Annotated in this window: 110 protein-coding genes (1 of these 110 only partly in view); 46 read left to right on the top strand and 64 right to left on the bottom strand. The window is 75.0% G+C overall.

What is annotated here, in order from left to right; translation table 11 throughout:
• Positions 1-688: the final stretch of a HelD family protein gene (locus O2W17_RS21460; protein WP_269194517.1), read on the top strand. The gene continues 1,634 nt to the left of window position 1, outside the view; the window shows 688 of its 2,322 coding nt (coding positions 1,635-2,322); the start codon falls outside the window, past its left edge; its stop codon occupies positions 686-688.
• Positions 689-770: 82 nt separating this feature from the next.
• Here the strand turns inward: O2W17_RS21460 and O2W17_RS21455 are convergent, their stop codons facing one another.
• The 3 genes from O2W17_RS21455 to O2W17_RS21445 form a co-directional block, all read right to left on the bottom strand.
• Positions 771-2,000, bottom strand: coding sequence for a cytochrome P450 (locus tag O2W17_RS21455; protein WP_269194516.1), 1,230 nt, complete (start codon positions 1,998-2,000; stop codon positions 771-773).
• A gap of 40 nt (positions 2,001-2,040) precedes the next feature.
• Entirely contained in the window at positions 2,041-3,648 is a 1,608-nt protein-coding gene (locus tag O2W17_RS21450; protein WP_269194515.1) for an SIR2 family NAD-dependent protein deacylase, read from the bottom strand.
• A 78-nt stretch (positions 3,649-3,726) separates the two neighbouring features.
• Positions 3,727-4,389 carry a hypothetical protein gene (locus O2W17_RS21445; RefSeq protein ID WP_269194514.1) on the bottom strand — a complete coding sequence of 221 codons (663 nt, stop codon included), beginning with the start codon at positions 4,387-4,389 and terminating at the stop codon, positions 3,727-3,729.
• Positions 4,390-4,506: 117 nt separating this feature from the next.
• On the opposite strand from O2W17_RS21445, the gene O2W17_RS21440 reads away from it, so the two are divergent.
• Together O2W17_RS21440 and O2W17_RS21435 are read left to right on the top strand one after the other, a co-directional pair.
• Positions 4,507-5,361: a DUF1206 domain-containing protein gene (locus O2W17_RS21440; RefSeq protein ID WP_269194513.1), complete on the top strand. Its 855-nt coding sequence runs from the start codon at positions 4,507-4,509 to the stop codon at positions 5,359-5,361.
• Positions 5,361-6,236: a DUF1206 domain-containing protein gene (locus O2W17_RS21435; RefSeq protein WP_269194512.1), complete on the top strand. Its 876-nt coding sequence runs from the start codon at positions 5,361-5,363 to the stop codon at positions 6,234-6,236. The genes O2W17_RS21440 and O2W17_RS21435 overlap by 1 nt, the downstream gene beginning before the upstream one ends.
• Here the strand turns inward: O2W17_RS21435 and fabG are convergent.
• The 3 genes from fabG to O2W17_RS21420 all read right to left on the bottom strand — a co-directional run bounded on the left by fabG (position 6,233) and on the right by O2W17_RS21420 (position 8,818).
• Entirely contained in the window at positions 6,233-7,000 is a 768-nt protein-coding gene (gene fabG / locus O2W17_RS21430; RefSeq protein WP_269194511.1) for a 3-oxoacyl-ACP reductase FabG, read from the bottom strand. The genes O2W17_RS21435 and fabG overlap by 4 nt on opposite strands.
• Before the next feature lie 89 nt (positions 7,001-7,089).
• A complete protein-coding gene (locus tag O2W17_RS21425; RefSeq protein WP_269194510.1) occupies positions 7,090-8,301 on the bottom strand; it encodes an acetyl-CoA C-acetyltransferase in 1,212 nt (403 codons plus the stop codon).
• A gap of 121 nt (positions 8,302-8,422) precedes the next feature.
• Positions 8,423-8,818, bottom strand: a complete 396-nt coding sequence (locus tag O2W17_RS21420; RefSeq protein WP_269194509.1) for an STAS domain-containing protein — start codon at positions 8,816-8,818, stop codon at positions 8,423-8,425.
• 242 nt (positions 8,819-9,060) lie between these two features.
• Between O2W17_RS21420 and O2W17_RS21415 the strand changes: the two genes are divergently transcribed.
• Both O2W17_RS21415 and O2W17_RS21410 read left to right on the top strand, forming a co-directional pair.
• The gene (locus O2W17_RS21415; RefSeq protein ID WP_269194508.1) at positions 9,061-9,405 is read left to right on the top strand and encodes a hypothetical protein; all 345 of its coding nucleotides are present in this window, start codon (positions 9,061-9,063) and stop codon (positions 9,403-9,405) included.
• A gap of 234 nt (positions 9,406-9,639) precedes the next feature.
• Entirely contained in the window at positions 9,640-9,999 is a 360-nt protein-coding gene (locus O2W17_RS21410; protein WP_269194507.1) for a hypothetical protein, read from the top strand.
• 10 nt (positions 10,000-10,009) lie between these two features.
• Here O2W17_RS21410 and O2W17_RS21405 read toward each other — a convergent pair whose 3' ends face one another.
• Entirely contained in the window at positions 10,010-12,994 is a 2,985-nt protein-coding gene (locus O2W17_RS21405) for a sacsin N-terminal ATP-binding-like domain-containing protein (protein ID WP_269194506.1), read from the bottom strand.
• A gap of 136 nt (positions 12,995-13,130) precedes the next feature.
• On the opposite strand from O2W17_RS21405, the gene O2W17_RS21400 reads away from it, so the two are divergent.
• Genes O2W17_RS21400 through O2W17_RS21390 form a run of 3 tightly spaced genes read left to right on the top strand, consistent with a single transcriptional unit; the run spans position 13,131 to position 16,801 of the window.
• The gene (locus O2W17_RS21400) at positions 13,131-13,571 is read left to right on the top strand and encodes an ATP-binding protein (protein WP_269194505.1); all 441 of its coding nucleotides are present in this window, start codon (positions 13,131-13,133) and stop codon (positions 13,569-13,571) included.
• A gap of 57 nt (positions 13,572-13,628) precedes the next feature.
• Positions 13,629-15,170: an aldehyde dehydrogenase family protein gene (locus O2W17_RS21395; protein WP_269194504.1), complete on the top strand. Its 1,542-nt coding sequence runs from the start codon at positions 13,629-13,631 to the stop codon at positions 15,168-15,170.
• Positions 15,167-16,801: a GMC family oxidoreductase gene (locus O2W17_RS21390; protein ID WP_269194503.1), complete on the top strand. Its 1,635-nt coding sequence runs from the start codon at positions 15,167-15,169 to the stop codon at positions 16,799-16,801. The genes O2W17_RS21395 and O2W17_RS21390 overlap by 4 nt, the downstream gene beginning before the upstream one ends.
• Positions 16,802-16,816: 15 nt before the next feature.
• Here O2W17_RS21390 and O2W17_RS21385 read toward each other — a convergent pair whose 3' ends face one another.
• Positions 16,817-17,344 carry a DUF4265 domain-containing protein gene (locus O2W17_RS21385; RefSeq protein ID WP_269194502.1) on the bottom strand — a complete coding sequence of 176 codons (528 nt, stop codon included), beginning with the start codon at positions 17,342-17,344 and terminating at the stop codon, positions 16,817-16,819.
• 30 nt (positions 17,345-17,374) lie between these two features.
• Positions 17,375-18,706 (bottom strand): MFS transporter, encoded by a 1,332-nt coding sequence (locus tag O2W17_RS21380; RefSeq protein WP_269194501.1) that lies wholly within the window; start codon positions 18,704-18,706, stop codon positions 17,375-17,377.
• Between the two features lie 358 nt (positions 18,707-19,064).
• Here O2W17_RS21380 and O2W17_RS21375 point away from each other — a divergent pair, with 358 nt between their 5' ends.
• Positions 19,065-20,651, top strand: a complete 1,587-nt coding sequence (locus tag O2W17_RS21375) for a DEAD/DEAH box helicase (RefSeq protein ID WP_269194500.1) — start codon at positions 19,065-19,067, stop codon at positions 20,649-20,651.
• Between the two features lie 92 nt (positions 20,652-20,743).
• Here O2W17_RS21375 and O2W17_RS21370 read toward each other — a convergent pair whose 3' ends face one another.
• The 6 genes from O2W17_RS21370 to O2W17_RS21345 all read right to left on the bottom strand — a co-directional run bounded on the left by O2W17_RS21370 (position 20,744) and on the right by O2W17_RS21345 (position 28,265).
• The gene (locus O2W17_RS21370) at positions 20,744-21,751 is read right to left on the bottom strand and encodes a sugar phosphate isomerase/epimerase family protein (RefSeq protein WP_269194499.1); all 1,008 of its coding nucleotides are present in this window, start codon (positions 21,749-21,751) and stop codon (positions 20,744-20,746) included.
• 25 nt (positions 21,752-21,776) lie between these two features.
• Positions 21,777-22,946 carry a Gfo/Idh/MocA family protein gene (locus O2W17_RS21365; RefSeq protein ID WP_269194498.1) on the bottom strand — a complete coding sequence of 390 codons (1,170 nt, stop codon included), beginning with the start codon at positions 22,944-22,946 and terminating at the stop codon, positions 21,777-21,779.
• 67 nt (positions 22,947-23,013) lie between these two features.
• Complete coding sequence (locus O2W17_RS21360) at positions 23,014-24,036, bottom strand: substrate-binding domain-containing protein (protein ID WP_269194497.1); 1,023 nt, start codon at positions 24,034-24,036, stop codon at positions 23,014-23,016.
• A 101-nt stretch (positions 24,037-24,137) separates the two neighbouring features.
• Complete coding sequence (locus O2W17_RS21355; RefSeq protein WP_269194496.1) at positions 24,138-25,337, bottom strand: ABC transporter permease; 1,200 nt, start codon at positions 25,335-25,337, stop codon at positions 24,138-24,140.
• Positions 25,334-26,938, bottom strand: a complete 1,605-nt coding sequence (locus O2W17_RS21350) for a sugar ABC transporter ATP-binding protein (RefSeq protein ID WP_269194495.1) — start codon at positions 26,936-26,938, stop codon at positions 25,334-25,336. Before O2W17_RS21350 ends, O2W17_RS21355 begins: the two co-directional genes overlap by 4 nt.
• A gap of 190 nt (positions 26,939-27,128) precedes the next feature.
• A complete protein-coding gene (locus tag O2W17_RS21345) occupies positions 27,129-28,265 on the bottom strand; it encodes an ROK family protein (RefSeq protein WP_269194494.1) in 1,137 nt (378 codons plus the stop codon).
• A gap of 178 nt (positions 28,266-28,443) precedes the next feature.
• Between O2W17_RS21345 and O2W17_RS21340 the strand changes: the two genes are divergently transcribed.
• Positions 28,444-28,947: a hypothetical protein gene (locus O2W17_RS21340; protein WP_269194493.1), complete on the top strand. Its 504-nt coding sequence runs from the start codon at positions 28,444-28,446 to the stop codon at positions 28,945-28,947.
• Here O2W17_RS21340 and O2W17_RS21335 read toward each other — a convergent pair.
• Positions 28,937-29,485, bottom strand: a complete 549-nt coding sequence (locus O2W17_RS21335) for a helix-turn-helix domain-containing protein (RefSeq protein ID WP_269194492.1) — start codon at positions 29,483-29,485, stop codon at positions 28,937-28,939. The two genes, O2W17_RS21340 and O2W17_RS21335, sit on opposite strands and share 11 nt — an antisense overlap.
• 55 nt (positions 29,486-29,540) lie before the next feature.
• Between O2W17_RS21335 and O2W17_RS21330 the strand changes: the two genes are divergently transcribed.
• The 4 genes from O2W17_RS21330 to O2W17_RS21315 all read left to right on the top strand — a co-directional run bounded on the left by O2W17_RS21330 (position 29,541) and on the right by O2W17_RS21315 (position 31,876).
• Entirely contained in the window at positions 29,541-29,888 is a 348-nt protein-coding gene (locus O2W17_RS21330; RefSeq protein ID WP_269194491.1) for a hypothetical protein, read from the top strand.
• Between the two features lies 1 nt (position 29,889).
• Entirely contained in the window at positions 29,890-30,825 is a 936-nt protein-coding gene (locus tag O2W17_RS21325; RefSeq protein ID WP_269194490.1) for an alpha/beta hydrolase family protein, read from the top strand.
• A gap of 98 nt (positions 30,826-30,923) precedes the next feature.
• Positions 30,924-31,463 (top strand): cupredoxin domain-containing protein, encoded by a 540-nt coding sequence (locus O2W17_RS21320; RefSeq protein ID WP_269194489.1) that lies wholly within the window; start codon positions 30,924-30,926, stop codon positions 31,461-31,463.
• A complete protein-coding gene (locus O2W17_RS21315) occupies positions 31,463-31,876 on the top strand; it encodes a hypothetical protein (protein ID WP_269194488.1) in 414 nt (137 codons plus the stop codon). Before O2W17_RS21320 ends, O2W17_RS21315 begins: the two co-directional genes overlap by 1 nt.
• A 43-nt stretch (positions 31,877-31,919) precedes the next feature.
• Here O2W17_RS21315 and xylA read toward each other — a convergent pair whose 3' ends face one another.
• Both xylA and O2W17_RS21305 read right to left on the bottom strand, forming a co-directional pair.
• Positions 31,920-33,083, bottom strand: a complete 1,164-nt coding sequence (gene xylA / locus O2W17_RS21310) for a xylose isomerase (RefSeq protein WP_269194487.1) — start codon at positions 33,081-33,083, stop codon at positions 31,920-31,922.
• A 126-nt stretch (positions 33,084-33,209) separates the two neighbouring features.
• Entirely contained in the window at positions 33,210-34,499 is a 1,290-nt protein-coding gene (locus O2W17_RS21305) for an ROK family transcriptional regulator (protein ID WP_269194486.1), read from the bottom strand.
• 254 nt (positions 34,500-34,753) lie between these two features.
• On the opposite strand from O2W17_RS21305, the gene O2W17_RS21300 reads away from it, so the two are divergent.
• Positions 34,754-36,172, top strand: coding sequence for a xylulokinase (locus O2W17_RS21300; protein ID WP_269194485.1), 1,419 nt, complete (start codon positions 34,754-34,756; stop codon positions 36,170-36,172).
• Between the two features lie 13 nt (positions 36,173-36,185).
• Here O2W17_RS21300 and O2W17_RS21295 read toward each other — a convergent pair whose 3' ends face one another.
• Entirely contained in the window at positions 36,186-36,812 is a 627-nt protein-coding gene (locus O2W17_RS21295; RefSeq protein ID WP_269194537.1) for an alpha/beta fold hydrolase, read from the bottom strand.
• 152 nt (positions 36,813-36,964) lie between these two features.
• Between O2W17_RS21295 and O2W17_RS21290 the strand changes: the two genes are divergently transcribed.
• Positions 36,965-38,398: an NAD(P)/FAD-dependent oxidoreductase gene (locus O2W17_RS21290; RefSeq protein WP_269194484.1), complete on the top strand. Its 1,434-nt coding sequence runs from the start codon at positions 36,965-36,967 to the stop codon at positions 38,396-38,398.
• A gap of 54 nt (positions 38,399-38,452) precedes the next feature.
• Here O2W17_RS21290 and O2W17_RS21285 read toward each other — a convergent pair whose 3' ends face one another.
• Both O2W17_RS21285 and O2W17_RS21280 read right to left on the bottom strand, forming a co-directional pair.
• Complete coding sequence (locus tag O2W17_RS21285; protein ID WP_269194483.1) at positions 38,453-39,142, bottom strand: alpha/beta hydrolase; 690 nt, start codon at positions 39,140-39,142, stop codon at positions 38,453-38,455.
• Positions 39,135-40,262 carry a carboxylate-amine ligase gene (locus O2W17_RS21280; RefSeq protein WP_269194482.1) on the bottom strand — a complete coding sequence of 376 codons (1,128 nt, stop codon included), beginning with the start codon at positions 40,260-40,262 and terminating at the stop codon, positions 39,135-39,137. The genes O2W17_RS21285 and O2W17_RS21280 overlap by 8 nt, the downstream gene beginning before the upstream one ends.
• 228 nt (positions 40,263-40,490) lie before the next feature.
• Here O2W17_RS21280 and O2W17_RS21275 point away from each other — a divergent pair, with 228 nt between their 5' ends.
• Genes O2W17_RS21275 through O2W17_RS21265 form a run of 3 tightly spaced genes read left to right on the top strand, consistent with a single transcriptional unit; the run spans position 40,491 to position 43,081 of the window.
• Entirely contained in the window at positions 40,491-41,420 is a 930-nt protein-coding gene (locus O2W17_RS21275; RefSeq protein WP_269194481.1) for a GGDEF domain-containing protein, read from the top strand.
• A 43-nt stretch (positions 41,421-41,463) separates the two neighbouring features.
• Entirely contained in the window at positions 41,464-42,093 is a 630-nt protein-coding gene (locus tag O2W17_RS21270; RefSeq protein WP_269194480.1) for a CAP domain-containing protein, read from the top strand.
• Entirely contained in the window at positions 42,086-43,081 is a 996-nt protein-coding gene (locus O2W17_RS21265) for a YihY/virulence factor BrkB family protein (RefSeq protein ID WP_269194479.1), read from the top strand. Before O2W17_RS21270 ends, O2W17_RS21265 begins: the two co-directional genes overlap by 8 nt.
• On the opposite strand, the gene O2W17_RS21260 is transcribed toward O2W17_RS21265, so the two are convergent.
• Positions 42,966-43,970: a helix-turn-helix transcriptional regulator gene (locus O2W17_RS21260; protein WP_269194478.1), complete on the bottom strand. Its 1,005-nt coding sequence runs from the start codon at positions 43,968-43,970 to the stop codon at positions 42,966-42,968. The genes O2W17_RS21265 and O2W17_RS21260 overlap by 116 nt on opposite strands.
• Before the next feature lie 93 nt (positions 43,971-44,063).
• Between O2W17_RS21260 and O2W17_RS21255 the strand changes: the two genes are divergently transcribed.
• Positions 44,064-44,600, top strand: coding sequence for a DinB family protein (locus O2W17_RS21255; protein ID WP_269194477.1), 537 nt, complete (start codon positions 44,064-44,066; stop codon positions 44,598-44,600).
• A 15-nt stretch (positions 44,601-44,615) separates the two neighbouring features.
• Here the strand turns inward: O2W17_RS21255 and O2W17_RS21250 are convergent, their stop codons facing one another.
• Positions 44,616-45,554 carry a hypothetical protein gene (locus O2W17_RS21250; RefSeq protein ID WP_269194476.1) on the bottom strand — a complete coding sequence of 313 codons (939 nt, stop codon included), beginning with the start codon at positions 45,552-45,554 and terminating at the stop codon, positions 44,616-44,618.
• A gap of 127 nt (positions 45,555-45,681) precedes the next feature.
• Positions 45,682-46,149, bottom strand: a complete 468-nt coding sequence (locus O2W17_RS21245) for an ArsI/CadI family heavy metal resistance metalloenzyme (RefSeq protein WP_269194475.1) — start codon at positions 46,147-46,149, stop codon at positions 45,682-45,684.
• Positions 46,150-46,278: 129 nt separating this feature from the next.
• Here O2W17_RS21245 and O2W17_RS21240 point away from each other — a divergent pair, with 129 nt between their 5' ends.
• From O2W17_RS21240 to O2W17_RS21220, 5 genes are read left to right on the top strand one after another with little or no spacing between them, the layout of a single operon-like run.
• Positions 46,279-46,617: an ArsR/SmtB family transcription factor gene (locus O2W17_RS21240; RefSeq protein WP_269194474.1), complete on the top strand. Its 339-nt coding sequence runs from the start codon at positions 46,279-46,281 to the stop codon at positions 46,615-46,617.
• Positions 46,614-47,741, top strand: a complete 1,128-nt coding sequence (gene arsB, locus O2W17_RS21235; RefSeq protein ID WP_269194473.1) for an ACR3 family arsenite efflux transporter — start codon at positions 46,614-46,616, stop codon at positions 47,739-47,741. The genes O2W17_RS21240 and arsB overlap by 4 nt, the downstream gene beginning before the upstream one ends.
• Positions 47,738-48,388: an arsenate-mycothiol transferase ArsC gene (locus O2W17_RS21230; RefSeq protein WP_269194472.1), complete on the top strand. Its 651-nt coding sequence runs from the start codon at positions 47,738-47,740 to the stop codon at positions 48,386-48,388. Before arsB ends, O2W17_RS21230 begins: the two co-directional genes overlap by 4 nt.
• Positions 48,385-49,800 (top strand): FAD-dependent oxidoreductase, encoded by a 1,416-nt coding sequence (locus O2W17_RS21225; protein ID WP_269194471.1) that lies wholly within the window; start codon positions 48,385-48,387, stop codon positions 49,798-49,800. Before O2W17_RS21230 ends, O2W17_RS21225 begins: the two co-directional genes overlap by 4 nt.
• Before the next feature lie 22 nt (positions 49,801-49,822).
• Positions 49,823-50,236: an arsenate reductase ArsC gene (locus O2W17_RS21220; protein ID WP_269194470.1), complete on the top strand. Its 414-nt coding sequence runs from the start codon at positions 49,823-49,825 to the stop codon at positions 50,234-50,236.
• On the opposite strand, the gene O2W17_RS21215 is transcribed toward O2W17_RS21220, so the two are convergent.
• The 4 genes from O2W17_RS21215 to mgrA form a co-directional block, all read right to left on the bottom strand.
• The gene (locus tag O2W17_RS21215; protein WP_269194469.1) at positions 50,220-50,771 is read right to left on the bottom strand and encodes a DUF4334 domain-containing protein; all 552 of its coding nucleotides are present in this window, start codon (positions 50,769-50,771) and stop codon (positions 50,220-50,222) included. The genes O2W17_RS21220 and O2W17_RS21215 overlap by 17 nt on opposite strands.
• A complete protein-coding gene (locus tag O2W17_RS21210; RefSeq protein WP_269194468.1) occupies positions 50,768-50,980 on the bottom strand; it encodes a DUF4177 domain-containing protein in 213 nt (70 codons plus the stop codon). Before O2W17_RS21210 ends, O2W17_RS21215 begins: the two co-directional genes overlap by 4 nt.
• A gap of 154 nt (positions 50,981-51,134) precedes the next feature.
• The gene (locus tag O2W17_RS21205) at positions 51,135-53,210 is read right to left on the bottom strand and encodes a glycosyltransferase (RefSeq protein WP_269194467.1); all 2,076 of its coding nucleotides are present in this window, start codon (positions 53,208-53,210) and stop codon (positions 51,135-51,137) included.
• Between the two features lie 105 nt (positions 53,211-53,315).
• Entirely contained in the window at positions 53,316-54,350 is a 1,035-nt protein-coding gene (mgrA, locus tag O2W17_RS21200; protein WP_269194466.1) for an L-glyceraldehyde 3-phosphate reductase, read from the bottom strand.
• 126 nt (positions 54,351-54,476) lie between these two features.
• Here mgrA and O2W17_RS21195 point away from each other — a divergent pair, with 126 nt between their 5' ends.
• The gene (locus O2W17_RS21195; RefSeq protein ID WP_269194465.1) at positions 54,477-54,635 is read left to right on the top strand and encodes a hypothetical protein; all 159 of its coding nucleotides are present in this window, start codon (positions 54,477-54,479) and stop codon (positions 54,633-54,635) included.
• Between the two features lie 16 nt (positions 54,636-54,651).
• Here O2W17_RS21195 and O2W17_RS21190 read toward each other — a convergent pair whose 3' ends face one another.
• Positions 54,652-54,825, bottom strand: a complete 174-nt coding sequence (locus O2W17_RS21190; protein ID WP_269194464.1) for a hypothetical protein — start codon at positions 54,823-54,825, stop codon at positions 54,652-54,654.
• A gap of 249 nt (positions 54,826-55,074) precedes the next feature.
• Here O2W17_RS21190 and nagA point away from each other — a divergent pair, with 249 nt between their 5' ends.
• The 3 genes from nagA to O2W17_RS21175 all read left to right on the top strand — a co-directional run bounded on the left by nagA (position 55,075) and on the right by O2W17_RS21175 (position 58,958).
• Positions 55,075-56,226, top strand: coding sequence for an N-acetylglucosamine-6-phosphate deacetylase (gene nagA / locus O2W17_RS21185; protein ID WP_269194463.1), 1,152 nt, complete (start codon positions 55,075-55,077; stop codon positions 56,224-56,226).
• A 97-nt stretch (positions 56,227-56,323) separates the two neighbouring features.
• Positions 56,324-57,487 carry a glycoside hydrolase family 26 protein gene (locus O2W17_RS21180; protein ID WP_269194462.1) on the top strand — a complete coding sequence of 388 codons (1,164 nt, stop codon included), beginning with the start codon at positions 56,324-56,326 and terminating at the stop codon, positions 57,485-57,487.
• A gap of 43 nt (positions 57,488-57,530) precedes the next feature.
• Positions 57,531-58,958 (top strand): serine hydrolase domain-containing protein, encoded by a 1,428-nt coding sequence (locus O2W17_RS21175; protein ID WP_269194461.1) that lies wholly within the window; start codon positions 57,531-57,533, stop codon positions 58,956-58,958.
• Between the two features lie 133 nt (positions 58,959-59,091).
• Here the strand turns inward: O2W17_RS21175 and O2W17_RS21170 are convergent, their stop codons facing one another.
• From O2W17_RS21170 to O2W17_RS21145, 6 genes are all read right to left on the bottom strand, one after another.
• The gene (locus O2W17_RS21170; RefSeq protein ID WP_269194460.1) at positions 59,092-59,961 is read right to left on the bottom strand and encodes a DUF817 domain-containing protein; all 870 of its coding nucleotides are present in this window, start codon (positions 59,959-59,961) and stop codon (positions 59,092-59,094) included.
• A gap of 117 nt (positions 59,962-60,078) precedes the next feature.
• Entirely contained in the window at positions 60,079-60,657 is a 579-nt protein-coding gene (locus O2W17_RS21165) for an MBL fold metallo-hydrolase (protein WP_269194459.1), read from the bottom strand.
• Positions 60,658-60,868: 211 nt separating this feature from the next.
• Positions 60,869-63,748 (bottom strand): vitamin B12-dependent ribonucleotide reductase, encoded by a 2,880-nt coding sequence (locus tag O2W17_RS21160; protein ID WP_269194458.1) that lies wholly within the window; start codon positions 63,746-63,748, stop codon positions 60,869-60,871.
• 144 nt (positions 63,749-63,892) lie between these two features.
• Positions 63,893-64,414, bottom strand: coding sequence for a transcriptional regulator NrdR (gene nrdR / locus O2W17_RS21155; protein WP_269194457.1), 522 nt, complete (start codon positions 64,412-64,414; stop codon positions 63,893-63,895).
• 346 nt (positions 64,415-64,760) lie between these two features.
• On the bottom strand, positions 64,761-65,540 hold the full coding sequence (locus O2W17_RS21150; RefSeq protein ID WP_269194456.1) for a hypothetical protein: 780 nt from the start codon (positions 65,538-65,540) through the stop codon (positions 64,761-64,763).
• A 131-nt stretch (positions 65,541-65,671) separates the two neighbouring features.
• On the bottom strand, positions 65,672-65,911 hold the full coding sequence (locus tag O2W17_RS21145; protein ID WP_269194455.1) for a LysM peptidoglycan-binding domain-containing protein: 240 nt from the start codon (positions 65,909-65,911) through the stop codon (positions 65,672-65,674).
• Between the two features lie 491 nt (positions 65,912-66,402).
• On the opposite strand from O2W17_RS21145, the gene lexA reads away from it, so the two are divergent.
• A complete protein-coding gene (gene lexA, locus O2W17_RS21140) occupies positions 66,403-67,167 on the top strand; it encodes a transcriptional repressor LexA (protein WP_269194454.1) in 765 nt (254 codons plus the stop codon).
• A gap of 4 nt (positions 67,168-67,171) precedes the next feature.
• On the opposite strand, the gene O2W17_RS21135 is transcribed toward lexA, so the two are convergent.
• The 6 genes from O2W17_RS21135 to O2W17_RS21110 form a co-directional block, all read right to left on the bottom strand.
• Positions 67,172-68,182 (bottom strand): hypothetical protein, encoded by a 1,011-nt coding sequence (locus O2W17_RS21135; RefSeq protein WP_269194453.1) that lies wholly within the window; start codon positions 68,180-68,182, stop codon positions 67,172-67,174.
• A gap of 7 nt (positions 68,183-68,189) precedes the next feature.
• Positions 68,190-68,912, bottom strand: a complete 723-nt coding sequence (locus O2W17_RS21130; RefSeq protein ID WP_269194452.1) for a phosphatase PAP2 family protein — start codon at positions 68,910-68,912, stop codon at positions 68,190-68,192.
• Between the two features lie 103 nt (positions 68,913-69,015).
• Positions 69,016-70,521, bottom strand: a complete 1,506-nt coding sequence (hflX, locus tag O2W17_RS21125) for a GTPase HflX (RefSeq protein WP_269194451.1) — start codon at positions 70,519-70,521, stop codon at positions 69,016-69,018.
• A 65-nt stretch (positions 70,522-70,586) separates the two neighbouring features.
• Positions 70,587-71,459, bottom strand: a complete 873-nt coding sequence (dapF, locus tag O2W17_RS21120; RefSeq protein WP_269194450.1) for a diaminopimelate epimerase — start codon at positions 71,457-71,459, stop codon at positions 70,587-70,589.
• Positions 71,456-72,382 carry a tRNA (adenosine(37)-N6)-dimethylallyltransferase MiaA gene (gene miaA / locus O2W17_RS21115; protein ID WP_269194449.1) on the bottom strand — a complete coding sequence of 309 codons (927 nt, stop codon included), beginning with the start codon at positions 72,380-72,382 and terminating at the stop codon, positions 71,456-71,458. The genes dapF and miaA overlap by 4 nt, the downstream gene beginning before the upstream one ends.
• A gap of 68 nt (positions 72,383-72,450) precedes the next feature.
• A complete protein-coding gene (locus O2W17_RS21110; RefSeq protein WP_269194448.1) occupies positions 72,451-73,176 on the bottom strand; it encodes a hypothetical protein in 726 nt (241 codons plus the stop codon).
• Between the two features lie 40 nt (positions 73,177-73,216).
• Between O2W17_RS21110 and O2W17_RS21105 the strand changes: the two genes are divergently transcribed.
• Complete coding sequence (locus tag O2W17_RS21105; protein WP_269194447.1) at positions 73,217-74,683, top strand: DUF349 domain-containing protein; 1,467 nt, start codon at positions 73,217-73,219, stop codon at positions 74,681-74,683.
• A gap of 73 nt (positions 74,684-74,756) precedes the next feature.
• Here the strand turns inward: O2W17_RS21105 and miaB are convergent, their stop codons facing one another.
• Entirely contained in the window at positions 74,757-76,238 is a 1,482-nt protein-coding gene (miaB, locus tag O2W17_RS21100) for a tRNA (N6-isopentenyl adenosine(37)-C2)-methylthiotransferase MiaB (RefSeq protein WP_269194446.1), read from the bottom strand.
• A 180-nt stretch (positions 76,239-76,418) separates the two neighbouring features.
• On the opposite strand from miaB, the gene O2W17_RS21095 reads away from it, so the two are divergent.
• The 5 genes from O2W17_RS21095 to O2W17_RS21075 all read left to right on the top strand — a co-directional run bounded on the left by O2W17_RS21095 (position 76,419) and on the right by O2W17_RS21075 (position 80,317).
• A complete protein-coding gene (locus O2W17_RS21095) occupies positions 76,419-77,174 on the top strand; it encodes an amino acid ABC transporter ATP-binding protein (protein ID WP_269194445.1) in 756 nt (251 codons plus the stop codon).
• Positions 77,175-77,209: 35 nt separating this feature from the next.
• On the top strand, positions 77,210-78,100 hold the full coding sequence (locus O2W17_RS21090; protein ID WP_269194444.1) for a glutamate ABC transporter substrate-binding protein: 891 nt from the start codon (positions 77,210-77,212) through the stop codon (positions 78,098-78,100).
• A gap of 95 nt (positions 78,101-78,195) precedes the next feature.
• Positions 78,196-78,846, top strand: a complete 651-nt coding sequence (locus tag O2W17_RS21085; protein ID WP_269194443.1) for an amino acid ABC transporter permease — start codon at positions 78,196-78,198, stop codon at positions 78,844-78,846.
• On the top strand, positions 78,843-79,739 hold the full coding sequence (locus O2W17_RS21080; protein ID WP_269194442.1) for an amino acid ABC transporter permease: 897 nt from the start codon (positions 78,843-78,845) through the stop codon (positions 79,737-79,739). The genes O2W17_RS21085 and O2W17_RS21080 overlap by 4 nt, the downstream gene beginning before the upstream one ends.
• Positions 79,740-79,870: 131 nt before the next feature.
• Complete coding sequence (locus O2W17_RS21075; protein WP_269194441.1) at positions 79,871-80,317, top strand: hypothetical protein; 447 nt, start codon at positions 79,871-79,873, stop codon at positions 80,315-80,317.
• Between the two features lie 83 nt (positions 80,318-80,400).
• Here the strand turns inward: O2W17_RS21075 and O2W17_RS21070 are convergent, their stop codons facing one another.
• The 4 genes from O2W17_RS21070 to O2W17_RS21055 all read right to left on the bottom strand — a co-directional run bounded on the left by O2W17_RS21070 (position 80,401) and on the right by O2W17_RS21055 (position 83,912).
• Entirely contained in the window at positions 80,401-81,069 is a 669-nt protein-coding gene (locus O2W17_RS21070) for a regulatory protein RecX (protein WP_269194440.1), read from the bottom strand.
• A 7-nt stretch (positions 81,070-81,076) separates the two neighbouring features.
• Complete coding sequence (gene recA, locus O2W17_RS21065; protein WP_269194439.1) at positions 81,077-82,114, bottom strand: recombinase RecA; 1,038 nt, start codon at positions 82,112-82,114, stop codon at positions 81,077-81,079.
• Between the two features lie 179 nt (positions 82,115-82,293).
• Positions 82,294-82,488 carry a DUF3046 domain-containing protein gene (locus O2W17_RS21060; protein ID WP_269194438.1) on the bottom strand — a complete coding sequence of 65 codons (195 nt, stop codon included), beginning with the start codon at positions 82,486-82,488 and terminating at the stop codon, positions 82,294-82,296.
• A 146-nt stretch (positions 82,489-82,634) separates the two neighbouring features.
• Positions 82,635-83,912 carry an MFS transporter gene (locus O2W17_RS21055; protein ID WP_269194437.1) on the bottom strand — a complete coding sequence of 426 codons (1,278 nt, stop codon included), beginning with the start codon at positions 83,910-83,912 and terminating at the stop codon, positions 82,635-82,637.
• An 89-nt stretch (positions 83,913-84,001) separates the two neighbouring features.
• Here O2W17_RS21055 and O2W17_RS21050 point away from each other — a divergent pair, with 89 nt between their 5' ends.
• Positions 84,002-88,633, top strand: coding sequence for an ATP-dependent helicase (locus tag O2W17_RS21050; protein ID WP_269194436.1), 4,632 nt, complete (start codon positions 84,002-84,004; stop codon positions 88,631-88,633).
• A gap of 16 nt (positions 88,634-88,649) precedes the next feature.
• Here the strand turns inward: O2W17_RS21050 and O2W17_RS21045 are convergent, their stop codons facing one another.
• Positions 88,650-89,231, bottom strand: coding sequence for an antibiotic biosynthesis monooxygenase (locus tag O2W17_RS21045; RefSeq protein ID WP_269194435.1), 582 nt, complete (start codon positions 89,229-89,231; stop codon positions 88,650-88,652).
• Between the two features lie 102 nt (positions 89,232-89,333).
• On the opposite strand from O2W17_RS21045, the gene O2W17_RS21040 reads away from it, so the two are divergent.
• Positions 89,334-90,191 carry a DNA-formamidopyrimidine glycosylase family protein gene (locus tag O2W17_RS21040; RefSeq protein ID WP_269194434.1) on the top strand — a complete coding sequence of 286 codons (858 nt, stop codon included), beginning with the start codon at positions 89,334-89,336 and terminating at the stop codon, positions 90,189-90,191.
• Positions 90,192-90,249: 58 nt separating this feature from the next.
• On the opposite strand, the gene O2W17_RS21035 is transcribed toward O2W17_RS21040, so the two are convergent.
• The gene (locus tag O2W17_RS21035) at positions 90,250-91,089 is read right to left on the bottom strand and encodes a PspA/IM30 family protein (RefSeq protein WP_269194433.1); all 840 of its coding nucleotides are present in this window, start codon (positions 91,087-91,089) and stop codon (positions 90,250-90,252) included.
• A gap of 124 nt (positions 91,090-91,213) precedes the next feature.
• Between O2W17_RS21035 and O2W17_RS21030 the strand changes: the two genes are divergently transcribed.
• A complete protein-coding gene (locus O2W17_RS21030; RefSeq protein ID WP_269194432.1) occupies positions 91,214-92,227 on the top strand; it encodes a PfkB family carbohydrate kinase in 1,014 nt (337 codons plus the stop codon).
• A complete protein-coding gene (locus tag O2W17_RS21025; RefSeq protein WP_269194431.1) occupies positions 92,224-92,709 on the top strand; it encodes a GNAT family N-acetyltransferase in 486 nt (161 codons plus the stop codon). Before O2W17_RS21030 ends, O2W17_RS21025 begins: the two co-directional genes overlap by 4 nt.
• Before the next feature lie 16 nt (positions 92,710-92,725).
• Here the strand turns inward: O2W17_RS21025 and O2W17_RS21020 are convergent, their stop codons facing one another.
• The 9 genes from O2W17_RS21020 to nthA form a co-directional block, all read right to left on the bottom strand.
• The gene (locus tag O2W17_RS21020; protein WP_269194430.1) at positions 92,726-93,217 is read right to left on the bottom strand and encodes a TetR/AcrR family transcriptional regulator; all 492 of its coding nucleotides are present in this window, start codon (positions 93,215-93,217) and stop codon (positions 92,726-92,728) included.
• A 26-nt stretch (positions 93,218-93,243) separates the two neighbouring features.
• Positions 93,244-93,648 carry a helix-turn-helix domain-containing protein gene (locus O2W17_RS21015; RefSeq protein ID WP_269194429.1) on the bottom strand — a complete coding sequence of 135 codons (405 nt, stop codon included), beginning with the start codon at positions 93,646-93,648 and terminating at the stop codon, positions 93,244-93,246.
• A 106-nt stretch (positions 93,649-93,754) separates the two neighbouring features.
• Positions 93,755-94,294 carry a CinA family protein gene (locus tag O2W17_RS21010; RefSeq protein WP_269194428.1) on the bottom strand — a complete coding sequence of 180 codons (540 nt, stop codon included), beginning with the start codon at positions 94,292-94,294 and terminating at the stop codon, positions 93,755-93,757.
• A gap of 5 nt (positions 94,295-94,299) precedes the next feature.
• Positions 94,300-94,971 (bottom strand): CDP-diacylglycerol--glycerol-3-phosphate 3-phosphatidyltransferase, encoded by a 672-nt coding sequence (pgsA, locus tag O2W17_RS21005; protein ID WP_269194427.1) that lies wholly within the window; start codon positions 94,969-94,971, stop codon positions 94,300-94,302.
• Positions 94,972-94,976: 5 nt separating this feature from the next.
• Positions 94,977-96,440 (bottom strand): MiaB/RimO family radical SAM methylthiotransferase, encoded by a 1,464-nt coding sequence (locus tag O2W17_RS21000; protein ID WP_269194426.1) that lies wholly within the window; start codon positions 96,438-96,440, stop codon positions 94,977-94,979.
• 70 nt (positions 96,441-96,510) lie between these two features.
• Positions 96,511-99,024 (bottom strand): FtsK/SpoIIIE family DNA translocase, encoded by a 2,514-nt coding sequence (locus O2W17_RS20995; protein ID WP_269194425.1) that lies wholly within the window; start codon positions 99,022-99,024, stop codon positions 96,511-96,513.
• A 149-nt stretch (positions 99,025-99,173) separates the two neighbouring features.
• Complete coding sequence (locus tag O2W17_RS20990) at positions 99,174-99,536, bottom strand: nitrile hydratase accessory protein (RefSeq protein ID WP_269194424.1); 363 nt, start codon at positions 99,534-99,536, stop codon at positions 99,174-99,176.
• Positions 99,536-100,159 (bottom strand): nitrile hydratase subunit beta, encoded by a 624-nt coding sequence (nthB, locus tag O2W17_RS20985; RefSeq protein ID WP_269194423.1) that lies wholly within the window; start codon positions 100,157-100,159, stop codon positions 99,536-99,538. The genes O2W17_RS20990 and nthB overlap by 1 nt, the downstream gene beginning before the upstream one ends.
• A 5-nt stretch (positions 100,160-100,164) precedes the next feature.
• Positions 100,165-100,803 (bottom strand): nitrile hydratase subunit alpha, encoded by a 639-nt coding sequence (nthA, locus tag O2W17_RS20980; protein WP_269194422.1) that lies wholly within the window; start codon positions 100,801-100,803, stop codon positions 100,165-100,167.
• A gap of 288 nt (positions 100,804-101,091) precedes the next feature.
• On the opposite strand from nthA, the gene O2W17_RS20975 reads away from it, so the two are divergent.
• From O2W17_RS20975 to O2W17_RS20965, 3 genes are read left to right on the top strand one after another with little or no spacing between them, the layout of a single operon-like run.
• Entirely contained in the window at positions 101,092-103,062 is a 1,971-nt protein-coding gene (locus tag O2W17_RS20975) for a S9 family peptidase (protein WP_269194421.1), read from the top strand.
• Between the two features lie 58 nt (positions 103,063-103,120).
• Positions 103,121-103,657 carry a sigma-70 family RNA polymerase sigma factor gene (locus tag O2W17_RS20970; RefSeq protein WP_269194420.1) on the top strand — a complete coding sequence of 179 codons (537 nt, stop codon included), beginning with the start codon at positions 103,121-103,123 and terminating at the stop codon, positions 103,655-103,657.
• On the top strand, positions 103,654-104,331 hold the full coding sequence (locus tag O2W17_RS20965; RefSeq protein WP_269194419.1) for an anti-sigma factor family protein: 678 nt from the start codon (positions 103,654-103,656) through the stop codon (positions 104,329-104,331). The genes O2W17_RS20970 and O2W17_RS20965 overlap by 4 nt, the downstream gene beginning before the upstream one ends.
• 78 nt (positions 104,332-104,409) lie before the next feature.
• On the opposite strand, the gene O2W17_RS20960 is transcribed toward O2W17_RS20965, so the two are convergent.
• The 6 genes from O2W17_RS20960 to thyX form a co-directional block, all read right to left on the bottom strand.
• Positions 104,410-105,717: a right-handed parallel beta-helix repeat-containing protein gene (locus tag O2W17_RS20960; protein WP_269194418.1), complete on the bottom strand. Its 1,308-nt coding sequence runs from the start codon at positions 105,715-105,717 to the stop codon at positions 104,410-104,412.
• 197 nt (positions 105,718-105,914) lie between these two features.
• Positions 105,915-107,615: a ribonuclease J gene (locus O2W17_RS20955; RefSeq protein ID WP_269194417.1), complete on the bottom strand. Its 1,701-nt coding sequence runs from the start codon at positions 107,613-107,615 to the stop codon at positions 105,915-105,917.
• Positions 107,612-108,508 (bottom strand): 4-hydroxy-tetrahydrodipicolinate synthase, encoded by an 897-nt coding sequence (gene dapA / locus O2W17_RS20950; protein WP_269194416.1) that lies wholly within the window; start codon positions 108,506-108,508, stop codon positions 107,612-107,614. Before dapA ends, O2W17_RS20955 begins: the two co-directional genes overlap by 4 nt.
• Before the next feature lie 9 nt (positions 108,509-108,517).
• Positions 108,518-109,054, bottom strand: coding sequence for a dihydrofolate reductase (locus O2W17_RS20945; protein WP_269194415.1), 537 nt, complete (start codon positions 109,052-109,054; stop codon positions 108,518-108,520).
• Complete coding sequence (locus tag O2W17_RS20940; protein ID WP_331254329.1) at positions 109,051-109,857, bottom strand: thymidylate synthase; 807 nt, start codon at positions 109,855-109,857, stop codon at positions 109,051-109,053. The genes O2W17_RS20945 and O2W17_RS20940 overlap by 4 nt, the downstream gene beginning before the upstream one ends.
• 72 nt (positions 109,858-109,929) lie before the next feature.
• On the bottom strand, positions 109,930-110,682 hold the full coding sequence (thyX, locus tag O2W17_RS20935; RefSeq protein ID WP_269194414.1) for an FAD-dependent thymidylate synthase: 753 nt from the start codon (positions 110,680-110,682) through the stop codon (positions 109,930-109,932).
• A gap of 76 nt (positions 110,683-110,758) precedes the next feature.
• Here thyX and O2W17_RS20930 point away from each other — a divergent pair, with 76 nt between their 5' ends.
• Positions 110,759-111,178, top strand: coding sequence for a DUF1232 domain-containing protein (locus tag O2W17_RS20930; protein ID WP_269194413.1), 420 nt, complete (start codon positions 110,759-110,761; stop codon positions 111,176-111,178).
• Here O2W17_RS20930 and O2W17_RS20925 read toward each other — a convergent pair.
• Positions 111,153-112,364 (bottom strand): winged helix-turn-helix domain-containing protein, encoded by a 1,212-nt coding sequence (locus O2W17_RS20925; RefSeq protein WP_269194412.1) that lies wholly within the window; start codon positions 112,362-112,364, stop codon positions 111,153-111,155. The genes O2W17_RS20930 and O2W17_RS20925 overlap by 26 nt on opposite strands.
• Positions 112,365-112,430: 66 nt before the next feature.
• Between O2W17_RS20925 and O2W17_RS20920 the strand changes: the two genes are divergently transcribed.
• Positions 112,431-112,994, top strand: a complete 564-nt coding sequence (locus O2W17_RS20920; protein WP_269194411.1) for a GNAT family N-acetyltransferase — start codon at positions 112,431-112,433, stop codon at positions 112,992-112,994.
• Positions 112,904-113,656 (top strand): DUF2461 domain-containing protein, encoded by a 753-nt coding sequence (locus O2W17_RS20915; RefSeq protein WP_269194410.1) that lies wholly within the window; start codon positions 112,904-112,906, stop codon positions 113,654-113,656. The genes O2W17_RS20920 and O2W17_RS20915 overlap by 91 nt, the downstream gene beginning before the upstream one ends.
• Positions 113,657-113,865 lie beyond the last annotated feature (209 nt).

Below are 113,865 nucleotides of genomic sequence, written 5' to 3'. Positions count from 1 at the left end.
CGTCATCGTCGACGAGGCGCAGGAGCTGTCGGCCATGGCCTGGCGGGTGCTGCTGCGCCGCTGCCCGACCCGGTCGATGACGCTGGTCGGCGACGTGGCCCAGACCGGCTCCGCCGCCGGCGCCTCCAGCTGGGCGGAGGTGCTCGAGCCGGCGCTCGGCCCGCGGGACCTGCGCGGGTGGCGCCTGGAGGAGCTGACCGTCAACTACCGCACCCCCGCGGAGATCATGGACGTCGCCGCCGAGGTGCTCGTCGCCGGCGGGGCGGCCACGTCGGCGGCCCGGTCGGTGCGCTCCACCGGCGAGCGGCCGTGGGCCCGGCAGGTGCCCGAGGACGAGCTGGTCGCCGCGGTGGCGGCCGCCGCCGCGGAGCTCGACGCCGCGGCGGGCACCCTCGGCGTCGTCGTCCCGCGCAGCCGGGTCGAGGCGGTCACCGCCGCCGTGCGCGCCGCCGTCCCGTCGGCGGCGGCCGACGGCGACCTCACCGCGGGCCCCGTCGTCCTCACCCCCGAGGGCAGCAAGGGCCTGGAGTTCGACTCGGTGCTCGTCGCCGACCCCGCCGGGATCCTCACCGAGGGGGTGCGCGGCTCCAACGACCTCTACGTGGCCCTCACCCGCGCCACCCAGCGGCTCGGCGTCCTCCACCCCGGCGAGCTGCCCCGCGAGCTGAAGGGCCTCGACCCGCGCTGAGCAGCCGGCCCCGGGGGTGTTCTCCGGGAAGTCCGTCTCTGCCCACCAGGGCTGGGCAGAGACAGACTTCCGCGGGAGGACCTCAGGCCAGGCCGCGCACCCGCAGGACGACGCCGCTGGCCGGCCGGGCCGGGATGCGGTGCAGGGCGATGGTGAGGTCCTGCCCGGGCACCTCGTAGTCCAGCCGGGCCAGCTCCACCGCGAGCCCGGCGAGCAGCGCGACGGTGAGCTGCTCCCCCGGGCAGCGGTGGCCGGTGCGGGGGTCGCCACCGCCCTGCGGCACCAGGTCGAACTCGCCGATCTTCCGGTCGATGAAGCGCGCGGGCCGGAAGGCGTAGGGGGCGTCCCAGAGCTCCGGGTCGTGGTTCTGCCCGTAGAGGTCCAGCAGCACCATGGCGTGCTCGGGGATGCGCTGCCCGTCGAACTCGACCTCGCGCGGTGCCCGCCCGCCGATGAACGGAGCGAACGGGTAGAAGCGCCGCACCTCGTGCGCCCACGCCTCCGCGAACGCCGGGTCGCCGCTCGCCAGCCGCTCGCGGTGCTCCGGCCAGCGCACGAGCGCGTGCCCGGAGAAGGCCAGGAACCAGGCGACCGCCGTCGTCGGCCGGATGATGTTGAGCAGCTCCACGGCGGCCACGTGCGGGGGCAGCTGCGTCCCGTCGGCGTCCCGGTGCCGCGACACGACGTCGACCGCCGAGCCCTCCTCGACGGCGACCCGGCCGCTGCGCACGTCGCGGACCAGCGAGGACAGCCACCTCTCCCGGCGGCCGCGCGCCCGGCGGGCCCGGAAGTGCCGCGGCCCGCCGGAGGCGAACCCGTCGACCATCGCGACCAGGTCCCGCGCCAGGCCGGCCACCTCGTCGTCGCGCAGCGGGATCCCGGTCCAGCGGGTCACCGACCCGGCGATCACCCGGGCGGCCTCGTCGAGCACGACGATGCGCGGCCGGGTCGACCACTCCCCCGCCGCCCGCTCCCACTCCGCCGTCGCGCGCTCCACAAGGGAGGCGATGCCCTCCTCGCGCATGAGCAGCGCGACGAACATCGCCTTGCGGACCCGGTGCAGCTCCCCGTCGAGGGTGTGCACCGCCCCCTTGCCGAACAGCGTGCCCTGCACCGGCTCGGGGATGGCGTGCGACCGGCGCACGTGGTCCTCGTCGTAGAGGAACCGCGCGGCGTCGGGGCCCTCGATGCCGTACGCCGGCATCCCGCCGAGCCGGGTCGCGACCGGGCGACCGCCCGTGCGGCGCCGCTCGTCGGGCAGCCACGCGTAGCCCTTCGCCAGCAGCTTCAGGCCGTTCTCGAGTCGAGGCATGCGCGTCTGCCTGCCCAGCGGCTGCCGCGGGCAACCGTGGTCAGCCCGGCCGCTGCTCCTGCGTGCGGTCGTCGTGGCGCCGGGTGGCGGTGTCCGGCGGCGGGTCCTCGCCGTCGGCGGCGGAGCTGCCGTGGCCCAGCCGGCGGAGCAGCCCGGCCACCTCCAGCGCGGCGGTGGACGACGCGTCCTCGGGGAGCACGTCCGCGACGCACCGCAGCGCTCCGGCCAGCGCGCGCTCCTCCTCGTTCAGCAGCCCGCGGTAGGCCGGGTCGAGCAGGTAGCCGGTGGGCGGGGTGGAGAGGCAGCCGATGAGGTCCAGCAGCACCTCCAGCCGGCGCGCGGCCTCCGCCGGCTCGCCGTCGGCGGGGCTCATCGCCACCGTCTCGACGTCCTGCTCCCACAGGCGGGCGCGGGCCGGGTCCTCGCGCAGCGCGAGCACCGTGCCGGTGCGCCGGGCGGTGCCCGATCCCTGCGTCCGCAGCGCGGTGCGCACCTGGTGGGCGATCCGGATCAGGTCGTCGTCCAGCATCGAGGTGCCCACGAACAGCACGTGCCGGGTGAGCAGCAGCGAGTGCAGCACCCCCGCCAGCGCCGCGCCCTGGTTGCCGAACTGCAGGTACTCCTCGCGGGTCAGCACCACGCTCTCCGGGTGCGCGGCGTCCCCGTGCAGCTTCAGCAGCCACGGCGCCCCGGGACGCGCCTCCTCGTACGGCAGCAGCGTCACCGACCGGCCGATGTCGGCGGCGGCCAGCTCCACCAGGGGGTCGTAGTTGGTGGTCACGAACTCCTGCACCGGGGTGGCCGCGATGAGGGCGTGCGCCAGCGCGTACGCCCCCGGGCCGAACCGCTCGGCGACGAACGCCTCCATCTCCGCCGTCCCCAGCTCCCGGGCCAGCAGCGCGGCGGAGTCCTGCGGCGGCAGCCGGGACAGCCCCGCGCGCAACTCGTCGTCCAGCCCGGAGCGGGTGGCCAGCTCGTCGACCAGCTCCTCCCAGGTGGGCAGCCCCGCCGCCGCGCTCACCCCGGCGCCGATGAACAGCGCCAGCTGGCCCCGGCGGGCCCGCTCCCCCAGGTCCTCGGCCAGCTGCCGCAGGTGCCCGGGGAGGTCCCAGCCGCCGTCCTCCCCGCGGCGCACCCGCTGAGCGGCGGCCAGGTCGCTCGGCCCGCGCAGCACCAGGGCGACGTCGAAGCCGTGCTCCTCGGCGGCCGCCCGCAGCACCGGCAGCAGCTGCTGCAGCAGCTCGCCGCGCTGGCCCGCGGCGCCGCCCCAGCCGGTGCCCAGCGCAGGCAGCCCGACCAGCCGCCGCGCCCGCCCGTGCGCCGGCTCGGGCACCCGCCGCCGGGCGACGGCGGCCAGCGCCTCGCGGGCGCCGTCGAGCAGCCAGGGCAGCCCGCGGCCGCCGTCGTCGACGGTGTCGACCAGCCAGGCACGCCGGGCGCCGTCCCCGGGGACCTCGAGCACCCGCTCGTCCCCGGCCCACGACATGCCGAGGCAGTCGCCCTCGGCCTGCTGGTCGGTGATCAGCTCGTCGGGGAACAGCGGGCGCCAGCTGCGGGCGACCCGCAGGGAGCGGTCGGTGGGCACCAGCACGTCGTCGCAGGAGAGCCGGGTGAGGTCGGCGCCGACGACGAAGACGTGTCCACCCACGCCGTGCTCCTTACCCAGCGCCCGGCGGATATGCGGAACGGCTCCGGCCGCAGCCCGGGACGGCGAGCGGCGGAGCGGTCAGGAGCCGCAGCCCCCGGCGCCGCAGGCGCAGCCACCGCAACCGGAGCGCACCGGCTCGGGCGCGGGCGCGGCGGCGACCGTGCGCAGGTTGACCGCGGCGATCAGCAGCGGGATGCCGAGGACCGCGACGGCCAGGGCGGCGACGACGGTCGCCACGTCGGCGGCCCGGTCCCAGCCCTGCGCGAGCCCGGTGGCGACGAGCAGACCGGTGACCAGCAGCGACCAGACGAGCAGCGCCTGCCCGCCGCGCCGGGCGACGCCCTCCCGGGCCAGCAGGCCCGCCGAGGTGGTGAGCAGCAGCACCGGGACGCCGACGAGCAGCACCGCCGCCGACAGCGACGCCGAGGCGACCGCCACGACCAGCCCGGCGGCACCGGCCGCGACGGCGACCGTGCCCAGCGACCGGGCCCGGCCGGCCGGTTCGCGGTCGAGCGCACCCGTGCGGGCGGCGCTCAGCAGCGCCGCGCCGCGCACGGCCAGGAAGAGACCCAGCGCGCCGAGGAGCAGCCGGGCACCGGCTTCGTCCCACACCACCGCGACCACCGCGACGGCGACCATCCCGACGCCGAGGGCCAGCCAGCGCGGCCACGTGCGCCGCGCCACCTCGGGGGTCGCCATGCCCACCGTGCCGGCCGAGAGGATTCCGGTTCCGTTCGCCACGGCACCAGTGTCCCTCACCCGCCCGGGTCCTCGAGGAGGCACCGGACGGGAGTGCGTGCCACGCTGATCATCTCCGCGCTCCACGCGGCCAGGACCGAGGTCAGGAGGGCACCCGAGATGAGCGTGCAGGGCAACGCCCGGTCGGCGGCGGGCACGGCGAAGCAGGCCGGGAACAGCGACGCCCTCGAGCACCTGGCCCGCGTCGGGCTGGTCGCCTACGGGCTGGTCCACCTGCTGATCGCCTGGCTGGCGCTGCAGCTGGCGTGGGGCGGTAGCAGCGGCCAGCAGGCCGACCAGTCGGGGGCGCTGGCGACCCTGGCCCAGCAGCCGCTGGGCGAGCCGCTGCTCTGGGTGCTGACCGTCGGCCTGGTCGCGCTGGCGCTGTGGCAGGCCGCCGAGATCCTCCGCTGGCGGCACGGGCTGACCGCGTCCGGCGACCGCCGGAAGCAGGCGCTGGTGCGGACCGGCAAGGCGGTCGCCAAGACCCTCATCTACCTGGCGCTGGCGGTGCTGGCGTTCCGCTACGCCAGCGGCACCGGGCAGAGCAGCGGCTCGAGCACCCCGCAGCAGACCGCGGCCGGCGTCTTCGGCTGGCCCGGTGGGCGGTGGCTGGTCGGTGCCATCGGGCTGGTCGTGGTGGGCGTCGGCGTCTACCACGTCTACAAGGGCGTAACGAAGCGCTTCCTCAAGGAGATCGACCTCGCCGGTTGCTCGGCCGGGACCACCCGGCTGGTCACCCGGCTGGGCCAGGCCGGCTTCCCGGGCAAGGGCGTCGCCCTGGGGCTGATCGGCGGGCTGCTCGTCTGGTCCGCGATCACCTTCGACGCGTCCAAGGCCGACGGCCTCGACGGCGCCCTCCACCTGGTGCTCGACGCCCCCGCCGGGCAGGTGCTGCTCACGCTGGTCGCGCTCGGGATCGCGGCGTTCGGCGCCTTCTGCTTCGTCCGCGCCCGCTTCCCCGAACGGACCTGATGCCGCCGGCCTCCGCCGCGCGTTCCCTGGTGCACCGGCTGCACCTCCTGGTCGACCGGGTCCGCCGGGTCACCGACTCCCCGGTGCTCACCCACCTCGCCCGCGCCGGCCTGATCGCGTACGGGGCGATGCACCTGCTCATCGGCGTGCTGGCCCTGCGCATGGCGATGGGCCTGCGCGGCGCGGACGCCGACCAGACCGGCGCGCTGCTCACCGTCGCCGGCGGACCGGGCGGGCGGCTGCTGCTGGTCGCCATCGGTCTCGGCATGCTCTCCCTCGCCGTGTGGCAGGCCGCCGAGGTGCTGCTCTGGTGGCACGGGCTGCTGGAGCCGGCGCACCGGGTGCACACCGCCGTGGTCTGCGCGAAGTGCCTGGCCAAGGGCGCGGTGTACGGGTTCCTCGGGATCACCGCGCTGCTGTTCGCCGTCGGCCTCGAGTACGAGGCGGACGAGCGGCTGCGCGGCCTCACCGAGGAGACGCTGCTGATCCCCGGCGGGTCGCTGCTCATCGGCGCGGTCGCGGCGGGGGTGGTCGCCGTCGGGCTCTACGTGTTCGTGCGCGGCTGCACCGCGGGCTTTCTGCGCGACATCGACCTGCCCGCGGCCCCCGACCGCTGGGAACCGGTGATCGAGGTCCTCGGGCGGATCGGCTACCTGGCGAAGGGCATCGCGTTCGGGCTGGTCGGCGTCCTGCTGTGGCGCGCGGCCACCTCCCGCGACGTCTCCACCGCCACCGGCCTCGACGGCGCGATGACGGCGATCGCCGGGGTGGGCGCCGGGCCGTGGCTGCTCACCGGGGTCGCGGCCGGGTTCGGCGCGTTCGGGGTCTACGCCCTCGCCCGCGCGCGGTATCCCGACCGCGACCCGTCGTCCTAGGCCTTGGGGCCGCCGGCGACGTAGATGACCTGACCGGATACGAAGCCGGCGCCCTCGCTGACCAGGAACGACACGGTGTGCGCGATGTCCTCCGGCTGACCGGCGCGGGCGACCGGGATCGCCGCCGCGCGCTTGGCCACGTAGGGCTCCCACTCCTCGCCGATCCGCTCGGCGGTCGCCTTCGTCATGTCGGTGGCGATGAACCCCGGGGCGATCGAGTTCGCGGTGACGCCGAACTTGCCCAGCTCGATGGCGAGGGTCTTGGTGAAGCCCTGCAGCCCCGCCTTCGCCGTCGCGTAGTTGGCCTGACCGCGGTTGCCCAGCGCCGAGGTGCTGGACAGGTTCACGATCCGGCCCCACTTCTGGTCGATCATGTGCTTCTGCGTGGCCCGGGTCATGAGGAACGAGCCGCGCAGGTGCACGTGCATGACGATGTCCCAGTCGGCATCGCTCATCTTGAACAGCATGTTGTCGCGGGTGACGCCGGCGTTGTTGACCAGCACCACCGGCGGGCCCAGCTCCGCGGCGATCCGGTCGACGGCCGCCTGCACCTGCTCGGCGTCGCCGACGTCGGCCCCGACGGCCAGCGCGCGGCCCCCGGCTGCCTCGATCGCCTCGACCGTGCCGCGGGCGTCGTCCTCCTTCAGGTCGATCACCGCGACGGCGAAACCGTCGGCGGCCAGCCGCTGGGCGGTCGCGGCACCGATGCCGCGCGCGGCCCCGGTGACGATGGCGACGCGGGCACTACCAGTGGGCTCGGACATGCAGGACTCCTCTGAGGGGGAGGGACGGGGCCGGCCCCGTCCGGGGGGCCACCGCAGCCATACGCGCGGTGGGAGGGACAGGGCCTCGGTCAGACCCGCTCGAACAGCGCGGCGAGGCCCTGGCCGCCGCCGATGCACATGGTCTCCAGGCCGTAGCGGGCCTCGCGGCGGTCCATCTCGCGCAGCAGCGTGGCGAGGATGCGGCCACCGGTCGCCCCCACGGGGTGGCCCAGCGAGATGCCGGAGCCGTTCACGTTGGTGCGCTCCCAGTCGGAGTCGGTGAAGCCCCACTCCTTGGCGACGCCGAGCACCTGGCTGGCGAACGCCTCGTTGAGCTCGATCAGGTCGACGTCGGCGAGCTTCACGCCGGCCAGCGCCAGCGCCTTCGCCGTCGCCGGGACCGGGCCGATGCCCATGGTCTTCGGGGGCACGCCGCCCACGCCGAAGGACACCAGGCGGGCCAGCGGGCGCAGGCCCAGCTCGGCGGCCTTCTCCGGGTGGGTGACGATCGCGACCGCGGCGCCGTCGTTCTGGCCGGAGGCGTTGCCGGCGGTGACCGTGGCGTCCGGGTCGTTCTTGCCCAGGATCGGGCGCAGCTTGGCGAGGGTCTCGACGTTCGAGTCGGGGCGGATGTGCTCGTCCCGGTCGACGACCGTCTCGCCCTTCCGGTGCTTGACGGTGACCGGCACGATCTCGTCGGCGAACCGCCCCTCGGCGGTGGCGGCAGCAGCGCGCTGGTGGCTGCGGACGGCGTACTCGTCCTGCTCCTGGCGGCCGATCCCGTACTCCCGCCGGACGTTCTCCGCGGTCTCCAGCATCCCGCCGGGCACGGGGTGGTTCTGGCCACCGGCGGTGACCCGGCCGCGGGCCAGCCCGTCCTCCAGCAGCACGCCGGGCCCGGGCTTGACGCCCCAGCGCATGGCGGTCGAGTAGAAGGGCGCGTTGCTCATGGACTCCGCGCCACCGGCCAGGACGACGTCGGAGGCGCCGGCCTGCACCTGCATCGCCGCGTAGATGACCGCCTGGAGGCCCGAGCCGCAGCGCCGGTCGACCTGCAGACCGGAGGCGGTCACCGGCAGGCCGGCGTCGAGGGCGGCGACCCGGCCGAGGGCCGGGGCGTCCATCGTCGGATAGCAGTGCCCGAGCAGCACGTCGTCCACCGACTCCGGCGGCAGGCCGGTGCGCTCCATCAGCGCCCGGATGACCGTGGCCGCGAGCTCCTGGACGGGGACGTCGCGCAGCGACCCCCCGAATCCGCCGACCGGCGTCCGCAGGGGCTCGCAGATGACCGCATCCCGCACGTGGTCCTCCTCGTTCGTCCGCTCCAGGCGCACGGCTGTGGCCGGCGCAACACCCCCGAGTCTGCCCGGCGCTCGCCCGTCCCGCGCCCCCGGGCCCCGGGCGGCCCGAGCGGGGAACGGGTCAGGAGGCGGCGGAGTCGACCCGTTCGCCGCCGAGCAGGTCCCACAGGCCGGTGATCTGCAGCGGCCGGATCACCGCGCGGGTGGCGGCGAGGACCCGGAGCCGCCCACCGTCGGCCAGCGCCCGCCGATGCGTGGCCGCCAGGGCGCACAGCCCGGCGGAGTCCAGGAAGGTGACGGCGGTGAGGTCGACGACGACCTCCCGCGGCGCGGCGTCGAGCAGCCGGTCGAGGACGACGCGGACCTGCGGCGCCGAGGTGCAGTCGATCTCCCCGGCGGCGGTCAGCCGCGGCAGGGACGGGGTGCCGGACACCTCGAGGGTGACCAGCGCGGGCGCGGCGGCGTCCGGCCCGGCCGTTGCGGAGGGGAAGGAACGGTCGAGCGAGGAAGCGGTCACGGGGTGCCTCTCGGGGCGGGTACCGGACCAGTGAGCCTGCGCACGCGAACGAGACGACGACCAGCACTGGCGGGGCACGGCTGCATGTTGAACCGCTGGTCCGACCGTAGGGACCGGGGACCTCGTCCGCAAGGGCCTCGGGCGTCGGCGCACCCGCCGCGCGCTCCCGGGACCGATGCCCGGCCGGACCGTGTGACGAGCCTCCCCCGTCCGCTCGCCGTCCCCGGCGGATACTGGCGGGCGTGACCGAGTCCCGGCCGCCGTCCCGGCGCCCGTCCCCGCTGCTGCTGGTCGCCGTCGTCGCGGGTGCGGCCGTCGCGGCCGGCGCGTTCTGGCTGCTCGACCCGATCGTCGCGGCGGCCGTCGCGATCATGACGGTCACGGCCGTGGGCGTGGTCGTGGCGGCCAGCGACTGGGAGTCGCACGCGACCTTCGAGGAGCGGGAGCACGCCCGGGCCCGCCGGCGCAAGGAGAAGTGGGACCGCAACGCCGGTGCGCGCGCTCGCGACCGCGCCCGCTGGGAGGCCTACCAGGCCCGGCAGGCGCGCAAGGCCGGCACCCCGGGCAGCGACCCCGCCGGCCGCTGAGCCCCCGGTAATCCGCTCGACGCCGCGCCCCGGCGTCCCTACGGTGACCGGCATGCGCAACTGAGTGCGGCCGCTCCCCGAGCCCGCCCCTTCCCGAGCCGACCTGCCGCGGCGCGGCCGCCAGCCGCCGCCCGCCGTCCGCGCCCCCGGGCGCCACCCCTCCCCCGTCCGGCCGGGTCCCGTGCTGCCCGCACGCCCGCCGGCACCCGTGCCGACCTCCTCAGGAGGCACCCCGTGTCACGTCCTGCCCTCCCGCCCGCCGCCGCCGAGGCCCGCGGCGCGCTGCCCGACACCGACTCCCCCGCGTTCGACCGGCTCGCCGCCGCCGTCCTCGCCCGGCCGTCGGCCCCGCTCGGCGCGGTCCTCCGCGCCCAGTTGCCCGGCCCGTCCGGGGTCCGCTGGCTGCACCAGGAGTCCCTGCCCCCCACCACCCGGGCCGGATCCCTCACCGCGGCGCAGTGGGGATCGCTGTACCGCTGCTGGGCGGCGACGGCCCCCGTGCCGGCCGCGCCTGCTGGGGGTCGGGCCGGTGGCCGCACCTCGCCGCACGGGCACGCACCGGCGGCAATGGCCGTGCCCCGCTGGGGTTCGTGACCGCCGCGGGTCAGTCCCCGACCGCGTCCTCGGCCGCCAGGTCGTCGGCGCGGTCGGGGAAGGCGAACGCCTCGGCCAGCGCCTGCCGCAGCGACCAGGCGCCCGTCCGCCACGCCAGCGCGCGCCCGAGCGCTTCCGGGCTGCCGTCGACGTGGTCGGCGTCCTCCCCCGGCCACCACGCGACCGGCCGCCCGTCCACGGTCAGCGGCCGGTGCACGGCCACCTCCCCCACCAGCCCGTCCCGGCCGAGCCGGGCGGCGGCCAGCGCGGCGCCGGGCAGCTCCGCCCAGCGAAGCCGGCGCTCCGGCGCGCTGGTCACGGCGCCCCGCACCACCTCCCCGGCCAGCGGGAGGTCCAGCAGGTCGGCCACCGCGTCCGGCGCCCCGCCGGCGGGCACCACCGGCAGGTCCAGCAGCGGGACCAGGTGGGGCGCGTCCAGCACCACCGCCCGCTCCACCACCCGCCCCGGCGCGACCCGCACCCGCGCCGGCGGCGCCACGTCCAGCCCGTCGAGGGCGACGGCCAGCCGGGCGTGGACGGTGGCGAGGACGCCGGGGCGCACGGTGCGGGCCGGGTCCCCGAGCCGGTCGAGCAGGTCCAGCGCGCCGTCGGCATCGGCGAGGACGTCGTCCAGCGTCGCCGGCGGGCGCAGCAGCCCCAGCAGCGGCTCGTCCAGCGGCGCGGGGTCGTAGAGCCCGGCCAGCTCCGTGCTCCCCGGGTGCGCCAGCCGCCCCGGGCACCGGCCGGCCAGCACCGGGTGGGTCAGCAGCCACCACCGCAGGTAGCCGGGCGCGGCCACCCCGCCGACCATGACGTCCGCCCACGCCTCGGCCGGTGCGGCGGCCAGCAGCGGCAGCGCACCCGCCCAGTCGGCGACCAGCTCGAGGTCCCGCACGGCGACCAGCGGCGGCCAGACGGGCGGCGGCCCCGGGGGCAGCCGGTCCAGGACGGCGTCGGCCCACTCGCCGGCACCGTCGACGTCGAGGTCGTCGGGGTCGTCGCCCCGCACCAGCGCGAACCCGTCCAGCACGCCGACGGCCCGCAGCGCACCGGCGTCGGCGCGGGCGGCGAACGCCGGGTCGAGGGCGCCCAGCGCGCCCTCCTCGAGGACGGCGGCGAGCGGGGACCCCGGCAGCACCAGCTCGCCCGCCGGCGCGAAGCCGCAGTCGGCGTCGGGGAGGGCGAGCTCGGCCAGCCACGGCAGGTCCCGGGCCGCGCCGGGCGCGGCGGCGGCGAGCGCCAGCACCGCGTCGGCCAGCTCCTCGGCGTCTGCGCCGGGAGCGAACCGGTCCTCGGCGCGGTCCAGCGAGCCCTCCACCGCGGCCCGCACCGCCGGATCGGCCAGCACCGCCGCCGCCGTCGCCGGTCGGGCACCGAGCCGCTCCAGCAGCCGGCGCGCACCGGGCGGCGTCACGGCCGCCGGGTCGGCCAACCGCAGCGGCAGCGCGGCCAGCCGCCGGACCGGGAGCCCCGGTTCGGGCAGCAGCACCCCCGCCGGGCCGTGCGCCGTCCGCCCGTCGGCCAGCGGCACCGGCAGCGCGGCGAGCGCCTCCCGGTCCGCGTCGGCGAAGGCGGCGTAGAGCTCCGCCCACCAGCCCGCCGGGCGGTCCAGCCCGCGCACCGCCTCTCCCACCTCGGCCGTCCCCGCCCGGACGGCCCCGAGGGCGGCGAGCGCCGGCCGGCCCTCGCGCCGCGACCAGCCGGCCGGCAGCAGCCCCGGCAGCGCCCCGGTCAGCGCCGCCACCCGGGCCTCGTCGGCGTCGTCGAGGACGACCGCCCGGGCCGGGACCTGGCGCTCCCCCGGCTCTCCCGCGACCGGCAGCCAGGGCGTCTCCCGCAGCCGGCCGAGCACCGCCGTCGACAGGGCGGCGTCGAGCTCGGCGCCGGCCAGCCCGACCCGCGGGACGAGGGCGAGCAGCGCCGGGTCCGCCGGCAGCCGCCCGACCAGGTCGGCCAGCGTGTCCGCGGCGGCCGCGACCAGGACGTCGGTGACCGGCCCGGGCAGCACGTGCCGCCGGTCGGGGCCGAGCGGGAACGGCGCGATCAGCCGCAACGGCAGCGACAGGGGCTCGTCGCCGGCCGTCGGGGCGTGCACCACCTGGGGGCCGGTCAGGGGCAGCACGCACCCCGCGCCGTCCACCGGGACCGCCCAGGTCACCGTCCACGCCCGGCGGTCGCGCTCCTCGGCGGCCCGGCCGGCCCGCAGCCGCTCCGGCAGCTCGCCCGACCGCTGCGCCACCGCCCAAGGGGTGACGACGCCGTCCTCGCTCAGCCGCACCTCCGGCGGCGCCCCGCTCCGTGCCAGCTCGCGGCGCACGCCGTCGACGACGACCTCCACCGCCGCGAGCCCGGGCAGGGCGAGCAGCAGTTCGGCGGAGAGGTCCCGCAGCGCGGCGGCGAGCGCGGGCCGCGCCCCGGGGCGCAGCGGCAGCACCACCTCGGTGTCGAACCCCTCGGGCGGCTCGCCCCGGGCCGGCCAGGGCAGCCGCAGCACGGGCACGGCGCCGTCCCGGCGGGCCAGCTCAGCCGCCAGCGGGGCCGGCGCCGCCACCTCCGCGCGGGTGCCCGCGGCGCTGAACCGCACGCCCCCGGTGCGGGACACCACCGCCGGCTCGTCGCTCACCGCGAGCACGGCGGCGAACCCGACCCCGAACCGGCCGACCACCCCGGTCTCGTCCCGCTTGGCCGAGGCCCGCAGCGTGGCCAGGCCCAGCACCCCGGCGGCGTCCAGGGGCGCCCCGGTGTTGGCCGCCCGGAGGACACCGTCCGACAGCTCCAGCCGCAGCCGTCCCGGGCGGGCCCCGCGGGCGGCGGCGTCGGCGGCGTTCTGCGCCAGCTCGACGAGCACCCGGTCGCGGTAGCCGCCCCGGACCAGGTCCTCCTCGGCGTTGGCGTCCTCCCGGAAGCGGGCCGGGGACGCGGCCCACGCGTCGAGCACCCGGCGGCGGAGGCCGGCCGTGCCGAAGGGGTCCCCGCCGGCGGTGCGATCGGCCATGCGCCGGACCCTAGGGCCCCGCTGCCGGCGCCCGGGCTCCTTCCGGGTGAGGCGAGGGTTCGAGCCACCGGAGAACGGGCACGGTCCGGCCCAGGGACGAACCGGCGAGCAGGGCCGGCGATGAGAGGCGGTCGTGGTGGCGCTCTGGCAGTCCGCGCGCCCGCCGACCGCCTTCGCCGAGATCTGGTGCCAGCAGCTGTGCTCCCTCGGCGAGCTGGCCGGGCTGCGTGCCCGGCTGCGCCGCTCCATGACCGGCAGCGCCACCGTGCTGCACCCCGAGCGGGACCACTGGTCCGAGCGCCTGGTGCTGATCGCCGACGAGCTGACCTCCAACGCGCTGCGCCACGGGGGCACCCCGGTGGCGGCGATCCTCGCCCGCGACGGCGACGAATGGCTGATCGCCGTGCGGGACTCCAGGCCCGACGTCCCGCCCACCCCGGCGAAGGGCCGCGACCCCGGCCTCGGCGGCTTCGGCCTCTACCTGGTCGCCGACCTGTCGGTGGCGCACGGCTGGTTCGCCGACCTCGGGCGGAAGACGGCCTGGGCGGTCGTCGACGGCCGGCCGACCACGGCCTGACCCCCTCCGGGCGACTCCGGCCCTGGTGTATGTGACCCGCGGGTAACGTGCGTCACTATGTCGCTCAGCGAAGAGTTGGACACGGTCACCGGCGGCGCCGCGGGCACGGTCGACCGGCACGCCACCACCGAGACCTTCGAGTCGACGGCGCCGGCCACCGGCGCGGTCGTCGGCGTCTTCCCGGTGCACGACGCGACCGCCGTCGGCGAGACCGTCGCCCGGGCCCGGGTCGCCGCCACGCACTGGGCCGGCCTGGGTTTCGACGGGCGCAAGCAGCGGCTGTCGGCCTACCGCGGCTACCTGGCCCGCCGGATGCACGAGCTGGCCGACCTGGTGCACCGCGAGAACGGCAAGCCGCACGCCGACGCGATCCTCGAGATCACCCTGTCGATCGACCACCTCGCGTGGGCGGCCGGGCACGCCCGGAAGACGCTCGGTCCCCGCCGGGTCGCCTCCGGGATGCTCGCCGCCAACCACGCCGCCTACCTCGAGTACCAGCCGATGGGCGTCATCGGCGTCATCGGCCCGTGGAACTACCCGGTGTTCACGCCGATGGGCTCGATCGCCTACGCGCTGGCCGCCGGCAACGCCGTCGTCTTCAAGCCCTCGGAGTTCACCCCGGCCGTCGGCGCCTGGCTCGCCACCGCCTGGCGGGCCGCCGTCCCCGACGCCGCCGACGCCTTCCAGGTGGTCACCGGCTTCGGCTCGACCGGTGCCGCGCTGTGCCGCGTGCCCGTCGACAAGCTCGCCTTCACCGGCTCGGCCGCCACCGGCCGGAAGGTCATGGCCGCCTGCGCCGAGACCCTCACCCCGGTGCTCATGGAGCTCGGCGGGAAGGACGCGATGATCGTCGACGACGACGCCGACGTGGCGGCCGCCGCCGACGCCGCCGTCTGGGGCGCGATGAGCAACGGCGGCCAGACCTGCATCGGGATCGAGCGGGTGTACGCCACCTCGGCGGTCTACGACCGGTTCGTCGACGCGGTCACCGCCCAGGTGCGCACGCTGCGGCCGGGGTCGGACGACGAGGCCACCTACGGCCCGATGACGATGCCGTCGCAGATCGACGTCGTCCGCCGGCACGTGTCCGATGCGACCGCCGCGGGTGGCCGGGTGGTCGGCGGCGATGCCGCACCGGGCGAAGGTTACGTCGCGCCGACGGTGCTGCTCGACGTCCCCGAGACGTCGGCGGCGGTGCGCGAGGAGACCTTCGGCCCGACGCTCACCATCACGAAGGTGCGCGACGCCGAGGAGGCCCTCGAGCGGGCCAACGACACCAGCTACGGGCTGGCCGGCTCGATCTTCTCCGGGTCCAAGGACACGGCGATGGACCTCGCCCGGCGGATGCGCAGCGGGATGACCTCGATCAACTCGGTGCTCACCTTCGCCTCGGTGCCCGCGCTGCCCTTCGGCGGCGTCGGCGAGTCCGGCTTCGGGCGCATCCACGGTGCCGACGGGCTCAAGGAGTTCACCCGCGCCAAGGCGATCACCCGCCAGCGCTACCCCCTGCCGGTCAACCTGATGAGCTTCGGCCGGCCCGAGAAGGCCGCCGACGCGCTCGCCCGGGTCATGGGCATGGTCCACGGGCGGCACAGGTGAGCAGGCGGACCTCCGGCGACGAGCTGCGGGACGAGTACGACGTCGTCGTCGTGGGCGCCGGCTCGGCCGGCTGCGCGCTGGCCGGCCGGCTGAGCGAGGACCCGTCGCTGCACGTGCTGCTGCTGGAGGCCGGCGGGTCGGACAAGCTGCTCGAGGTGCAGGTGCCCGCCGCCTCCTACAAGGTCTGGCGCACCCGCCGCGACTGGAACTACCGCACCGAGGAGCAGCCGGGCCTCGGCGGCCGGTCGCTGTTCTGGCCGCGCGGCAAGCTGCTCGGCGGCTCCTCGTCGATCAACGCGATGATCTACATCCGGGGCTCGAGGGCCGACTACGACGAGTGGGCCCGGCGCACCGGCGACCCGTCGTGGTCCTACGAGCAGGTGCTCCCGCTCTTCACGCGCATGGAGGACAACGCCCGCGGCGCCGACGAGTGGCACGGCGTCGGTGGCCCGCTGCGGGTGGAGGACCTCCGCTCCCCGCACCCGTGGACGACGGCGGTCGTCGAGTCGGCGGTGGCCACCGGCCACCCCCGCAACGGCGACTTCAACGGCGCCGCCCAGGAGGGCGTCGGCCAGTACCAGGTGACCCAGAAGCGCGGCCGCCGCTGGTCCGCGGCCGACGCCTACCTGCACCCGGCCGCGGGCCGGCCGAACCTGACCGTCCGCACCGGCGCCCTGACCACCCGGGTGCTGGTCGAGGGCGGCCGGGCCACGGGGGTGGAGTTCCGCAGCGGCGGGCGGTTGCACACCGTCCGGGCCGGCCGCGAGGTGGTCCTCTCCGGCGGCGCGGTGAACTCGCCGCAGCTGCTGATGCTCTCGGGGATCGGGCCGGCCGACCACCTGCGCGAGGTCGGCGTCGACGTCGTCGCCGACCTGCCGGGTGTCGGCGGCGGGCTGCAGGACCACCCGCTGGTGCCGGTCGTCTGGAACGTCCGCTCGGGGAAGTCGCTGCTGCGCGGTGAGTCCCCGTCGGGCTACGCGCGCTGGTTCGGCGCCCGCCGTGGGCCGCTGACCTCCAACCTGGCCGAGGCCGGGCTGTTCACCCGGTCGGGACCGGAGCTGGCCGAGCCCGACCTGCAGATGCACTTCCTGCCGGTCAAGTTCTGGAAGCAGGCGGAGGTCGACCCCGACGTCGACGCCTTCACCGCCGCGGTGGTGCTGGTGGACGTGCACTCCCGGGGCTCGGTGCGGCTGCGGTCGGCAGACCCGGCGTGGACGCCGGCGATCGACGCCGGGTACCTCACCGACGACCGCGACCTCGAGGCGCTGGTCTCCGGCGTGGAGCAGGCCCGGGAGATCGCCGGGGCCGCCCCGCTGGCCGACGTGCTGGCCGACGAGTGGTCACCGGGCGGCACCGTGCACGGCCGGGAGGCGCTGCGCCGGTCGGCCCGGGAGACCCTCGAGTCGCTGTACCACCCGGTGTCCTCCTGCCGGATGGGCACCGACGACGAGGCGGTCGTCGACTCCCGGCTGCGGGTGCACGGCATCGAGGGGCTGCGCGTCGTCGACGCCTCGGTGATGCCGACGCTGGTGCGCGGCAACACCAACGCGCCGACGATCATGATCGCCGAGCGGGCGGCCGACCTCATCCTCGGCCGCACCCCCGCCGCGCGGCTGACCGCCGCCGGCTGAGCCCACGGCCCCGCGTCAGCCGGGGGTCTGGCGGCCGACCTCGTAGATGAACCGGCCGGTGCGCTCCTGGTCGTCGAGGTGCTCGGCGACCGCCCCGGCGACGTCGGGCTCGGCCGAGACCGCGACCAGCCGCGGGGAGTACACGTCGAACCAGCAGCCGAACCGCTCCAGCTCGGCCTGCAGCTCCTGGGCGCGCTCGTCGCGCTCGAGGTCGGGCCAGTCCGGGAACCACACCCGGTAGGTGTGCCGCCCGGCGTCCCGCAGCGGGCGCACCGCCACGAGCGGTCCCTCGACGGTCGCCACCACCTCCACCTCGTCACCGAGGTGCAGGTCGTAGGCGAACACCGGCACGGCGGCGAGCACGGCGCGGCCCTCGCCCGACGGGTGCGCCCGCAGGCCCTCCCAGGCGGCTTCGCCGTCCCCGCCGGGGTAGACGGCCACCCACACCGTCTGCGGAGCGGTCGCGGCCTCCGGGTGCACCTCGACGGCGCCGTCGCGCAGGCGCGTGACCCGGGCGGGGTGCTCGAGGTAGCTGGTCGTCACCGCCCCAGCCTAGGGACGCCGGTGCCGGCGTCAGCCGTGGGCGGCGTCGGCCGCGGCCTCCTCCGGCGCGGGCGGCCGGGTGCCCTCCGGGCGCGGCGGGGGGTTCCGGCGGATGGAGATCGACGCCGCCGCAGCCAGCAGGCACAGCCCACCGGCGAGGAACCAGGCGAGGTCGTAGGAGCCGGTGACGTCGCGGATCACCCCGCCGCCGAACGCGGCGACCGCCGAACCGATCTGGTGGGCGGCGAAGACCCAGCCGAACACGACCGGGGCGCGGGCGCCGAAGTGCTCGCGGCAGAGCGCCAGCGTGGGCGGCACGGTGGCCACCCAGTCCAGCCCGTAGAACACGATGAAGGCGACCATGCTGACGTGCAGCTCCGGCCCGAACAGCGGCGGCAGCAGGAACAGGGAGAACCCGCGCAGCCCGTAGTAGGCCAGCAGCAGCACCCGCGGGTCCACCCGGTCGGTCAGCCAGCCGGAGAGGACGGTCCCGGCGATGTCGAAGACGCCGACGACGGCGAGCAGCCCGGCCGCCGTCGTCACCGGCATGCCGTGGTCGTGGGCCGCCGGGATGAAGTGCGGCTGCACCAGCCCGTTGGTCGACATGCCGCAGATGAAGAAGCCCAGCGCCAGCAGCCAGAACGGCCGGGCGCGCGCCGCCTCGGCCAGCCCCCGCATCGCCACGCGCGCGGCGCCGGCCCGCACCGGCTCGGGGTCGTCGGCCGCCGTGCCGCCGTACGGGGCGACGCCGAGGTCGCGGGGCCGGTCGCGCAGCAGCCAGGCCACCAGCGGCAGGACCGCCAGCGCGGCCGCCGTCGTCCCCAGGGAGGCCGCCCGCCAGCCCCAGGCGGAGTCGATCCAGGCCACCAGCGGCAGGAAGACCAGCTGCCCGGCCGCCCCGCCGGCGGTCAGGACGCCGGAGACCAGGCCGCGCCGGGCGACGAACCACCGGCCGGTCACCGTCGCGACCAGCGACAGCGCCATCGCGCCGCTGCCCAGACCGACGAGGACGCCCCACAGCAGGACCAGCTGCCAGGCGGTCGTCATGAACACGGTCAGGCCGCTGCCCAGCGCCACGACCAGCAGCGCGCCCATCACCACCCGGCGGATGCCGAACCGCTCCATGAGCGCCGCGGCGAACGGCGCCGTCAGCCCGTACAGCGCCATGTTGACGGCGACCGCGGCCGAGATGGTGGACACCGACCAGCCGAACTCCGCCCGCAGCGGGTCGATCAGCACGCCGGGCACCGCCCGGAAGGCGGCCGCACCGACCAGCGCCAGGAACGTCACCGCCGCCACCCACCAGGCCGGGTGGATGCGGTGCGGCGCTGCGGTGCGGATCAGCGGGTCGTGCACGGTCACGCAGGGCAGCATGACCCACGGCCCGGCCCGTTCCCAGCCGCCGGACCGCCGCCTTCGGCAACGTTCCCGCCGTCCGGCGGCGCGGCCCGGTTCTCACCCGATGTGACCTGACACTCCCTCCCGGTGGGACCACGCGGCAGCCCGGTCTGGTTGAGTGGGGTGTACCGGCGCCGCCCTCGCTCATCCGGAGCGGCAGGAATCGACGTCGGGCTGAGGCTGCGCCACCTTGGTGCGCCCGGCTGACCGACGTCTCGCCGACGATGCGAGCCCGCCCTGCCCCCGTGCAGGCGCGCCGGCGCTCGCGCTCGCCGAGGTGCTCGTCCGGCCGACCGAGCGTCGAAGGACTCCATTGACCTCCATGCACAACACCCCCGCCCCCTCCGAGAGCGGCCCGCGTCGCCGTCGTGGCGGACGCGGCCGCGGCGCCCGCCCGGCCGGCGAGCAGCAGAACCAGCAGCAGGTCCCGGCCGCCGCGCCGGCCGCGCCGGTCGTCCCCGTCGGCGCGGACGCCACCGTGCTGCCCACCGACACCACGTTCGCCGCCCTCGGCGTGCCCGCCCCGCTCGTCGAGGTGCTGACCGCCAGCGGCATCACCTCGCCGTTCCCGATCCAGGTCGCGACGCTGCCCGACAGCCTCGGCGGCCGCGACGTGCTGGGCCGCGGCCGCACCGGCTCGGGCAAGACCCTGGCCTTCTCCCTGCCGCTGGTCGCCCGGCTGGCCGCCTCCACCAGCAAGCGGCAGCCCAAGCGGCCCCGCTCCCTGATCCTGGTCCCGACCCGCGAGCTGGCCAACCAGGTCGCCGCCGTCGTCGACCCGATGGCCCGCGCCCTGGGCATGAGGACGACGACGATCTTCGGTGGCGTCGGGCAGAACCCGCAGGTCCAGGCGCTCGCCGGTGGCCTCGACGTCGTCATCGCCTGCCCCGGCCGGCTCGAGGACCTGATCGGCCAGGGCCACTGCGACCTGGGCGCCATCGAGGTGACGATCCTCGACGAGGCCGACCACATGGCCGACCTGGGCTTCCTGCCCGGCGTCAAGCGGATCATGGACCGCACCCCGAAGGTCGGCCAGCGGATGCTCTTCTCCGCCACGCTGGACAACGGCGTCGACGTGCTGGTCAAGCGCTACCTGAGCAACCCGACGACGCACTCGGTCGACCCGGCCGTGGCCCCGGTCAGCACCATGACCCACCACGTCTTCCGCGTGGACGCCGCCGACAAGGGCAAGGTCGTCCAGGAGCTGGCCTCGGGCCTGGGCCGCAGCGTGCTGTTCACCCGGACCAAGCACCAGGCCAAGAAGCTGGCCAAGCAGCTCACGGCGGCCGGCGTGCCGGCCGTGGACCTGCACGGCAACCTGAGCCAGAACGCCCGCGAGCGCAACCTCGAGGCGTTCAGCAGCGGCGCGTCCCGGGTCCTCTGCGCCACCGACATCGCCGCCCGCGGCATCCACGTCGACGACGTGGCGATCGTCGTGCACGTCGACCCGCCGACCGAGCACAAGGCATACCTGCACCGCTCCGGCCGCACCGCCCGCGCCGGCGCCGAGGGCGCCGTCGTCACCATCGCCACGCCCGACCAGGCCGGCGAGGTCCGCACCCTGGCCCGGCAGGCCGGGATCACCCCCGAGGTGTCGGCCATCAAGCCCGGCGCCCGGCAGATCACCGCGCTCACCGGCCCGCCCGCTCCCTACGTGGAGCCGGCGCCGGTGGTCGAGCCGCAGCAGCAGCAGGCCCGTGGCGGCGGTCGCCGTCGCAGCGGCGGCTCGGGTCGCGACTCCTCCGCCGGTGCGGCGTCCACGGGCGGCCGCAGCAGCTCGGCCGGCGCCGGCCGGTCCGGCGGCTCGGGTCGCGCGTCCGGTCCCGCGCGCACCCGCGCGGAGCTCGCGGCGCGCGCCGGCACGTCGAGCGCCGCGTCGTTCAGCTCCCGCTCCCGCCGGGGCCGCTGAGACCACCCGGGGGCGGGCGGCAGAACGTCTTCCGCCGCCCGCCCCCGGGCTCTCCGCTCCCCCACCGGCGGTTCCTCGGAACCGCCGGAGCCTCAGTTCCCGCTGGCGAAGGCCGCGTCGAAGGCGGCCGCGGGCGGGTCGAACGCCAGCCGGCGCACGAATTCCAGCGCCTCCGGGGCGCCCAGGAGCCGGTCCATCCCGGCGTCCTCCCACTCCACCGAGATCGGCCCGTCGTAGCCGATGGTGTTGAGCATCCGGAAGCACGCCTCCCACGGGACGTCGCCGTGGCCGGTGGAGACGAAGTCCCAGCCGCGCCGCGGGTCGGCCCAGGGCAGGTGCGAGCCCATCCGGCCGTTGCGCCCGTTGCCGACCTGCTTCTTCGCGTCCTTGCAGTCGACGTGGTAGATCCGGTCCTTGAAGTCCCAGATGAACGACACCGGGTCGAGGTCCTGCCAGACGAAGTGCGACGGGTCCCAGTTCAGCCCGAAGGCCTCCCGGTGGCCGATGGCCTCCATGGTGCGGACCGTCGTCCAGTAGTCGTACGCGATCTCCGACGGGTGCACCTCGTGCGCGAACTTCACGCCGACCTCGTCGAAGACGTCGAGGATCGGGTTCCAGCGGTCGGCGAAGTCCTGGTAGCCCTCCTCGATCATCGACTCGGGCACCGGCGGGAACATCGCCACGGTCTTCCAGATCTTCGACCCGGTGAACCCGACGACGACGTCGACGCCGAGCTTGCGCGCCGCCCGCGCGGTCAGCTTCATCTCCTCGGCCGCCCGCTGCCGGACGCCCTCGGGGTCGCCGTCGCCCCACACGCGCGGGTGCACCATGCCGCGGTGCCGCTCGTCGATCGGGTCGTCGCAGACGGCCTGGCCGTTGAGGTGGTTGGAGATCGCGAAGACCTGCAGGTCGTGGCGCTTCAGCAGCTCGAGCTTCTCCTGGACGTAGCTGTCGTCGTTCGCGGCCCGCTCGACGTCGAGGTGGTCGCCCCAGCAGGCGATCTCCAGGCCGTCGTAGCCCCAGCCGGAGGCCAGCCGGCACATCTCCTCGAACGGCAGGTCGGCCCACTGGCCGGTGAAGAGGGTGACGGGACGGGGCATCAGGCGTCTCCTCGCAGGTAGGTGGTCATGAGGGGATCTCGGTCCAGGTGGAGCGGTCGGCGGCGCTGCGCTCGACGGCGTCGAGCACGCGCTGGACCTGCAGCCCGTCGGCGAACGACGGCGCCGGGTCCTCCCCCGCCCCGATGGCGGTGACCAGGTCGACGACCTGGTGGGTGAAGCCGTGCTCGTAGCCGAGGCCGTGGCCGGCCGGCCACCAGGCAGCGACGTAGGGGTGCTCGGGCTCGGTGACGATGATCCGGCGGAAACCGGCGGTCTCCGCGGGCTCGCCGCCGTCGAAGAACTGCAGGACGTTCATGTCCTCGAAGTCGAAGGCCAGGCTGCCCGCCGAGCCGTTGATCTCGATCCGGATGCCGTTCTTGCGGCCCAGGGCGAACCGGGTGGCCTCGAACACGCCGAGCGCGCCCCCGGTGAACCGGCCGAGGAAGACCGCGGCGTCGTCGACGGTGACCTGCCCCGTCTCGGCGCCGCCGACCCCGCCGAGCTTCCCGGTCTCGGTCGGCAGCGGGCGTTCGGTCACGAAGGTCTCCAGCGTCGCGCTGACCCCGGTCAGCGTCTGGCCGGTGATGAACTGCGTCAGGTCGACGACGTGCGCGCCGATGTCGCCGAGCGCGCCGGAGCCGGCCTTGTCCTTCTCCAGCCGCCACGACATCGGGGCGGACGGGTCGGCGATCCAGTCCTGCAGGTACTGGGCGCGCACGTGCCGGATCTGCCCGAGCCGGCCCTCGGCGACCAGCTTCCGGGCCAGCCCGATGGCGGGCACCCGCCGGTAGGTGAAGCCGACCATCGACCGGATGCCCCGGGTGGCGGCCTTCGCGGCCGCCTCGGCCATCGCCTCGGCCTCGGCGACGGTGTTGGCCAGCGGCTTCTCGCAGAGCACGTGCTTGCCGGCCTCGAGCGCGGCGATCGCGATCTCGGCGTGGGTGTCGCCGGGCGTGCAGACGTCGACCAGGTCGACGTCGTCCCGCTCGATGACCCGCCGCCAGTCGGTCTCGGTGCCCGACCAGCCCAGCTTGCCGGCGGCCTCGGCGACCTTGGCGGCGTCCCGGCCGGCCAGCACGGTCAGCTCCGGCCGCAGCGGCAGGTCGAAGAAGTGGGGGGCGGTGCGCCACGCGTGCGAGTGCGCGGCGCCCATGAAGGCGTAGCCGATCAGGCCGACGCCGAGGGTGGGGGTCATGTGCTTCTCCCAGCGGGGATGGCGCAGCAGGGGAGCGCGGGCGCTCCCCTGCTGCGCCGTCGACGGATCAGGACTCGAACGCGCGGTCGATGTAGTCCTCGACGTTCTCGGCGGTGACGACGGGGGCGTTGAGCACGATCTCCCGCGGCACCTCGGGCGACACCAGGTCGGACAGCGACTTGCCCTGCGCGATCAGGCGCGCCAGGGCGATGCCGTCGGCGGCCTGGGTGTGCGGGTAGATGACGGTCGCCTGGAGGACGGAGTCACCCTCCTGGATCTCGCGCATGGCGTTCGCCGAGCCGGCGCCGCCGACCATGGTGAACTCGTCGCGGCCGGCGTTCTGGATCGCGGCCAGCACGCCGACGCCCTGGTCGTCGTCGTGGTTCCAGAGGGCGTCGAGCTGCGGCGCGGCCTGGAGCAGGTTGGCCGCGGCCTCCTCGCCGCCCTCGACGGTGAAGTCCGCCGCGACGCGGTTGTCGACGTCGAGACCGCAGTCGGCGAGCGCGTCGGCGAAGCCCTGGCTGCGCTCCTGGGTCAGGGGGAGGGAGTCGATGCCGGCGATCTCGGCGACGACGGCGTCGGGGTTGTCGCCCACCTGCTCGCAGATGTAGGTGCCGGCGGAGACGCCCATGCCGTAGTTGTCGCCCAGGATGGTGGCGCGCGCGGCGAACGGGCTGTTGAACTCGCGGTCGACGTTGATGACCGGGATGCCGGCCTCCATCGCCTGCAGCGCGACCGGGGTCATCGCGGCACCGTCGAAGGGCAGCAGCACGATCGCGTCGACGCCCTCGTTGATGAAGGTCTCGACCTGGCTGATCTGGGTGCTGACGTCGTTCGTGCCCTCGGCGACGATCAGGTCGACGTCCTCGTAGTTCTCGGCCTCGGCGCGGGCGGCCTCGGTGATGCCCGCCATCCAGCCGTGGTCGGCCGCCGGGGCCGAGAAGCCGATCCGGACGGTCTCGCCGGTCTCGTCGTTCGAGCTGGCGACCGAGTCCCCGCCGCCGCCCTCCGACGCGGTGTTCTCCGGCTCGTTGCTGGTGCAGCCGGCGACGAGCACGCCGGCGCCGGCCAGTGCGACCGCGGTGGACATCAGGCGACGGTAGGGGCGCTGCCTCGCTGCAGACATGGTTTCTCTCCTCGGTGTGCCTTCTCCGGCGGGTCGCCGGCAGGGTCGGGTGGGAACGGGTGGGGTCAGTGGGTGGAGCCGGTGCCGGGCCGGTCGCCGCCCGGGGCGCCGGGCACGCTCGTGCCGCCGGCCACCGCGCCCGCCGGAGTGCCCCCGGCGACAGGTCCGCCGGAGGAGGACTCGCCCCGGCCGGAGCGCAGTCGGGTCAGCCAGCCGGGTCCGCCACCCCGGCCCTCGGCCAGCCGCATCTGCAGCAGGACGGCGACGACGATGATCACGCCGCGCGCGACCGCCTGGACCGAGCTGGACAGGTTGTTGAGCGTGAAGATGTTGCCGAGCGTGACGAAGATCAGCACGCCCAGGACGGTGCCGACGATCGTGCCGCGGCCACCGGTGAGCAGGGTGCCCCCGATCACGACGGCGGCGATCACCTCGAGCTCCAGCAGCGTGCCGTGGGTCGAGCTGCCGGTCGTCGTCCGGGCCATCAGCATCACGGCGGCGATGCCGCAGGTGATGCCGGAGAGCACGTACAGCTTGAGGGTGTGCCACTGCACGCGGATCCCGGCGAGCCGTGCGGCCTCGGCGTTGCCGCCGACGGCGAAGGTGTGCCGGCCGAACGTCGTGCGGTTCAGCAGGATCCAGCCGGCGACCGACACCAGCGCCCAGATGATCACCAGCATCGGGACGCCCAGGACGTCGCCGCCGAAGAAGTCGAGGAAGCCGTCGTTCTGCACGATCTGGGTCCGGCGGTTGGCGATGATCTCGGCCAGACCCCGCGCCGCGGCGAGCATGGCCAGGGTCGCGATGAAGGCCACCAGGCGCCCGTAGGCGATGACGACGCCGTTGACCAGCCCCGCCCCCGCACCGACCGCGACCGCCGTGAAGACCATGACGATCCAGTGGGTGTCGTCGGCCATCTGCTGGGTGGCCAGCGTGGTGGCCCACACCGACGACAGCGCGACCAGCGCGCCGACCGACAGGTCGATGCCGCCGCCGATGATCACGAACGTCATGCCGACGCTGACCACGCCGACGACGGCGGCCAGCCGCAGGATGGTCAGCACGTTGTCGATGTCCACGAACCGTTCCGGCGCGGTGACCGCGCCGACGACGCAGAGCAGGGCCAGGGCCACGACGAGGCCGACCAGGGGCCCCGCCGACCCGCCCATGAGGCCGGAGCGCTTGCCGTTGGTGCCTTCGGGCGCGCGGTCCTGGGACGGCGCGGGTGCGCCCGATCCCCCGGTCGTCGCGGTGCTGCCGGTCATGCCACGTCCCCTTCGTGCGGCTGTGCGGTGGCCTGCTGCCGGTCGCCGCGCGGGCGCGGGCCGACCGTTCCCTCCATGACGAGGTCGAGCACGGCGTGCTCGTCGAGCGCGTCGGCCGGTTGCTCGGCGACGACCGCTCCGTCGGAGATCACCAGCACCCGGTCGGCCAGGCCGAGGACCTCCGGGATCTCGCTGGAGACCACGACGACGGCCACCCCGCGGTCGGCCAGCTCGCGGATCAGCGCGTAGATCTCCGAGCGGGCCCCGACGTCGACCCCGCGGGTGGGCTCGTCCAGGAGCAGGACCCGGCAGTCGCGCAGCAGCCAGCGGGCGAGCACGACCTTCTGCTGGTTGCCGCCCGACAGCGTCCGCACCTCGCGGTCCACGTCGGCCGGCCGGACGTCGAGAGCCTGCACCTGCTCGCGCGCGGCGTCCTTCTCGCTGCCGCCCGAGAGGAAGCCCCCGCGGGCGAACCGGGCCAGGCTGGCGATGCTGATGTTGCGGTAGACGGCGTCGCCGAGCAGCAGCGCCTGGCTCTTGCGCTCCTCGGGGGCCAGCCCCACCCCGGCCTGCACCGCGGCGGAGACGCGACCCGGTCGCAGCTGCTGGCCCGCGACCGAGACGGTGCCGCTGGTGGCCCGGCGCGCGCCGTAGACCGTCTCCAGGATCTCCGACCGCCCCGACCCGACGAGGCCGGCGAGGCCGACGACCTCGCCCGGGCGGACGTCGAAGGACACCCCGTGGAAGGTGCCGCGCAGGCCGAGGTCGCGCACCGAGAGCAACGGCTCCGCCGTGGCGACCGGCCGGCGGTCGGGGAAGACGTACTCGATGTCCCGGCCGGTCATCAGCTCGATCACCTGGCGGGTGGAGGTGTCGCGCACCGGCAGCCCGGTGGCCACGGTGCGCCCGTCCTTGAGCACGGTGATCCGGTCACCGACCTCGCGGATCTCCTCCAGCCGGTGGGAGATGTAGACGACCGCCACGCCGTCCCGGGTTAGGTCGCGGATGACCTCGAAGAGGTGCTGGACCTCTTCGTTGTCGAGGACGGCCGAGGGCTCGTCCATGACGATCAGCTTCGCGTCCTGCGACAGCGCCCGGGCGATGCTGACCATCTGCTGGGCGGCGGCGGGCAGCGAGCCGACCTCGGCGGTGGGCCGGATCTCCGGGTGGCCGAGCCGGGTCAGCAGTTTCCCGGCGGCCTCGTTCGCCGGCGCGGGCCGGGCCAGGCCGAAGCGCGACCGCTCACGCCCGAGGAAGATGTTGTCGGCCACGGTGAGGCCGGCGACCAGGTCGAGCTCCTGGTAGATGGTGGCGATCCCGTGCTTCATCGCCGCCTGGGGGTTGGTCAGCGAGACCGGCTCGCCGCGCCACTCGATCTGCCCGCCGTCGGGCTGGTGCGCCCCGGCGAGCACCTTGATCAGGGTCGACTTCCCCGCACCGTTCTGCCCGAGGAGGCAGTGCACCTCGCCGGCGCGGACGTCGAGGTCGACACCGTCGAGCGCCCGCACCCCCGGGAAGGTCTTGACGATGCCGTGCATCGCCAGCAGGGGCGCACCTGCCGCGTCGTCGTGCCCCACCCGTGCACCGGCCACCGTGCTCACCTCCGGCACTTTTGCTCACCATTGACCATTAGTCCGCTGAGGCAGCAACATATGTGGCGCGTCACAGGGGGTCAAGGAGCTGGGCCGCGGTTACCGAACTGCAACCGACCGGGTGAACGCGGCCGGCCCCACCGCCGGGAACGACCGAGCCGCGCAACGGGCTGCCGGCGGGGGCCCGCAGGACCCCGGGTCACCTCGCGAGGGCCTGGACCGACTCCTCGTCGAGGAACTCCTCGATGGCCATGAGCGCCGCCCCGACCCGGCCGGAGCGGTCGGGCGCCTCGCTCACCGTGATCTCCAGCGCCCGGGCGGCCAGCGGCATCGAGCGCCGGTAGACGGCCTCCCGGATGCCCGCGAGCAACGGCACGCCGGCCTGGGCGACGCCGCCGGTCATGACGATCCGGTGCGGGTTGAAGAAGTTGACCAGCGCGGCGAGCACCGTGCCGATCGTGCGCCCGGCACCGCGGACCAGCTCCAGCGCCACCCCGTCCCCCTGGGCGGCCAGCCGCACGACCTCGCGGACCGTCTCGACCGGCAACCCGGCGGCGACGGCGTCGCGCAGCAGCGCCCCGCCACCGGCGATCGCCTCCAGGCAGTTCTCCTGCCCGCAGCGGCAGACGACGGTCCGCCCGTCGGGCTGGGCGACATGGATGTGCCCGATGTCGCCGGCGCTGCCCTGCGCACCCCGGTACACCCGCCCGTCGACGATCACGCCGCAGCCGATGCCGGTGCCGACCTTGACGACGAGCACGTCCTGCACGGAACCCGCGACGCCGATCTCGCCCAGGGCCATGACGTTCACGTCGTTGTCGACGTAGACCGGGCACTCGTAGCGGCCGAAGGCGCTGGGGATGGGGTGGTCGTGCCAGCCCGGCATGATCGGCGGGTAGGACGGCCGCCCCGTCGAGAACTCGACCGGCCCGGGCACGCCGACGCCGACGGCGCACACGTCGGCCGCCGTGAGCCCGACCTCGGCGAGCACCTGCTGGGCCAGCCGGTCGACCTCCGCGAGCACGGGCGCCGGCCCGTCGGCGATGTCGATGGGATGGCCGACGGTCCCGAGTATCTGCGCGGAGAGGTCGGTGACCGCGACGTCCACGCTGGTCACGCCGAGGTCGACGGCGAGCACGCAGCCGGCGCCGCTGTTGAACCGCAGCAGCGTCGGCGGGCGGCCGCCGGTGCTCCAGCCGCGCCCACCCTCCTCGAGGAGGTTGGCGGCGATCAGCTGGTCGACCCGCGCGCTCACCGTGTTGCGGGAGGCGCCGGTCAGCGCGACCAGGTCCGCCCGGCTCCGGGCGCGACCGGTCCGCACATGGCGCAGCAGCACGCCGGCAGACGCTGAGGTGGACGCCACGCCGCCATAGTGACACGCCGCAGCCGCCACCCCCGGGGACGTGACGTGCCCGGCGGTCTGCGGCCACGATTGGACGCCGAGCGGCGGGGGCACTGGTCTGGCTCGGCTGGTTGAGCACCGCACCAGCACCGTCGACCAGAGAGGTGCCCCCATGGGTCTGCCCATCACCCTGTCCGAGATCGCGCCCCGGATCTCCGCCGGCGCCTTCATCCTGCACAGCGGCCTCGGCAAGCGCGCCGCCGACGAGGAGGCGGCGGCCGGCATGCACGGCTTCGCCGCCGGCACCTACCCCTTCCTCGCGCAGCTGCAGCCGCTGCAGTTCGCGAGGGCGCTCTCCACCGCCGAGATCGCCGTCGGCGCGGCGCTGCTGACGCCGTTCGTGCCCACCGCCGTCGCCGGCGCCGCCCTCACCGCCTTCTCCGGCGGGCTGCTCGGCCTCTACCTGAAGACGCCCGGCATGCGGAAGGAGGGCAGCCTCGCCCCCACCGAGGCGGGCCTGTCGATCGCCAAGGACAGCTGGCTGCTCGGCATCGGGATCGGCCTGCTGGTCCGCGGCACGGTCGACCGCGAGCCGCGCCGGGTGCGCAAGGCCGCGAAGACGCTGGACAAGGCGAACAAGCGCGCCGCCAGGGCCCGGAAGCGCCTCACCGCCTGACCGCCTCCGGGGGCTCGTCCCCCGGCAGGTGCACCAGGCCGACCAGCCGGCGCCGGCGCCCGTCGCCGGGCCGGTTGGTCAGCCGGGCCTGCAGGACCGCGCGCATGTCGCCGGCCAGCTCGCCGAACTCCGCCTCGGTGAGCCAGATGCCCACCTGCCGGTACCCGACCCCGTCGCGGGCGAGGTCCGGCTCCCCGCGCGCCAGGTAGCGGTCGAAGTCGGCCAGCAGGGCGGCGACGAAGGTGGTGAAGGCCTGCCGGTGGTCCTCGGCGCTCATGGCCGCGAGGTCGTCGGCGGAGACGTTCGCCGCCTCCAGCACCAGCCGGTAGCTGCGCTCCGCGGCGCCGCGGACCTTGCGCTCCCCCGCCACCTCGAGCACCCCCGCGTCGGCCAGCACGCCGACGTGCCGGTAGAGCGTCGCCGCCGGCACGTCGGCGAGCTCCTCGCGGAGCTCCCCCGTGGTGAGCGTCCGCTCCCCCAGGAACGCCTGCACCACGCGTAGCCGCACCGGGTGCAGCAGGAGGTCGACCGAGTTCACGCGACCACCATTCTCACAGTTGACAACGTTCTTATCGATGAGAATAGTGGTCGGCATGGCCACCCTGCAACTGACGCCGTCCACCCTGTCGGTCCGCCTCACCCGGCGCGAGAAGATCGCCGGCCTGCTGCGGGACGTCACCGTGCCGCGCAGCGCGATCAGCGCCGTGGACGTCACGACCGACGCCCTGCCGGCGACCCGCGGGCTGCGCGCCCCCGGGCTGGCGCTGCCCGGCCTGCGGAAGGTGGGCACCTGGCGGCGCCCCGGCGAGCGCATGCTGGTCTGCGTGCGCCGCGGCCAGCCGGCCGTGCGGGTGCGTCTGACCGGCCAGCGGTACGACACGCTCCTCGTCGGGTCCGACGACGCCGCGGCCGTGGCCGCCTCGCTTCCCGTGGGCCGCTGACGTGCGGGACGTCCCGGTGCAGGTGCCCGGGCCGGCCCCGCTCGCCGGCACCCTCACCCTCCCCGACGCCCCGCTGCCGGCGCCCGCCGTCCTGCTGGCCCCCGGGTCCGGCCCGGTGGACCGCGACTCCAACCACCGCCGCACCCGCTTCGACGTCACCCGGCAGCTCGCCGTCGCGCTGGCCGGAGCGGGGATCGCCTCGCTGCGCTTCGACAAGCGCGGCGTCGGCGGCAGCCCCGGCGACTGGCGGGCGGCCGGGCTGCACGACAACGTCGACGACCTCGGCGCTGCCCTGGAGCTGCTCCGCGGACGGCCGGAGGTCGACGCCGGCCGCGTGCTCCTCGCGGGGCACAGCGAAGGCGCGATCCTGGCCACGTCGCTGGCCGCCCGGGGCGCCCCGGTGGCCGGACTGGTGCTGCTCGCGATGAGCGCCACCCCCGGCGAGGAGCTGCTCCGCTGGCAGGCGCGGCAGATAGCCCCCACGCTCCCCCGGCCGGTGCGCGCCCTGCTCCGGCTGCTCCGGACCGACCTGGAGGCGAAGGTGGCGGCCAACCACCGGCGGATCGAGGCCACCACCACGGACGTCGCCCGCATCGGCGGCGCCCGGATCAACGCCCGCTGGCACCGCGAGTTCCTGGCGTACGACCCGCGCGAGGACCTCCGTCGGGTGTCCGTGCCCGTCCTGGCGCTCACCGGGAGCAAGGACCTGCAGGTCCCGGCCGACGATCTGGACGTCATCGCGGCGGCGGTGGGCGGGCCGGTCGACACCCACCGCGTCCCCGACCTCACGCACACCCTGCGCCGACAGCCGGGGCCGCCCAGCATGAGCGCCTACAGGCGGGAGCTGAAGGACCCGGTCGATCCGCTGGTCGTCGACATCGTCGTGACGTGGTGTCATCGAACGACTACACCGGCCGACGGCGCGACGACGGCCTGATCGGCGCACGGAAAACCCTTCCGCCGGGGACCGCCGCGCCCCAGGATCTCGGTCCCACGAGAGCCGCCGGCCCGGCGGCCCGTCCGGAGGAGGTCCTCGTGCGCTCCTGGAACGCCCGTCCTGCGGCCCTGCGCCTGGCCGCCGCGATCACGGGGCTGGCCCTCGTCGGAACCGGCTGCGGCGCGGACGACGACGCCGCCGACGCCGGCTCCGCGGTCGCGGCGGAGGCCGAGACCAGCGCCGAGGTCGAGCCCGGGACGGAGACGTCGGCCCCGGGCTCGTCGGCAGCCTCCACGCCGTCGACCCAGCCGTCCGCCCCGTCGTCCACCCAGCCGTCCGCGCCGGCCGGCGAGCAGGGGGCGGAGACCGTCGCGGCGCAGCTCATCGACTTCGCCATCGAGCTCGACGAGGACAGCTACGACGCCGGCACCTACGAGTTCGAGGTGGTCAACGCGGGCGACGCCAGCCACGACCTGGTCATCGAGCTCGACGGCGCCGACGTCGCCGCCACGCGGATCCTGCAGCCGGGGCAGTCGGAGACGCTCACGGTCACCCTCGAGCCGGGGTCCTACGCCTTCTACTGCTCCGTCGGCGCCCACCGGGCGATGGGCATGGAGGTCAGCGTGGAGGTCGCCTGATGACCACGACCACCACCCGCAGCCGGCGTTCGGAGCTGCTCACCTGGGTCCTGCGCGTGGCCGGCGCGGCCCTGCTCGCCGCGATGGGCTGGCTGCACCTGGATCTGTGGTTCGACGGCTACCGGACCATCGAGGTGATCGGGCCGGCGTTCATGCTGAACGCGATCGCGGGCTTCGCGCTCGCCGTCCTGCTCCTGGCCGTGCCGCGCCGGCTGCTGTGGGCGGCCGCCGTCCTGGGGGCCGTGACCGCGCTCGCGACCCTGGTGGCCCTGATCCTGTCGACCACCGTGGGCCTGTTCGGCTTCGTCGAGAGCACCGCGGCACCGCTGTGGTGGGAGACGTTCTGGATCGAGGCGGCCGCGGTCGTGGTGCTGACGGCCGTCGCCGGTCTCGCCCGGCGACGGCCGGGCTGACCGGAGCGGGCGGGCTGTTCCCGCCCGCCCGCTCCGGGCACCGTCAGCGGACGCCGAGCAGGTGCTCCATGGCCAGCTGGTCGAGCCGCTCGAACTGCAGGCCGCGCTCGCCCAGCGCCACCGGGTCGTGCGCCTCGGCGCGCAGCGCGTCGAGGCTCTCGCCGTCGGCCAGGGTGGGGACGGCGAGCTCCCCCACGCGGGCGGCATCGAGGGCCTCGGCGACCTCCGGGTCGGCCCGGAACGCCTGCGCCTTCTCCCGGAGGATCAGGTAGTTGCGCATGCAGGCGCGGGCGGTCTCCCAGACGCCGTCGATGTCCTCGGTCCGCGGCGGCTTGTAGTCGAAGTGGACGTAGCCGTCGTAGGCCTTCCCGGTGCCGGACCCCAGCAGGGTGTCGACGGTCCAGAAGGCGCCGCGCAGGTTGCCGGCACCGAAGCGCAGATCCTGGTCGAAGCGCGGGCCGTGCTGGCCGTTGAGGTCGACGTGGAAGAGCTTGCCGTGCCACAACGCCTGGGCGATGCCCTGGGCGAAGTTCAGCCCGGCCATCTCCTCGTGCCCGACCTCGGGGTTGAGCCCGACGCGGTCGGGCTCCTCGAGCTCGTTGATGAAGGCGATCGCGTGCCCGATGGTCGGCAGCAGGATGTCGCCGCGCGGCTCGTTGGGCTTGGGCTCCAGCGCGAACCGGATGTCGTAACCCTTCTCGCGCACGTACGAGCAGAGGACGTCGAGCCCCTCCTTGTACCGGTCGAGGGCGGCGGCGACGTCCTTGGTGCCGCCGGACTCCGCACCCTCGCGGCCGCCCCACAGCACGTAGGTCTTCGCGCCCAGTTCGGCGGCGAGGTCGATGTTGCGCAGCACCTTGGCGATCGCGTACCGGCGCACGGCGCGGTCGTTGGCGGTGAAGCCGCCGTCCTTGAAGACCGGGGTGCCGAACAGGTTGGTGGTCGCCATCTCGACGCCGACACCGGTCTCCTGCAGCGCCTTCTTGAACCGCTCGAGGGTGGCCTCGCGGGTGGCGTCGTCGGGGACCAGGTCGTCGTCGTGGAAGGTGACCGCGGCCGCGCCGAGCTCGGCGAGCCGGTGGACGGCCTCCACCGGGTCCAGCGGGGGGCGCACGGCGCCGCCGAAGACGTCGACGCCCTGCCAGCCCACGGTCCAGAGGCCGAAGCTGAACCTGTCGTCCTTGGTGGGGGTGAATCGGTCGGTCATGCGGGGATCTCCGTCCAGTGGATCGATCGGGGGCGCTGTGCTCGACGGCGCCGGGGACCCGCGGGAGGGCGGGCCCGCCGGCGGACGGCGGGATCGTGCTCGCCGGTGGCGAGGGTGTTCAACCGGTCACCTCACTTCCGCGCCCGAGGACGCGAGCTCGGGGACGGGGACGGGGACGAGCGTGGGGTCGTCGAGGACCGGTTCGAGGGCGACGTGCGCACCTCCGCGGACCGCGGCGGTGAAGCCGAGGGTGGAGAGCACGACCCGGGCGCCGGCCACGCCGGGCGCCAGGACGCGGGCCTCGAGCTCGGTCAGCAGCGGCGCCATCAGGAAGCGCCCCAGGACGGCGAAGTAGCCGCCGAGGATGACCACCCGCGGGTTGAACAGGTTGATCAGCACGGCGGCGCCCGTCCCGAGCGACCGGCCGACCTGGTGCAGGGCGGCGAGCGTGCGGGCGTCACCGGCCTCGGCGCGGGCGGCCACCTCCGCCAGCCGGGTCTCCAGGTCGCGCGCCGGGTCGCTCACCGGGTCACCGGGCTCCGCGGCGGCGCGCAGCAGCGCGGCCAGGCCGACCACGGTCTCCCAGCAGCCCCGCCGCCCGCAGCCGCAGACGACGTCCGGATCACCGAGGGTGGTGTGCCCGACCTCGCCGGAGAGACCGCCGGCGCCCCGCAGCAGCCGTCCGGCCACGATCACGCCCCCGCCGACGCCGACCTCACCGGTCAGGTAGACCAGGTCGGGGGTGCGCGCCTCGGAGCCCAGGGCCCACTCGGCGATCGCGGACAGGTTGGCGTCGTTCTCCACCCGGATCGGGAAGTCGACGTCCAGCCGGGCCCGCAGGCCGTCCAGGACGGCGACGTCGCGCCAGCCGATGTTGGGGGCCAGCGTGACCACGCCGTCGGCGCTGCGGACGAGCCCGGCGACCGCGACGGTCAGCCCGGCCGGGCAGGCGCCCACGGCGGTGGCCGCGGCGACGGCGTCGGTGACGACGCCGGCCACCGCGTCGAGCGTGGCCTCGGCGCCCAGCGAGGGGATGTCCAGGGCGAGCCGCTGCTCGAAGAGCACCTCCCCGCGCAGGTTCGGGACCAGCACGGCCACGTAGTCGACGTTGAGCTCCACGCCGATGCCGCAGACGCCGCGGCCGTCCAGGTGCACGGTCAGGCCCGGCCGGCCCACCGAGCCGGCCCGGTCGACGTCGCCGGTGGTCACCAGCCGCCGATCGGCGAGCTCGGCGACCAGGCTGGAGACCGTCGCCTTGTTCAGCCCGGTCTCCTGGGCGATGCGGGCGCGGGAGCGGGGTCCGTGGTCGCGGAGGTGCCGCAGCACGAGGCCCAGGTTGGTGCGCCGGACCGTGGCCTGGTCGGCGGGTGCGCGCCGCTCGGCGGACCCGTCGTACAGCGGGGGCACCTCGGCCATGCGCACCTCCTCGGGGAGCGGTCTGCCGGTATTCGTCGGATCAACAAACAAATTAGGGGTCCGGGGTCGGGCGGTCAAGACGACCCGTGGCGCGGGTCACGAACGGGTGGCCGGTGCGGCCCGCGCGACCTCCGCCGGGCACGAGCGGACGACGCCGCCTAAGGTGCCGTTCTCATGACCTCCGTGTCCCCGCTCCGGCCCGCCGCGGCCCGTTCCGTCCCTGCTGCCGCTCCCGCGGGCCGGAGGGCGGCCCGATGACCCTGGTCGCGGGGGTCGACACCTCGACGCAGGCGTGCAAGGTCGTCGTCCGGGACGCCGGCACGGGGGCGCTCGTCCGCTCCGGCCGGGCACCGCACCCGCCCGGCACCGAGGTCGCCCCGCAGGCGTGGGAGGACGCGTTCCGCGCGGCCGCCACCGAGGCGGGTGGGCTCGACGACGTGGCCGCCGTCGCGGTCGGCGGCCAGCAGCACGGGATGGTCTGCCTGGACGAGCGGGGCGAGGTCGTCCGCGACGCGCTGCTGTGGAACGACGTGCGGTCGGCCCCCGCGGCCGCCGACCTCATCCGCGAGCTCGGGGACGGCGACGAGGCCGCCGGCCGACAGGCGTGGGCCGACGCGGTGGGGGTGGTCCCGGTCGCCTCGTTCACCGCGGCGAAGCTGCGCTGGCTGGCCGACGCCGAACCGGGCAACGCCGACCGCACCGCAGCGGTCTGCCTCCCCCACGACTGGCTGACCTGGCGGCTGTCGGCCGACCGCGAGCTCGGCACCCTGGTCACCGACCGCGGCGACGCCAGCGGCACCGCCTACTGGTCGGCGCGCACCGGGGAGTACCGCCTGGACCTGCTGGAGCGCGCCCTGCGCGGGCGCCGGCCCGCCGTGCCGCGGGTGGCCGGGCCGGCCGAGCGGGTGGGGGCGCTGGCCGGCTCCGGCGCGGTCCTGGGCCCGGGCACCGGCGACAACGCGGCGGCCGCGCTCGGCCTCGCGGCCCGCCCGGGCGACGTCGTCGTCTCGATCGGGACGTCCGGGGTGGTGTCGGCGGTGACCGCGACGGCGGTCGCCGACGTGACCGGCACCGTCGCCGGGTTCGCCGACGCCACCGGCAACCACCTGCCGCTGGTCGCCACGCTGAACGCCGCCCGCGTGCTGGACGCGGCCGCCGCGCTGCTCGGCGTCGACCACGCGACCCTCTCGGAGCTGGCGCTGTCGGCCCCCTCGGGCGCCGACGGCCTGGTGCTCGTCCCGTACCTGGAGGGCGAGCGGACGCCGAACCTGCCCGACGCCACCGGCTCGGTGCACGGGCTCACGCTGCGCACCTCGACGCCCGCCCACTGGGCCCGGGCCGCGGTGGAGGGCCTGCTCTGCGGGCTGGCCGACGGCATCGCGGCCGTCGTCGCCCAGGGCGTGACCGTGGAACGCGTGCTGCTGGTCGGCGGGGCGGCCCGCTCGGCGGCCGTCCAGCAGCTGGCGCCGGGCATCTTCGGCCGCCCCGTCCTCGTGCCGCCGCCCGGCGAGTACGTCGCCGACGGTGCCGCCCGCCAGGCCGCCTGGGTGCTCTCCGGCGACGCGGCGGCACCGGAGTGGCCGCAGCCGGGGCTCCAGGAGTTCGACGCACCGGCGGCGACCCACGTCCGCGAGCGCTACGCGGAGGTGCGGGGCCGCACCGACGGCCAGTAGGCGGACCGGCGCGTCACCCCGTTGCCCGCCCGGCGCCGACCGAGCGGAGCACGTCGGCGAGCTCGGCGGGGTGGGTCTGCACGACCATGTGCGCCGCGCCCGGCAGCACCACGAGCCGGCCCCCGGGCGCGTTCGCGGCCACCTGCCGCGCCCAGGCCGCCGGGCACAGCGCGTCCCGGGCGCCCCGGACGACGACGACCGGCACCCGCAAGCGGCGCAACCGCGCGCCGATCGGGTCCGGTGACGCCGTGCGCCACAGCGCGGCCATGGCCCGGGGGCCGGTGTGCAGCCACTGGCGCAGGATCAGCGGCACCTGCCACCACGGCTCGGCCAGCGCGGTGCGCACCCAGCGCCAGGCGAGCACCGGGAACCGGCGCATCCGCGGATCGGTCGTCGGGCCGCACAGCACGAGGGCGGCCACCCGGGGGTCGGTCGCGGCGGCCGCGACCACCTGGCAGCTCTGCGAGTGCCCGACCAGGACCACCGGCCCCTCGGGCAGCGCCTCGGCCAGGCGGGCGGCCAGTTCGCCGAGCGGGGGCACCGGTGCGGCCTCCCCCATGCCCGGCAGCACCACGACGCTGCCCGGAAGTTCCTGGCGCAACCTGCGCGAAGAACGTTCATCCAGCCCCAGACCGGGCACGTGAACGACGGAGATCGAAGGCAGCACCCCGTGGGGTCTACCGGCCGCACCCCGGGTCCGCGAGCCGAGCGGAGCCGGCGCGACGGAGTGTGTCCCGCATCTCCCGAGGGCGGGCACGATCCGCACGGACCCGAGTGGGAGGATGAATCATCATGACGACATCACCAGCGCAGGCGCAGGCGCAGGCCCGCAGCGACTCCCCCGGCGGCCGGTCGCGCGTGGTCATCGTCGGCTCGGGTTTCGGTGGGCTGTTCGCCGCCCGGGCCCTGGGCAAGGCCCCGGTGGACATCACCCTCATCGGCAAGACCGCCCAGCACCTGTTCCAGCCGCTGCTCTACCAGGTGGCTACCGGCATCCTCTCCGAGGGCGAGATCGCCCCGGCCACCCGCGAGATCCTGCGCCGGCAGAAGAATGCCCGCGTGGTCCTCGGCGAGGTCACCGAGATCGACGTCGCCGCCCGCACGGTCAGCTCCGAGATCCTCGGCCGCAAGATCGTGCACCCCTACGACGAGCTGATCGTGGCAGCGGGCGCCGGCCAGTCCTACTTCGGCAACGACCAGTTCGCCGAGTTCGCGCCCGGGATGAAGAGCATCGACGACGCCCTCGAGCTGCGCGGCCGGATCTTCGGCGCCTTCGAGCTCGCCGAGATCGCCACGGACCAGGCCGAGATCGACCGGCTGCTGACCTTCGTCGTCGTCGGGGCCGGCCCCACCGGCGTGGAGATGGCCGGGCAGATCGCCGAGCTGGCCCGCCGCACGCTGCGCCGCGACTTCCGCAACATCAACCCGACCGGCGCCCGGGTGATCCTGCTCGACGCCGCCCCCGCCGTGCTGCCCTCCTTCGGCAAGAAGCTCGGCGACCGCGCCCGGCAGCAGCTCAACGGCATCGGCGTCGAGGTCCAGCTGGGCGCGATGGTCACCGACGTCGACGCCGACGGCCTCACGGTCAAGGACACCGACGGCCAGGTCCGCCGGATCCAGGCGGCGACCAAGATCTGGGCCGCCGGCGTGCAGGCCAGCGATCTGGGCCGGAAGCTCGGCGAGCAGACCGGTGCCGAGGTCGACCGCGCCGGCCGCATCTCGGTGCAGCCCGACCTCACCCTCCCCGGCCACCCGGAGATCCACGTGGTCGGCGACATGATGGCGCTGGACAAGCTCCCCGGTGTCGCCCAGGTCGCCATCCAGGGCGGGCGCTACGCCGCCGAGGCGATCGAGCGGCGGGCCGCGGGCAAGGCGCCGCAGAAGCCCTTCGAGTACTTCGACAAGGGCTCGATGGCGACGATCTCCCGCTTCTCCGCGGTGGCCGACATCGGCAGGTTCAAGTTCAGCGGGTTCATCGCCTGGGTGCTGTGGCTGGTCGTGCACCTGATGTACATCGTCGGGTTCAAGAGCCGCGTCACCACGGTGCTGCACTGGATGGTCAGCTTCCTGGGCCGCGGCCGGTCCGAGCGGGTGGCCACCCAGCAGCAGGTCTACGGCCGGCTGGCCCTGGAGCAGCTCGGCCCGGGCTGGGAGGTCTCCAAGACCGGCGGCCCCAAGAACACCGACCCGTCGAACGAGGACATCACGCAGCGCGAATCCGCGTGAGCCCCCGCACCGGCCGGGACGGACGCTGCTCCCCCGCGCCGGTGCGCTCCCGGGTCACCCCTCGTCGAGCCACCACCGCAGGGCCGTGACCACGCCCTCGGGCCGGACCACGTGCCCGCCGTCGAACTCGTCGTAGGTGACCGGGTAGCCCTCGTCGCGGAAGGCGGCGGCCAGCCGGCGTCCGCAGCGGTCGACCGGGAGGACCCGGTCACCGGTCCCGTGGGTGAGCCAGATCCGCGGCCGCCCCCGGCGGGCCGGGGGGACGGCGAAGCCCGGTGAGAAGGCGAGCACGGCGTCGAACAGGTCGCCGTTGGCCGGGCCGAGCGACAGCGCGTAGGAGGCGCCGTCGGAGAAGCCGCCGATCGCGCAGCGGCTGACCGGCACCTGCTCGGCGACCTGCGCGAGGGCGGCGTCCAGGACGGCGACGTCCCGGCCCAGCCGGCCGGCGATCAGGTCCCAGGTGGCCGCACCGGACCGCGGCGCCAGCACGAGCACCCCGCGGTCGGCGGCCGCGCGGCCCAGCGCGCCGAGGCTCTGCGCCGGGGTGCCGCCGGCGCCGTGGCAGAACACCAGCACGGGCCGCGGCAGCGGCTCGCCCGGCGGGACCGCGAGCAGCACCTCCGCTCCCCCGCCGAGCTCCAGCTCGTGCACCCCGGCCGGCCACGGATCTCCGGCCGGCGCGGGCCCCGGCCGGCTGCCGAGCCGGCCGGCGGCCGGGATCGACCCCGCCGTCGGGTCAGGCACCGGGGCTCCCCTCCCGCACGACCGCGGCCGTCACCTGCCGCAGGTCACCGGTCCGCCGCCACACCGCACGCTGGCGCACGGCCGAGGTACCCCGGCCGAACAGCCGGCGCACCAGCTCCCGCACCTCGTCCTCCTCGCCCCGGTCGGCGAGGTCGTCGGCGAGCTCGCCGAGCAGACCGTCCACCGCGGTCCGGGCGTCGACGAGCGCTCCGGCGACCGGGTCGAACAGCTGACCGGTGAGGCCGTCGCGGGCGGCCCGCCAGCGGGCCGCCCGCAGCAGCTCGGGGCGGATCACCGGAACCGGCTCGTCGCGCTCGGCGCGGGCGGCGAGCACCCGCACCAGCGAGCGGACCAGCGCGGCGTGCAGCACGGCGTCCTCGACGTCGCTGCAGACGTCGGCCAGCCGGAACTCCACGGTCGGCAGGTGCGACGAGGGGCGCAGGTCCCAGTACACGTGGGAGGCGTCCGCGACGACACCGGCGGCGACCAGGCCGGCGACGACCTCCCGGTACCGCGCGCCGGAGCCCAGCGGTTCGGGCACCCCGGTGTGCGGCCAGCGCCCCCACCAGAGCGTCCGGTAGCTCTCGTAGCCGGTGTCGGCGCCGTCGTGGAACGGGGAGCTGCCGGTCATCGCCAGCAGCAGCGGCAGGTAGGGGCGGGCGCGGTCGAGCACCGCGACCGCGGTGTCGAGGTCCGGGACGCCGACGTGCACGTGGCAGCCGGTGATGTCCTGCCGGGCCGCCAGGCCGGCCCACCGCTGCACCATCGCCTCGTACCGCGGTGCCGGGGTGAGCACCTGCTGCCGCCACCCGGCCGACGGGTGGGTCGACGCCGGGAGCAGTGCGACGCCCGCGCCGGCCGCCGCGGCGCGCGCCTGGGCCCGGGTGGCCGCGAGCTCGGCCCGCAGCTCGCCCAGCGTGCGGCAGATACCGGTGGCCGTCTCCAGCTGCGTCGTGCTGATCTCGGGGTGCACCCGCTCGCCGAAGTCGTGCCGCAGGACCGCCTCGGCTAGCCCCGGGGCGGGGGTGAGCTCGAAGGTCTCCGGATCGACGAGGTGGAACTCCTCCTCCACCCCGACGGTGGCGCCCACGACGGCCGGCGGACGACCGGTGGACTCCACACGCGCTCCCGTCCGGGCCGCGGCGCGGGATGTCCGGCGCCGCCGGCGACCCGCGCCTGCCATCGGCTGCCTCCCAGCCGCACCGCCACCGTACGGGCGGAGCGCCCCGGCCGCAGCCGGGTGCGCCACCCCCGCCGGGACCACCCGGAGGGGTGGGACGCGACCGGTCCGGACCGTCGATCACCGCGGTGACCAGCGAGGATGGACGGCAACGGGAGGAGGGGCGCGGTGCAGACCGGACGACGGACGCCCGCGGCGCTCCTGGCGGTGGTGTACATCGTCAGCGGCGCGCTGTGCTGGGCGGGCGCTGCCGCGCCGATGGACGAGGCCACCCCCGTGCGGCTGCTCCAGGTGCTGGGCGCCGCCGGGCTGGGCGGCGGCGCGGCGCTGGCGCTCGCCGGCCCCCGGGTGCGCCCGTGGGCCCTGCACGCCGCGGTGGCGCTGCTGTCGGTGCTCATCGGCCTGCTGGCGTGGCGCTCCGCCACGGCCGTCGGGGTGGTCGGGCTGGGCCCGGCGATGATCGCCGTCGGCCTGTACGCCGCGCACTTCCTGCCGTTGCCCGCCGCCCGGCTGCACGCCGTCCTGGTGGTCGCCAGCGGCAGCACCGGCGCCTGGGCGGCCGCGCCGTCGGGGTTCTGGGCCGCGTGGTTGCCCGTCGCGGTGGCGGTCGCCGCGCTGACCGAGGCTCAGGGCCGGCTGGCGCAGCGGCTCCGGACGGCGGCCGGGACCGACCCGCTCACCGGCGTCGCCAACCGGCGCGCCTGGGAGGAGCACGCGTCCCGGCAGCTGGCCCGCGCCGCCCGCAGCGGCGAGGCGCTGAGCGTCGCGATCCTCGACCTCGACGACTTCAAGCTGGTCAACGACCGGGACGGCCACCACGCCGGCGACGAACTGCTGCGCAGCCTCACCGCGAACTGGAGCCGCCGGCTGCGCCGGGCGGACCTGCTCGGCCGCTACGGAGGCGACGAGTTCGTGCTCTGCCTCCCGGCGACCGACGAGGACGCCGCCCGCGAGCTGATCGGCCAGCTCGGCCGCACCCATCCCTTCACCTGGACGGCCGGGATCGCCACGGCCCGGCCCCAGGACGACGTGGCGGCCGTGCTCGCGCGGGCGGACGAGCAGCTCTACCGGAACAAGCGCAGCGGCCGCTTCGGCTGAGCCGGCCCGCCTGCCCGGCCGGCTGCGGGGGTACCAAGGAGGGATGACCAGCTCCCGCAGGACCGCCGCTCGGCTGCTCGGGCTGCTGTGCGCCGCCGTCGTCCCGCTCACCGGCTGCGTCGCCGTGGAGGTGCCCGTCGGTGCCTCGACGGCGACGGGTCCCGCTCCGCAGTCGCCGCCGGAGGCGGGCACCACCGCCGATGCGGAGGAGCAGATCGCCCGCGCGATCTTCGACCGGGTGAACGACGAGCGCCGTGCCCGGGGGCTGGAGCCGGTCGCCTGGAACGCGGAGCTGGCCCGGGTCGCCCGCGACTGGAGCGCCGCCATGGCCGAGCGCGGGGTGCTGGAGCACCAGGACGTGCGCGAGGTGCTCGCCGGCGACGCCCTGTCCGGCTTCACCGGCCTGGGCGAGAACATCTTCACCGCCTCCGGTCCGGTGCCGGCCGGGGTCGCGCACGTGGGGTGGATGCGGTCGGACGGGCACCGGGCGAACGTGCTCAACCCGGGCTGGGACCGTCTCGGCGTCGGGGTGTTCTGCGCGCCGGACGGATCGGTCTGGGCCGCGCAGGAGTTCGGGCGCACGGTGGACGCCGAGCGGCCGCCGGTGGACCGGGGGACGCCGCCGGTGGACCCTATCGCCCGGCCGGAGGAGGACGGACCCAGCTGTGCGTGAGCACCCGGCTCCGCGGACGCCGGAGCAGCGCACGGACCGGCCCGGGGCGGGCCCCGGGGGTCCGCTGAGCGCTGCCCGGCAGCGGGTCCGCCACATCCGGCGACGGGTGGGCGAGGGCTACCGCCGGCTGCCGTCCCCGGTCCGCAGGTTCGCGGAGTGGCTGCGCAGCCCGGAGTTCCTGACCACCAGCTCCAGCCTGGCCTTCTACGCGCTCGTCTCGCTGCCGCCCATGGTGCTGCTCGGCTTCTGGGTGGCGGGCCTGGCGGTGGACGAGTCCGCGCTGCAGGACCTCGGCACGGAGGTCGGCGACCAGGCCCCCGAGCAGCTCCCGGTCGCCGACATCCTGCGGGGGCTCATCGACGTCGCGGCGCAGACCGGGCCGGTGGCGGCGCTGGCGGCGATCTGGCCGGCGACCACGTACGGCGCCGCGCTCGCCCGCGCCTTCAGCACCATCGCCCCGCAGTCCGAGCGCCGGATGCGCGGGATGAAGGGACGACTCCTCGCCCTGGTGATCATCGCTGTCCTGCCGCTGGCGGTCTTCTCGGGTCTGGCGGCGCTCTACCTCGTTCCCCGGCTGCTCGGGCCCGGCCTCGCGCTGCGGCTCGCGCTGGGTGCCGGCGCCCTGCTCCTGGTGGGCCTGATCATCGCCTTGATCTACGGGCTGTTCGGGCTCTGGGAGACGCGGTGGCACGACGTCGCCATCGGCGCGGCGACGGCGGTGGGGCTGGTTGCGCTGACCACCGGCGGCTACCTCGTCTACCTGGAGTACGCCGACTTCACCGACCGCTACGGGCCGACGGCCCTGGCCACCGCGGTGCTGCTGGGGCTGTGGTTGCTGCTCGGCAACGCCGCGCTGCTGGCGGGTTACCGCGTCATGTCCCGGCGAGCCCGGCACCGGGCGCGCGCGGCCCGGGCGGACGGCCCGCAGCGGCCCGGTCGAAGCGCGCCGCCCACTCCCCCAGCACGTCCCGCAGTTCCGGCGGGCTGACGATCTCGCACTCGGCCCCGGCGACCCCGAGTGCGAAGGCCGGCCAGGCCAGGTCGTCGGTCTCCATGCGCACCCGGCAGCTGCCGTCGTCGACCGGCTCCACGGTGGACCACTGGCCGATCCGCCGGCGCACGTCCCCGGCCGGCGCGTGCACCAGGACCTCCACCCGGGTGGCCGTCCCCCGTACGCCGAGGGCGGCGCGCACGAAGGCCGCGGCATCCTCCGCCGGGAGGGTGCGCGGGGCGAACCGGGCACCGGTCGCCGTGGGCGCGGCCAGCCGGTCCAGCCGGAAGGTGCGCCACTCCCCCCGGTGGAGGTCGTGGGCGACCAGGTACCAGCGCCGGCCGAGCGCGACCAGCCGGTGCGGCTCGACGAGCCGGTCGCTGCCCGTGCCGTCGGCCGCCGTGTAGGCGAAGGTCAGCCGCTCGGTGTCGCGGCACGCCTGTGCGACGACGGTGAGGTCGCGGGGGTCGACGGTGCCGCCCGGCCCCGCCCACGCCGCGGCGTCCGTGACGGCCCGCAGCGCGTCCGCCCGGCGGCGGAGGCGCGGTGGCAGGACCTGGACGACCTTGGTCAGCGCGCGCACCGACGCCTCCGCCATGCCGGCCACCGCCGTCTGCGCCGCGGCCTGCAGCCCGACGGTCAGGGCGACCGCCTCGTCGTCGTCGAGGACCAGCGGCGGCAGGGCGGTGCCGGGCGTCAGCCGGTACCCACCCTCGACGCCCGGCTGCGCCTCGACCGGGTAGCCGAGCTCGCGGAGCCGGCCGATGTCGCGGCGCAGCGTCCGCAGCGACACCCCGAGCCGGTCGGCGAGCTCGCCGCCGGCCCACTGGCGACGCCCCTGCATCAGCGAGAGCAGCCGCAGCGTGCGGTTCCCGGTGTCGGCCACGGCACCAGAGTCTGCCGCACCGGTGACAGGAACTGGCACCAATTCCCCCTAGCGTCGGACATGACCGATCCACCCCCGACGGAGGGCCCGACCATGACCAGCCAGACCGTGACCAGCCAGACCTCCCTCACCGCCGAGCGCGCCGACCTCCTCGAGACGCTCGCCGCGCACCGGCACTTCCTGCGGTTCACCGTGCAGGGCCTCACCGACGAGCAGGCGCGGCTCCGGCCGACCGCCAGCGAGCTCACCCTCGGCGGGCTGGTCAAGCACGTCGCCGGCACCGAGGAGGCGTGGGTGGACTTCATCCTCGAGGGCACCTCGGCGATGGCCGCGTCGGACGACCCGGACCAGATCGAGGCGTGGGGCGAGGAGTTCCGCATGCGCCCCGACGAGACCCTCGCCGGCATCCTGGCGCGCTACGCGGAGGTGGCGCAGCGGACCGACGACCTGGTGCGCACGCTGCCCGACCTCGACCTGGCCCACCCGCTGCCCGAGGCGCCGTGGTTCCCGCCGGGGGCGGTGCGGTCGGCCCGGCGGGTGTTCCTGCACATCGTGGCCGAGACCGCCCAGCACGCCGGGCACGCCGACATCCTCCGGGAGTCCCTCGACGGCCAGAAGACCATGGGCTGATCCGCCCGGGGTGGGTCAGTCGGCCTCCGAGAGCTGGGCGACCCGGGCCAGCGCGTGCTCGCGGACCTCGGCGGCCTCGGCCGCCGCCCTCTCGGCCCCGGCCAGGCGGCGCTCCTCGCGCTTGAGCGCGGTGGCCGCCTCCGCTGCCTCGCGCTCCGCCTCGGCGAGCTGGTCGGCCAGCTCCTCGACGCGCTCCTGCAGCTCCGCACGGCGGGCGGCCAGCTCCTCGGCCGCGCGGCGGTGCTCCCGGAGCGCCGACTCCGCGTCCTCGGCCGCCGCCTCGGCCTCGTCGGCAGCCGCCCGGGCCTGGGCCAGCTCGCGCTGCCGCTTGGCCTCGGCAGCCTGCCGGCGCTCCTCCTGCTCGCGCGCCCGGCGGTCGGCCGCCGACTCCCCCGCGGGCTTCCTGGGCGCCGGGCGCTTCGCGGAGGTGCGCTCGGCCGGCTCCGGCGGCGGGACGAGGTGGAGCTTCGGCCGGCCGACGAGCTCGCCCATGCCGCTGTAGGACATCGGGGACGACAGCCGCCCCGACAGCAGCGCCTCGCCGGCCTCGGGATCGGACATCGCCGCCCGCAGCGTCTCCTCGACCTGGGTGGCGACGGCGGAGCTCACCGGGTGGCCACGCTCGTGGGCAAGAGCCCGTGCCTGCCGGGTGAGGGCGCTCAGCAGCTGGCGCCGCTGCACGTCGAGCGCCTTGAGCTCGTCGCCGGCCAGGTTGTCCTGCGCTTCCCGGAGCAGGGTGCCGAGCTCGACCAGTCCCTCGATCTCGGCGCGGTGGGCGTGCACCAGCAGGTTGCACGCCCACGCGGCGGACGACGGCTTGGGCAGCGCGCCGATCTGCTTGGCCAGCGCCTTGTCACCGGCGGCCTTCGCGTCGTCCTGCCGGGCCGTGCGGACGGCGACGAACTCCTCGGGCGGCACCTCGTACAGCTCGTCGGCCACCTCGTCGAGCTCCACACCCGCATCCTGCCCGACCGTGATGATCAGGTCACCTGGTCACACAGGGTCCTGGCTCACGGCCGACGGTGAGCCAGGACCCGTCCAGGTGAGCCAGGACGGCCGAGGGTGCCGCGGAGCACCGGCGTCAGCAGCAGGCCGCTGCCTTCCCGGCGTCGGTCCGGCAGCACGAGCCGTCGCCGGAGACGGCGGAGAGCTCGGCCGCGGTCTGCCCCTCCAGGTCCGGCCGGGCGTCGGCCGTGACGGTGTAGACCTCCCACGGCTCCCCGCCGGGCCCGCTCACCCAGACCTTGTCCTGGACGGCGTAGCAGCAGGTGGTCTCGTTCTCGACGCGCGTGGCGAGGCCCGCGTCGGCCAGCCGGCCGGTGGCCGCGGCGACCTCGTCCGAGGAGGCGACCTCGACGCCGAGGTGGTCCATGCGGGTGGTCTCACCGGCCTCGCCCTCGAGCAGCACCAGCTTCAGCGGCGGCTCGGCGACGGCGAAGTTGGCGTAGCCGGGCCGGCGCTTGGCGGGCTCGGTGTCGAAGAGGCGCGAGTAGAAGTCGACGGCGGCGTCGAGGTCGGCGACGCGGAGGGCGAGCTGCACACGGGACACGGGGAGACCTCCTGGAGACGACATCGACGGACGTCGATGTATGAAGCGAGGATGAACACTGGCATCGATACTTGTCAATACGATGCTCGTCGTTACGATTGCGGTCGACGTCCCCAGCGAGGAGATCCCATGAGCGAGCCCGGCCTGGCCTGCTGCACCCCCCTGTCCGGTACCGCGATGAGCGCCGAGCAGGCCGAGCAGGTGGTTCCGCTGCTCAAGGCGCTGGCCGACCCGGTCCGCCTGCGGCTGGTCAGCCTGATCGCCTCCAGCGCATCCGGAGAGGCCTGCGTCTGCGACCTGAACGACGCCTTCGACCTCACCCAGGCGACGATCAGCCACCACCTCAAGGTGCTGCACTCCGCCGGCCTGCTCGACCGCGACAAGCGCGGGGTGTGGGTCTACTACGCCGTCCGCCCGGCTGCGCTCAGCGCGGTCGCCAGCCTCTTCGACACGGCGGTGCCGGCATGAGCGACGCCGTCCGCGAGACCGCACGCACCGACGTCCCGGCCGACGCGCCGGTCCTGCAGAAGCTCTCTCCGCTGGACCGGTTCCTGCCGGTCTGGATCATCGCGGCGATGGCCCTCGGGCTCGCGCTGGGCCGCTGGGTCCCGGGCCTGGACGACGCCCTCTCGGCGGTCGAGGTGGGCGACGTGAGCCTGCCGATCGCCATCGGGCTGCTGCTGATGATGTACCCGGTGCTGGCCAAGGTCCGGTACTCCGAGCTGGACCGGGTCACCGGTGACCGGAAGCTGCTCGGCGCCAGCCTGGTGCTCAACTGGCTGCTCGGCCCGGCGCTGATGTTCGCGCTGGCCTGGCTGCTGCTGCCCGACCTGCCCGAGTACCGCACCGGCCTGATCATCGTGGGCCTGGCCCGCTGCATCGCCATGGTGCTGATCTGGAACGACCTGTCCTGCGGCGACCGCGAGGCAGGCGCCGTGCTCGTCGCGATCAACTCGGTCTTCCAGATCCTCGCCTTCGCCGTGCTCGGCTGGTTCTACCTGCAGGTGCTGCCCGGTTGGCTGGGCCTGTCGACGACGTCGGCGGAGTTCAGCTTCTGGGCGATCGTCGTCTCGGTGCTGGTCTTCCTCGGCATCCCGCTGCTGGCCGGCTTCCTCACCCGCACGATCGGTGAGCGACGCCGCGGCCGGGCCTGGTACGAGCAGCGCTTCCTGCCGCGCATCGGCCCGGTGGCGCTCTACGGGCTGCTCTTCACGATCGTGATGCTCTTCGCGCTGCAGGGCGACGCGATCACCTCCCAGCCGTGGGACGTCGCCCGCATCGCGCTGCCGCTGCTGGCCTACTTCTTCCTCATGTTCGGCGGCTCCTTCCTGCTCGGCATGCAGTTGGGCCTGGGCTACGCGAAGACGGCGACCCTCGCCTTCACCGCGGCCGGCAACAACTTCGAGCTGGCCATCGCCGTCGCCATCGGCACGTTCGGCGTCGCCAGCGGTCAGGCCCTGGCCGGCGTCGTCGGCCCGCTGATCGAGGTCCCGGTCCTCGTGGCGCTGGTCTACGTCTCGCTGTGGGCCGCCCGCCGCTGGTTCCCCGGCGACCCGACCGTTCCGGCCCGCCTCGACGAGGGAGCGCGATGACGCGGACGGATCCGTCCACCGGCTTTCCGGGGCTGCTGGACCCGAACCTGGTGCTGCGGCGCCACGTCGACGACCTGGCGACCCGCTTCGCGGGCATGGTGAGTCCCGAGACCGTCGAGCGGATGGTCTTCGAGTCCTATGCGGCCCTAGGTCGGACCGCGCGGGTGAAGGCGCACCTGCCGGTGCTGACCTGCCGCTTCGCCACCGAGCGACTGACCGCGCTGGCGCAGGCCAAGGGGGTGCTGGCCAAGGAAGCACCCGAGGTGCTCTTCGTCTGCGTGCAGAACGCCGGGCGCTCCCAGATGGCCGCCGCGATGGTCGAGCACCTGTCGGAGGGGCGGGTGCACGTCCGCTCGGCCGGGTCCATGCCCGCCGACACGGTCGACCCCGTCGTGCTCGAGGTGCTCACCGCCCGTGGGATGACCGTGACCGACGCCTTCCCCAAACCGCTGACCGACGACGTCGTGCAGGCCGCCGATGTCGTCATCACCATGGGCTGCGGCGACGCCTGCCCGGTCTATCCCGGGAAGCGGTACCTGGACTGGGACGTCGCCGACCCGGCGGGGCAGGGCCCGGACGTGGTGGACGGCATCGCCGCGGACATCGAGACCCGCGTGCGGGGGCTGCTCGCCGAGCTCGGCGCGTGAGCCGTCGTCTGGTCGTCATCGGCGGGAGCGACGCCGGCATCTCCGCCGGCCTGCGCGCCCGCGAGCTCGACCCGTCCGCGGAGGTCACCGTCGTGGTGGCGGACGCCTACCCGAACTTCTCCATCTGCGGGATCCCCTACTACGTCTCCGGCGAGGTGCGGCCCTGGCAGGCTCTGGCGCACCGCACGCACGCCGACCTCGAGGCGGCCGGGCTGACCCTGCGGGTCGGCACCCGGGCCACCGGCATCGACGTGGCCGGGCAGCGGATCGCGGTGACCGGCCCGGACCGGTCGGAGGAGCTGCTGGCCTACGACGAGCTGGTCGTGGGCACCGGAGCGCGTCCGGTCGTCCCGGAGATCGACGGCGTCGGTCCGGACGCCCTGGGACCGGCTGACGGCGTGCACCTGCTGCACACGATCGGCGACATGCACGCCCTGATGGCCGGCCTCACCACCCGCCCGGTGCGCGACGCGATCATCGTGGGCGCGGGCTACATCGGCGTGGAGATGGCCGAGGCGCTCGTCGCCCGGGGCATCACCACCACCGTGGCCCAGCGCCCCGCCGAGGTGCTGGCGACCGTCGACGCCGAACTCGGTGCCCTGGTACGCGCGGAGATGGCGGCCCACGGCGTCGAGGTGCTCACCGGCACCGGCGTCACCGCACTGGCCCGGACCGACGACGGGCGGATCGCCGCCACTGCCGCGGGGAACCGGCTGGAGCGGACCTTCGACCTGGTCCTCTTCGTCGCCGGCGTCCGTCCGGACGTGCAGCTCCTGCTGGACGCCGGCGCGAGCACCGGCGCCGGGGGTGCGGTGGTCGTGGACGACACGATGGCCACCGGCCTGCCGCACGTCTGGGCGGCCGGGGACTGCGTGACCACGCACCACCGCCTGATGGGCAGCACCTACCTGCCCCTGGGGACCACCGCGCACAAGCAGGGACGGGTGGCCGGCGCCAACGCCGCCGGTGGCCACGCCCGCTTCGCCGGCAGCGTCGGCACGCAGGTGGTCAAGGTCTTCGACCTGGTCGCCGCCCGCACCGGGCTGCTCGAGCACGAGGCGGCCGCCGCCGGCTTCCGGCCGGTCACCACGCTGACCATCGCCGACGACCACAAGGCCTACTACCCCGGCGCCCGACCGATCACGATCCGGGTGACCGGCGACGCCGGCACCGGCCGGCTGCTCGGCGCCCAGCTGGTCGGCCGGCTGGGTAGCGAGGTCGCCAGACGCGCCGACGTCTTCGCTACGGCCCTGTTCCACGCCATGACGGTGGAGGGCGTGGCCGATCTCGACCTGGCCTACACACCGCCGCTCGGGTCGCCCTGGGACGCCGTCCAGGTGGCTGCCCAGGCGTGGAGCCGGGAACACCGATCCCCCGGGCTCACCGCCCCGTCCCCAGCACCGGCTCGATGAGCCTCTCGATCGAGGAGATCCCGTGAGTGACCGCCCCAGCGTCCTGTTCGTCTGCGTGCACAACGCCGGCCGGTCCCAGATGGCCGCCGGCTGGCTGCGCCACCTGGCCGGCGACGCCGTGGAGGTGCGGTCGGCCGGGTCGCTGCCCGGCGACCGGGTGAACCCGGCGGCGGTCGAGGCGATGGCCGAGGTGGGCATCGACATCTCCGACCAGCGGCCGAAGGTACTCACCACCGATGCGGTGGAGGCCTCCGACGTCGTCATCACCATGGGGTGCGGCGACGCCTGCCCGATCTTCCCGGGCAAGCGCTACCTGGACTGGGCCCTGGAGGACCCGGCCGGCAAGGGCGTGGCCTCGGTGCGCCCGATCCGCGACGAGATCGAGGGCCGCATCCGCGGGCTGCTCACCGAGCTCGGGGTCAGCTCTCCCGCCTGAGCAGGAAGAAGAACGGGTCGGGCAGACCGCGCAGGTCCATCAGGCCGAGCACGGTGCGGCCGTCCACCCGCCGGAAGACGTCGATGACCGGCAGCGCGTCGTACACCATCGCGGCGGTCACCACGCCGCGGTGCTCGACCGCGCGCAGCCGGGCCCTCGGCCTGGTCGTGGTGAGCAGCGGCCGGGCGACGTGGAACACCGCCCGCGCCGCCCGGGAGTGCGCGAGCCCGGGCAGATCGCGCAGCACGCCCACCGGCACGAACGCGGGATCGACCGGGCGCGGCCCCGACCGGGTGCCGAACAGCAGCGGGTGCACCGTCTCTGCGTCGACGAACTCCTTGCCCCACCAGCCGTAGGCCTCCAGCAGCCCGTCCAGCGGCGAGCCGGTGGGCAGCCCGCTCCCCCGCCAGCGCCCGGCCATCCCGTCGACGGCGACGGGCGGGGCGACGTCGAACAGCGCCAACGCCTCGTCGCGGGAGATGCCCGCGGCGGCGCGCGCCGACAACTGGTCGCCGCCCAGGAGCTCCGGGCTCATGCCACCGGGCGCTCGAAGGTCACCAGGACGCCGTCGACCCCGCCCGGGCCGATGCGGCCCTTCACCTCGACCGAGGTGATCGCCTTGAGCTGCCAGCCCTGGCGGGCGTGCTCGTTCAGCACCTTCTCCAGCTTCCCGCCGGACATCTTGCCGCCGATCATCCCCTCGCGGATCTCCTCGACCTTGTACTCGTAGCGCGCTGCAGCCATGTGCCGTCCGTCCTCTCCAGCCGGTTCGGTCGTTCCCCGCCAGCCTGCCGCGCCGCCTCGCCGTCGTCGAGACGGACGGCTCGCCCCCGCGATCTGGTGATGCGGATCACCGCTGGGTGACGTCCGCCGCGGGGCGCCGCCCCAGGACCGGTGGTCACGGTCCGGTGCTACCGACGGCGCCGGACAGCGCCCGCTCCAGCTCCGGCGTCAACCGCGGGAGGGGCTGGGTGTCGCCGCTGCCGGGGCGCCGACCGGCGGAGACGACGGGGCTGCGCATCGCCGCCGCGACCGCGTCCGGGTGGACGCGGGCGGCCGGGATCCGCGCCCCGGTCCTCGCCGGCTCGGGCACGGCGAGCGGGGTGACCACCGTGGCCGCCCAGCGGGCGGCACCCGCCCCGAAGGCGGTCGCCGACAGCGCCGCCAGCTGCACCCACTGCCGTCCCACGAACTGCACGCGGTGGACGTCGTCGGCCCGGGAGCGCACGGTCGCGCGGAAGACGACGTGCGCGGGCCGGTCGGGCACCCGGATGGCCAGCTCGACCTCGCTCCCGACCGTCGCACCGGTCCCCCGGACGCGCACCTGCGCGCCACCCAGCGAGACGTCGATCAGCCGGGCGGGGACGCCGTCGACCGCCGCGGGCAGCGCGGCGGGGAACCGGTGGCCGTCGCGCCGCTCGGCGGAGAAGCGGGGGTCCCGGATCCGCCGGACGCCGGCCAGCACGAAGCCGAGGGTGGTCGCCACCCAGAACACCGGGACCAGGGTGGTGCCGTCGAGCCGGTGGTCGGTCGGCGTCCACCCGGCCACGCTGGCCAGCGTGTAGAGCAGGCTCCCGGCGAGCACGCCGGCCAGCACCAGGAGCAGCGCGGGCACCCGGGCGCGCGTCCGGTCCGCGCCGGTCCGCCCCTTGGCGGTCACCGCGAACCGCCCGGTGCCCCGCAGCACCAGCGACAGCGTGGCGGCGAGGTTGGAGGGCAGCCGGACCACCTCGAACAGCAGCGCAAACCGCGCCGGGGCGAAGCCGCGGGCCAGCAGCGTGAGCGCCACCTGCTGGAGGAGGAACGGGACGCCGGCCATGACGGCGAACAGCGCCGGCGGCGCATCGACCGGGAACAGCCCGGTGACCAGCACCGACACCGGGACCAGCGACAGGCCCAGCGTGCGCCACGAGTCGAACCACGCCGAGAGCGAGTAGACGTAGCCCAGCCGCTGGCGCAGGGTCAGGCCGGTCGCGGTGAGCGGGTTGTCGTGCCGGAGCACCTGCATCGCGCCCCGGCCCCACCGGCGGCGCTGGGCGTAGAAGGCGTCCGGGCTGCCGGCCGCGAGACCGCGGGCCAGCACCTCGTTGTGGTAGACGCTGCGCCAGCCGGCGCGGTGCAGCTTCATCGTGGTGTGGAAGTCCTCGGTGAGCGACTCCGTCGCCACCCCGCCGATCTCCCGCAGCGCGTCGGCGCGCAGCACGGCGTTGGTGCCGCACCAGAAGGCGGCGCCGGCATGGTGCTTGCCCGCCTGGATCACCCGGTAGAACAGCGACTCCTCGTGCAGGTCGACACCCGGGCGCAGGTGCTCGAAGGAGCTGGTGTTGTAGAAGTGCTGCGGCGTCTGGACCAGCGCCAGCCGCTCGTCGGCGAAGTAGGGCACCGTCCGGGTCAGGAAGTCCGGCTCCGGCACGTGGTCGGCGTCGAAGACGGCCACGAGCTCAGTGCGCACCAGCGCCAGCGCGTGGTTGAGGTTCCCGGCCTTGGCGTGGTCGTGCTCGGGACGGCTGACGTAGCGGGCGCCGAGGGCGGTGACCATCTCCTCCACCTCGAGCCGGTCGCCGTCGTCGAGCACCCAGGTCTCGTGGTCGCCCGCCATCGCCAGGCAGGCGGCGACGGTGGGCAGCAGGACGTCGAGGTGCTCGTCGTAGGTGGCGACCAGGACGGTCACCGACGGCGGCGGGCCGGGGCGCGGCGAGGGCACCGTCGCGGGGGCGACGTCCCACGTGGTCATCACGAACAGCACGAGGGCGACACCGCCGTAGAGCTCCAGCGCCAGGAACGGCACCGCGATCCACAGCGCCGGACCCTCGGGCAGGGTGGCGAGCAACCGCCAGGTCAGGTAGCCGGCGGTGGCCAGGACGGCGGCGACGGCGACGGTCCGCACCACGACCAGCCGCAGCGCGCTCTCCGGCGCGGGCACGGCGTCGCGCGCTCCCGTGGGGCGGCCCAGACCCGCCCGCTCGATGCTCACCCGGGGTGCATCGGCATCCCGGGGCGCCCCGCACATCCTCCCGAGGGGTGAGACCCCCCGGGGCGCGCCCGGCCCCGGACGGGCATCCGCCCGTCCGGGGTCCGGTCAGGCGCCGGTGCGGGGGGCCTCCCACAGGTCGATGCCGCTGTCGACGGCGTGCTGGTCGATCGCCGCCAGCTCGTCGTCGGAGAAGCCGAGCCCGGCCAGCGCCCCGACGTTCTGCTCCAGCTGGCCGACACTGCTGGCGCCCACGAGCACCGTGGTCACCCGCTCGTCCCGCAGCGCCCAGGCGAGCGCCATCTGCGCCAGGCTCTGCCCGCGCCCCTGCGCGATGTCGTCCAGCGCCCGGATGTGACCGAGCGCCTCGTCGGTGAGGAAGTCCGGCGACAGCGACTTGCCCTGGCTGGCCCGCGAGCCCTCCGGGACGCCGCCGAGGTACTTGTCCGTGAGCATCCCCTGGGCGAGCGGGGAGAACGCGATGCAGCCGGCGCCCACGTCGGCGAGGGTGTCCAGCAGGCCGTCGCGCTCGACCCAGCGGTTGAGCATGGAGTACGAGGGCTGGTGGATGAGCAGCGGCGTGCCCAGGTCGGCCAGGATCGCCGCCGCCCGCGCGGTGTCCTCCGGCGAGTAGGAGGAGATGCCGGCGTAGAGCGCCTTGCCCGAGCGGACCGCGGTGTCCAGCGCCCCCATCGTCTCCTCGAGCGGCGTCGTGGGGTCGGGCCGGTGCGAGTAGAAGATGTCGACGTGGTCCAGGCCCATCCGGGTCAGCGACTGGTCCAGGCTCGACAGCAGGTACTTCCGCGAGCCACCGCCCTGGCCGTACGGGCCGGGCCACATGTCGTAGCCGGCCTTGGTGCTGATGACCAGCTCGTCGCGGTAGGGCCGGAAGTCGTCGGCCAGGTGCCGGCCGAAGTTGGTCTCCGCGCTGCCGTAGGGCGGCCCGTAGTTGTTGGCCAGGTCGATGTGCGTGATGCCGAGGTCGAACGCCCGGCGGAGGATGGCGCGCTGCCGGTCGAACGGCACGTCGTCGCCGAAGTTGTGCCACAGGCCCAGGCTGATCACCGGGAGGTCCAGGCCGCTGCGGCCGGTGCGCCGGTAGGTCATGGAGTCGTAGCGGTCGTCGGCTGCGGAGTAGGGCATCGCTGCATCCTCTCCTCCGACGGCGCAGCGCGCGACGACGGCCGGACCGGCGCAGCGCGGGACCGCGTCGCGGCCCGGGAGCCCTAGGCTGGTCGGCGTCCGTCCCGTCGTCCCCCGGAGCTCGCCGTGCTGCTGCGCCTGATCGGACTCCTGCTCGTCGTGTGGCTGGTGGTCTCGATCATCGGTGCGGTGATCGAGGGGCTGTTCTGGCTCCTGGTCGTCGGCGTGGTCCTGTTCCTCGGCACCGCCGCCTACGGCTGGCTCAAGGGCAGCGACCGGGTCTGACCCGCCCGGACGGAGGTCACTCGCCGTCGACGTCGCCGCCCGCGCCGTCGGCGAAGGGCTGCGGGTCGGTGCTCCACCCGGTGGCCGGCGGCGGGCCGGGGGCGGGCTGCTCGGCGACCTGGTCGGCGGGCTCGACCCGGACGCCGGACTCCAGCGCATCGAGGTCGACGGCGAAGCGGTTCTCGGTCATGGGCAGACCCTCCCGCCCCGGCGCCGCACCGTCCAGCCCTGCCGTCCACCTCGACCGCCGATCCGGCGCCTCGACCGCGGTGCCCGTTGCGATGGCGCCGCGCGCGATCGTGGGTCCCACGCGGCGAGAATGAGCTGCCATGTCAGAACCCGACCGTCCCGTCACCGCCTGCCCGGGGCCCGATCCGGCGCCCGCGGTGCACGGGGCACCCCGGGCCTGCACCCCCGCCGCCGAGGCCCTGGCGGGCCGGTGACGACGGCACGGGGGTCGCGGGTACTGCTGCGCGGGGGCCGGAAGCTCGACGCCGGCGGCCGCCAGGACGGTTTCTGGGTGCTGTTCGACGGCGGCACGATCGCGGCCTGCGGCACGGCGGGGCCGCCGGCGGCCGACCGGGTCGTCGACCTGGCCGGCGCCTGGCTGACCCCGGGGTTCGTCGACCTGCACGTGCACGGCGGGGGCGGGCACGCCGCCGAGGACGGCGCCGACGGCATGCGGGGCGCGCTGGCAGCCCACCGCGCGCACGGCACCACCCGGTCGCTGATCAGCCTGGTGGCGGCGCCGATCGAGCAGCTGGAGGCCTCCCTCGCCGCGATCGCGGACCTCACCCGAACCGACGCCCGGGTGCTGGGAGCGCACCTCGAGGGCCCCTTCCTCGCGTCGTCCCGGTGCGGGGCCCACGGCCCCGCGTACCTCCGGCTCCCCACGCCCGACGTCGTCGAGCGCTTGCTCCGGGCGTCCCGGGGCACGCTGCGCCAGGTGACGATCGCCCCCGAGCTGCCGGGCGCGCTGGACGCCGTCGGCCGGTTCGCCGCGGCCGGGGTGACGGTGGCCGTCGGCCACACCGAGGCCGACATGGCGCTCACCGCCCGGGCGTTCGACGCCGGCGCCCGGCTGCTCACCCACGCCTTCAACGCGATGCCCGGGCTCGGCCACCGCTCCCCCGGCCCGGTCGGCGCCGCGCTCGCCGACCGGCGGGTGACCCTGGAGCTGGTGCTCGACGGGCAGCACGTGCACCCGGCGGTCGCGGGGCTGCTCCTCGCCGGGGCGCCGGGCCGGGTCGCGCTGGTGTCCGACGCGATGGCGGCGGCGGGGGCCGGCGACGGCAGCTACCGCCTGGGCCGCTCCGACGTCGTCGTGCGCGACGGCGTGGCCCGGCTGGCGGGCACCGGCCTCCTCGCCGGGTCCACGCTGACCCTGGAGGCGGCGCTGCGCCGCGCGGTGCGGGTCGTCGGGCTGGACCCGGTCGCCGCCGTCACGGCGCTGACCAGGACCCCCGCCCGGGTGCTCGGGCTGGACGACCGCATCGGCCGGCTGGCACCGGGCCGTGCGGCCGATGCCGTGGTGCTCGACGAGGACTGGTCGGTCCGCGCGGTGTGGGCCGGTGGGCGGCCCATCCGGTGAGCCGGCCGGGAGCCCGGGCGGGCCGGCGGCCATGCTGCGGTGCACGAGCACGGCCGACCCCCTACAGGTGGGGCGCTCCCGTGCCGATGGACGACGGGTGCGACGACGACTGCTGGCCCTGACCGTCAGCGCCCTGCTCGGGACCACCGCCTGCGGCACCGCCGGCGGCAGCACCGGGGATGCGGCCGACGTGGTCTGCCCGACGGCGCAGCTCGCCCGCCCGGGCGCCGGGACCGGGATCTACCTCGGCGTGAACCTGGACTGGGGCACCCAGACGCTCGCGGAGTACGGAACCGCCCTGGGCACGCGCCCCGCCGTCGTCGTCTCGTTCACCGGCTTCCCCTTCTCCCCCGCGGACGAGACCAACCTCGACGCCGCCGTCGAGCAGGTGCGGGCGGACGGCGGCCTGCTGCTGCTCACCCTCGAGCCGCACGACGGCCTGGCCGCCGTCACCGACGACGCAGCTGCTGCCCTGGCCGGGCGGCTGGCCGGCTACAACGGCCGCGGGGTACCCGTCGTCGTCCGGTTCGCGCACGAGATGAACGGCTCCTGGTACCCGTGGGGCCAGCAGCCGGCCGCGTACGTCGAGGCGTTCCGGCGGGTGGCCGGCGCCGTCCACACCGGGGCGCCGGGCTCGGCGGTCATGTGGGCACCCAACTACGGCGGTGGCTACCCGTTCACCGGCGGCGCCTCCGCCGCCTCCCCCACCGACGTCGCGGTGCTGGACACCGACGGCGACGGCGCGCTGTCGGCGGCCGACGACCCCTACGCCCCGTACTGGCCGGGCGAGGACGCCGTCGACTGGGTCGGCATGTCGCTCTACCACTGGGGGGACGCCCACCCGTGGGGCGAGAACGAGGTGCCGGAGCCGGGCAAGTTCGTCGCCCAGCTGACCGGCACCTACGCCGGCCGGGGCGGCGACGACCGCGGGCTGCCGGACTTCCACGCTGCCTACGGCGAGCGCTACGGAAAACCGGTGGCCGTGCCCGAGACGGCGGCCTTCTTCGCCCCCGGCGCCGGTGGCGCCGACGAGCTGGCCGTCAAGCGGGCCTGGTGGCAGCAGCTGTTCGACCCGCGGCTGACCGAGCAGCTGCCGCGGCTGGCGATGGTCAACTGGTTCGAGTGGGCCAAGGACGAGCCGGAGGTCGGCGGCCTCGTGGACTGGCGGGCGGCAGGTTCCCCGGGGGTGCGCGACGCGTTCCGCGCCGACCTCCCGGAGTGGGGCCTGGACGCCGGCGACGTCCCCCGCTGCGGCGCCTGACGTCCGCGGCGCGGCACGGGCCGGGTCCCTAGGCTCGGGGCCCGTGACTCCACGCACCGACCCCGTCCGCGACGCCGCCGGCTACCTGCGGTCGTGGCTGGAGGCGCAGGTGCAGCACCGGCGGGTGCCCGGCGCGCAGGTGGCCGTCCGCCACGGCGGCGAGCTGCTGCTGTCCGCCGCCGTCGGGACCGCCGACGTGTCCACCGGCGCGCCGCTGACCCCGCAGCACCTCTTCCGGATCGCCTCCCACTCCAAGACGTTCACCGCCACGGCCGTGCTGCAGCTGGTCGAGGCCGGGCGGATGCGGCTCGATGACCCGATCGGCCGGTACGTGCCCGAGCTGGGATCGGCCGGCTCACCGCTGGCCGGGGGAACCGTCCGCGAGCTGCTCGGCCACCAGGCCGGCGTCGTCCGCGACGGCGCGGACGCCGACTTCTGGCAGCTCGAGCGGCCCTTCCCGGACCGGGCGGGGGTGGTCGAGGCGGCCTTGCGGGCCGGGCCGGTGCACCGGCGCAACGAGCACTTCAAGTACTCAAACATCGGCTACGCCCTGGTGGGCCTCGCCATCGAGGCCGTCACCGGCTCCTCCTACGCCGACGTCGTGCGCGCCCGGATCGTCGAGCCGCTGGGGCTGACCCGGACCGGGGCCGACCACGACCCGGCGCGCGCCGGCGAGTACGTCAGCGGCCACACCGGCCTGCTGCTCGGCGAGGACGCCCGCGAGCCGATCGGTCCGGTCGGCACCGGCGCCATGGCCGCGGCCACAGGTTGCTACTCGACCGCCGAGGACCTCACCGCCTACGGGGCGGCGCACGTGCTCGGCGACGAGCGACTGCTGACCGACGACTCGAAGCGGCTGATGCAGCGGCTGGAGTCGGTGGTCACCGCGTACGGCACCGAGGTGGGCAGGTACGGCGTGGGCATGGTGCTGACCACCGTGGGCGAGCGGCACCTCGTCGGGCACAGCGGTGGCTTCCCCGGGCAGATCACCCAGACCCTCGTCGACCCCGTCGACGGATTGGTCGTCAGCGTCCTCACCAACGCGATCGACGGACCGGCCGAGGAGCTGGCGACCGGGCTGGTGAAGCTGATCGACGTGGCGCTGCGCCCGCGCGGCGAGGTGCCCGCACCGCCGCCCGGGACCCCGCCGCTCGAGACCTTCACCGGCCGGTTCGCCGGCCTCTGGGGGGTCCTGGACATCGCCGAGCTCGGCGGGCGGCTCGTCCTCGTCCGGCCGACGCTCGCCGACCCGCTGCCGGGCGTCGAGGAGCTGGAGGTCGTCGATGCCGACACGCTGCGGGTGGCCGCGCAGCCCGGCTTCGGGCCGGCCGGCGAGCTGGTCCCGGTGGAGCGGGGCGCCGACGGACGGGTGACCTCGCTCCGGCTGGGCGGGGTGACCAGCCGGCCGGTCGAGGAGTTCCTCCGCCGGCGCGCCGCGATGACCGGCGGGCCGTCGGGGACTACGCGCTGAGCCCGGGGAACGTCGTCATCTGCCACCCGTGGACCGTCGTCGCGGGCCTGGTCGGCGGTGGCGGTGTGCCGCGGCCGGTCCACAGCCACCCGGACGGGAACCCCGGCGCTGCCCGGGTGACGCGGCTGCTGCGTCAGCGCAGCAGGGAGCCCGCCTCCGGGGAGCCGACGACCGCGTTCGGCGCCGGCGAAGTCGGTGCGTCGGACGTAGCCGGCGCCTCGTAGGCGCGGAGGACCGTCCGGTCGCCGGGCCGGCCGTACAGCTGCCCCTCCCGCGCCTTGACGGCCGCGACCAGGACGATGCTGACCACGACGAGCAGCGACCACGACCCCAGCTTGGCGGCGTGGACCAGCGTCCAGAACGACTCCTGCGACGGGTACTGCCAGGCGCGCAGCAGCGTGGCGAGGTTCTCGGCCAGCCAGAGGAAGAAGCCGATGAGGACGAAGGAGAGCGCGAGCGGCATCGCGTAGCGGCGGCGGCCGACGGTGAAGTGCACCCCCGTGCGCCAGGTGGCGGCCAGCAGCAGCAGGGCCAGGGGCAGCCGCACGTCCCAGGTCACGTGCGAGGTGAAGAAGTTCAGGTAGATCAGCGCGGCGACACCGGCGGTCCACCGGGTGCGGTAGTTGGTGATGCGCAGGTCGAACCGGCGCCAGGCCTGGCAGACGTAGCTGCCCACCGCGGCGTACATGAAGCCGCTGTAGAGCGGCACCCCGCCGATCGTCGCCCACCCGGTGTCGGGATAGGACCAGGAGCCCTGGGCGACCTTGTACAGCTCCAGCACCAGGCCGACGAGGTGGAACCCGAAGATCACCGCGACCTCGCGGCCGGTCTCCCAGCGGACCAGCCACAGCACCAGCGTGACGCCGAGGGACCACAGCAGCAGCGCGTCGGCGGGGTTGACCGGGAGCGGGACGACCCGGACGAGGGCCAGACCGAGGAAGAACAGCACGGCGAACAGGCAGCACTGCGCCTCGATCCAGGCGAACCGCAGCAGCTGTCCCACCCGGCGAAGGCTAGGTCCTGCCGGCTGCTCCCGGGCTCTCCGCACCGCGTGCGTGTCCGCCCGGCCGATCCGCTCGAGCCGAGCGGGCCCAACCGGCCCGGTCGTCGGTGCGACCGTTCAGCGCGGCGTGGCGGAGCCCGGGCGGAAAGGCGCGCCGTGGGCGCAGACCACGAGGGTGGCCAGCTCCAGCACCCGCTCGCGCTGCCGCCGCAGCTCGTCCCGGTCGTGGCTGTAGGGGTCGTCGGCCGGGCCTTCCTCGGTCCACCACAGGTGGGTGAGTGCGACGACGTCGTCGGGCGTGCCGACGAGCGTGGTGATGTCCTGCGGGGTGTGCCCGGGCGTGGCCAGCAACCTGATGCCGGGGGTCAGCTGCACGCCGTCGGCAGCCCGGCGGGTGAACGTGTCCCCCTCGATGACCGACTGGAAGTCGTGCACCGGCACCACCGGGAAGATCGCGACGTTGACCGTGTGGTCGAGGTGGTGGTGGCTGACGACGACGTCGGTGACGTCCTCGGGCCGGACGCCGAGCTCGCGCAGCGGGGCGAGGATGAGGTCCCGGTCGGCCACCATGCCCGGATCCACGATGACGACCCGGTCCGCGTCCCGGACGAGGCTCACCGTGCCGGCGACGTGCGGCATGCGCACGTAGCCCTCGACGAGGACGTCCAGACGGGCGGTGCGCGACAGCTCGGGCATGCGGCGGACGGTAGCAACCGGAGCGGTGCAACCGCGCGCCGATGATGCGCCTGGCGGGGGCACCTTTCGGTTCGCTCGGCGGTGCAGACTGCCGACTCCCGCGCCGGCGCGGACGCCGGTGCGGACGACGCAGGGGTGCGAGGACCAGCACGTGGTCCCCGCACCCCTGTCGTCCGTGCGCGGTCTCCGGTCGTCTACCGGAGACCCGGCATCAGCTGCAGCCGCTGGTGGAGCCGCAGCCCTCGCAGACGTAGCAGCTGCCGGCCGGGCGCATCTTCGTGCCACAGGTCATGCACAGCGGCGCGTCGGTGGCGGTCCCGGTGACCAGTTCGAGCAGCTCGGCCGAGGAGTGGGCCTCCTTGACCGACTTCGGGCCCTCGGGGGTGACCTTCTCCTCCACCTTGGCGGTCTCGATCGGCGCGGAGCCGCGCAGCTGCTCCAGGTCGACCTCCTCCTCCTGCACGGTGGCGGTCGACGCGGAGGTCCCGTAGCCGGAGACCTGCGCGGCGCGCTCCTCGGCGGTGAAGATGCCGAGGCCGGCGCGCTTCTCCACCGGAAGGTGGTCCAGCGCCAGGCGACGGAAGATGTAGTCCATCACCGACTGGGCGATCCGGATGTCCGGGTCGTCGGTCATGCCGGCCGGCTCGAAGCGCATGTTGGTGAACTTGGAGATGTAGGTCTCCAGCGGGACACCGTGCTGCAGCGCCAGCGAGATGCCGATCGAGAAGGCGTCCATCACACCGGCGAGGGTCGAGCCCTGCTTGCCGAGCTTGAGGAAGACCTCACCGAGGCTGCCGTCCTCGTACATCCCGGCGGTCATGTAGCCCTCGGCGCCGGCGACGCTGAACGAGGTGGTGACGCTCGTCCGCTTCTTGGGCAGCCGCTTGCGCACCGGGTGCGAGAGCGCGGTCGAGGTGGTGGCCTCCACCTTGACCTCGTCCTTGGTGCCGTCGTTCTTGCCCTTGCCGCCGGACAGCGGCTGGCCGACCTTGCAGTTGTCGCGGTAGATGGCCAGCGCCTTGAGACCGGACTTCCAGCCCTGGAAGTAGATCGTCTCGACGTCCTCGACGGTCGCCGTCTCCGGCATGTTGACCGTCTTGCTGATCGCGCCGGAGATGAAGGGCTGGACGGCGGCCATCATGCGGACGTGGCCCATCGGGGAGATGGCCCGCTCGCCCATGGCGCAGTCGAACACCTCGTAGTGCTCCGGGCGCAGGCTCGGGGCGTCGACGACGTGGCCGTGCTCGGCGATGTACTCGACGATCGCCTCGATCTGCTCCTCCTGGTAGCCCAGGCTGCGCAGTGCGCGCGGCACCGTCTGGTTGACGATCTGCATGGAGCCGCCGCCGACCAGCTTCTTGAACTTGACCAGCGAGAAGTCCGGCTCGATGCCGGTCGTGTCGCAGTCCATCATGAAGCCGATGGTGCCGGTGGGGGCCAGCACCGAGGCCTGGGCGTTGCGCCAGCCGTTGTCGGCGCCGATCTCCAGGCACTCCTGCCACTGCTGGGTGGCGACCTTCAGCACGTCGGCGTCGTCGGCGCCGACCGGGCGGATGGCGTCGTTGGCCGCGGCGTGCTTGCGCATGACCCGGGCGTGGGCGTCGGCGTTGCGGGCGTAGCCCTCGTAGGCGCCGACGATGCCGGCGAGCTCGGCGGAGCGCCGGTAGGCGGTGCCGGTCATCAGCGAGGTGATCGCCGCGGCCAGCGTCTGGCCACCGCGCGAGTCGTAGGCGTGCCCGGTCGCCATGAGCAGGGCGCCCAGGTTGGCGTAGCCGATGCCCAACTGGCGGTAGGCGCGGGTGGTCTCGCCGATCGGGTCGGTCGGGAAGTCGGCGAAGCAGATCGAGATGTCCATCGCGGTGATGACCAGCTCGACGGCCTTCACGAAGTTCTTGGCGTCGAACGTGCCGTCGGCCTTGAGGAACTTCATGAGGTTCAGCGACGCCAGGTTGCACGAGCTGTTGTCCAGGCTCATGTACTCCGAGCACGGGTTGGACGCGTTGATCCGGCCGGTCTCGGGGTTGGTGTGCCAGTCGTTGATCGTGTCGTCGTACTGGATGCCCGGGTCGGCACACTCCCACGCGGCCTGGGTGACCTTGCGGAAGAGCGACTTGGCGTCGACGGTCTCGAGCACCGAACCGTCCATGCGGGCGCGCAGACCGAACTCGCCGCCCTCCTCGACCGCGCGCATGAACTCGTCGGAGACCCGGACCGAGTTGTTGGCGTTCTGGTACTGGACGCTGGTGATGTCCCGGCCGCCGAGGTCCATGTCGTACCCGGCGTCGCGCAGCGCGCGGATCTTGTCCTCCTCGCGCGCCTTGGTCTCGATGAACTCCTCGATGTCGGGGTGGTCGATGTCGAGGACGACCATCTTGGCCGCGCGCCGGGTGGCGCCACCGGACTTGATGGTGCCGGCGGAGGCGTCGGCGCCGCGCATGAAGCTGACCGGGCCCGAGGCGGTGCCACCGGAGGACAGCAGCTCCTTGGAGGAGCGGATGCGGGAGAGGTTCAGGCCGGCACCGGAGCCGCCCTTGAAGATCAGGCCCTCCTCGCGGTACCAGTTGAGGATCGAGTCCATCTCGTCGTCGACGGCGAGGATGAAGCAGGCGCTGACCTGCTGCGGGGCGCTCGTGCCGACGTTGAACCAGACGGGGCTGTTGAAGCTGAAGTACTGGTGCAGCAGCATCCAGGTGAGCTCGTGCTCGAAGAGCTCGGCGTCGCCCTCGGTGGCGAAGTAGCCGTGCTCGCGGCCGGCCTCGGTGTAGGTGAGCACCACGCGGTCGATGAGCTGGCGCAGGCTGGTCTCCCGCTGGGAGGTGCCGACCGCGCCACGGAAGTACTTCGTGGTGACGATGTTGGTGGCGTTGATGCTCCACTCGGCCGGGAACTCGACACCGCGCTGCTCGAAGTTAATCGAGCCGTCCCGCCAGTTGGTCATGACGACGTCGCGGCGCTCCCAGGTCACCTCGTCGTACGGGTGCACACCGGCGGTGGTGAAGACGCGCTTGATCTTGAGACCCTTGCCCCGGCTGGGCGCTTTCGCGCTGCGGCGGGTGCGGGGACCGGCCACGCGGTCGTCGGTATCGGTCATGGTGTGGAGCTCTCCCTGGTCGTGTGTCGCGTGGTGCTTCGCGGGGCTGCGCGGTGGTGCTGCGCGGTGGCGGATCGAGGGCTGGGGAAGAGCCGCGATCGGTAACTGCTCGAACTGCTGTCTATCGGGTGGCACTGACAGTTCTCAGGTGCCGGCGACGGTGCCGGACGGGACGGGGGCGCGGGGTGCGGGAGGGGCGGGATCGTCCGTCGACGAGGCGGACTGCCGGGCCTTGAGCTCGGCGATCTCCCGCTCGAAGTCCGCCACCGAGGTGAAGGACCGGTAGACGCTGGCGAACCGGAGGTAGGCGACCTCGTCGAGCTCGCGCAGCGGCCCGAGGATGGCCAGACCGACCTCGTTGCTCGGCACCTCCGCCGCGCCGCTGGCACGGATGGCGTCCTCCACCTGCTGGGCGAGGAGCTTGAGCTGGTCCTCGTCGACCGGCCGACCCTGGCAGGCCCGCCGCACGCCGGCGACCACCTTGCTGCGGTTGAAGGGCTCGCTGACGCCGTTGCGCTTGACGACGGCGAGCACCGCCTCCTCGACGGTCGTGAACCGCCGCCCGCACGCGGGGCAGGACCGGCGGCGCCGGGTGGTGGCGCCCTCGTCGGCCTCGCGCGAGTCGATCACCCGGCTGTCGGCGTTGTGGCAGAACGGGCAGCGCACGGTGGTTCACCCCCTCTCCTCGCTGACCCGCCACCGGCCGGCTGTGGACCCTCCTGGGGACATCCGGTGGATGCGCCGGGGAGAACCTGAGGACCAGCCTGTGGACGGGCTTACAGCTCTGTAACTACTAGATGTAGGGGAACCCTAGGACGCTGCACACAAGATGTGCAAGCGATCGTTTCGTCGGCGTGTTCCACCCCGACACTGCCGTGCGCAGCTGGAACACCGGGCCCCAGCCGTCACACGACACGCCGGGCCGACGCGCGGGTGCCGTCCCGCCGGGGAGCCGGCACCGCGGTCCGGCCACTCTCGGGGTGTGCGGCACCGGCGACGGGACGCAGCGGCGTCAGGCGCCCCGGAGATCGCCGTGCACCCGCGGACGGCGGGCGTGCGCGACCTGGTCGCCCAGGCGCATCGGACGGGTGAGCAGATCGCCCTCCAGACCGGGCGGTGCGGTCCAGCCCCGCCCGCCGGAGGTCGTCTCCACCGGGACGGTGTCGCGGGCCGGCGCGACCGACCACGCCACGGTGCGGGGGTGGTCGTCCCGCGGGGCGGCCCGCGCCTCGCCGGCGGGCGCTGCAGCACCCTCGGCGACGGCGACGAGAAGTCCCGTGTCGACCACCCGGTGCCGACCCGCCGGAGCGTCCGGCACGGGGGCCCGGTGCCGCCCCGACGGGGGGACCGGGACGGCGGCCGCAGGAGCCGCCTGCACGTCGGCGCCCTCGGGAGCCCTGCGGCGTCCGCCCTCGCGCACCGGCGCCGACTGCCCCACGTGGTCTCGGCGCAGCGGCAGGCCGACCGTCGTGTGCGTCCCGCCCGGCCGGCCGCTCCGCAGGGCCGACACCGCCTGCGCGACGGCCATGTCCTGCGTCGCGCGGGGCGCCGCCACGACGGCGACCTCCGAGGCCGCGGCGGGCGGCTCGGGCAGCCGCAGGGTGGCGAGCTCGGTCCAGGCCGTCTCCTCGACACCGCCCATGGCCACCCGCACCCACACCTGGCACGTGCCGGACTCGTCGTGCCGCCAACCCAGCAGCTCACCCGCCCACCACGCGCCCGCCTGGTAGACCTCGACGGCTTGGGGCTGGCTGGTGAACACCGCGGCGCGGTTCTCCATGACGCTCGACACATCCAGACCGTAGGTCGCTGACCAGCACGCACCGTGAACGCGCCCGCACTGAGGGTTGACGAAGTCGCACGGTCGGCTTGTGCACCTCTTGCGGCGACGGGCCGGTGCGCCGGCACCCGTCGGCGAGTGGATCAGGGCAGCTGGAGAACCTGTCCGGGCAGGATGGCCGAGTCCTCCACGTCGTTGAGCCGCTGGATGCCGTCCACGACCTCCCGCACGTCGCGATCACCGGCCACGGCGCTCGCGATGGACCACAGCGTGTCGCCCGGGTCGACGATGACGCTCGTCGTGCCCATCAGCTCCAGCCCGTCCCCGCCTCCTCCCAGGACGGCAGTGCCGAGCGCCACGACGGCCAGCGCGACCAGCAGCACGAGGACCGCGACGAGCCGCCGGCCGCGCGCCGTGAGCCGCAGCGGCGGCAGCGCAGGCTCACCCGGCCGACCCCCGGCACCCGGCCGACCCTCGACACCCCGCCGAATCCCGGCGGACCGGGGGGCCGGCGCCACCGCTGCGCGCGGTGGCGTCGGGGCGACGGCATAGGCCCGCGGGACCGGCGGCAGCGCCCGGAGGTGACGCGCCGGCCTCCCCTGGATCCGCTGCCCCGCCGGACCGGACAACTCCTCGCGTACCGCCACGGTCGCCCTGCTGGCCATCGCTCTCCGCCCCTCACCTGGCCGGATGCTCCCGGCCCCGAACGTGTGTTCGATTCGAACGTCTGCCCGATGTCTACCGCACGGGTCCGACACAAGCGACGCGACACGGGCAACTTTCGAACACCTGTTTGAATTGATCGGCGATCGGCGCTACGGTCGCTCCGACGACCAGGTCGAGCAGCTGCGCGGGCAGCCGGCGAGGAGGAGACGTGACGGACTCGAGCAGGACGTCCGGCGGCCGACGCGGGACCCGGGGCAGCGCTCCGGACACGGCCGACGCCTCGGCGTCGGTCCGCACCTTCCCGGACCGGACCGCCGACGGCGACGGCTTGACCCAGCGGCAGCGCCGGGTGCTGGAGGTCATCCGCGACTCGATCGACCGCCGCGGCTACCCGCCGTCGGTCCGGGAGATCGGTGAGGCCGTGGGTCTGTCGTCGGCCTCCTCGGTCGCGCACCAGCTCTCGGTGCTCCAGAAGAAGGGCTGGCTCCGCCGCGACCCCAACCGGCCTCGCGCCCTCGACGTGCGGCTGCCGGGCGACGCCGGCCGCGGCGCCGCGGCTGTCGAGCCCCCGGTGGTCGGCGAGGGCGAGCAGGCCTCCGCGCCCACGTACGTCCCCCTGGTCGGCCGGATCGCCGCCGGTGGTCCGGTGCTCGCCGAGCAGGCGGTGGAGGACGTCTTCCCCCTCCCCCGCGAGCTCGTCGGCGAGGGCACGGTGTTCATGCTCAAGGTGGCCGGTGACTCGATGGTCGAGGCGGCCATCTGCGACGGGGACTGGGTCGTCGTCCGCCAGCAGCCGACCGCCGAGAACGGCGAGATCGTGGCCGCGATGATCGACGGCGAGGCGACGGTCAAGACCTACAAGCGCCGCGACGGGCACGTGTGGCTGCTGCCGCACAATCCCGCCTACGAGCCCATCCCCGGCGACGAGGCCACCATCCTGGGCCGGGTCGTCTCGGTGCTGCGCCGGGTCTGACCGGTCAGGACCGGCGGAACAGCCGGCTGCCCAGCCAGACGACGAGGGTGGCGACGCCGGCGGCGATCAGCGCGGCGGTGATCAGCGGGCGGTCCGAGCGCACCAGCTCGTCGAAGCCCGGCAGCGGGTCCGCGGCGGCCGATGCCGTCGCCGGTGCGGGCGGGCCGGCCGGTAGGGGCACCACGGTGACCGCACTGGGCAGCCCCTCGCTGGCGACCGCCAGCGCCCGGGAATCACTGGTGAAGCTGACCGCCTCGCCCTGGGGCGACTCCGGCAGGGCCACGCGGGTCGGCTCGCCGCCCAGGGCGCCGACGACGTCCGAACCGGTCAGCGGCCACACGTAGGCATCGGTGTAGGTCCGCAGCGCCACGGCGCTGCCGTCCGAGGCGACCGCCCCGCCGGTGATCATCAGCTGGCCGGCCCGGCCGACCGGTCCGCCCGGGGTCCCGGTGAGCGTCACGTTCACGGTGGCGACCCGCTCCATGGGCACAGTCCCGCCGTCGGCCAGGGGGCCGCTGGGCCGGTACACCCCGCTGGACCCCAGGACCTCCTTGGTCACCACGTACGGCGTGCCGTCCGGGGCCACCAGCAGCGCCTCGGCGTCGTGCGCGCCGTCGGGGTAGGTCAGCCGGTGCAGCGCGGTGGCGCCGTCGGGACGCAGGACGTGCAGGGCGACGGTGCCCCGGTCGGAGTTGTTGTCGCCGGTGTCGGCGATCCATACCCCGCCGTCCGGCCCGACCGCGAGGTCCTCCGGGTCGTAGGGGTCCACCGGGGCGGTCCGCACGTCGACGACCGCGCACGTGCCGTCGAGCCCGTACACCGCGACCTGGTCGCCGCCGTCGGCGATCGCGAGCATCTGCTCGCCCACGACCACCAGCCCGGACAGCTCGGCGAGCCGCGGGTCGGTGATCGAGCACCGCACCGTCGGGGTCCCGTCCTCGGCGAGGGCCGCGGCCGGGGCGCCGGCGACCAGCCCGCCGGCGAGCGCGGTCGCCAGCAGCAGCCGCCGCCTCACGGCGCGGCTATCCGGTCGGCCGGCCCGTTCGCGCACGTACCCAGCGTGACAGAACCAATCCGTCCAGTGCATGAACGACGCCCAGCAGCACGATCCCCACGGCCGCGCCCACGATGGCGTCGGTGACCCAGTGGAAGTCCAACGAGACCATCGCGACCCCGGTGGCGACCGGCCCGGCCACGCTCAGCCACCAGAACGTGCGCTGCACCGCGGGCGGCAGCCCGTACTCGACCGCCTGCCACCGGGCGACCCCCCACATGAGCACGGCGTTGGCCACGTGCCCAGAGGGGAACGAGGCGCCGTCGTCGTGGAAGTAGTAGGACCCCGGGAAGGCCGGCGCGGTCCGCCCGATGCCGTACTTGATCGCGTAGACGCAGGCGGTCAGCACGGCGACGGCGAGCACGAGGCGGGCGACCGGCAGCCACGTGCCCCGCCGCCAGGCCAGGTAGCCGATCAGCCCGACGAGCACCACGAGGATGGTGACCCGCCCGCCGAGCTGGGTGACCAGCCAGACGGCCGGGTAGGAGGCCGACTCCTTCAGCCCCCAGTCGCTGACGATCTCGGAGACCCGCAGGTCCATCCGCTCCAGCGACCCGTGCGCGAGCAGATCGGCGGTCACCAGACCCCCGAGCAGCAGCGCCACGAGGACCAGCCACCACGGCGGCCGGCCGACGGAGACGACGGGCGCAGAGCCGGGCAGACCGGTCTCCCGCACCGCACTCCTCGTCACGCCGCCACCGTACCGGGCCGTGACCGGATCGTGATCCGGCCGGCCGGGTGCCCCGCCGCCGCGCGACCGGTCGCCCCGCAGCAGGCGGACGGGTGGATCGCCGTCAGGCGACCGGCACCGCGAACTCCTCCAGCGCGGCCGCCAGCGCCCCGTCCACGCGGGCGGTCAGCCGGGTGCCGCCGCTCTCGTGCTGCTCGCTGAGGATCTCGCCGTCCTGGTGCACCCGGGACACGAGGTCACCCCGCTCGTAGGGCACCAGCACGTCGACGTCGACGTCCGGGTGCGGCAGCCGCTCGGCGACGAGGCTGCGCAGCGCGTCCATGCCGGCCCCGGTCCGGGCCGAGACCCAGACCGCGCCGGGCAGGGCCTGGCGGAGCGCGAGGATGTCCTCCTCGCTCATCGCGTCGACCTTGTTGACGACGATGACCTCCGGCACGGCCGACGCGTCGATCTCGTTCAGCACCACGTGGACGGCGTCGATCTGGCCGAGCGGGTCGGGGTCGGAGCCGTCGACCACGTGCAGCAGCAGGTCGGCCGCGGCGACCTCCTCGAGGGTGGACCGGAACGCGTCCACCAGCTGGTGCGGCAGGTGGCGCACGAAGCCCACGGTGTCGGTCAGCGTGTACTCGCGGCCGTCCGGCGACTGCGCCCGGCGGACGGTCGGGTCCAGGGTGGCGAACAGGGCGTTCTCCACGAGCACGCCGGCGCCGGTGAGCTGGTTGAGCAGGCTGGACTTGCCCGCGTTGGTGTAGCCGGCGATGGCCACGCTCGGCACGGCGTTGCGGCCGCGGCTGGACCGCTGGGTGGCCCGCGCGGTGGCCATCCCGGCGATCTCGCGCCGCAGCTTGCTCACCCGGGCGCGGATGCGCCGCCGGTCGGTCTCGATCTTGGTCTCACCCGGACCACGGGTACCGATGCCGCCACCGCCGGCGACCCGGCCACCGGCCTGGCGGGACAGCGACTCACCCCAGCCGCGCAGGCGCGGCAGCATGTACTGCATCTGCGCCAGCTCGACCTGGGCCTTGCCCTCCCGGCTGGTGGCGTGCTGGGCGAAGATGTCGAGGATCAGCGCGGTGCGGTCGACCACCTTGACCTTGAGCACCTTCTCCAGCTGGTTGAGCTGGCCGGGGGTGAGCTCACCGTCGCAGATGACGGTGTCGGCGCCGGTCGCGGCGACGATGTCGCGGATCTCGTTGGCCTTGCCCGAGCCGACGTAGGTGGCGGCGTCGGGCTTGTCGCGCCGCTGGCTGACCGCGTCGAGCACCTGGGACCCGGCCGTCTCCGCGAGGGCGGCGAGCTCGGCCAGCGAGCGGTCGGCGTCGACCTGCGTGCCCTCGGTCCAGACGCCGACGAGCACGACCCGCTCGAGGCGCAGCTGCCGGTACTCGACCTCGGTGACGTCGGCGAGCTCGGTGGAGAGCCCGGCGACGCGCCGCAGGGCACCGCGCGCCTCCAGCGCGTAGGAACCGGTGGTCTCGTCGGCCTCGGCGTACTGCCCGGCGGGTGCGGGTGCGGATCGGGTGTCGGCCTCGTGCGGCTCGTCGAGCGGCAGGGCGTCGGGGGCGGTCGTCATCGTGTCCAGCGTGGCACGGTCCTTGGCGTCAGGCACCTGAGTTGTCATCACCGGGTGCAACGCATCGACCGCCCCGGTGCATCCCGAACCCGCCGCCGGGGTCAGCCGGCGAGCCACTCCGGGCACAGCGTGCCGGCCGACACCAGGACCGCCGGCCCGCTGAGCACCGTCGTCGCGGGGGTAACCTGCACCGACAGCCGACCCCCCGGCACGTCGACGACGACGGTGCCCTCGGTCGCACCCTCCGCCCGCAGAGCGGTGTAGGCCGCCGCGCAGGCGCCGGTGCCGCAGGAGCGGGTCTCCCCCACACCGCGCTCGAAGACCCGCAGCCGCACGTGCGCGCCCGGCTCGAGCACGTTGACCAGCTCCACGTTCACGCCCTCGGGGAACAGCCCGGCATCGACGACCGGCGTGCCGGTGAGGTCCAGGGTGTCCACGGGGACGTCGGTCAGGCAGGCCAGGTGGGGGTTGCCCATGGATACCGCCGCACCACGGAAGACCGCACCGTCCAGGCGCGCCTCGCCCTCGCCGAACTCGCGCGCGGGGCCCATGTCGACCCAGTAGCCGCCGTCGGCGGCGGCGCCGACCCGCCGGGGGCCACCGCGGGTGCCGACCGGCAGCCCGTCGGAGCAGGCCGCCCGGTCGACGAGGCCCTCGCTGATCAGCGCGTGCAGGAACAGCCGGATGCCGTTGCCGCACATCTCCGCGTAGGAGCCGTCGGCGTTGCGGTGGTCCATGAACCACTCGCAGCGGCCGAGGTCCTCGCCCAGCACCGCCGCCGCGTCCGGGACGTGCGCGCTGCGCACCAGCCGCAGGACGCCGTCGCCGCCCAGCCCGGCCCGGCGCTCGCAGAGCCGCCGCACCATCGCGGCGTCCAGCCGGTCCTCCGGCCACACCGCGCCGTCCGGGTCCGGCAGCAGCACGAAGTCGTTCTCGGTGCCGTGCCCGATCAGCACGCGGGGCGAGGAGGTCACGGGCCGATCGTAGGCGCGGTGATCACCGCGGTGGCGGCGTCGGCCAGGTCCGGGCGGGCGGCGTCGAGCCACGTGGTCGTGGCGTCCCGGCGGAACCACGAGCGCTGCCGGCGGACGAACCGGCGGGTGGTCGTGACGGTCCGCTCGCGCGCCTCGTCGGCCGACAGCACGCCGTCGAACTGCGCCAGCACCTGGGCGTAGCCGAGGGCGCGGGAAGCGGTCGGCCCCTCGCGGAGCCCGACCGCGGCCAGCGCCGCCACCTCGTCGACGAAGCCGGCGGCCCACATCCGGTCGACGCGGACCGCGATCCGCTGGTCCAGCTCGGCCGGCGCCCGGTCCAGCCCGACGACGACGGCCGGGTAGTGCGGCCGGGGGTCGGGCAGCGCGGCCCGGAACGGGCCGCCGGTCAGCTCGATCACCTCGAGGGCCCGCACGATGCGGCGTCCGTTGCTGGGCAGCACGGCCGCCGCGGCCGCCGGGTCGAGGCCGGCCAGCCGCCCGTGCAGGGTGGCCGGGCCGACCGCGGCCAGCTCCGCCTCCAGTCGCGCCCGGACGGCCGGGTCGGTGCCGGGGAAGTTCAGCTCGTCGAGGACGGCGCGCACGTACAGCCCCGAGCCGCCCACGAGGAACGGCACGGTCCCCGCCGCCCGCAGCCGGTCGATCTCGGCGCGGGCGCGCTGCCGGTACTCGGCGACCGACGCCGGCTCGCGCACGTGCCACAGGTCCAACAGGTGGTGCGGCACTCCCCCGCGCTCGGCGGCGTCGGGCTTGGCGGTGCCGATGTCCATGCCGCGGTAGAGCTGCATGGAGTCGGCGTTGACCACCTCGCCGCCCAGCCGCCGGGCCAGCGCCACGGCCAGCGCCGTCTTGCCGGTGGCCGTGGGACCGACGACCGCGACGACCGGCGGCGCGCTCTGGTCCACCGGTTCGCTCCCGCGGGGCCCTCCGCTCCTCGCTCGTTCCTCGCTGCGATGCTCACGCCCCTGTCCGCTCACGCGACCACCCAGTCGGCGACGACGTAGCCCACCCCGAACGGCGCCTCGTCGTGGCGCAGCCGCGCCGTGACGTGCCGGCCGGCGAAGGCGGCGCCGACCGCCCGCCAGGTCGGCACCCCCGCGGCGAGCAGCCGCTCCCCCTCCGCCGCGTCCAGCGCCGCGAGGGCCGTGGCGTCCCCCGTGGCCAGGGCGGTGGCGACGGCGGCGTCGAACGGCCCGGCCGCCGGGTCCAGGTACCCCGGGGCCTTGACGGTGCGCCGCGCGGAGCCGTCGCCCAGCGCCAGCACGCCCACCGGGGCCGGGAGGTCGCGCAGCAGCTGGCCGAGGTCGGCCGGCCCCACGCCCACCCGGGTGCCGCCGAAGGAAACCTCGTCGAGCAGCCAGCCTCCGACGGTGTGCGCCGGGGGCAACCGGCGCCCGCCGGGCCGCAGCCGGCCGTCGAACGGCAGCTGGACGTCGACCCCGTACCCGCGCAGGTCGCCGCCGTCCCCCGCGCCGAACCGCTCCCCCGGCGCGGGACCGGCACCGACGACGACCACCACGTCGGGGGCGGCGGTGACGACTGCGGTCACCGCATCGACGCAGGCCGAGCGCAGGGCGCGGGTCTCCGGGGCCGGCCGCCCCTCCACCGCCGGGAGCAGCAACGGTGGGCACGGGCAGAAGGCGACGGCGGCCGATGCGCGGGACGTCCGGTCGGGCAGGCCGCCGGGAGGGATGGTCACGGCAGCAGTGTCGCCGATGGGACGTGGAACACTGCCGGACGTGTCGAGCACGGACGACCCCGGCAACGGGGTGCAGCAGGAAGCTCCGCCGATTGCGGAGACCCCCGAGACCACCGCCCCGGAGGCGGCGCAGGAGACCGGCAGCCCGGACGCGGTGACCCCCGCGGCCGGCACGCCGGCGGCGCCCACCCCCGCGGACGCGGCGCTCCCCGACCCGACCGGCGAGCCGGAACCGGCGGTGGTCCCCCCGCCGGCCCCCGCGCCCGCACGGGCGGCCGCACCGGTGGAGATCGTGGTGAGCGACCCCGCGCAGTGGGGCCGCGTCGACGAGCAGGGCACCGTCTTCGTGCGCACCGCCGACGGCGAGCGCGAGGTGGGGTCGTGGCAGGCCGGCGAGGCCGAGGCCGGGCTGGCCCACTACGGCCGCCGGTACGACGACCTCGCCACCGAGGTCGCCCTGCTGGAGGCACGGCTCAAGGCGCACACCGGCAACCCGGGTGAGATCAAGACCAAGGCGCAGGGCCTGGCCGAGTCCATCCCGGGCGCCGCCGCCGTCGGTGACCTCGAGGGCCTGGCCGCCCGCGCCCGGGCCATGGTGGAGATCGCCGAGGCTGCGGCCGCCGAGTACCGCGCCGAGAAGGCCGCCGCCCGCGCCGCCCAGGTCGCGCGCAAGGAGGCGCTGGCCGCCGAGGCGGAGCAGATCGCCGCCGACTCGACCGCCTGGAAGGCCTCCGGCGACCGCCTCAAGGCGATCGTCGAGGAGTGGAAGACCATCCGCGGGATCGACCGGAAGACCGACGAGGCGCTGTGGACCCGCTTCGCGGCCGCCCGCGACGCCTTCGGCCGCCGGCGCGGCGCCCACTTCGCCCAGCTGGACGCCCAGCGCGGCGAGGCCCGGGCCGCGAAGCAGGAGCTGATCGCCGAGGCGCAGCGGCTGTCGACGTCGACCGAGTGGGGCCCCACCAGCGCGGCCATGCGCTCGCTGATGGACCGCTGGAAGGCGGTGCCCCGCACCGGCCGCGACGGCGACGACGACCTGTGGAAGCAGTTCCGTGCCGCGCAGGACGTCTTCTTCGACGCGCGCGCCGAGCAGGACAAGGCGCGTGACGCCGAGCAGGTCGCCAACCAGCAGGCCAAGGAGGAGCTGCTGGCCGAGGCGGAGCAGCTCGACCCGTCCAAGGACCTGCGGGGTGCCCAGAACGCGCTGCGGAAGATCCAGGAGCGCTACGACGCCATCGGGCACGTGCCGCGCACCGTGATGCGCTCGCTCGAGGACCGGATGCAGGCGGTCGAGCAGAAGGTCCGGGGCGCCGCCGACGCCGGCCGGGTGCGCACCGCGCCGGAGAACCCGATGGTCACCTCCATGCGCGCGGCGGTCACCAAGGCCGAGGAGCAGCTGGCCAAGGCCGAGGCCGCGGGCGACCAGCGCCGGATCGCCGAGGCACAGGCCAACCTCGTCACCCGGCGCGAGTGGCTCGCCGAGGCGGAGAAGTCCGCCCGCCGCTAGCGCCCCCAGGCATAGGAGGCTTTGCCTACGGTTCGCCGCGCGATTCCGTAGGCAAAGCCTCCTATGCCCTGTCTCAGCAGCCGGTGGTCAGCACGGGCAGCGGGTCGGGGACGCCGATCCGCGGCATGCCGAGCACGACCCCGGGCGTCGTCGGGCGGGTGCCCGCCTCGCTCGCGTCCCCGGCGCGCGTGCGCCGGTGGGACAGCAGCGCGCCATCGGCGACGAGGAAGTGCGGTTTGGCCTCGGTGACGACCGTCTCGACGACGTCGCCCGGGCGGATGCCGTCCGCCGCCGTGAAGTGCACCAGCCGCCCGTCACGGGCCCGGCCGGACAGCCGCCCCGTGGCGGCGTCCTTGCTGCCCTCCCCTGCCGCGACGAGCAGCTCCACCCGCCGGCCGATCTGCGCGCGGTTCTCGTCCCAGCTGATCTGGTCCTGCAGGGCGGTCAGCCGCAGGTACCGCTCCTGCACGACCTCCTTCGGCAGCTGCCCGTCCATCTCCGCCGCCGGCGTCCCCGGGCGCTTGGAGTACTGGAAGGTGAAGGCGCTGGCGAAGCGGGCCTGCCGGACGACCTCGAGGGTCTGCTCGAAGTCGGCCTCGGTCTCCCCCGGGAAGCCGACGATGATGTCGGTGGTGATCGCGGCGTCGGGCATGGCGGCCCGCACCCGGTCGATGATCCCGAGGTAGCGGTCCTGCCGGTAGCCGCGGCGCATCCGGCGCAGCACGTCGTCCGACCCGCTCTGCAGCGGCATGTGCAGCTGGTGGCAGACCGCCGGCGTCTCGGCCATCGCGGTGATGACGTCGTCGGTGAACTCCCGGGGGTGCGGGCTGGTGAAGCGCACCCGCTCGAGGCCCTCGATCGCCCCGGTGGCACGCAGCAGGTCGGCGAAGGCGCCGCGGTCGCGGAACTCGACGCCGTAGGCGTTGACATTCTGCCCGAGCAGGGTCACCTCGAGCACGCCCTGGTCGACCAGCGCCTGCACCTCGGCGAGGATCTCGCCGGGACGGCGGTCCTTCTCCTTGCCGCGCAGCGCCGGGACGATGCAGAACGTGCAGGTGTTGTTGCAGCCGACGCTAATCGACACCCAGCCCGAGTAGGCGGAGTCGCGCTTGGCCGGCAGCGTCGACGGGAAGACCTCGAGGGACTCGACGATCTCCACCTGCGCCTCGGCGTTGTGCCGCGCCCGGTCCAGCAGCGCCGGCAGCGACCCGACGTTGTGCGTGCCGAAGACGACGTCAACCCACGGGGCGCGCCGGACGATCTCGCCGCGGTCCTTCTGCGCCAGGCAGCCGCCGACGGCGATCTGCATGCCGGGGTGCGCGTCCTTCACCGGCCGCAGGTGGCCGAGGTTGCCGTAGAGCCGGTTGTCGGCGTTCTCCCGGACCGCGCAGGTGTTGAGGACGACGACGTCGGCGTCGTCGCCCTCGGGCGCCGCGGTGTAGCCGGCCTCCTCGAGCAGGCCGGACAGGCGCTCGGAGTCGTGCACGTTCATCTGGCACCCGTACGTGCGCACGCGGTAGGTGCGTGCGGCGGGGCTCTCCACAAGGCTGCTCATGACAGCAGCGAGGGTACGGCTCCGGCGCACGCGTCGATCGTCGTCGCCACCGGCCGGGGCCTCGACCTGCAGCGCTGCCCGAGGGGTCTCCGTCGGCGACGGGTGACCGGGCGGCTTTGTTACCCCTTCGTGATCGTCACGATCACTCCGCGTGCACTCCGCGCCCTTAGGGTCCCCAAGATGACCAGCCGTACGAACGGAGAGCCTCTCGTTCGCCTGTCCGGCGTCAACAAGTGGTTCGGCGAGCTGCACGTTCTGCAGGACATCGACCTGGACATCGCCCGTGGCGAGGTCGTCGTCGTCATCGGCCCGTCGGGGTCGGGCAAGTCCACGCTGTGCCGTGCCATCAACCGGCTCGAGCCGATCGAGGAGGGCGAGATCGCCATCGACGGCGAGCGCCTCCCCGAGGAGGGCAAGGAGCTCGCCCGCCTGCGCGCCGACGTCGGCATGGTGTTCCAGAGCTTCAACCTCTTCGCCCACAAGACGATCCTGGAGAACGTCACCCTCGGGCCGGTCAAGGTGCGCAAGCAGTCCAAGTCCGACGCGGACAGGCGTGCGCGCGAGCTGCTCGACCGGGTGGGCGTCAGCGCCCAGGCGGACAAGTACCCAGCGCAGCTGTCCGGGGGCCAGCAGCAGCGCGTGGCGATCGCGCGGGCGCTGGCCATGGAACCCAAGGTGATGCTCTTCGACGAGCCGACCTCCGCGCTGGACCCGGAGATGATCAACGAGGTCCTCGAGGTCATGGTCGGCCTGGCGAAGGACGGCATGACGATGGTCGTCGTCACCCACGAGATGGGCTTCGCCCGCCGGGCGGCCAACCGCGTCGTCTTCATGGACGGCGGCCGGATCGTCGAGACCGCCGAGCCCGAGACCTTCTTCACCAACCCGCAGTCCGAGCGGGCCAAGGACTTCCTGTCCAAGATCCTCACCCACTGATCACACGAGACCGTCAAGCGAGAGGACCGAGAGCCATGAGTTTCCGCCGCAGCGCCCTGGTAGCCACCCTGTCCGCCGTCGTCCTCACCGCCGCCGCGTGCGGCGGCGGTGAGGACGAGGCGGCCGCCCCCGAGCCGGAGGTCGCCGAGGCCCCCGAGTTCGAGGCGGGGACGACGATGGCCGAGATCGCCGAGAGCGGCTCGATCACCATCGGCACCAAGTTCGACCAGCCCGGCTTCGGCCTGGAGACCCTGGACGGCGAGCTCGAGGGCTTCGACGTCGAGGTCGCCAAGATCATCGCCGCCGAGCTCGGCATCGCCCCCGAGGACATCCAGTGGGAGCAGACCCCCTCCGCGGTCCGCGAGGAGGTCATCGAGGGCGGCGAGGTCGACATGGTCGTCGCCACCTACACGATCAACGACGAGCGGGCCGAGCGGATCACCTTCGCCGGGCCGTACTACGAGGCCGGCCAGCAGATCATGGTCGCGGCCGACGACGACACGATCACCGGGCCGGAGTCGTTCACCGAGAACCCGGACCTCACCGTCTGCTCGGTCACCGGCTCGACGCCGTCGGAGCAGATCCGCGAGTACCTGGCGAGCGACTCGCAGCTGGTGCTGTTCGACGAGTACTCGCAGTGCGCCGACGCCCTAGGCAACGGCCAGGTGGACGCCGTCACGACCGACAACGTGATCCTGCTGGGCTTCGTCTCCGAGTCCGACGGCGAGTTCAAGCTCGTCGGCGAGCAGTTCACCGAGGAGCCGTACGGCATCGGCATCGAGAAGGGCGACGTCGCCTTCTGCGAGTTCATCAACGAGACGCTCGCCGCCAACGAGGAGGCCTACGTGGCCGCCTGGGAGGCCACCGCGGGCCAGATCGAGGGCACGCAGACGCCGGAGCTCCCCGAGCCCGCCGAGTGCGTCTGATCGTCCGTCCCACCAGCGACCGGCCGGCCACGACGGCCGGCCGGTCGCTGACGGCCGCAGCGCGGCACCGTCACCGCTGGCACTGAGGGGGGTACGTGAGCCCGGTCATCGAGAACCTCGACCTGTACGTCGACGGTTTCCTGACGTCGCTGAGCATCATCGTGGTGGCCATGATCGGCTCGCTGCTGCTCGGCACGCTGATCGCCGCCTTCCGGGTCTCCCCCGTCCCGCCGCTGCGCGCCTTCGGCACCTTCTGGGTGTCGACCTTCCGCAACACCCCGCTGTCGGTGGTGCTGTTCTTCTGCGCCTTCGGCCTGCCCGAGCTGGGCATCAACCGGACCTTCTACTTCTTCGGCGTCCTGGGCCTGATCCTCTACACGTCCGCGTTCGTCTGCGAGGCCATCCGGTCGGGCATCAACTCGGTGTCCGCCGGCCAGGCGGAGGCGGCCCGCTCGATCGGCCTGAACTTCTCGCAGAGCCTGCGCTTCGTCGTCCTGCCCCAGGCGCTGCGCACGGTGGTGCCGCCGCTGGGCAGCGTGATCATCGCGATGTTCAAGAACTCCGCCGTGGTCGGCGCCTTCGGCGTCGGTGGCGACCTGTGGAGCACCGGTCAGACGCTGACCAGCGCGCGGGGCTACGAGACGCTGCCGATCTTCATCGGTGTGGCGATCGGGTTCCTGCTCATCACCCTCCCGGCCGGCGCCGTCCTGCAGGTCATCGAGCGGAAGGTGGCGATCGCCCGATGAGCCAGCAGGAGACCGTGCTGTTCGACGCGCAGGGGCCGAAGGCCCGCCGCCGGACGATGATCGGCACGGTCATCGGGGCCCTCTTCCTGCTCGCCCTCGCCGTCGTGGTGGTGCTGCGCCTGGCGGGGCAGAACCAGTTCTCCATGGAACTCTGGGGGCCGCTGCTCAACCCCGGGAACGAGAACTTCGAGCTGGTCTGGGGGGTCATCGGCGAGGGCATCGTCAACACCATCAAGGCCGCACTCGTCGCCATGACGCTATCGGTGGTGATCGGCACGCTCATCGCCGTCGCGCGCCTCTCCCTCGGCCGGTACGCCCGGATCCCGCTCATCGGGTTCGTCGAGGTCTTCCGCGGCCTGCCGGTCGTCGTCCTCGTCTACCTGAGCGTCCGGGCGCTGCCCGACGTCGGCATCGACCTGCGCGGATGGCCGGGTGGCCAGGTGTTCTGGGGCCTGATCATCGGCCTCACGGCGTACAACATGGTCATCTTCGCCGAGGTCGTCCGCGCGGGGGTCGCCTCGCTGCCCCGCGGGCAGCGCGAAGCGGCGCTGGCCACCGGCCTCACCAACGGGCAGGCCATGCGGTTGATCCTGCTGCCGCAGGCCTTCCGCGTCATGCTGCCGGCGATCATCAGCCAGCTGGTGGTCGTGCTGAAGGACACCTCGCTGGTGGTCTTCGTGGCCAACTTCGACGAACTGCTCAGCCAGGGCGAGAGCATCATCCGGAACCTGGGCAACCCGATCCAGACCTTCACCGTCATCGCGCTGCTCTACATCGCGATCAACTACACGCTCGGCCGGCTGGCCCAGTGGGTGCAGGCCCGCCAGGCGCGCGGCTCGACGGCCAAGGCCACCGGCGGCGACGACCTGGTGCCCGTCCGGGACGGCGCCTGAGGGCCGACCGCCGTCGCGGACGAGTTGTCCTGAACGACCCGTCCGACCCACTCGTCCCAGCCGAGCGCGCCGACACGTTGCCGAGCGCGACCGTGGCAAGACTGCTGGTCACGATGGAGACCATGCCCGCGGTGAGGCGCCGCAGTCTGCCCCCGGTCCCCCGGGCCGCCGTGGAGACGCTGACCGCGACCGGGCCGGTGACGTCCACCCCACCGACCGACCTGGTTCCCCCGCTGGACGACGGTCAGCAGTTCGTCGAGCGGCTGCGCTCCGCCGCTCCCGCGTTCGCCCGGGCCGCCGGAGCCCAGAGCGCCGTCGTCCGGGAGGTGGTCCCCCCGGCCCGGCACCGGCGCTCCCGTTGCCGGGTGGTCGTCCGCTACGAGGACGGGACCGAGGCCGACCTGACCTTCGTCGGGGAGCGCCGACGGCCGGGGGCCTCGGCCCGGCAGACCTTCGACGCCGAGATCTCCGGCTGGCTCGCGGCCGGCCAGATCCGCGACGACGCCTGGCTGGTGGCCGACCCCGAGGCCCCCAACGGCGCCGCCGTAGACATCCCGGCCTGGCTCGCCAACGGTTGACAGCTGATACGGCAGAAGGCGGTCCGGATCTCTCCGGACCGCCTCCTGCCGTTTGATCTCACCGAGTCCGGAAGGGACCGCGGTCAGGGCAGCGCGCTCTCCTCGTCAAACTCGGGGACGTCGTCGACGTCACCGGCGAGGTCCGCCTCGTCCAGCGCCTCGCGCACGACCGCTGCGGCGAGGCCGCCGTTGTAGCCCTTGCGGGCGAGCATCCCGATGAGCCGGCGGGTGGCCGTGGCCCGGTCCAGCCGGCGCATCGCGCCCACCTTCCGGGCCACGAGCCGGCGGGCCGCCTCGCGCTCGTCGTCGTCGTCCACCGCCTCGACGGCCTCGGCTGCGGTGTCCGGGTCGACGCCCTTCGCCCGCAGCTCGGCCGAGAGCGCCCGGCGGGCCAGCCCGCGGCCGGCCTGCCGGCTGCTCACCCACGCCCGGGCGAACGCCGCGTCGTCGATCAGCCCCACCTCGGTGAACCGGTCGAGGACGGCCTCGGCCGCATCGTCGGGCACCTCCCGCTGAGCCAGCAGATCGGCCAGCTGCTGCCGGGTCTTGGGTGCGCCGGTCAGGGCCCGGAGGCAGACAGCCCGGGCGACCTGCTCGGGATCGCCCGCATCGTCCTCCGGAGAACCGGGGGCGACGTCCGGGGTCAGGGGATCGTCGCCGCCCGGCGCCCGGGACCGGCGACCGGCCCGGGAGGTCCCGAAGCCGGAGCCGGAGTTGGAGCCACGCCGGCGGTTCGGCGGCCGGTCGTCCACCGGCGGGTCAGAAGTCGGGGGCGTCGACCGGCGCCGGGGCGTCCAGCGTCGGGCCGATGCCCAGCTTCTCCTTGACCTTCTTCTCGATCTCGTCGGCCAGGTCGGGGTTGTCCTTCAGGAAGTTGCGGACGTTCTCCTTGCCCTGGCCCAGCTGGTCGCCCTCGTACGTGTACCAGGCGCCGGACTTCTTCACGAAGCCCTGCTCGACGCCGGCGTCGACGATGCCGCCCTCGCGGCTGAAGCCCTGACCCCAGAGGATGTCGAGCTCGGCCTGCTTGAACGGTGCGGCGACCTTGTTCTTGACCACCTTGATGCGGGTGCGGCTGCCGATCGCGTCGGTGCCCTGTTTGAGGGTCTCGATGCGGCGGACGTCGAGCCGGACCGACGAGTAGAACTTCAGCGCGCGACCACCGGTGGTGACCTCGGGCGAGCCGTAGACCACGCCGACCTTCTCGCGCAGCTGGTTGATGAAGATCGCCGTCGTGCCCGAGTTGCTCAGCGCACCGGTGATCTTCCGCAGCGCCTGGCTCATCAGGCGAGCCTGCAGACCCACGTGGCTGTCACCCATCTCGCCCTCGATCTCGGCGCGGGGCACGAGGGCCGCGACGGAGTCGATGACGATGACGTCGAGCGCACCGGAGCGGATCAGCATGTCGGCGATCTCGAGCGCCTGCTCACCGGTGTCGGGCTGGCTGACCAGGAGCGCGTCGGTGTCCACGCCGATGGCGCGGGCGTACTCCGGGTCGAGCGCGTGCTCGGCGTCGATGAAGGCGGCGATGCCGCCGGCGGCCTGGGCGTTGGCCACCGCGTGCAGGGCCACCGTGGTCTTACCGGAGGACTCCGGCCCGTAGACCTCCACGACGCGGCCGCGGGGCAGGCCACCGATGCCCAGGGCGATGTCGAGGGCGATCGAGCCGGTCGGGATGACCTTGATGGCCACCTCGGGGCTGTCGCCCAGCCGCATGACCGAGCCCTTGCCGAACTGCTTGTCGATCTGGGCGAGGGCCATGTCGAGGGCCTTGTCGCGGTCGAGCGTTGCTGCCATGGTGCGTCACCTTCGGTTCGCGAGAAGCGGGTCGGGACCGACGCTAGGGCGAGGCACCGACAGTTTTCCGATTCCGGGGCGGGCTGTGGAGGACCGGCCGCCTGTGGACGACGACACAGTAGGCCGAACACGTGTTCGATCGCCAGGCCGACACGCCGGGGCCCCAGCTCCGGTCCCGGTCACCGCTCCTTGGCCGGCACGTCGAAGTCCTCGCAGACCGCGAGCCACACCTTGCGCACCGGGACACCGGCCTCGATGGCGTCGACCGCCGTGCGCCCGCCGAGGTCGGTGAAGACGTGGTCGCGCGCGACGCTCTGCGCGCGCATGGCCCCGAACTGACCGTCGAGGCGGGACCAGAACTCCTGCAGGCGCACGCCCCGACGCTAACCCGCCGGCTCCCGGCGGCGCCGCACCCGCCCTAGGCTCGACGGCATGATTCCGGGCACGGGCTCGCAGACGCTCGACATCGTCCTCGAGATCGGCATCGTCCTGGCGCTGATCGTGACGATCGTGCTGCTGATCAGGAACTACCGCGGGCGCTGACCCGCGAGGTCGCCCACACCCAGGCGAGCGGGAGCACCAGCGCCGCCGACACCGCGGACACCAGGCCGAACCCGCCCCACGCGAGCAGCGGACCGCCGACCACCCCGGCCAGGGCCGCGCCCAGGCCCATCAGCAGGTCGGTGCCGCCCTGCGCGGTCGGCCGCAGCTCCGCGCCCACCGACGTCGTCACCAGCGCCGAGCCCGCGATCAGCCCGCACGACCAGCCCAGGCCCAGCAGGACCAGGCCCACGCCCAGCTGCACCGAGTCGGCGGGGGCCGCCGTCCCCGCCACGGCGGCGGCGGCCAGCAGCAGGCCGCTCCCCAGGGCCACGACGGCCGGGGCGCCGGCCTTGTCGGCAAGCACGCCGACCAGCGGGGAGAACAGGTACATGCCGGCCACGTGCACGCTGATGACCAGCCCCACCAGCCGGAGGACGGCGTCCTCGGTGCCGCCGGCGTGGCCCATGTGCACCGGCGTCATCACCATGACGCCGACCATGACCGAGTGCGCCACCACGACCGAGGTGAGCCCCAGGCGACCCGCGGGGGTGGCCCACACCGCGCGCAGCGCGGCCCCGGTGGCCCGCCGGGGCGGGGCGCCGGCGCCACCCCCGCCGAGCCGCCGGGCGAGCAGCAGCGGGTCGGGGCGCAGCAGCACGAGGAAGCCCACGGCGACGACGGCGAACACGACGGCCGAGAGGGCGAACACCCCGCCGAGCGCGGGGAGGCCGAGCGCCTCCCCCAGCCGCGCCCCCGGACGCGCCAGGTTGGGCCCGATCACCGAGCCGATGGTGGTGGCCCAGACGACGAGGGACAGCGCCCGGGCCCGGCGTTCGGGCGCAGCCAGGTCGGCCGCGGCGTACCGGGACTGCAGACCGCAGGCGGTGGCCGCCCCGAACAGGAACAGGCCTCCCAGCAGCAGCGGCAGCGAGGACGCCGCCGCGGCCAGGACGGTGAGCACCGCGCCGACGACGCTGATGGCGTACCCGACGGCCAGCCCGGTGCGCCGGCCGACGGTGGCGCTGATCCGGGCCAGCGGCACCGCGAGGGCGGCCGCGCCGAGGACGCCCGCGGTCTGCCCGAGCCCGGAGGCGCTGTCGGTGCCGGCGACGTCGCGGGCGAGCAGCCCGCCGGCGGTGATGCCGACGGTGACGCCCAGGCCGGCCAGCGCGACGCCACCGCTCAGGACGCCCAGCGTGCGGCGCTGCACGCGGGCGACGTCGATCCCGGCGTCCGACTGCTGCAGCGGTGCCACGAGCGCTCCTGTCTCCCGTGCGGGTGGTCCCCGCGGCCGGCTCGGCCGCCGGCCAGCGAAGTGTCGTACATCCCGGGGACACTGAGCGCGTGCCCGCCCGCCCCACCTCCGACCGTGCCGAGGGGCACGGCGCCCTGAGCCGGTTCTCCGCGCCGACCAGGGACTGGTTCACCGGCGCCTTCGAGCGCCCCACCGCCGCCCAGGACGGCGCCTGGCGGGCGATCAGCAGCGGCGAGCACGCGCTGGTGGTCGCCCCCACGGGCTCGGGCAAGACGCTGGCGGCGTTCCTCTGGTCGCTCGACCGGCTCGCCGCCACCCCGCCCGCCGACGAGCGGACGCGGTGCCGCGTCCTCTACGTGTCGCCGCTCAAGGCCCTCGCCGTCGACGTCGAGCGCAACCTGCGGGCGCCGCTGACCGGCATCGGGCAGGCCGCGGCACGGCTCGGGCTGCCCCGGCCGGAGATCAAGGTGGGCATCCGCTCCGGCGACACCCCGGCCGACGAGCGGCGCACCTTCGTCCGCCGCCCGCCGGACATCCTGATCACCACCCCGGAGTCGCTGTTCCTGCTGCTCACCAGCGCCGCCCGCGAGGCGCTGCGCGGGGTGGAGACGGTGATCGTCGACGAGGTGCACGCGGTCACCGACTCCAAGCGCGGCGCCCACCTGGCCGTCACCCTCGACCGGCTCGACGAGCTGCTCGAGCGGCCGGCGCAGCGGATCGGCCTGTCGGCCACCGTGCGCCCGATCGAGGAGGTCGCCACCTTCCTGGCCGGCGGCCGCCCGGTGCAGGTGGTCTCCCCCGGCTCGACCAAGCAGTGGGACCTCTCGGTCGTCGTGCCGATCGAGGACATGAGCGAGCTGGGCCAGCCGACCGGCGAGCTCGAGGGGTCCGCGGCCGGCAACCAGCCGCGCAACTCCATCTGGCCGGCGGTCGAGGAACGCGTGCTCGACCTCGTCCAGGCGCACCGCAGCACGATCGTCTTCGCCAACTCCCGGCGGCTGGCCGAACGGCTGACCAGCCGGCTCAACGAGCTGGCCTACGAGCGCGCCACCGGCGAGACCGTGCCGCCGGGCACGAACGCGGCGGCGCTCATGGCGCAGGCGGGCTCCGGGGGTGGCGTGCCCGAGGGGGTGCAGCCGGTCGCGGCCGCCCACCACGGGTCGGTGTCCCGCGAGCAGCGGGCGATCGTCGAGGAGGCGCTGAAGTCCGGCCGGCTGCCCGCCGTCGTCGCGACCTCGAGCCTGGAGCTGGGCATCGACATGGGCGCGGTCGACCTCGTCGTCCAGGTGGAGGCGCCGCCGACGGTCGCCAGCGGCCTGCAGCGGGTCGGGCGGGCCGGGCACCAGGTGGGCGCGGTCAGCCGGGGCGTGCTCTTCCCGAAGTACCGCGGCGACCTCGTGCAGTGCGCGCTGGTCGCCGAGCGGATGAAGGCCGGCGCCATCGAGTCGATCCGCTACCTGCGCAACCCGCTCGACGTGCTCGCCCAGCAGATCGTCGCGGTCGTCTCCGAGCGGCCGCGCACCGTCGACGAGGTGGGGGCGCTGGTCCGCCGCTCGGCGGCGTTCTCCTCGCTGCCGGAGTCCGCGCTGCACGCGGTGCTGGACATGCTGGCCGGCCGCTACCCCTCCGACGCGTTCGCCGAGCTGCGCCCGCGGCTGACCTGGGACCGCGTCACCGACACCCTCACCGCCCGGGCCGGTGCCCAGCGGCTGGCGGTCACCAGCGGCGGCACGATCCCCGACCGCGGCCTCTTCGGCGTCTTCCTCGTCGGCGGCGAGGGCAGTGCCGATGGACGAGGTGGCGGTCGCCGGGTCGGCGAGCTCGACGAGGAGATGGTCTACGAGTCGCGGGTCGGCGACGTCTTCCTGCTCGGCTCGTCGTCGTGGCGGATCGAGGACATCACCCACGACCGGGTGCTGGTCACCCCGGCCCCCGGGCAGGCCGGGAAGATGCCGTTCTGGCACGGCGACGCCCCCGGCCGCCCGCTGGAGCTGGGCCGGGCGCTGGGCGCGTTCCTGCGCGAGGTCGGCGCCGCGACGCCGGAGGCCGGGCTGGAGCGGGCCCGCGCGGCCGGTCTCGACGAGTGGGGCGCGGCCAACCTCGCCGCCTACCTGGCGGAGCAGAAGGCGGCCACCGGGCACCTGCCCGACGACCGCACGCTGCTGGTCGAGCGGTTCCGCGACGAGCTGGGCGACTGGCGGCTGGTCGTGCACTCCCCCTTCGGCGCGCAGGTGAACGCGCCCTGGGCGCTGGTCCTCGCCGCCCGGCTGCGCGAGCGCTACGGCGTCGACGTCTCGGCCATGCACTCCGACGACGGCATCGTGCTGCGGCTCCCCGAGACGACCGGCGAGCCGCCCGAGGCCGACCTCGCCGTCCTGGACCCCGACGACGTGGAGCGCGAGGTGACCGCCGAGGTCGGCAGCTCCGCGCTGTTCGCCAGCCGCTTCCGGGAGTGCGCCGCCCGTGCGCTGCTGCTCCCCCGGCGCGACCCCCGCCGCCGCACGCCCCTGTGGCAGCAGCGGCAGCGGGCGGCCCAGCTGCTCTCGGTCGCCAGCGAGTTCTCGTCGTTCCCGATCACCCTCGAAGCCGCCCGCGAGGTGCTGCAGGACGTCTACGACGTGCCGGGGCTGGTCGAGCTGATGACCGACGTCCGTGCCCGGCGGGTGCGCGTCGTCGACGTGCAGACCGAGTCGGCGTCGCCCTTCGCCCAGTCGCTGCTGTTCGGCTACGTGGGGCAGTTCCTCTACGAGGGCGACGCCCCCCTGGCCGAGCGCCGGGCGCAGGCGCTCGCGCTCGACACCGGCCTGCTCGCCGAGCTGCTCGGCCGCTCCGAGCTGCGCGAGCTGCTCGACGCCGAGGCGATGGCCGAGATCGAGGAGGAGCTGCAGCGGCTCCCCCAGCAGCGGCACCCGCGGGACGTCGACGGCGGCGGCGACCTGCTGCGCGTCGTCGGCGACCTCACCGCCGCCGAGGCCGCGCGGCGCGGCGTGCCGCAGGAGTGGCTGGACGAGCTCGTCGCGGCCCGCCGCGCGCTGCTGGTCCGCATCGCCGGCGAGCAGCGGTACGTCGCCATCGAGGACGCCGGCCGGCTGCGCGACGCCCTGGGCACCGCGCTGCCGGTCGGGGTCCCGGAGGCCTTCACCGAGCCGGTCGCCGACCCCCTGGGTGACCTCATCGGCCGCTACGCCCGCACCCACGGCCCCTTCCAGCCCCCCGAGGTGGCCGCCCGGCTCGGGTTGGGCGTCGCCGTGGTGACGGCGACGGTGCAGCGGCTCACCGGCACCGGCCGGCTGGTGTCCGGGGAGTTCCGCCCGGGCGGCTCCGGCCAGGAGTGGTGCGACGCCGACGTCCTGCGCTCGATCCGGCGGCGGAGCCTGGCCCGGCTGCGCCAGGAGGTCGAGCCGGTGCCGATCGGCACGCTGGCCCGGTTCACGCCGTCCTGGCAGTCGGTGGGCAGCCGGCTGCGCGGTGCCGACGGCGTCCTCGCCGTCGTGGAGCAGCTCGCCGGCGCGCTGGTGCCGGCCAGCGCCCTGGAGTCCCTGGTGCTGCCGGGGCGGGTGCGCGACTACTCCCCGGCCATGCTCGACGAGCTCACCAGCGCCGGGGAGGTGCTGTGGGCCGGCGCCGGCGGGCTCCCCGGCAGCGACGGGTGGATCAGCCTGGTCCCCGCCGACCTGGCGCCCCTGCTGCTGCCCGAGCAGCTCGAGACCGCCCCTGAGGGGCAGCCGCTGCTGGACCTGCTCGCCGGCGGCCAGGCGATGTTCTTCCGCGGGCTCTCCGACGCCGTCGGCGCCACCGACGACACCGCGCTGGCCGAGCTGGTGTGGGACCTGGTCTGGGCCGGCGCGCTGACCAACGACACGCTGGCGCCGCTGCGCACCCGGCTGGCCGGGAGCGGCACGCACCGCAAGCCCGCGGCGCCTCCGCGGGTGCGCCTCGACCGGGCCCGCGCCGGCCGGACGCGCCTGGGCCGCCCGGCCATGCCCACCCGCACCGGACCGCCGACCGTCGCCGGCCGGTGGTCCCGGCTGCCGGCTCGGGAGCCGAACGCCACCCGGCGGGGCACCGCACGGGCCGAGGCGCTCCTGGAGCGGCACGGGGTGCTCACCCGCGGGGCGGTGATGGCCGAGCAGGTGACCGGCGGCTTCTCCGCCGTCTACCCGGTGCTGCGGGCGTTCGAGGACAACGGCCGGGCGCGCCGCGGCTACTTCGTGGAGACCCTCGGCGCCGCGCAGTTCGGCACCCCCGGCTCGGTCGACCGGTTGCGCAGCTTCGCCTCCCCCGACCGCGTGCCGGCCGGGGCCGTCGTCCTGGCCGCCACCGACCCGGCGAACGTCTACGGCGCCGCCCTCCCGTGGCCGGAGCGCACCCTCGCCGTCGACGGCGACGCGGTCGATCTCGGCGAGGGCACCAGCGGCTCGCGGAAGGCCGCCGGGCACCGCGCGGGCCGCAAGGCCGGTGCGCTGGTCGTCCTGGTCGACGGCGAGCTGGTGCTCTACGTCGAGCGCGGCGGGAAGACGCTGCTGTCCTGGACCGAGGACGAGCAGGTGCTCAAGGAGGCGGCGACGGCGCTGTCGGGCGCGGTCTCCGCCGGGGCGCTGGGGCGCATGGTGGTGCAGAAGGCCGACGGCGCCTCGGTGCACGAGTCGACCCCGCTGTCCCAGGCCCTCCAGGCCGCCGGGTTCGCCGCGACCCCGCGCGGCCTGCGGCTGCGGGCCTGAGCCCGGGCCACGCCGCTCAGCGGCGGGAGCCCTCCAGCCAGCGGCCGAGCCACCGGCTCAGCCGCGGCATGAGCAGGCGCAGCGCCGTCACGACGTAGATCGCCGACAACAGCAGCCGGAGCGGCCAGGGCCAGCTGTCCACCAGTGGCAGGGCGAGCAGCTGGAAGCTCGTGGTGAACAGCAGCACGACGGCGACGGTCAGCAACCAGCTCCGCCACACCGGCCCCGGCTTAGCCGGCACCGCGAAGAAGCTCTGCAGCCCGACGGCCCGGGAGATCCGCTCGTCCTCGACCAGCTGCTGCACCCGGTCCAGGGCGGCGCGCCGCTCGGCCGAACGTTCCCAGGCGGCCAGCGACTCGTCGTCGCGGAACCGGTAGACCAGGTGGTACTCGTCGCTGGCCGGACCGGGGCGCAGGAGCGTGGAGCCGAGATGGCCGGGGAAGGACGCGGCGAGCTGCTGCACGTCGGCGGCCCAGCGCTCGAAGGCGTCCTGCTGCTCCGGCCGGACCACCCGCGCCACCGTGACCGTCACCGGCTCGGCAGCCGCGGCACCGGGGACGGCGCCACCCACGAGTCGGGTCCGGATCCGTTCGGTCACCTGCACAGCGGGTGCAGCGCGCCGCGGCGCCGCCCCCTTCCCGCCTGTCGGGGGTCTCACACCGGAGGGGCAGACCGCGGCGCGGCCGGGGATCATGGGGACGTGCCCGAAGGAGACACCGTCTGGCTGGCGGCCAAGCGCATGAACCAGGCGCTGGCCGGAGCGACCCTGCGCCGGGGCGAGTTCCGCCTGCCGCAGCTGGCCGCGCTCGACCTCGCCGGCGCCACGGTCCGGGAGGTCGTCCCGCGCGGCAAGCACATGCTGACCCGGCTGGCCGACGACCGCACGCTCCGGACGCACTACCGCATGGACGGCAGCTGGCACATCTACCGGCCGGGCGCGAAGTGGCGCGGCGGGCCCGCCTACGACGTCCGCGTCGTCCTGGCCACCGACGAGTGGGAGTGCGTGGGCTACCGGCTGCACGACGTCGACATCGTCCCCACCAGCGACGAGGGCCGCCTGGTCGGCCACCTCGGCCCCGACGTCCTCGGGCCCGACTGGGATCTGGCGGAGGCGCTGCGCCGGCTCCGCTCGCACCCCGACGAGGAGATCGGCGTCGCCATCCTCGACCAGCGCAACCTGGCCGGCCCCGGCAACCTCTACAAGGTCGAGTCGCTCTTCCTCTGCGGCGTGCACCCCTGGGCACGCGTGGCGGACGTGGACGGGAAGCTCGAGCTCCTCGTCACCCGTGCGCGCACCCTGATGCTCGCCAACCGCGACCACCCCGAGCAGAGCACCACCGGCGACCTGCGCCGCGGCCAGGACCACTGGGTGTACGGGCGCAAGGGCAAGCCCTGCCGGCGGTGCCGGACGCCGATCCTCATGGGCGACCAGGGGCCGCACCTCCAGGAGCGGGTGACCTACTGGTGCCCGCGCTGCCAGGCGGCGCGCTCCCCCGTCGCCGCGACGGCGCGGACCGGCGAACCGGGCCGGCCGCCCCCCGTCGCGACGCCCGGCTGACGGAGGGCCGGCCCCCACCGCGCGGGCGCGCGCCGGGCGGAGGGGGCCGCGGGCCCTGCTACTGCTGGGCCTCGGGGCGGTCTGCCGGCTGCGCCTCGCGCTGCTCGGCGGCCGACACCGACGGCGCACCCTGCTCGATGGCACCGGCGGCGGACGTGCCCTCGACCGCCGGCGCACCGCCGCCCATGGAGGCGCGGATCTGGTCCAGGCGCGAGGCGCCGGCGACGTCGAGGGTCGCCTTCTGCACCTCGAGCATCCGGCCCTCCACCGAGGTCTGCGCCAGCTCGGCCTGGCCGAGCGCGTTGGCGTAGCGGGCCTCGATCTTGTCGCGGACCTCCGTCAGCGACGGCGTGTTGCCCGGCGCGGAGAGCTCGTTGACCTGGCGCAGCGAGTCGGCGACGTGCTCCTGCATCTTGGCCTGCTCGAGCTGGCTCATGAGCTTGGTGCGCTCGGCCAGCGTCGTCTGCAGCCGCATGCGGGACTGCTCCACGGCGCCGCGGGCCTGCTGGGCGGCCTGCAGGGCCTCGTCGTGGCTGCGCTTGAGGTCCTCCATCGACTGCTCGGCGGCGACCAGCTGGGTGGCGAACGCCTGCGCGGCCTGCTCGTACTCGGCGGCCTTGGCGGCGTCGCCCTTGGCCCGCGTCTGGTCGGCGAGGGTCAGGGCCTGCCGGGCGGAGGCCTGCAGCTTCTCCACCTCGCCGAGCTGCCGGTTCAGCCGCATCTCCAGCTGCCGCTGGTTGCCCAGCACGGCGGCCGCCTGGTTGGCCAGCGACTGGTGCCGCGTCTGCTCGGCCTCGATCGCCTGCGCGATCTGGATCTTCGGATCCGCCCGCTGGTCGATCTGGGCGTTGGCCGATGCGGTGAGGTACTTCCACAGCTTCACGAACGGATTGGGCATGGGGTCCTCCTGCTCCGGCGTGAATGCCGGCCCGGCGATGCTCGTCACCCAGCATCGTCCCAGGTGATCTCGCTCCGCAGCCAACGCGGGCACCACGATCGGTGCCGCGGCTAGGGTTTCCGGCGTGCATCCCGCCGGTCCGACCCTCTGCGTCCTCGGTGAGCTGGTCGTCGACCTGCTGCCCGTCCCCGAGGCCGGCGCCGGCCCCGAGGGGACGGCGCCGCACTACGTCGCACGACCGGGCGGCAACGCCCTCAACGTCGCCGTCGCCGCCGGCCGGCTCGGTGCGCCGGTGCGGTTGCTGGCCCGGCTCGGCACCGGACCCCTGGCCGGGCACCTGCGGCGGCACGCCGAGCTCGCCGGTGTCGACACCGCCGGCTTCGTCGACGCCGGGGAGCCGGTCAGCCTGGCCGTCGTCGGTCTCGGCGCCGACGGCTCCCCCGACTACGGCTTCCACGTGCTGGGCGCCGCCGACTGGCAGTGGACCGACGACGAGCTGACCCGGGCACTGCCCGCCGACGTGGGCGCCCTGCACGTCGGCTCCATCTCCAGCTGGACCGAGCCCGGCAGCGCCGCCATCGCCCGGCTGGTCGAGCGGCTGTCCGGGCACGCGCTGATCAGCGTCGACCCGAACATCCGGCCGATGCTGGCCGAGGGCCCGGTGGGCGGCAGCCTCGGCAACGACCGGAGCGCCGTCACCCGGCGGCTGGAGGCACTGGTCGCCCGCGCCGACCTGGTGAAGGTCAGCGCGGAGGACCTCGCCTGGCTGGAGCCGGACACCACCGACCTCGACGAGGCAGCCCGCCGCTGGGCGGAGCGGGGCCCGGCGCTGGTGGTCCTCACCGACGGCGGCGCACCGCTGCGGGTCGCCCGCCCCGGCCGGCCGCTGCTGCGCCGGGAGAGCCCGCGCGTCGACGTCGTCGACACCGTCGGGGCCGGCGACTCGCTGGCCGCCGGCCTGCTCACCGGTCTGCTGGCCTGCGGCACCACCACCCGGGACGCGCTGGCGGACCTGTCCGACGACGAGCTGCTGGCCGTGGTCGACGACGCCGCCCTCGTCGCGGCGCTGAACTGCACCCGGGTGGGCGCCGATCCCCCCACCCGGGACGAGCTCACCGCCGCTCGGGAGCGCCGGTGACCGGGGAGCTCCGCCTGGTCGGATTCGAGGAGCTCTCCGCCGGTGCGCTGCGCGGCCGGCTGCTCGCCCGCCGCGCCGAGTTCTGGGCCGGGTCCCCGCTGTCCGACGACGCCGTGGTGGCCCTGCACGACCCGGTGTTCTTCCACCAGCTCGGCGGCTTCGGCGCCGTCGCGCTGACACCCGACGACGAGGACGCCGGGTACCTGCTGGGCGTGGTGAGCGCCGACCGGCTCGCCGTCGTGCAGGCCGTCGCCGTGCACCCCGGACGGCGACGCACCGGCCTGGCCACCCGGCTGCTGCAGCGCTTCGCGGACCTGGCCGCCGGCGTCGGCGCCCGCGCCGTGCAGGCCGTCGCCCTCGCCGAGGACACGGCCGCCGCCGCCCTCGCCGCGCGCTCGGGAGCCGTCGCGGCATCCTCCCCGGGACACGGTGGGCCCGGCGAGGACCGGACGGTGTTCACCCGCGGCCTGCCCCGGCGCTGAGCGGCCGCCGGGCGGTTCAGCCCGCGGGCTCCAGGAGCTGTGCCACGAGCGCGGCGTGCCGCCGCCGCAGCGTCGTCAGGCCGGGCTGGAGCACCACGCCGAGCAGCCACCGGGCGACCAGCTCGGCGCCGTCCGCGGAGATCCCCAGGGCTGCGGCCAGCCGCCGGGTGAGCTCCGCCCAGCCGGTCGCGCCGGGGCTCAGCAGCGCCACCAGCTGGTCCGGCTCGGTCTCGGCCATCCGGCGCAGCACCGGGTGGGTGGCCAGCTCGTCGGCGAGCGCGGGAAGCGCCTCGGCGACCGGACGGCCCGCGGTCAGGTCGGTGAGGCGCCGCAGCTCGGCGTCCAGCAGGGCGCGGGCCACGTCGTCCTTGGTCCGGGAGTGGTTGTAGAGCGTGGCCTTGGCCACGCCCGAGGCGACCGCGACCGACTGCATGGTGCTGCGCCGCGGGCCGTGCGCGGCGAAGGCGCGGGCGGCGCCGCCGAGCAGCCCCGCCCGCGTCCGGTTCACGACGCCGCGGGGGCGCCCGCCAGGGATCAGGCGGCCAGCGAGACGGCGTCGCGCCGCTGCGCCGCGCGGCCCTGCTGCCCGGCGCCGACGAGCGCCAGCGCGGGCTCGGCGGCGGCGTCGGACAGCGCGGGGACGGCCGCGGCCTCGGCCACGGCGGCCTCGCCGGACGCGGTGAGCGGGCGGACCTCGCCGCCGGCGGCCGCGCCGCGCAGCTCGAGGCTCACCTCGGCGAGCAGGTCCGCCAGCTCCACCTCGAGCGCGTCGCAGATGGAGGCGAGCAGCTCGGAGGAGGCCTCCTTCTGCCCCCGCTCCACCTCGGAGAGGTAGCCCAAGCTGACCCGGGCGGCACCGGAGACGTCGCGCAACGTGCGGTGCTGACGCAGCCGGTGGCCGCGCAGGGTGTTCCCGAGCTGGGTGCGCAGCAGCGTCATGGCCGTCTCCTGTCCTGCGAGCGGGGAAGCGGCGGTGCCATCGAGCACCGTGCGCTCACGGTACGCGGCGCGTGCGCCGCCAGCCCCCCGACGGGGCCGAGTCCGCTCATGGCGTAACGCCCGCTGCGGAGGTGTCGTTCCCGGTGGCGGGCGCCCCCAGCCGGTCCAGCAGCGCGGCGAAGGCGCTCCCGACCGCGGCGCCGCGCACGGCGGCGCGGTTGCCGGGGACGTCGAGCTCGACGACGTCGGTGCGCTCGCCGTCGCTGATGCCGAGGTAGACCCGGCCGGGCCCGTGGCCGTCGACCGGGTCGGGCCCGGCGACCCCGGTGAGGCCGACGCCCCAGGTCGCCCCGCAGCGCTCGCGGATGCCCGCGGCCAGCGCGGCGGCGGTCTGCGGGCTGACCGGCCCGTGCGCGTCGAGCAGCTCGGCCGGCACCCCGGCCAGGACGGCCTTGAGGTCGGTGGCGTAGACGACGGCGCCCCCGCGCAGCGTGGCGCTCGCGCCGGGGACCGAGGCCAGGGTGGCGCAGAACAGGCCGGCGGTGAGCGACTCGGCCGCGGCGACGGTCGCCCCGCGGGCCAGCAGCGCCAGGTGCAGCTCGGCCGCGAGCGCCTCGGGCGTGGGCCGGTCGACCGGGGTGCTCACCGGCGTCAGGCCGCGGTGTCGGTGCGGGTGCCGGAACCGGTGCTCGGCCCGGCCGCCCGCCGGGCGGTGGCGGCGCGCATGGCGCGGGCGCTCGTCTGCCGGAGCGTGACGGCCCGGTAGACGTAGTCCAGGCCGGAGAGCACGGTCAGCAGGACCGCGGCGGCCATGACCCACCAGCGCGCGGTGGCCAGGGCGCCGGTCAGCGGCAGGATGTACAGCGCGATCGCCAGCGCCTGGACGACCGTCTTGACCTTGCCCCCGCGGCTGGCCGCGATGACGCCGTGCCGGATGACCCAGAACCGCAGCAGGGTGACGCCGACCTCGCGGACGAGGATCACGACCGTCACCCACCAGGGCAGGAGGGCGAGCACCGACAGGCAGATCAGCGCCGTCCCGGTGAGCGCCTTGTCGGCGATCGGGTCGGCGAGCTTGCCGAACTCGGTCACCTGCCCGGTCCGGCGGGCGATCAGCCCGTCGTAGCGGTCGGTGATGATCGCCAGGCCGAACACCAGCGTCGCCCAGTAGCGGCCGGCGTCGCTGAGCCCGTCGTCCTGGAGCAGCAGCACCGCGAACACCGGGACGACGGCCAGCCGGAGCACCGTGAGCGCGTTGGGCAGGTTGACCAGCCGCACCGACTGCGGGGGCGTGGCTGCCGGGTCCGGGGCGACGTCGGTCACCTGCGTCACCGCCCGGCCGCGGGAGCCGCGGGGACGAGAGCCGTGGCGACCAGGTCGATGCCCTCGGTGCCCACCACCTCGGCGGCCACCAGCTGCCCGGCGACCGCGCCGTCCGGCACGCCGGTCACGGTGGTGGTGCCGTCGGCGTCCGGGTCCTGGTGGGCGGCGTGGCCGAGCCAGGTGCCGGGCCCCTCCTCGGCGGAGAGGTCCTCGGCGAGCAGCACCTCGACCGACTCGCCGATCCGCTCCTCGGCGCGCTGCGCCGTGAGCTCCTCGACCAGGTCGGTGATCCGCCGGACGCGCGCGTCGATCTCGGCCTGGTCGAGTTTCCCGTCCAGCCGCATGGCCTCGGTGCCCTCCTCGTCGGAGTAGCCGAACACACCGACCGCGTCCAGGCGGCCCTCGGTGAGGAAGCGCTCCAGCTCCGCGACGTCGTCCTCGGTCTCCCCGGGGAAGCCGAGGATGACGTTGGTGCGGAACCCGGCGCCGGGCGCCAGGCTACGGGCCCGCTCGATCGTCCGCAGGAAGTCGTCGGTCCCCCCGAACCGGCGCATGCGGCGCAGCAGGGTCGGCGACGAGTGCTGGAAGGACAGGTCGAAGTACGGGGCGATGACTCCCCCGTGGCCGCCCTTCCCGGCGATGACCTCCAGCAGGCCGGGGCGCAGCTCGGCCGGCTGCAGGTACGCCACCCGCACCCGGACGATGCCCTCGACGGCCGCCAGCTCGGGCAGCAGCTTCTCCAGCGAGCGCAGGTCGCCGAGGTCCTTGCCGTAGGAGGTGGAGTTCTCGCTGACCAGGACCAGCTCGGTGACGCCCTGGGAGGCCAGCCACCGCGCCTCGGACAGCACGTCGGCCGGCGGCCGCGAGACGAAGGCCCCGCGGAAGGCCGGGATCGCGCAGAACGCGCAGCGCCGGTCGCAGCCCGAGGCCAGCTTCAGCGCCGCGGACGGCCCCGAGGCCAGCCGGCGGCGGCGCAGCCAGTCGTGCCCGGGGATGGCCGGGGCGTCGTCCACCCGGCCCCCGGCCCCGGCGAGCACCGCCGAGCGCTGGACCGGGCTGATCGGGAGCAGCGTGCGGCGGTCGCGCGGGGTGTGCGGCACGAGGGGGCGGCCGGCGAGGACGTCGTCGAGACGGTCCCCGATCGCGGAGTAGTCGTCGAAGCCGAGGACGGTGGCCTCCGGCAGCGCACCGGCGAGCTCGGACCCGTAGCGCTCGGCCATGCAGCCGACGGCGACCACGGAGGCGCCGGAGTCGGTCGCCGCGAGGATGGCGTCGACGGAGTCCTTCTTGGCGGTCTCGATGAACCCGCAGGTGTTGACCAGGACCGCGTCGGCGCCCTCGGCGTCCTCGACCAGCTGGTAGCCCTCCGCGGCCAGCCGGCCGGCCAGCTCCTCGGAGTCGACCTCGTTGCGAGCGCATCCGAGCGTCACCACGGCCACGGTCCGGGCAGGGGTGGGCGCGGCTGTCACCCGTCCATCGTAGTCGGTGTCCCCGGTCCGGCCGCCGGGCGGAAACGGTGACCTGCCGGACAGGGGCCCGCTACTCCCCGCCGCGCAGGGTGAACAGGGTCGCCTCGAGCTCGTCGGGCTTGACGAGGACGTCGCGGGCCTTGGAGCCCTCGGAGGGCCCGACGATGCCGCGGCTCTCCATCAGGTCCATCAGCCGGCCGGCCTTCGCGAAGCCGACGCGCAGCTTGCGCTGCAGCATCGACGTCGACCCGAACTGGCTGGTGACGATCAGCTCGACCGCCTGCAGCAGCAGGTCGAGGTCGCCGCCGATGTCCTCGTCGATCTCCTTCTTCTCGCCGGCGCTGCCCGCGGAGAAGACCTCCTCGCGGTACTCCGGCTCGGCCTGGCGCTTGCTGAACTCGACGACCGCCTCGATCTCGGCGTCGGAGACGAACGCGCCCTGGACGCGCATCGGCTTGCCCGCGCCGATGGGCATGAACAGTGCGTCACCCATGCCGATGAGCTTCTCCGCGCCCGGCTGGTCGAGGATGACCCGGCTGTCGGTGAGGCTGGACGTCGAGAAGGCCAGCCGGGAGGGCACGTTGGCCTTGATCAGGCCGGTGACGACGTCGACCGAGGGGCGCTGCGTGGCCAGGATCAGGTGGATGCCGGCGGCACGGGCCTTCTGGGTGATCCGGACGATGTGCTCCTCGACGTCCCGGGGGGCGACCATCATCAGGTCGGCGAGCTCGTCGACGATCGCCAGGATGTAGGGGTAGCGGCGGTAGACCCGCTCGCTTCCGGGCGGCACGGTGATCTCGCCCTTGTCGACCTTCTTGTTGAAGTCGTCGATGTGCCGGACGCCGGTGGACTTCATGTCCTGGTAGCGCTGCTCCATCTCCTCCACCAGCCAGGCCAGCGCGGTCGCGGCCTTCTTGGGGTCGGTGATGATCGGCGTGATCAGGTGCGGGATGCCGTCGTAGGGCGTCAGCTCGACCATCTTCGGGTCGACCAGGATCATCCGCAGCTGGTCCGGGGTGGCCCGCAGCAGCAGCGAGGTCAGGATCGAGTTGACGCAGCTGGACTTACCGGCACCGGTGGCACCGGCCACCAGCAGGTGCGGCATCTTCGCCAGGTTCGCGCAGACGAACCCGCCCTCGATGTCCTTGCCGAGGCCCACCAGCATCGGGTGCGGGTCCTGCTTGGCCGCCTGCGAGCGCAGCACGTCACCCAGGCTGACCTTCTCGCGGTCGGTGTTGGGCACCTCGATGCCGACTGCGGACTTGCCCGGGATCGGGGCCAGGATGCGGATGTTGTCGTTGGCCACCGCGTAGGCCATGTTGCGGGTCAGCGCGGTGATCTTCTCGACCTTCACCCCCTGGCCGAGCTCGACCTCGTAGCGGGTCACCGTCGGCCCGCGGGTGAACCCGGTGACGGCGGCGTCGATGTTGAACTGCTCCAGGACACCGCTGATCGCCGCGATGGCGACGTCGTTGGCCTTGGAGCGGGCGCGCGGCGGGTCGCCGGGCCGCAGCGTGGACAGCGACGGCAGCACGTAGTCGCCCTCGACCGGCTGGATCGACAGCTGCTCCGGCTCGGTGATGGGCGGCAGGTCCTCCGGCGGGGAGGTGCGGTCGACGACCGGGACCGGCGGGCGTGCGGGCGGGACCGGCGGCGGGGGCGCCAGCTCGGTGTGCTCCGGATCGGTGGTGCGGGTGGCCTCGGGCGCCTCGGCGTACGCGCCGTGGTCGATCGGGCCGGTGGTGAGCAGGTCCTCGGACAGCGGCCGACGGCGCGACCGGCGGCTGACCGGCGCCTCCTCGGGCTCCTCGTCGTCCTGGTCGTCGTACTCGTCCTCGTCGTACTCGTCGCGGCCGAGCAGCCGGTCGGTGAGCTCGCGCAGCCGCTCGGGGATCTGGTGCACCGGCGTCGCGGTGATGACCAGCAGCCCGAAGAACGCCAGCAGGGCCAGCAGGACGACGGTGACGACCGGGCCCAGCCCGGCGGTCAGCGGGGTGCCCACGGCCCACCCGACGAGCCCGCCCGAGCCCGGGCGGCCCGCCTGCGGCTCGGCCGGGGTGCCGACGACGTGCGCGATGCCGAGCACGGAGGCGACCGCGCACAGCCAGCCGATGACCAGCCGGCCCCGCGCCTCCGGCCGGGGTCCGCGGCGCAGCAGCCGCAGCGCCGCGAAGAACAGCACGACGGGCAGCACCATGACCAGGGAGCCGACGACCCAGCGGACCGCGTCGGTCAGCCCGGCACCGACCGGCCCGATGCCATTGCTCCAGGCGGCGGCCCCCAGCACGATCGCCAGCCCGAGCACGGCCAGCCCGACCCCGTCGCGCCGGTGCTCCGGCGCCAGCGGCTCGGCCTCCTCGGGCCGGGCGACCGAGCGGGCGAGCCCACCGGCGCCGCGGGCGAGCAGGTTCCAGCCGCCGCTGGCGATCCGCCACAGCGAGGGACCCGACGACGGCTTCTTCTTCGCCGGCGGCCGCCGGTTGGGTGCCCGCTTGGCGGCGGGCCGCTTCTTGCTCGCCGCCGTCGAACCCGATCGGCTGCGGGTCGCGGCCGGCCGGCTGTTCGACGTGGTACGGGCAGGCATGCGTCAGACCGTAATCCCGAGGAGGGTCCCCGACGGCCAGGCCGGGTGTCGTGTCCCGCACGCGGCGCCCGTCTCCCGACCCGGCTGCCGCCGGGCCGGCCCCTCGAACGCGCCCGGGGATCGGCGGGTCCGGTCGGCACCGCCGTCGATCAGAGTTCGATCGGCATCCCGTGCGGTGTGCGGGCGGCGGCCTCGTGCCAGGCCCCCGTCGCCCGCTCGACCTCCTCCTCGGTCGCGATGCCGCGGTCCCGGAGCATCTCGGCCAGCGCGTCGGCCCAGCGCTCGTAGTAGTCGCTGCCGTCGGGCCGGCCGCCGGACACGTGCCGCCCCAGGGTGCGGGCCCACTCCACCCACGTGAAGGCACCCGCCTCGTGCAGGGTCACGGTCATCGCGAAGACCTGCGCCTGCCAGGGAGCGGCGAAGACCTGCTCGCTGCCGGACGGCGGCAGCGGCAGCTCGTTCCCCGCAGCCGCGGAGATGCGGGCCAGCGTGCCGGCGGCGGTCGTGTCCATCAGACGGCCTCCAGGTACGGCTCCCAGGCGTCGACCGACACGGTGACGGTCGGGTCGGCGGCTGCGCCCCAGAGCTCACCAGCGCTGAACTCGACGGTGTAGAGCCACTCGGGGGCGGGGTCCGGCTCCTGGCCGAGCGGCACGGCATTGCGATCGGGGAACACGTGCGCACCACGGACCGCGAGCACGGTGCCCACACGGCCTCGCGCATAGCGGGGGAGACGCGTGTGCCCGCTCGGGTTGATGGTGCGGGTCCGCACCTGCTGGCCCGCCCGGAAGACCGGCCCGGCTCCGATGGGCCGCTCGTAGCTGGACCGTGACGAGAACAGCCCGGTGAGCTCCTCGGCGGTGCGCGCCCTCAGGCCCTCCCGGTCCAGGAGCTCGAGCCGGCGGACGGCGTTCTCCACCGCGAGGAACCAGATGCGGTAGTAGCTGCTGGCCAGGTACGCGGCCGGGGGCAGGGACTCGCGCTCGTGCCGCATCTGGTCGATGTTCCAGAGCCCGAGTGCGCCCAGGGCGAGCGTGATGGCGAAGGAGCGTCTCTCCCACTCGTCGTGGAACGGGGGTTCGTCGGGCTCCGGGCGGACCGGTCCGAACCCCTGCATGCCACCCGTGTCGTGCACGCCGTTCACCGGGCGGCGCCCGAGGGTGCGTGGACGAGCCCGGTGCCGATCATGCTGTCCCGGGTCACGAGCCCGGCCAGTTCTCCCTCGCTCATGAAGTCCGTCCCCTCCGGGCGCGCCGGGATGACCAGGTAGCGGACCTCCGCCGTCGAGTCCCAGACCTTGATCTCGGTGTCCTCGGGCAACGAGACGCCGAAATCCGCCAGCACGCCGCGCGGGTCGATCACCACCTTCGACCGGTAGGCCGGCGATTTGTACCAGACCGGCGGGAGCCCGAGCACGGGCCACGGGTAGCACGAGCAGAGGGTGCACACCACCATGTTGTGCCGCTGCGGGGTGTTCTCCAGGGCGACCATGTGCTCCCCCTGGCGCCCCACGTGCCCCAGCGATGCGATGGCGGCGTCCGCGTCCTCGAGCAGCCACCGCCGGTACTCCCCGTCCGTCCAGGCCTTGGCGACGACCTGGGCACCGTTGTGCGGACCGACCTCCTTCTCGTAGCGCTCCACCACGGCGTCCAGGGCGGCCCGGTCGACCAGGCCCTTCTCGGTCAGCAGGGTCTCGAGTGCGCGGACCCGCGCGTCCATCTCGGACAGCTCGCTGTACTGCGGGTGGTCGTGATCGTGGTCGTGGTCGTGGTCGTCCATCGGTGGTCAGGGGCCCGGAACCGCTCGGCGGCCCCATCGCCCCATCCCCCTTTCCGCTCGGAGGTGCGTCCGGCGCCCCGGTCGACCGTCCATCCCTGGTCGGGTGACCGTGGCCTTGCCACGGGCGCTGCGGCGCCGGCCGTCGCAGGGCATCGACCTGCCGGCCCGGAACGGCGTCCGAACGCCACCATGGCGCCACGCTACTAGCCGGTGCCCCGTCCGGCCGCAGCTCCGGCCCGGTCCGGCTGAGCGCCGACGACCGCGGTGATCCCGGCTAACGTCACGGGCATGAGCGCCCCGCTCCCCCACGGCAGCTGGCCCACCCCCGTCACCTCCGAGCTCGTCGTCCGGGCCGCGGCCCGCCTCGGCGAGGTGGTCGTGGACGGTGCGGACGTCTGGTGGGCGGAGTCCCGCCCCGCCGAGGGCGGTCGCACCACGCTCGTGCGGCGCACCGCCGACGGCGTGGTCACCGACGTGCTCCCGGCACCGTGGAACGCCCGCACCCGCGTGCACGAGTACGGCGGGGGCGCGTGGACGGTCGCCGACGGCGTCGTCTGGTTCTCGGAGTTCTCGGACCAGCGGCTGTACCGACTGGCACCCGGCGAGGCCTCCCCCGTCGCGGTGACGCCCGAGCCGGGGATCCCGTCCGGCGTCCGGTACGCCGACCTGGCCGTGGTCGCCGGCGGGGTGCTCGCCGTGCGGGAGACGCACGCCCCCTCCGGCGCGGCGGCCGACGTGGTGAACGAGATCGTGCGCGTGGGCTCCGACGGCACCGCCGAGGTGCTCGTCTCCGGACCCGACTTCGTCTCCGACCCGCGCCTCGCCCCGGACGGCGTCACGCTCGCGTGGCTGCAGTGGGACCACCCGGACATGCCGTGGGACAGCGCGCAGCTCGTCGTCCGCGCGGCCGACGGCACCGACCACGTCCTCGCGGGCGGGCCGGGCGAGTCCGTCGTCCAGCCGGTCTGGGGCGAGGACCTCTCGCTGTGGTGGCTCGGTGACCGCACGAACTTCTGGTCGCTGTACCGGAAGCGCCCGCACGAGCAGCCGCAGCTGGTCGTCGACGTCGGGAGCGACATCGCCGGCCCCCAGTGGATGTTCGGCTCGTCCCGGTACGCCCACCTCCCCGACGGGCGCGTGGTGCTGGCCTACGGCCGGGACGGGCGCGACCGCCTGGCCGTGCTGACCCCCGGTGAGGAGCCGCGCGAGCTGGACCTGCCCTACGGCACCTTCCGGTTCGTCACGGCGCACGGCACCGGCGTCGTCTGCGTCGCCGGCGGTCCGGCCAGCGAACCGGTGGTCCTGCACGTGGACGCCGACAGCGGCGCGACCGAGGTGCTGCGTCCGGCGCGGGAGCTGGGACTGGATCCGGCGTGGTTCTCACGGCCCGAGCACGTCACGTTCCCGACCGAGGACCGGGGCACCGGGATCGACGTCGCCCACGCGCTGGTCTACCCGCCGACGAACCCCGAGGTGGCGGCCCCGGCAGGGAGCCTCCCACCGCTGGTGGTCGTGGTCCACGGTGGCCCCACCGCCGCCGCCGTCCCGGTGCTGAACCTGGAGATCCAGTACTGGACCTCCCGCGGGTTCTGCGTCGCGGACGTCGACTACCGCGGCTCGGTGGGCTACGGCCGCCGCTACCGCGACGCGCTGCAGGGCCGGTGGGGCGTGATCGACCTCGACGACGTCGTCGCCTGCGCCCGCTCCCTCGCGGACGCGGGCCGGGTCGACCCGGCCCGCATGGCGATCCGGGGCGGCTCGGCCGGCGGCTACACGACCCTGGCCGCGCTGGCCATGCGCCCGGGCGTGTTCACCGCCGGGGCCAGCCACTACGGGGTAGCCGACCTGGGCGCGCTCGCCGCCGAGACGCACAAGTTCGAGTCGCGGTACCTCGACGGCCTGGTCGCCCCGTGGCCCGAGGGCGCCGCCGTCTACGCCGAGCGCTCGCCGATCACCCACGTCGGCTCCCTCGACACCCCGCTGGCGGTGTTCCAGGGCGAGGAGGACGCGGTCGTGCCGCCGTCGCAGGCCGAGTCGATCGTCGCCGCGCTCCGGGAGAACGGCGTGCCGCACGCGTACCTGCTCTTCCCCGGCGAGCAGCACGGGTTCCGCAGGGCGGAGAACATCCGCACGGCGCTGGACGGCGAGCTGTCCTTCTACGCCCAGGTCTGGGGCTTCGAGCTGCCGGCCGCCGAGGGCATCGCGCCGATCGACGTCGTCCGCCGCCCGGAGCCGGGGCCGACCTCGCCCGTCCGCTGAACCCGACCGGCCCGGCGTCCGTATGCCTCCCGGTGGAACGGTTCCGGGAGGAGTGCCCATGAGGCGAGGTCGAGGTCTGGCGCCCGCCGGTGAGCTCGACGTGGGGGCGGCGTACTCCGCGCACGGGCCGGAGCTGTACCGCTTCGCCCTGCGCCAGCTGGGCGACGGCGGAGCCGCCCAGGACGTCGTCCAGGAGGTGTTCCTCCGGGCCTGGCGGGCGGCCGGCTCCTTCGATCCGCAGCTGGCCAGCCTCCGGACGTGGCTGTTCGCGATCGCCCGCAACGTCGTCGTCGACGAGGTCCGGCGGCTGGCCGTCCGGCCGTGGCAGGCTCAGCTCGCCGAGCCGAGGGCCGACCAGCTCCCCGCGCGGAACGGCGTCGACGAGCAGCTCGTGGACGCCTGGGTGGTCGAGGAGGCGCTGCGCCGGATCGCGCCCGACCACCGGACGGCGATCGTCCAGACGCACCTGCGCGGACGTCCGCACGACGAGGTGGCGGCCGAGCTCGGCATCCCGGTGGGCACACTGCGCAGCCGGGTCTTCTACGGACTGAAGTCACTGCGCCTGGCGATGGAGGAGATGGGGGTGGAACCGTGAGCGAGCCGCCTCAGGAGCACCGCGACATCCGCGAGCAGCTGGGGGTGTACGCCCTCGGGCACGGGACGGCCGCCGAGCGGGCCGCCGTCCGGGCGCACCTGGACGGCTGCGCCGCCTGCCGGGCGGAGCTGGCCGAGCTGAGCCCGCTCGCCCCCCGGCTGGCCGGCCTCGACCCGGACCGGCTGGACGAGACGCCCGCTCCCCCACCCGGGCTGCGCGAGGCGGTGCTGGCGAGGATCGCCGCCGAGGAGCGGGCGCGGCCCGCGCGGCGGCCGTCCCGCCGCCGGACGGCGCTGGTCGCGGCCGCGGCGGCCGCCGGGATCGCCGCCGCAGGTTTCGGCGTGGGCTGGCTGACCCGGCCGGTGCCCACGCCGGTGCCCCTGGAGGTCGTCGCCGTCGAGGTGACCGAGGCCGGCATCGAGGCGTCCGCCGCCCTGGTGCCGCACACCTGGGGCGTCGAGGTGAAGCTGTCCGGCGAGGGGTTCACCGCGGGCGAGGTCTACCGGGTGGCGGTGACCGAGCAGGACGGCGGCGTCGTCCCCGCCGGCTCCTTCCTCGGCGTCGGGCCGGTCGAGCTGCACTGCAACCTGAACTCGTCGGTGCTCCGCGAGGACGCGAGCGGGTTCTCCGTGATCGACGCCGACGGCGCGGTGGTGCTCCGCTCGCGGTTCTGACCGCCGCGGACGCACCGCGGCCGCACCGGGGGGAGGTCGCCCCTCCCCGGCGCGGCCGTGGTCGCCGATGTGCTGCGGTCAGGCGGTGGGGGCCACCGTGCTGCCGTCGATGGTGAAGCCGGTGCCGGCGCCGTCCTGGTAGACGTCCGGGCCGACGGGCGCGGCGTTGCGCCGGATGTCGGTCCGGGTGACGGTCATGGCCCCGGTCGCGGAGTTCCAGAGCCCGCCGCCCTCGGCGGCGGCCGTGTTGCCGGTGACCCGGCTGCGGTCGATCCGCACGTCGCCGGCGCCGGTGAGGTGCAGCCCGCCGCCGTTGCCGGGAGCGGCTCCGGTGCTGTTGCCGTTGAGCTCGGTCCGCTCCAGCGACGTCGACCCGATGTTGGCCTCGATGCCACCGCCGGCCCGCATCGACGTGTTGCCGCTGATCACGCTGCGCTCGACGACCACGGTGCCCTGGTCGTTGAGGATGCCGCCGCCCGACCCGGCCGCGCCGTCGGCCACGTTGTCCCGGATCTCGGAGCGCGTGACGGTCAGCGTGCCGGTGGCGCCCGCCTCCTGGAACAGGCCGCCGCCGCCCATGGTGGCCTCGTCGCCGCTGGCGGTGTTGCCGGAGACCTTGCTGCGGTCCACCGTCATGGTGCCCGCCCCGGAGTTCCACAGCCCGCCGCCCTCGGCGGCCGCGGTGTTCCCGGTGACGACGCTGCGGCCGACGTGCACGGTGCCGGCGCCGGTCAGGTGCAGCCCGCCGCCGTTGCCGGGGCCCGCGCCGGTGCTGTTGTGCGACAGCGTGGAGCGGTTGAGGGTCGTGGTGGAGCCGGGGCTCGCCTCGATGCCGCCACCGGCCCGCACGGCCTGGTTCCCGGTGATCGTGCTGCGCTCGACCTCGAGCACGCCGGCGTTGCGCACGCCGCCGCCGGAGGCCGGCAGGCCCTCGCCCAGCGCCGCGCCGCCGGTCACCGTGAGGTGCCGCAGGCTGAGCGTGCCACCGGCGAGGACGTCGAAGACCCGGTGCTCGCCGCGGCCGTCGACGGTCGCGCCGTTGCCCTCGATCGTCACCGCCGACGTCACGTCCAGGTCGCCGGTCGCCGCGTCGTCGTCCTCCCCCTGGAGCACGAGCGCGTACCCGGCCTTCTTCGCCAGCACGACCGTGCCGCCGCCGGAGGCGTTGGCCTGCTGCACCGCCGCGCGCAGCGAGCACTCGCCCTCCGCGTCGGCGCACGTGCCGTCGTGCAGGTCGTGGTCGACGGTGTCCTTCGTGGTCGTGACCCGGATGTCCCCGTTCCCGTGGTTCTTGCGGGGCTCCTCGGTGGCCTGGGCCGGAGCAGCGGCCAGCAGGCCGAGTGCCAGCCCGGCCGCGCCGGCGCTCGCAAGCGTCTTGGTGCGCATCAGTCGTCTCCCTCGTCGGTGAGGTCCGGCTGACGAGCACCGGACGACGGTGGTTACGCACCACCGACGCGGGCGTTCGATGTTCGTGGAACTTCCTGCAGATCCGGGCTGACCCGGGTCCGGCTTCCGGCGCGCGCTCACGCGCACGACCGCACCGGTGACCGGCTGTGGCTCCCGGGCCCGGGCGGCCGACCTGCTCAGACCTCCAGCACCGTCGGGATGATCATCGGGCGGCGGCGGTGCTTGTCCGACACCCACTTGCCGACGGTGCGCCGGATGATCTGCGACATCCGGTGCGCGTCGACGCCGTCGTCCTGCAGCGCCCGCTTGAGGTTGTCCTCGACCAGGGCGAGCACCTCGTCGAAGGCGGACGGGTCGTCGGAGAAGCCCTTGGTGGACAGGTGCACCGGCCGCACGATGGTGCGGGTGGACGGCTCGACCACCACGGTCAGCGCCACGAAGCCCTCGTCGCCGAGGATCCGCCGGGCCTGCAGCGACTCCTCGCCGACGTCGCCGACGTTCAGCCCGTCGACGTAGACGTCGCCGATGGGCACGCTGCCCACGATCGAGGCCTTGCCGTCGACGAGGTCGACGACGACGCCGTCCTCCGCCAGCAGGATCCGGTCGGTGGCCATGCCCGTCTCCTCGGCGAGCTTGGCGTGCGCCCGCAGGTGCCGCCACTCCCCGTGCACCGGCATGAGGTACTTCGGCTTGGCCACGTTGAGCAGCGTGCGCAGCTCGCCGGCCGGGGCGTGCCCGGAGACGTGCACCCGCGCGGTCTCCTTGTGCACGACCGTGGCGCCGAGCCGGGCCAGGCCGTTGATGACCTTGTAGACGGCGGTCTCGTTGCCGGGCACCAGGGACGAGGCGAGGACGACGGTGTCGCCGGGCTCGATGGTCACCTGGTGGTGGTCGCCGCGGGCCATGCGGCCCAGCGCCGAGAGCGGCTCGCCCTGTGACCCGGTGCTGACCAGGACGACCTGCTCCGGCGGCATCTTCGCCGCGTCGTCGAGGGAGACCATGAGGCCCGGTGCCATGCGCAGCAGCTTCAGGTCGCGGGCCACGCCCATGTTGCGGACCATCGAGCGGCCCACCAGCGCCACCTTGCGGCCGTGCTTGTCCGCGCAGTCGAGCACCTGCTGGATCCGGTGCACGTGGCTGGCGAAGCTGGAGACGATGAGCCGCTGCGAGGCGCGGGCGAAGACGTCGTCGAGCACCGGGCCGATGGACCGCTCGGGGGTGACGAAGCCGGGCACCTCGGCGTTGGTGGAGTCCGACAGCAGCAGGTCGATGCCCTCGACCCCGAGCCGCGCGAACGCGCCCAGGTCGGTGAGGACGCCGTCCAGGGGCAGCTGGTCCATCTTGAAGTCACCGGTGTGCACCAGCACACCCGCCGGGGTCTGGACCGCGACGGCCAGCGCGTCGGGGATGGAGTGGTTCACCGAGATGAACTCGCAGTGGAACGGCCCGGCCAGGTGGTCGTCACCGGCGGCCACCTCGATCAGCGTCGCGTCCAGCCGGTGCTCGCGGAGCTTGGCCGCGACCAGCGCGAGGGTGAACCGGGAGCCGACCAGCGGGATGTCCTCGCGCAGCCGCAGCAGGTACGGGATGGCCCCGATGTGGTCCTCGTGCCCGTGGGTGAGGACGACGGCGACGATGTCGTCGAGCCGGTGCTCGATGACGCCGAAGTCGGGCAGGATCAGGTCGACGCCCGGCTGCTCGGCCTCCGGGAAGAGGACACCGCAGTCGATGACCAGCAGCTTGCCGTCGAACTCGAGCACGGCCATGTTGCGGCCGATCTCGCCGAGCCCGCCGAGGGCCATCACGCGCAGCCCGCCCTCGGGCAGCGGCGGGGGGGCCTTGAGATCGAGGTGCGGTTGGGTGACCTGACCACTCACAGGGTTACGCCTCCAGCGGCGAGGTCGTCGCGCAGCTGCGCGAGCTGTTCGGGGGTGGCGTCGACCAGCGGCGGCCGGACCGGTCCGGCCGGCAGGCCGAGCGCGTTGAGCGCGGCCTTCACCGTGATGACGCCCTGGGTGCGGAACATGCCGGTGTAGACCGGCAGCAGGCTGTCGTTGATCTCGCGGGCCTTGATCAGGTCCCCGCCCTCGACGGCGGCGATCAGCTCGACCAGCCGGGGGCCGACGACGTGGCTGACGACGCTGACCATGCCGACGCCGCCGAGCGCGAGGATCGGCAGGTTGAGCATGTCCTCGCCGCTGTAGTAGGCGAGATCGGTGCGGGCCATCGTCCAGGCCATGGCCCCGAGGTCGGCCTTGGCGTCCTTCACCGCGACGATCCGCGGGTGCTCCGCGGCGCGCACGAGGGTCTCCACCTCGATCGGCGTCGCCGTGCGGATCGGGATGTCGTAGAGCATCACCGGGAGGTCGGTGCTGTCGGCGACCGAGGTGAAGTGCCGGAGCAGGCCGGCCTGCGGAGGACGGCTGTAGTACGGCGTCACCACGAGCAGGCCGTGGACACCCAGCTCGGCCGCCGCCCGCGCCTTGTCGATCGAGTGGGCGGTGTCGTAGGTGCCGACGCCGGCGACGACCGTGGCGCGGTCGCCGACGGCGTCCAGCACCACCTCGAGGACGGCGCGCTGCTCGGCGTCGCTGATGGTCGGCGACTCACCCGTCGTCCCGAAGACGACCAGCCCGTCGTTCCCACCCCGGTCGACCAGGTGCGCGGCCAGCTCCTGCGCTCCGGACAGGTCGATCGACCCGTCCTCGGCCAGCGGGGTGACCATCGCCGTGAGGAGGCGCCCGAACGGCCGGGCGGGGTCGGTGGTCATGAGGTGAATCTACCCAGCGGAGGGAACTGATTCCCGCACGTGCTCCACCACCGCGAACCGCAGCCCGGACGACGACGTCGACCACCCCTCGTCCGGCGTCCGCGACACCCGCCGCCACCCGGGCCCGGGGGCCGGCGCCCACGTGTCCCCCTCGACGTGGACGTCGACGTGGGTGACCACCAACCGGTCGGCGTGCGGCAGGAACGCGGCGTAGACCTCTCCTCCGCCGATCACCCAGCACGGGGCGTGCTCGGCGAGGACCTGCTCCACCGACGCGGCCCGGTGGGCGCCGTCGGCCGACCACGCCGGGTCGGAGGTGAGGACGACGTTGCGCCGGCCCGGCAGCGGGCGGAAGCGCTCGGGCAGCGACTCCCAGGTGCGCCGGCCCATCACCACGGTGCCGCCCGTGGTCAGCCGCCGGAACAGCGCCAGGTCCTCCGGCAGGTGCCACGGCAGCCCGCCGTCGGCCCCGATCACCCCGTCGCGTGCCTGCGCCCAGATCATGGCGACGCCGCCCCGCTCCGGGACCGTCCCGAGCCCGGTCACACGGCCACGGCTGCCCGGATCGCGGGGTGGTGCCGGTAGTCGTGCAGCGCGAGGTGCTCGTAGGTGTAGTCGAACAGCGACGGCGCGGGCGCGAGCTCCAGCGACGGGAACGGCAGCACCTCGCGGGAGAGCTGCTCGGTCACCTGCTTCACGTGGTTGCGGTAGATGTGGCAGTCGCCGCCCACCCAGATGAAGTCGCCCGGCTCCAGGCCCACCTGCGCGGCGACCATCCGGGTCAGCAACGCGTAGCTGGCGATGTTGAACGGCACGCCCAGGAACATGTCGGCGCTGCGCTGGTAGAGCTGGCAGGAGAGCCTGCCGTCGGCGACGTAGAACTGGAACAGCGCGTGGCAGGGCGCCAGCGCCATGTCCGGCAGCGAGCTCACGTTCCAGGCGCTGACGATCATGCGCCGGGAGTCGGGGTCGGTCCGCAGCGTGTCCAGCAGGCCGGTGATCTGGTCGACCTGCTGCCCGTCGGGCGCCGGCCACGACCGCCACTGCACGCCGTACACCGGGCCCAGCTCGCCCTCGGGGGAGGCCCACTCGTCCCAGATGGTGACGCCGTTCTCGCGCAGCCAGCCGACGTTGCTGTCTCCCCGGAGGAACCACAGCAGCTCCACGGCGACCGACTTGAAGTGCACCTTCTTCGTCGTCACCAGCGGGAACGTCTCGGCGAGGTCGTAGCGGAGCCGCTCGCCGAACAGGCTGACGGTGCCGGTGCCGGTCCGGTCGTCCTTGGCCGTCCCCTGCTCCAGGATCCGCCGCAGGAGGTCCTCGTACTGGGTGTCGATCGGTGCTGCCACGGGCCCGAGGGTACGGGCCGGCACCGACACCGCCGAGCCCGCGGCACACCCGCACCAGGAGCCCCGCGGCGGTCAGCCCTCGGTGACGAACGGGCTGGCGGCGACCTCGGTCCCGTCGGCCAGCGTGCTGATCCGGAAGTCGCCGAACACGTTGGGCGCCACCCGGTGCAGCTCGCGCAGGCAGGCGACGGCGAGCTCGCGGAGCTCGACGTCGGCGTGCTCGCTGGCCCGCATGGCGACGAAGTGCCGCCAGGCGCGGTAGTTCCCGGTGACGACGATCCGCGACTCGGTGGCGTTGGGCAGCACCGAGCGGGCGGCCTGGCGGGCCTGCTTGCGCCGCAGGGTGGCGTTGGGGACGTCGGCGAAGCGCTCCTCCAGCCCGTGCAGCAGCTCGTCGTAGGCGGCGCGGGCGGCGTCCGTGGCGGCCACGAACCGCGCGTGCAGCTCGGGGTCCTCGGCGATGACGGCCGGCTCCACGACGGCGGCGTCCCGCTGGGGCACGTAGCGCTGCGACAGCTGGCTGAAGGAGAAGTGGCGGTGGCGGACCAGCTCGTGGGTGACCGACCGGGACAGGCCGGACAGGTACATGCTGACCGTGCCGTGCTCGAGCACGGCGAGGTGCCCGACCTCGAGGATGTGCCGCAGGTAGCCGGCGTTGGTCGCCGTCGACGGGTTGGGCTTGTCCCACGACTCGTAGCAGGCCCGGCCGGCGAACTCGGCCAGCGCCTGGCCGCCGTCGGCGTCGGTCTCCCAGGGCACGTCCGCCGGCGGGGTGAACTGCGTCTGCGCGATGACCTGGACCTGGAGCGGGGCGACCGGGGGCACGCCTGCGAGCCTACGGCGGCGGCCGGGCGCCGCCCTGCCGCCGGAGCGGCTCGGGACGGCCCGGCAGACTGGCGGCGTGGACTGGCTGCGCGTGCTGCTCGCCGTCGCCGGCGGTCTCCTGCTGGTCTGGCTGGTGGTGCTGGCCCTGCTGTGGCGGACCCGCCCCGACGGGCTGACCGCGCGCGAGGCGCTCCGCCTGCTCCCGGACCTGGTCCGGCTGGTGCGCCGCCTCGCGGCCGACCGCTCGCTCCCCCGCACCGTGCGGGTGCGCCTGTGGCTGCTGCTGGCCTACCTGCTGTCCCCGGTGGACCTGGTGCCCGACGTCGTCCCGGTGCTCGGCTACGCCGATGACGTGGTCGTGACGGCGTGGGCGCTGCGCTCGGTGGTCCGGCGGGCCGGCGACGACGCCCTGGCCCGGCACTGGCCGGGCGAGGCGGCGGGGCTCGCCGTCGTCCGCCGGCTGGCCGGCCTCACCCGGCCGCCACCGCCCGGCTGAGCTCCGGCGCCAGGTCGCCCCGGTCGGCGACGACGACGGCGCCCAGGCCCATCCAGCCCGCCATGAGCCGCAGTTCGGCAGCCAGCTCCGCCGCGACGTGCAGGGGGTCGGCGTGCTCCTCGACGTGCGCGGCCTGGACCCGCAGCACCCCGCTCTGCCGGTCGGCCTTGAGGTCGACCCGGGCGACCAGCCGGTCGCCGAGCAGGAACGGCAGCACGTAGTAGCCGTGCACCCGCTTGTCGGCCGGCGTGTAGATCTCCAGCCGGTACCGGAAGCCGAAGATCCGCTCCACCCGCGGGCGTTCCCACACCAGCGAGTCGAACGGGCTGAGCAGCGCACGCGCCCGGATCCAGCGGGGACGCCGGGCCGCCGGGTCCAGCCAGGCGGGGCGGCCCCACCCGGCCACCTCGACCGGCAGCAGCTCCCCGGTGCCGGCCAGGTCGGCGATCGCGGCCCGGGCATCGGCGGGGGTCAGCCGGAAGTAGTCGCGGAGATCGGTCTCGGTCGCCACCCCCAGCGCCCGCGCGGCGGTGCGGACGAGCTCGCGGACGGCGTCCGCCCGCGCCGGGGTCGGGGCGTGCAGCACGTCGGCGGGCAGCACGCGCTCGGGCAGGTCGTAGACCCGCTCGAAGCCGGCCGTACGCGCCGTCGCGGTGAGGGCGCCGGTGAAGAAGAGGTACTCCAGGGCCGCCTTGCCGGCATGCCAGTTCCACATGCTGCCCGGGCGGTTGGGCCGCTCCTCCTGCAGCATGCTGGCCCTGAGCGGGCCGTCGCTGCGCACCCGCGCCAGCAGCGCGGCCACGTACTCGGGCCGCTCGCGCTGGACGCGGGTCATCGACCCCCACGCCTCCTGCTCGGCCGCGGCCATCCGCCACCGGAGGACGGGGTGCAGCCGCACCGGCAGGAAGGACGCCTCGTGCGCCCAGTACTCGAACAGGTCGTGCCGCCGGTTGGCGAGCGCGTCCAGCTGCTCCCGGGGATAGGGCCCCAGCCGGCTGAACGCGGGCAGGTAGTGCGAGCGGGACACCACGTTCACCGAGTCGATCTGCACGACGCCGAGCCGCTCGGTGAGCCGGCGCAGCTGCCGGGTCCCCGCGGGGACGGCCGGGCGCGGATCGGCGAACCCCTGCGCCGCCAGGGCGATGCGCCGGGCCAGGGCGGCCGGCAGCCGCTCGACGGGGTTCACGTCGGCCGATCCTGCCCGTCCGGTACGACGACCGCCGAACCACCCCGCGCCGCTTACGCTGCCCGGATGACCTCGGATCTGCCGTTCCCGCGCCTCACGGGGTCCGCGGACGTCTCGGTGCGCCCGGCCCGGCCCGGCGACGCCGACGCCGTCGCCCGCGTCCAGGGCGTCACCTGGCGCACCGCCTACCGCGTCGTGCTGCCGGCCGAGGTCCTCGACGCCTGGGACGAGGCGGCCGTCGCCGGCTCCTGGCGGGCCGCCGTCACCTCGCCGCCCTCGCCGTCGCACCGGGTCCTGGTGGCGATCGAGAAGGACACTGTCGTCGGCTTCGCCGCGCTCGCCGTCGTGGCGGACGTCGGCGAGGTCGGCACCCTGCTGGTGGAGCCCCGCTGGGGCAGGCGCGGGCACGGCAGCCGGCTGCTCGCCGCGGTCACCGACCTGGCGGCCGCGGACGGAGCCCGGCGCCTGGAGGTGTGGCTGGCGGAATCCGACCGGGCCTCGGCCGACTTCTACGAGTCGGCCGGCTGGGAGCCCGACGGGTGGGCGCGCACGCTGGACACCGGCGACGCACCGCTGCGGGAGCTGCGCTGGCACACCGTGCTGGACGACGAGGAGGACGGCCGACCGTAAGCTTCGCGGGCTTCCCCGACGAGGGACTGGTCTTCTACGAGGGCCTGGAGGCCGACAACTCGAAGACCTTCTGGACGACGCACAAGCACGACTACGAGGCCCACGTCCGCACCCCGATGCTGCAGTTGCTCGAGGAGCTCGCGCCGGAGTTCGGGACGGCGAAAATGTTCCGGCCGTACCGGGACGTGCGGTTCAGCCACGACAAGACGCCCTACAAGACGCACCAGGGCGCGGTGGTGAACCCGGAGGGCCGGGGAGCGGGCGCCTGGTACGTGCAGGTGGACGCCGACGGCCTCATGGTGGCGGGCGGCTGCTGGCGGCTGGAGTCCGACCAGATCGCCCGGTACCGGCGCGCCGTCGCCGACGCGGTGCAGGGCCCTGCCCTCGAAGCCGAGGTGGGACGGCTCCGCGCGGCCGGCTGGGACATCGCGGGTGACCGGCTGGTCCGGGTGCCCGCCGGCCACTCCGCCGACGACGACCGCATCGACCTCCTGAAGCACAAGGCGCTGCACGCTTCGCGCCGGTGGACCCCCGAGGACTGGCTGCACACCCGCGAGGCACTCGACCGCGTGCGCCGGTCCTGGCGCGATCTCGAGACGCTGAACGCCTGGTTCGCCGACAACGTCGGAGCCACCACCAAGGAGCCCCGGCCCCGCCGCTGACGGAACTGTCGAGCGCCGCCGGCCCCGGCGGCGCTCGACACCACCCGGCCCGAGAAGGGTGCGTTTCCGCGGAGAAGCGCGACGTCTGCGGGGTGCTTGTCTGCGGGAAGGCTGCGGTACCGCCCGGGGAGGGGTGTGGGCATGACGAAGGGGCCCCAGCACGGATGCTGGGGCCCCTTCGGGAATGGTTGTCCGGCGGCGTCCTACTC

The sequence above is a fragment of the Blastococcus sp. VKM Ac-2987 genome, assembly GCF_026967805.1.
Lineage (GTDB): Bacteria > Actinomycetota > Actinomycetes > Mycobacteriales > Geodermatophilaceae > Blastococcus.
The sequence above is the reverse complement of the archived record's forward strand: the minus strand, read 5'-3'. Positions and strand labels throughout refer to the sequence as shown.

Bases quoted from the DNA above. Each gene is read 5' to 3' on its own strand.
- O2W17_RS21300 (WP_269194485.1), top strand. From the start codon at position 34,754: ATGACCCTGGTCGCGGGGGTCGACACCTCGACGCAGGCGTGCAAGGTC.
- recA (WP_269194439.1), bottom strand. From the start codon at position 82,114: ATGGCAGCAACGCTCGACCGCGACAAGGCCCTCGACATGGCCCTCGCC.
- O2W17_RS21435 (WP_269194512.1), top strand. From the start codon at position 5,361: ATGCCGCCGGCCTCCGCCGCGCGTTCCCTGGTGCACCGGCTGCACCTC.
- O2W17_RS21290 (WP_269194484.1), top strand. From the start codon at position 36,965: ATGACGACATCACCAGCGCAGGCGCAGGCGCAGGCCCGCAGCGACTCC.
- mgrA (WP_269194466.1), bottom strand. From the start codon at position 54,350: ATGCCCTACTCCGCAGCCGACGACCGCTACGACTCCATGACCTACCGG.
- O2W17_RS21165 (WP_269194459.1), bottom strand. From the start codon at position 60,657: ATGCCCGAGCTGTCGCGCACCGCCCGTCTGGACGTCCTCGTCGAGGGC.
- O2W17_RS21375 (WP_269194500.1), top strand. From the start codon at position 19,065: ATGCACAACACCCCCGCCCCCTCCGAGAGCGGCCCGCGTCGCCGTCGT.
- O2W17_RS21365 (WP_269194498.1), bottom strand. From the start codon at position 22,946: ATGACCCCCACCCTCGGCGTCGGCCTGATCGGCTACGCCTTCATGGGC.
- fabG (WP_269194511.1), bottom strand. From the start codon at position 7,000: ATGTCCGAGCCCACTGGTAGTGCCCGCGTCGCCATCGTCACCGGGGCC.
- O2W17_RS21095 (WP_269194445.1), top strand. From the start codon at position 76,419: ATGACCAGCCGTACGAACGGAGAGCCTCTCGTTCGCCTGTCCGGCGTC.
- O2W17_RS20975 (WP_269194421.1), top strand. From the start codon at position 101,092: ATGAGCGCCCCGCTCCCCCACGGCAGCTGGCCCACCCCCGTCACCTCC.
- O2W17_RS21330 (WP_269194491.1), top strand. From the start codon at position 29,541: ATGGCCACCCTGCAACTGACGCCGTCCACCCTGTCGGTCCGCCTCACC.
- O2W17_RS20960 (WP_269194418.1), bottom strand. From the start codon at position 105,717: ATGCGCACCAAGACGCTTGCGAGCGCCGGCGCGGCCGGGCTGGCACTC.
- O2W17_RS21080 (WP_269194442.1), top strand. From the start codon at position 78,843: ATGAGCCAGCAGGAGACCGTGCTGTTCGACGCGCAGGGGCCGAAGGCC.
- O2W17_RS21240 (WP_269194474.1), top strand. From the start codon at position 46,279: ATGAGCGAGCCCGGCCTGGCCTGCTGCACCCCCCTGTCCGGTACCGCG.
- O2W17_RS21210 (WP_269194468.1), bottom strand. From the start codon at position 50,980: ATGGCTGCAGCGCGCTACGAGTACAAGGTCGAGGAGATCCGCGAGGGG.
- O2W17_RS21190 (WP_269194464.1), bottom strand. From the start codon at position 54,825: ATGACCGAGAACCGCTTCGCCGTCGACCTCGATGCGCTGGAGTCCGGC.
- O2W17_RS21090 (WP_269194444.1), top strand. From the start codon at position 77,210: ATGAGTTTCCGCCGCAGCGCCCTGGTAGCCACCCTGTCCGCCGTCGTC.
- nthA (WP_269194422.1), bottom strand. From the start codon at position 100,803: ATGGACGACCACGACCACGACCACGATCACGACCACCCGCAGTACAGC.
- O2W17_RS21215 (WP_269194469.1), bottom strand. From the start codon at position 50,771: ATGAGCCCGGAGCTCCTGGGCGGCGACCAGTTGTCGGCGCGCGCCGCC.
- O2W17_RS21230 (WP_269194472.1), top strand. From the start codon at position 47,738: ATGACGCGGACGGATCCGTCCACCGGCTTTCCGGGGCTGCTGGACCCG.
- O2W17_RS21405 (WP_269194506.1), bottom strand. From the start codon at position 12,994: ATGGCCGATCGCACCGCCGGCGGGGACCCCTTCGGCACGGCCGGCCTC.
- O2W17_RS21455 (WP_269194516.1), bottom strand. From the start codon at position 2,000: ATGCCTCGACTCGAGAACGGCCTGAAGCTGCTGGCGAAGGGCTACGCG.
- arsB (WP_269194473.1), top strand. From the start codon at position 46,614: ATGAGCGACGCCGTCCGCGAGACCGCACGCACCGACGTCCCGGCCGAC.
- O2W17_RS21160 (WP_269194458.1), bottom strand. From the start codon at position 63,748: ATGACCGATACCGACGACCGCGTGGCCGGTCCCCGCACCCGCCGCAGC.
- dapA (WP_269194416.1), bottom strand. From the start codon at position 108,508: ATGACCACCGACCCCGCCCGGCCGTTCGGGCGCCTCCTCACGGCGATG.
- O2W17_RS21270 (WP_269194480.1), top strand. From the start codon at position 41,464: ATGACCAGCTCCCGCAGGACCGCCGCTCGGCTGCTCGGGCTGCTGTGC.
- O2W17_RS21355 (WP_269194496.1), bottom strand. From the start codon at position 25,337: ATGACCGGCAGCACCGCGACGACCGGGGGATCGGGCGCACCCGCGCCG.
- O2W17_RS21370 (WP_269194499.1), bottom strand. From the start codon at position 21,751: ATGCCCCGTCCCGTCACCCTCTTCACCGGCCAGTGGGCCGACCTGCCG.
- O2W17_RS20995 (WP_269194425.1), bottom strand. From the start codon at position 99,024: ATGCCTGCCCGTACCACGTCGAACAGCCGGCCGGCCGCGACCCGCAGC.
- O2W17_RS21015 (WP_269194429.1), bottom strand. From the start codon at position 93,648: ATGACGCTGCTGCGCACCCAGCTCGGGAACACCCTGCGCGGCCACCGG.
- O2W17_RS21035 (WP_269194433.1), bottom strand. From the start codon at position 91,089: ATGCCCAATCCGTTCGTGAAGCTGTGGAAGTACCTCACCGCATCGGCC.
- O2W17_RS21440 (WP_269194513.1), top strand. From the start codon at position 4,507: ATGAGCGTGCAGGGCAACGCCCGGTCGGCGGCGGGCACGGCGAAGCAG.
- O2W17_RS21340 (WP_269194493.1), top strand. From the start codon at position 28,444: ATGGGTCTGCCCATCACCCTGTCCGAGATCGCGCCCCGGATCTCCGCC.
- O2W17_RS21255 (WP_269194477.1), top strand. From the start codon at position 44,064: ATGACCAGCCAGACCGTGACCAGCCAGACCTCCCTCACCGCCGAGCGC.
- miaB (WP_269194446.1), bottom strand. From the start codon at position 76,238: ATGAGCAGCCTTGTGGAGAGCCCCGCCGCACGCACCTACCGCGTGCGC.
- O2W17_RS21360 (WP_269194497.1), bottom strand. From the start codon at position 24,036: ATGTCCACCGCGGTCGCACTGGCCGGCGCCGGCGTGCTCGTCGCCGGC.
- O2W17_RS21395 (WP_269194504.1), top strand. From the start codon at position 13,629: ATGTCGCTCAGCGAAGAGTTGGACACGGTCACCGGCGGCGCCGCGGGC.
- O2W17_RS21315 (WP_269194488.1), top strand. From the start codon at position 31,463: ATGACCACGACCACCACCCGCAGCCGGCGTTCGGAGCTGCTCACCTGG.
- O2W17_RS20970 (WP_269194420.1), top strand. From the start codon at position 103,121: ATGAGGCGAGGTCGAGGTCTGGCGCCCGCCGGTGAGCTCGACGTGGGG.
- O2W17_RS20920 (WP_269194411.1), top strand. From the start codon at position 112,431: ATGACCTCGGATCTGCCGTTCCCGCGCCTCACGGGGTCCGCGGACGTC.
- O2W17_RS20990 (WP_269194424.1), bottom strand. From the start codon at position 99,536: ATGGACACGACCGCCGCCGGCACGCTGGCCCGCATCTCCGCGGCTGCG.
- O2W17_RS21305 (WP_269194486.1), bottom strand. From the start codon at position 34,499: ATGGCCGAGGTGCCCCCGCTGTACGACGGGTCCGCCGAGCGGCGCGCA.
- xylA (WP_269194487.1), bottom strand. From the start codon at position 33,083: ATGACCGACCGATTCACCCCCACCAAGGACGACAGGTTCAGCTTCGGC.